This is a genomic window from Bacillus sp. S14(2024) (genome assembly GCF_050473785.1).
GTDB classification, from domain to species: domain Bacteria; phylum Bacillota; class Bacilli; order Bacillales; family Bacillaceae_G; genus Bacillus_A; species Bacillus_A yunxiaonensis.
In genome coordinates this window covers 3,728,938-3,844,280 of the sequence record NZ_JBFLUP010000006.1, presented here as the reverse complement: position 1 = coordinate 3,844,280, position 115,343 = coordinate 3,728,938, and the positions used below count along the sequence as shown (strand labels likewise).

Here is a 115,343-nt window from a genome sequence, read left to right as displayed (position 1 = left end):
GTATGTAAGAAATAAAGCAGTATTAATTAGAAGTATGGGTATGAAATTAATGCTAAATATTAAACAGGCGGCTGGAGTGGATAAAGATAATAATTCTATCCCTGGGAAGGAAGAACTTATTAAACTATGTAAAAAAGTAGACCCAAGAAAGCCAATACAGTCTGTAGGATTCTTACAATTAGAATTTGATAATTGGTTCAATTATATGAATTTTATCGATTTGGAGACAAAACGGTTGGTTAAAGATTTGCTGTTTATCCGAGAAACTTTAGATAGCGACACAATAAGGATTCTAACGGATATTGAGGAATGCTTAGAGTTACATGTTAATATGACAAAAGGAGCTTATGTAGGTAATACAAACCTGGAAACTTGGGCAGATAGTATTTATGAGTATTTAGAATTATGCAAAAAATTAATAGTACATTTGGATAAGAAATATAAAGGATATGCAGAAGAGTATGATTATATTGAGGGGAAAAAAGACCTGAAGGAAAAGAAGTAAAACTAACGGAAAAATAAGATTGGGAGGGGCTACGTGATAGCCTCTTTTTCCTTCTATTCAAGTTTCTTTGGTATATACTCAAACTAGTGTTTCTTTTTGGTCTGCTCAATTACATCTTGCAACTCATCTGGCCTCAGAAACGTAATCAGAGAGAGGCCCTATTCAATAGTAGGTATATAAGTTTTGATTATGATTATATATCAATTATTCGTCTTTGTAATATAAATATGGTCATCGAAGTTAAGAAGCAACTTTTTCGCTGAAGTATGGTCAGTCTTTACTTTTAGTATAACTGCAATAACATGTTCTACAGCTTGAGCAGTTACTTTCATAACTTTTTGTACAGTTCTCTTTGTTTAAATTTTAAAAAATTCATCGTTATTAAAGAAAATAGGTATCCATCCATATACAGGATTCCAAGCTTTTATTTCGCCAACTATTCTATATTCGAGGATTTTGTCGTAATCTTTAAAACCGTTTAATTCACAAGAGATTCAATCCTCAAATTCTTTTAATTTTAATTTCCTAACTACAATGAAAGTATTTCTGAAGGTAAAGTAAGTGCTAAGGATTAGAAAAAGGGTAGGCAGTTAGAAGCATTAAAGGGGTTAGGGGTTGCGGAGCGTGACATATACATCGATAAGCAATAAAACGTAGGACATTCTATACATACACTTGTTAGACCGTCTAGGAAATAACAAGGATGATATACCAAACGAATGGAACAAGATAACATAAGAGATACAAGCTAGTGCAAGAATATGAAGTATATAAGCCGGTAGTAATCCCGGCTTTGTTACTTAATTGCATGGGGGGCTATTATAGCTAGCAATGCGTATGCACATCTGAAATAGCCGTTAATAGATCCTAATCAACACTTACGATATCATCGAATTTTAACCGTAATGTAAACCCGAACAAGTCTTGAAAAAATACCATTTTTGTTTGGTGTGCAATCACTTTTGTAACGACTGTCTTATGTAGAATCTGTCCGTTTTCGTAATAAGAAATCATGATTGGTTTTTGTAATTTCATTGATTCAAGTAGTCCTCTTTCGATTTCTTCTTTCGTATCTTGTGTAAGAATAGGGCGTGGTATTTTCGTCTGTTCTTCAACGATTTGTTTTATACCAGCGAATTGTTCTGGCATTGAGGCAAATGGCTGCCATTTCACCATTCCACGACCTTTCATTTTAGGTACTCCTGTATTGTTCATGCTTTATGTCCTCCAATAAGCGTATTTCTGTATCTTCCTGTTGCTGCAGAAGTATAAGACACGCCTCGTAAAATGCTATTCTTACCGAACCTTGTTCGTATTTCATCCATCGTTCTGGCTAGTATAATTTCTCTTTCTCTCATTTGTATGTCATCAAAAAGACTGATTTGTTCTTCACCTTCGTTCACTAAATTCGTTAGTGCAATGCTTATTGTACGAATTGGTTCACCTGTATGGAGTTGCTTTAAAAACATGAAACAAACACGATATATATCCAAAGTTAAATTTGTAGGTCGTTCTAATGTACAAGCTTTTTTGAATCCGCCTGGATAGTCTTTGCTATAGCTAATGGAAAATTGTATAGTCCTTGCTAATTTTCTTTTTCGCCTCAATCTATAACAAACTTCTTCGGTATGTTCTAAGAGAACTGGTGGAACTTCATCTATTGTATAATCTCGCATGAGTATTTGACTTTTACCAATTGAAGTCTCATTCGGTATATACTTTTCAGAAATGAGACTAAAATCAATGCCATTACTATGTAAATGAAGTTCTTCTCCAATGATACCGAATGACTCCTTCAGGTATTTGATAGGATAATGGGCCAGATCACCGATTGTGTGTATACCTTTTCGATTTAATTTTGCTTCGGTTTTACTCGATATTCCCCAAAATTTGCTGAGTGGACGGATTGGCCATAGTTTTTCCGGCACATCTTCATAACGCCAATATGCAATCCCGTCAGTGTTCTTTTTCGCTTCCACATCAAGGGCAACTTTACTCATTAGTAGATTAGGACCAATTCCAATTGTGCTATCAATACGTGTCTTATGATATACCTCTCTTTTGAACTTCATAGCAAATTCGTATGGATTTCGTGCGAACAGATGTAAACTTGCTGTAATGTCCATAAAGAATTCGTCAATGCTATATTGATGAAAATCCTCAAAAGCAACGTATTGTAGTGCTAATTTTGTTATGTAATTTGAACACCTTATATAAGTATCCATTTGTGGATTGACAATAAGTACGTCGTACCACTGTGGGATTTCATATAATCGGCTCATCTTTTTAACACCTAATTCTTTCAAAGGAGGAGTGGCAGCTAACACAATCGACCCTTGCCTATTCACATCGCTAACAACAGCTAATTTTGTATAGAGCGGATCAAGACCCATTTTGATGCAAGAAACGCTAGCGTAAAAACTTCGTAAATCTACACATAAGATGTTCCGTTTTGGTAAAAGAGAATAGTCATACAAAGCAATCACTCCTAATAATAAGAACGTTTGTTCTTATTATATACAAACTTATGTTCTTTTAGAAGGGGTAATTTCGTTTATTTTCCATTTGACAATACATAAAAAGTAAATTTAATCATTGTTAATGGGAAATTTATACTATATTTACATTGCGTTAAATTTAAAGTGCTAAAATTTTACATGTAATAGATGGGCTACAGTAAAGGAGAGAAGAAAATGAAGCAGTCGGCGAAGTGTAAAATATCTGTATCAGAAGGACAGGAGTTAATACAGCATATTGCAGAAGTGAAGCGTGGTCATAATACATATTATTTCGAAATTAATAAAGCGATTGATTACATTTCAGTATATTTTATCGATGGGGTAAAGCGTAGATTCTTAATTGCTAGTGTCGAGAAAATGCTCACAACAATACCTAACGAGATAGAACGGAAGCGCTATCGGAATATCATAGGTAATGCGAGTTGGTTATTGCTAGATGGAGTACATGATTTTCGTGGTATGACGAAAGAAGAGCAAGCAGCGTTTCTTTATTTGAAAGAAAACATATTAAATAGTATGGCAATGGAGTTAGAGAAAGTAAACGGATAAGCGTAAAGTAAAACTGCCTGCAAGGGCGGTTACATTTTTATAAATAATAGGGAATTAAGTAGAAAACTGTTTTGCCACATCTATGTATTTGCCTCCTTTCTCGTAAATTGTGTTGTGCTAGAGTCCTAGATTCATAGTTATTCAGTTCCTCTTGACAAATTTTATATTATTATGTATACATTATAATATAGTTTAATAATCGGTAGATGTTGTTTTTAACTTTTTTATTAATTTGCACTTTAGCATATTGTTAATATGTTTTGAATTGACTAATATGAAAAAGCGTCATGTGAAAATAAGAAAGAGGGAATAACATAAATCGGTATATTTCTCGACTAAGGAATTAGTATGGGGGATATACCGATTTTTATTAGGAGGTAATCATGAATAAGTCACAGGGATATATCGAAGCAGAAATAAGTAAATCAATAACTCAATGGGAAAAAGACTTCCTTGGACGTGGTCCAATATCCGTTAAAACAGATATTTTACGTGATATGATTGTTGTTGTCTTACAAGGAATTTTAACACCAGCCGAATATTCTGTTTGTGAAACAAAGGAAGGACAGTTATCTGTAAAGAGGCTTCGATCTAATCTGGTTGAGTCAGGTATAGATAGTCTAAAAGAAATGATTCTAAATATAACTGGGGAAGAAGTAAAAAGCTTTTATACGGATATAAGTACTCGTACAGGGGAACGGGTCATGATATTTAAATTATTTAATGATTTAGGGAAAAAATTATAAAACGAAACATAAAGGGAGATCTTCAAAAAACTTTAAGTTAGTTGAAGATAAACCGACAAATTTCAGAATTACGGTTCGGTCCGTTGTATTCTGACGTTTGTCGGTTTTTTTATTGTGTGGATATAAAGTACGAAAGGGAGAAGAAAAAATGAAGGACATCTTATTAAAAAAGTTATTCTCTTCTATTGTTTTTATGATTACTTTAGGATCTTTAGCTGATGCGTTCAAATTGTTTCAATGGGGCGATTTGGGATGTTAATTTTACCGGATTTTTTGTCATGGACCACAATGTTTTTTTTGTCGCTTACTGTTGCTGCGTTGAGCGCATTGTTACTATTACATCCAAGAGTTCCATTGAATATAGTTCGTATTCATATAGGTATCATTGCGATTCCTCCATTAATTGCCTTGGCGGCTCTTCTCACCGACAATACGAATAGAATTTTAGGTCCTTTGCGCCTCGATCCTCTGGCTTGGTTGATGGCACTGTTTGTTCTTACGATAGGTTTGATTGTACAGCGTTACTCCGTTCGTTACTTACTTGGTGACCAAGCTTATCGTAAATATTTTGCACTTTTAACGCTTACTACAAGTGCTGCATCAGTTACTTGGTTAAGTGATGATCTTCGTTTGTTATTAGTTTGCTGGGCGGTTACCCTACTAGGGTTGACACAGCTAATAGGGTTAAACAGAAGGTGGCAATTGGCGAGAAACGCTGCAACATTTTCTGGTCGCCTGTTTGCGCTTAGTTGGCTAGTTTTATTATTCGCCATAATCTGGCTGGTGCAAGTTACGGGACACTGGCAATTATCACTTGCGCTATCTGAAGATGGTTTGAAGCAATTTGCCGGGTGGGAGCGGACAGGAGTCAATTTGTTGCTGGTATTGGCAATGGTGATACCGGCTGCACAATGGCCTTTCCAACGCTGGTTGTTAGAATCTGTGGTTGCTCCTACTCCTGTTTCTGCGGTTATGCATGCGGGGTTAGTGAATGTCGGCGGAATTATGCTGACTCGTTTTGCCCCTCTTTTTCATAGTGATTTAGCTCAGATTGTTTTGCTTGTTCTGGCTAGTATCTCAGTCTTGCTAGGGACTGGAATTATTTTGGTTCAGGTTGATTATAAACGTCAGTTAGTTGCCTCTACGATTGCGCAGATGGGGTTTATGCTCATTCAATGTGCGTTGGGCGCTTATGTAGCTGCTATCATTCATCTCATATTACATGGTCTATTTAAAGCAGCCCTTTTCTTACAGGCTGGCTCTGCAGTACCTCACCACGAGATAACGTCTCAGACGTCCCAACAATCATCATTGTTATGGAAAATCACAGGGGTTGCTTTAGGAGTTTTAGTAGGTGGAAGCTTTTGGCTGACAAGTCCTGAAGAAGGGTATCAACTTATTAGTTCTCTTATCTTAGGCTGGTCACTTTCGTTTGCTTGGACACGGCTGATCGCCTGTAGTCAAGGAAGTATTGGGCGTGTTGCGGGATTTTCCCTGTTAGGAGTAGCAGTAATGGTGTTTAGCATCATTCACCACGTCTTATCCGGACTGTTGTATGCAACAGTTCATCAAAGTGCACAACCGCCTATGCCGGTAGTTGTTCTGGTTCTGTTCATTTTGTTATTGGGCAGTGCTATAGGGGCGTGGTTAGCTCGCGATCGTTCTTCTACTTCCTTTGCTGTACTCTATCTGTGGCTTGTGCGGCTAGGTGATTCTCATCCAAGTTCGGTCGAAAGTCATCCAAAGTATCTTACACAATACTTTCCCGAGGAGGTAATGAATGATGAATGCAATGTTAACACTACCCAAAACGTTAGAAGAAAATTTGAATTTTGATTCCAGTGAACTCGATATAAACGATGTAGTGAAGTCTGCCAGCCAAGTTATTGCACCACTTTGGCCTATTGCTACATTTGCGGCACGTAATCCTTGGATGGGACTCGAAGGGCAATCATTTGAACAAGTGGCACGATGGCTGAAAGATATTCGTGACGTGGATATATATCCTGATGCTTCCTTGATTCAAGCTGCGCAGAAGCGGGGCGAGATTGATTTGGGTTTTCTTGAAACGGGACTTCAACGTTGGCTCGATGTACAATGTCTTGACTTACCGCGTGACGCGGCAGAACAATTCTGCCGGGCTGCACTTAAGCTGGATGAACTGCCTTCCAACCTATTAGCAGAGCCCGAGTTGGAGAGATTAGCACAAAAACTAAGCGGTCTGGAGCTCCAAACTACTGAGAAGCATTCGTTAAAACCGTTAAGTATGTGCATAGAGCAGCAAGGCGGAGGGAGGTTAGCTGACACTCTCGATTATCATGTAATTAAGTGGTGTAAGTTATTCTTGAATGATTCCCAGGCAGCCTGGTCCCTGCCAAATCGTGAGAAAGGTTTCTATCGCGTGTGGCGTAAACTTGTCGAGCATGATCCGGCGCTCAAGCGTACGCAGCGTAAGGAACTTAAAAATTGGCCGCAAGAGGCAAATATCGCATTAAAAGAAGCATTGTCGGCACTTGAAATCCCTCAGTCACAGATACAGAGCTATCTTGAAGCACATTTGTTGGCTTTGCCAGGGTGGGCTGGAATGATGCTTTGGCGCTCACAACAATCCGTCCAAGAAAGTTCGCTTGTTATGGAATATTTGGCTGTTCGAATTTCCATGGAATGGGTCTTACTCAAACCTTATCTGCCTATGCCTAAACAAAAACCTGAACATGCAGTTTCCTTGGTTCCGCTCATCGCAGCTTGGGTACACTGGGGCAACATGGCAATTGATAACTGGTCGCAGCTGTCTTACACGGAACAAAAAGAATATGTAACACTCGCCTATCGTTTTGATGAGATAGTTCGCAGAAAGCTTTGGCTGGAAGCTTGGGAACAAACATACGCCAGTCAACTAAGTGAGAAAATTTCATTACAAAAACTGGAAACAAAAAAGGCGAAGCCAGCTTTAGCACAATTTGTATTCTGTATTGATGTACGTTCAGAGCCTTTTCGCCGCGCACTGGAAAAAGCCGGCCCATTTGAGACGTATGGAATGGCTGGTTTCTTTGGAGTTCCTATTGCAACATGTGAACTTGGCAGTGAACATACCCATCCTTCTTTGCCGGTCATACTTGAACCGCAGCATAGAATACAAGAGTATTCATCTGAGTTTGAATCCAAGCAATATCAACAACGCCAACATGCAGTGAATTCACTTCGTTATACGTTTAAAGCGATGAAGCAAAACTTGCTTACCAGCTTATTATTGCCGGAAGTAAGCGGTCCTTGGTTTAGCTTCCAAATGTTGACGCGTAGTTTTGTTCCACGCGGTACAGGCCGCGTGTTGTCTCGATTCCAGGAAGCATGGTTACGGAAGCCTTCTACAAACCTATCGCTTGATCATGTGCAAATCCCAGAAGCTGAGTTATCGGTTGGTTTTTCAGAGGGAGAGAAAGTACACTATGCACGACAAGCGCTGAAAATGATGGGGCTCACAAATGATTTCGCCCCATTGGTGGTCATTTGTGGACATGGAAGCCGTAGTACTAATAATCCGTATGCTGCCGCATTAGAATGTGGTGCTTGTGGAGGAGCATCGGGTGGATTTAATGCACGGGTTCTAGCAACTTTGTGTAACCTTCCAAAGGTAAGAGAGGCACTCAAGAGTGATGGAATTTCAATTCCAGAGGAGACGGTTTTTGTCGCCGCTGAGCATATTACTACCCTTGATGAATTACATTGGTTGTATGTTCCTGAACTTTCAGAGGCGGCTCAAGAAGCATTTCAGCAAATCCAGGACGCGTTGCCACAGGTTAGACATGATGTAAATGTCGAACGAGTATCACAACTACCTAATTTAGGATCGAGTTTCAAAGATCCGAAGAATGAAATACAACGCTTTGCGGAGGATTGGAGTGAGATCCGTCCAGAATGGGGACTGGCGCGTAATGCTGCGTTCATTATCGGTCATCGTGATCTAACAAAAGAGTGCAATCTAGAGGGAAGAGCCTTTTTGCACAACTACGATTGGCAAGAGGATGAAGACGGTGATATACTTGCCAACATTATCGCAGGCCCGGGCACAGTTAGCCAATGGATTAATCTACAGTATTATGCATCTACTGTTGCACCTCATTATTACGGCAGTGGGAGTAAAGCTACCCAAACAGTTACGGCAGGTCTTGGTGTCATGCAGGGGAGTGTCAGCGATTTGTTAGCCGGGCTTCCTTGGCAGTCAGTGATGAAATCTGATCATGAGGTCTATCATGCTCCTTTGCGTTTGTTGTTGGTGATCCAAGCACCACAGAAATATGTGGAGCGATTGCTGGATCGTGATCCTGTATTCCGTCAAAAAGTTAAAAACGGATGGATTCGTCTAGCGACTATAGATCCAAAAGGAGATTGGGAGAACTGGTCTTAAACAACTATGTTATGAAGATGTCTTATCGTTTTACAGTAATTTATTTTATAAATCGCTAGATTATGATTCACTTTCTAATACGCGTGATCAAAGAAACATGATTTTAAATAAATTTCAAATAGTCAATGGGGTGAATGTAATGTATTTAGATGAAAACAAAAAAGTGTTATTTGTGACCGAAATGGATCAAAAATTGGAACAATTATTACAACAGGTAACGAATATCCATCCTAAAAATATGTTAATTCTAAATAATTGTGGACCCGTGATTTCACATCCTTACAGTGATGTAATGCGAGATATCATTATTGCTGTTTATCATGAAAATATTGAGGAAATTTTTATTGTTGGTACAACAGAGAGTCAAGAGAACATAGTGGATAAACAAAATTTACTTAACAAAATATATGAGAGTGAAAGAGTAAATAAGGAAATACAAACTCTTGATTATCTTTTTCAAAATTGTATGCCAGAATTTCCAAATGTCAATGTGAGTGATTGGTTAGAGGGAAGCAAAACTGTAGCTAGGGGCATACAGAAAAGTGTCAACATCATTCGTCATCATCCATTGATTCCATCCCACGTTAAGGTTCATAGCTTAGTTATGAATCGGGAGAAAGGAAGTTTAGTAGAAGTTGATGTTTCATAAAAAACGACTACTGTAAGGGGTACCGCCAACCAAATGACATAAAACCCGCGCTAATACATTTTCTGGAATATAAAAAGTCCAATTTCTCAGTATTAAATTGAGAAATTGGACTTTTTTTTCGTTACTCTAGAAAAGCGTCCTGTAATAGAATAACTGAACAGTTTCTATTAACTGTTTAGTTGGAGAGAGAACTCGATTCCAAAGGGAGAAATCATTTCTAAAGTTTTATTTCATGTCGTCAATATAAAATCCTAAAAAGGAATATTTTGGTTATTTGACGTTATAATTACCATATACAATGATAAAATTTGAAGAAAAACTATACCATTAAAAGTAACATAAGAATATTATGTATAGAAAAAGCTATCTAATTGTTAGATTAGATGGTTTTTATTTATAAAACAACATGTCATTATGGATATTGTAGCCGTCATTTTATTGGTTGAATGTTTATTTAAAATGGTAGAGCTTGTGTATAGGTGATTGTTATTACCAAACCGTACAGTAAAACATGTTGCCAAGAAATTTTTTCAGTTTGGCCATTAGTGTTGAGATGAAGATTATGTGGGGCACTTGAATCCCATAGATAAAAATCACATTAACACTTTAAAGGAGCAGAGATCAATGAAGGTAGTAAATAAAGAAAAAATTTTAATCCTTACCGGAAATTACGGGGATGGTCATATTCAAGTAGCCCAAGCACTACATGAAGCGATACAAATTCGATTTCCGACATTAGAACCGGTGATTTTTGATTTCATGGAATGGGTCCATCCCTATTCTAATCATGTAAGCCGTTTTCTTTTCCTTGAAGGAGTAAAAAAATTCCCTCAGGTGTATGGATATATTTATCAAAAAACACGGAGAGTGAACCCTTTATCCAATTTGATAAAGACGATTTTCTCTACAGGTTTTGAACGATTGCAAAAATTGCTTGAAGAAGTGCAGCCGACTGTCGTAGTTAGTACGTTTCCTTTGGCAGCAGCTGTGATGTCAAAGTTGAAATCCTATGGTTTAACTGATATTCCTACTGTAACGACCATTACTGATCATACAGATCATAGTTGCTGGATTTATCCGTTTACGGATCAATATATTGTCGGATCAAGTATTGTCCGTGATTCTCTCATTAACTTAGGCGTTAAAGAGAATCGGATTGCTCATACAGGTATTCCTATTCGACAGCAATTTTCTCAGTCCTTTGAACGAGAGGAAATTTTCAAGAAATATGGTTTAGATCCCCATATTCCTACAGTGTTAGTAATGGGGGGCGGGTATGGCATGATTGGTGATGGAAGTTCCACCTTTCAGGAGTTTGATACGTTATCTCAGCCTATTCAATTAATCATTGTTTGTGGCCATAATGAAAAACTCCGTATGCAATTAAAGGAAAAGTTAAAGGATTCCAAACATCACATCCATCTCACTGGTTATATCAATTACGTTCATGAGTTAATGGCTATTTCCGATCTAATGATCACAAAACCAGGAGGAGTCACTACTTTTGAGGCGATTGCGATGGAATTGCCTATACTTCTTTATAAACCTATTCCTGGTCAAGAACAAGATAACGCTAAATTTTTAGTTCGTTCAGGCGTGGCAATTCAAGCGGAAACGGATCGGGACTTAACCGATCATGTATCCGAATTACTGAGCAATGTAGAACGACTTCAACAGATGAGGGAGAATTCGAAACAATTTCATCCTAAAGAATCTGCGTTTGCATCAGCAGAAGTAATTATTCATACAAAAGAAAACAAGTACAATGCACATGACCTCATGTACTCATTTGGTTCATAGTTAATAAGGTGAAATATGGGAATTTTAATGTTTGCGTCAAATAAGTTCAAGAAACCAGCAGCTCGCTCTTTATCTATTGGAAGTTTGATTATCTTCTTACTTCTTACCGGAATATATTTATATTTTCTTCATACAGGATCGGCAAAAGTATGGCTTGAATCCATTCGTCATCTCGGTGTTTTCGGGATATTGTTAGGTATTTTGATTCAAACGGTTGTCAATGTAATACCTGTGCCTGGCGAATTTGTTTCTCTTTTTCTTATCGAAATATACGGTGCAGTTGCAGGTGGGTTCTATTCATGGATTGGCGGAATCTTAGGGGCAGTCCTTGCGTATCATCTATCTAATTGGTTCGCTCGTCCAATCGTTGAATCATTGGCTAAACCTTACTTGGTAAAAATAGATCGTTGGCTACAAAAACAAGGAGTTACGGGGCTTTTGATTCTGCGTTTTGTGCCGTTAGTTCCTTATCATTTTGTCAACTATACGGCAGGTATATTAGGCGTAAACAGAAGGGCTTTTATATGGACGACCGCCTTAGGGATATTGCCTTATACCATATCGGTAAGCAGCCTATTTGCAGGGGTGCGTTATGGAAGATTCATTCCTTTTATACTTGGCGGCGGACTTTTTATCTTGTCTTTTCTCTTAAGTATTGTCTTACGAAGAAAAATGGATTAAGGCTCTTATCGAGCACTTCTAAAATGAAACACTGCAAGAACAAAAATGATAGAAAGGGGATCGTGTAGGAAATGGTCAAGGTTATTTTATTGGTGTTGCTCTTATTAGTATTATACTGGCTTGTTCCATATATTCTTACTACCGGTTTTGGTATCGGGGTAGTAAAAAGGAAAGATTCTTCTGCAAAAATTGCTTTTACTTTTGATGACGGTCCCAATCCTATTTATACTCCGCAGCTATTGGACTTGTTAAAAGTAAATAATATAAAAGCGACATTTTTTGTCGTTGGTTCGAAAGCGGAACAATACCCTGAGTTAATTGAAAGAATACAAGCAGAGGGGCATTTAATAGGAATGCATAATTACGTGCACAAGTCCAACTGGATTATGGCCCCTTGGACGATAAGGGGGCATTTAAGGAAGAGTGCTTCCATCATTGAAAACATTACTGGGGAACGCCCCGTCTATTATCGTCCGCCATGGGGATTATTAAATGTATTCGATTTTTTTCTAATGAAAAAGTATAAGATCATCCTATGGTCGGTAATGGCAGAGGATTGGAGCAGTAAAGGCGGCAGTGAAAAAATTAAAACAAGACTATTACGGGATATCAAAAATGGGGATGTCATCCTCTTGCATGATTGCGGAAAAACCTTTGGAGCGGATGAAGATGCTCCTATGAATACCATTGATGCATTAAAAGATGTCTTTAAAGAACTATCAAGCCGAGGTATGTCTTGTGTAAGAATGGATGAATTGTAATTGTATCTGGAAAGATGCAGAAAGAAAGCAGCCGCTAATGGCGAGGGTTATTTAGGGAAAAACGGTGTTGCATCGTGTAATCGCAATGGCGGCAGGAGGTATGGATACCCTTCCTCATAACGGAGCAGTTATAACTTTGCTTGCAGTTACAGGATTAACGAACCGAGAAGCTTATAAAGAGATTTTTGGCATTACTGTGATTAAGATGTTAGCTGTTTTCGGTGTTATTGGAGTTTATCTGGTATTTTCTATTGTGTAGGCAGGAGACTTCATAGCTATCAAGTTAAGAGTATGGATAATTTTAAACTAAACAGCCATCGTTTTATGGGTCTTCCATGAAACGATGGCTATTTTTATGCCTTCAATGAATAAAGGAAGTGATGGGAATATATTTATTGCTGTTAATGAGCCCAACCTGCGAATCAAATAGGGCTTGTTGAAGGTACAATTGAAAAAGAATATAAAGGCGAAAATATGGTAGGCGGCACAGTCACAAATCATTACAAAAATAAAAAATGACTACTACAAGAATACCCAGAAGAAATCACATCGTAGTAATTTTAAAAAATGAATTACTAAATTTCCCCTTCTATCTTTATATGTATGAAAGAAACGGCAACTTCATATTTGTCTTCAAAGATGGAGAAATTATTATATGTAACACAGTTAAGCGCCTTGAGGAGGTACAAAAAAGAAAAATAAAAGATTAGGAATTTTATAAAAACCTCATTTTTAAATATGGTATAATTTTCATAGTTTGTAAAATTATAAAGGGGTCACGGGTTTTTGAACAAACTCTGAAAGACTGAACAGAAAAAGATAGAGAGGATTTAAGCGATGGGACAATTTCAAAGTAATTTTCAAACGGCAGAACAAATCGCAACGCAAATGGGAACAGCTGCCGATACGATTCAAAGTGCCGCAAATAGATCCATAACCAAATCAGAACGTACAACGTTAACCGTTAACTCCAAAGCACAAGAAGCAAATCAACAAGCTTTACATTTAACTAAACAATTTTATGACGCCTTTCAACAGGGAATCAATAACATTCATTCTGTAGTGAAAGAATTTGAGCGAATGGATAACGAACTCTACAAAAATTTTAATCAATCTTCTTTCATGAAAAATCCTTTCGCTGATACGGTAACCTATGCAAACGCAAAAAAGTAGGAGGAAAAGATGAGTCAAGCAATTGAACAAAAAATCAATGAATTGAATCGTAATTTAATAACTATCTCCGAAAAACAATCGCAAAATCAACGCGCTATTCAAAAACAAGAACAAACGGAAGCAGATTTTTATGAATGGAAAGGTCGAAGCTATCGTCTATTTAACCGTATATTAGAAGCTTGGCATAATGATAGAGAACTAGGACAATTCTTTCATCATCTGCGTCAAGATGCTGGGCAAATTGAGCGAAAGCTTACCCACGAATTGGAAGACCAAAAAGAAGCGTTGCTAAAGGAGAAACAACACCTAAGCCATCTAGAAAATGACCTTCACCATCAACGTCAAAAATTAGTACAGGAGGTGAAGTCATGAGTTTAAACATGTATCTAGGAGAAGTACGAGCTCAATCACAAAGTATGAATGCGTTGTGCGTTGCAACCATTCAAGGCATGGAACAAGCCATCAATTCGATTGACGCTTTTGTCTTCGATTCTGTTTTGCAAGGACAAACTTACGACAGTGCAAAAACATTCTTTGCACAAACTTTTCGCACTTTAGCGCAAGGGATTATTTACTTATGTGAAGAACTAATTCGTCAAAATGATGCCTTTCCGAACGACTTTCAATCACAAGTAGCCTCAACAGATGTCATCGAGCAAGAAATACGAGATCAAATTCGAGAGCTTGAGCAAGCAATAGCAGCATTGGAAGCAATGAGTGAAGACATGCCGGGCGCGCAGGCGATGCTACAGATTTATTATGCGATGCTACGAAAGCTTCAAGAAAAGTTGGAACATCTGTATGCATTCAATTATACTTCTAGTAGTAACTATGATACAGCACTCCAACTAGCTGCCAGCGTCGCGCAAGGTCTTGCGCAAGTTCAAGGCGGGAAAGGTTTTAATGCCGCAAGCGGTACATTTAGTATACAAGAATTGAATATGGGATGGACGGCGTCTATTCAAAAAATTACAGAGGATAAGGCTCGTCAAGCTGAGGAAGAGAGTAAAAAAGGTGAATCGTTACTTGATAAATTTAAGGATGCTGCTGAGGACGGAATAGAAGCGGTAGGAAAGATCGCCACACTCTATCATAACTACAGAAAAGGACAACGTGAAGCTGTCATAGATGAACTCAAAGGATTGGTAAATACAGTCTTACACCCAATAGATAGTTTTGAAAGTGCTATGTATGCTCTTTCTCATCTAGACGAAACATTCGATGCTGTAAAACAAGCTATTTCTAATTCATGGAATCAAGATGTTGTAAATGGAGATTGGAATAGCAGAGCTAAATGGGTTGGAAATGTAGAGGCACAAGCTGAGTTAGCGGTTGCTCAATTACTTGTAGGAACAAAAGGTGTAGATAAAATTTCAAAATTAGGTACAGTTTCAAAGTTGGGTGAAGTTTCAAAAGTTAGTAAAAGTGTAAACTTCATGCAGGGTGTAAAAAACGTAATGAATTCCGATAAGTATAGGCAATTCGTTGACAGGTTGAATAATATTCTAATGCCAAAAAACCAATTTGCTTATGCAGGTGGAAATGTTGTAGACTCTTTCTCGGATAGCACTACTTTTAAACAAGTTAAGGAAAAACTATCAAACTATCAATTTTTTAAAGGTAAGGGTACAGTTAAAATTGATTACGATTTAGCTAAAGATTATATTAGAGATGTAGAGTCAAAAACAGGATTGAAGCTTCATAAAAACCAAGTAGAACAATTAAAGGCTGCTCTAAGGGAACATAAGTATGAAAAAATGACGCCATTAGAAACGTTAAAACACAGAAATAAATTTAACAGTGTGAAAAACAAATTGATAAGTGAATGGGAAGAAAAAACAGGGCAAACATGGCCAAGATATACTGAGGAAGTTTATGATAAAAAAGGTAGAGTAGTAAGGGATATTGGGCAACCCTATGATGCACATCATATTATAGAGAATAATTTTGGTGGGCCTCATGAATGGTGGAATATACATCCTGCTAAATTTCCTGATGAACATCAGGCAGGAATTCATGGTAAAGGGTCACCATCAAATAAATTATTTCCAAGGAGGTAGTTTTAATGGCTACATTTGATTTTATAAAAAATAGTCATCATAAGTTTTTTAAATTACAAGAAAATGAACTTATAGTGGCAGAAGAGAGACTTGGATTTGCGTTTCCTAATGAACTTAGAAATTTTTACTTAGAAGTTGGCTATGGTTTTATAAAAGGAAATAATGTGGATGCAATAAATAGAATAATGGATCCAGATACTATAGCAGATATTACGTTGAGAGAAGGTATTTACGAGTTTGATCCAGATTTAGAGGGGATATACGAGGAAGAAGATAAATTGGTTTTTTATGAAGTAAACGAGGGTGTATATTTAACACTTGATTTGAATACTCCTCAACAAACTCCTGTATATTTTTTTGAGACTCAAATAGCTGATTCATTGGAGGAATTTATACGGAAAATTAATCAGGATACTGAATACTTTGTGGATATGGTTGATTAATACTCTAGTATAGATTAAAAGTCTACAGTAATAAGTAAACAAACGAGATTGGTTATAGTAACTTTATAAGTATTATAGTCATACTTACACTCAATGTATACTTTACACACGAGAATGACGAAGTTCGTGGTGCTAAAGTTAAATATACACTGACACATAAGACAAGCAAACGAAAAAGCACTTATTTTTGAAGTGGACAGAAAAAGAATAGGCTGTTAAAAAGTATATACCTCATGATGGTTGTACCATCATAGAGTATTACGTGCAATGATAGAATAGAAAAAGAGGTACGAGCTTAGGCGAGATGATATTTTACTGGGTGATGAATATAAACACATGGAAAGTATATTAAACTAACGAACTCGTACAAGCTCGTAAGTTTTAATGTAGTAGTTGTCATGACATACAAAAGGTGTCATACTGTTACTACAAAACTTACAAATTTATGCTACTTAAAAATAAATGAACTTAAAGCACTTGATTGTCTAATATAGGCAACAAGTGCTTTTTATTTTAAGATTACAACATAGGGTACGGGTAAAGAATATAAAAACTATAAGGATGCGGAATATACTAGAATAACGGATTATCAATATGCCGAAAAGTATAAAAGAAGGATATATATTTACGTATGAGGTGGGATGGGATCTCACTCAGAAATTTACTCATTAAATCAAGCGTTACTTGAAAATCCACAAGCAAGTGCTTTCAATTTTATCACTCATGTAGTGCGGTCTGGTGAAAAATTGAATCTGGCTGGTATGATGATGCCAACTTGCCCACATTGTAATTTTATTACTGAAGGATTTGAATTTAGTTCAGAGGTGAAAAAAGTTGGAAGATAAGATGGATGTACTAAGTAAAGAATATGTATTAGAACATGGTATAGATTTTGATGAGGAATTATGGTTTACCTCATACAGTGATGAAGTGTTAGATAACCCAGAAGATGAGGATGGAAAACCTTTTATTGGTTTAGCTTATGAGTTATATGACAATGGGAATTTAGCGTATTACTGTTATTATAAGAATGGTTTTAAAGAAGGTAATTATGTTAAATTTCACCACAATGGAAAAGTAAAATCTACAGATTACATGATAAAAGGACAAACAAGAGGTATAAGAAAAATTTGGTATGAAAGTGAAGAACTCAAATATGAAGGAGAGTTTAAATTTGGCGTTTGTTTAAAGTATACTGAATGGGATAAACAAGGGAATATAATTAGGCAAAAAGTTTCTCCAACAAAAGATGAGTTAGAACTAATTACCCGATTCACTGATCGTGATAATAATGAATAATTTTGATGAAAAGAAAGTAATACAAGAGTTTTCAAAAATTCAAAGTGAATTATTGCCTAAAATTAAATTAGAAAATAATTTTCAAATAGAAGAGATACAATTTATTGCAGGGGTAGATTTAGCTTACTGGGATGTAAATAAAACGACGTATGGTACATGCTGTATTGTAATTATTGATTATAGTACAAGGGAAGTTGTCGAAAAAGTGTATAGTTATGGAGAAATAACAATTCCCTATATTCCTGGTTTCCTTGCATTTCGAGAGTTACCTTTAGTAATAGAGGCAGTAAAAAAACTAACGAAGCAACCAGATATATATATATTTGATGGCAATGGGTATTTACATTATCGTCACATGGGTATTGCCACCCATGCATCCTTTCTTTTAAATAAACCAACGATTGGTGTGGCAAAAAGTTATCTTAAAATTCAAGGTGTAGATTTTATTATGCCAGAGAATCTAATAGGTTCTTATACTGATATTGTAATAGATAATGAAATCTATGGTCGAACCTTGAGAACGACAAAGAATGTTAAACCCATTTTTGTTTCATGTGGGAACTGGATTGATTTAGATACAAGTACTGAAATTGTTATGAACTGTATAAATAATGAGAGTCGTTTACCTATTTCTGTAAGACTAGCAGATTTAGAAACTCATAAAATGAGGAAGCAATTATTACAAGGATAATATAGAGAATTAAGGCATTGAATGATTATAAACTTTTTAATAAATAAAATAGTGTATTCTACATTTATTAGGCGACAATTATAATGAACGTAGATAATAAATCAATGCCTTCATACAAGTTTGTAAGCTTTAACGTAGTATTTGTCACAATATATATAGGCTGCCGTGCTGTTACCATAAAATTTATAAATTTAATGCTACTTAAAAAAACATAAACTTAAAGCACTTGATTATCTCTTATGGGCAACAAGTGCTTTTTATTTTAAGATTACAACAAAGGGTACGGGTAAAGAATATAAAAACTATAAGGATGTGGAATATACTAGAATAACGGATTATCAATATGCCGAAAAGTATAAAAGAAGGATATACATTTACGTATGAGGTGGGATGGGATCTCACTCAGAAGTTTACTCATTAAATCATGCGTTACTTGCAAATCCACAAGCAAGTGCTTCAAATTTTATCAGTCATGTAGTACGGTCTGGTAAAAAATTAAAACCGGCAGGTATGATGATGCCAACTTGTCCACATTGTAATTTTATTGCTGAAGGATTTGAATTTAGTTCAGAGGTGAAAAAGATTGGAAAATCAAATTGATATATTAAGTAAAGAATATGTTATAGAACATGGGACTGACTTTGACGAAGATTTATGGTTTACATCTTACAGTGATGAAGTTCTAGATAATCCTGAAGATGAGAATGGGAAACCTTTTACCGGTTTAGCTTATGAATTATATGATAATGGTAATTTGATGTACTATACAAATTATGTAAAAGGCTTTATAGAGGGCGAGCTAATAGAGTTTTATAAAAATGGAAATTTAAAATCAGTGAAAAATTTAATTCATGGACAAAATAATGGTACCGAAAGAATCTGGTACGAAAGCGGAGAATTAAAATTTGAAGGAGAATATAAATTTGGTATAGCTCTTCATTATATGGAATGGGATGAAAAAGGTCGTATCATAAAACAAAAACTTTCTCCTACAGAAACAGATTTAAAATTGATTGAATCTTTTTCTAAAAGTGATACTCAATGAAGATGGCAGGATTACAAAGTGATAGTATAAGGAGGATATTATGGTATTAGAACCACTTTATGCAGAAAATATTATAGTAGCAGTCATCTATAATAATGAATTTAAATGGTATGTAACAGATAAAGAATTATGGTTTTTAGATTATAATAAATTAGATGATGCATATGAAAGTTTAGGCATAAGCATTGAAGATAATGACGAAGCTGAAGAAAGAAATGGAATAAAAGTATTAGATAATGAAAATGTAGAAGTCTTTTTACCAAGGATTAATAATATATAACAACTAAAGAGGAATTAAGTTATTTATTACTTGAAAATATTAAAAGCAAAATTGAAGGAGAAGATTTATTAGATTTTAGTCCGGTTTTACTAATTAACTTTGATGATAAAATACTATATTCAATGTTTCCAGAGCCAGCATCATATGAAGAATATGTACCAAAAGGTTGGAATGGTAAATATGAAGATTTTACTGAGTTAATACCTAAATCGGAGAAATACTGGATAGATGAGTATAATAATAATCTATTTTTACTATAATTTAAAAGGGAAAAAGATGGTGATAGAATGAATAATGAAAATGTAGTAACTATATTAAATGAAATTTCTCTTCATTAGACACTACATTATAACTACTATAGGTATGAACTTTTATAAACAGTTCAACTTTATTGTAAATCTATAAAAAAGACTCTCCAAAGAAATAAGTACTATTACAACTTTAAAGTAATAATTCTTATAACCTGAAAAGTCTTATCTATCATTAAAGAAAGCCTTATATCAAATTATGATTTATATAACACTCTTGAAAGGCTCTTTATACCATCTTCGTTTATACGCCATTTATTGTCACCATTACTATGCATTTCAATTGTCTCTGACTTTTCAGTAGAAGATACTCCCGCCTCAGGCAATAGCGAAGACATGTAATCAAATGATTGTTTCGCTAATTCAGGATAAGCTATGCCAGGATTTTCACTTTGGATTCTTTTTTGTTCGTCTTGAACTTTTACTTTTATACTTGATAAATCAAGCGGTTTTGATTTTATCTCTACTTCTGCGGTTTTCCCTTCTTTATCAATGGATACTACATTCGTTTCAAATTTTACATTTTTTTGTAGTGCTGTTTTGAAATTTTTAAAATAATTATTCATGGATTCTTCTGTAATACCAGATGTAACAACAGCAGGCGTCATGGCTGAGGTAACGGATTTCTCAAGCGTTTTATTGAATTGCTTACCATCTTCCCCTGTTAATTCAGTCATTTTATCTAAATCTTTATCATAAAAACCTGCATTTAAGTAAGCTGTCAGTGCTTCTGCTGGTCGATTCAATTCTTTTCTTTTATCTGCAAATCCCTTACTATCAATTATAAACGTTGTTTTTTCCTCTTTTGCATTTTCATCTCCTATATCAAGACGTTTTTTATAGACTAATTCATAAGATGATGCTTCTTTAACATCAAAATATATTGCACCCGATACTTTTTTATTAGGCTCAATATTTTCTATATTGAAAGGATATTCTCCTTCTTCATATTTCGAATATGGCTTCATTTTTTCGTCTTTTACATATAATGAAAAATCATCCTTTGAGACTTGTAAAGTTTTCTTCCCTAGGTTTTTTATGCTGATGTTTACTTTAAGTACCTGACCGTTCATTGGTTTTTTGTCACTATTAGATAAAGTGTATTCCGCACCTCCTATTGCTAATTCATAGCTTTTACTCTTTTTGCTTTTTGTAACATTCTTATCTTTTGATTCACTTCCCTGCTTTACTTCGGCTGAACCTTTTGATGAATTACAAGCGCTTAACCCACCTATAGTGAGTGTAGCTAGTAAACTCACACTGACTAATTTCTTGAAATTCAATGTACTCTCTCCTATCCCTTTTTCTATTTATTATCCAAACGAGTAATATTATACCATATTTCCATTTATTTCTTTTTACATACTGGAAAACTTCTATATAATAGCTGGCACTGGCAGCGCAAAAAATACTTCCCTTCCAACACCTTCTGTTCTATATGTTGTTTTAGAATAAAGTTTAATCAAAAACACCCTACAATCCAGTGTTTTACAATTAAAAAAAGAATCCATTTTGAAAAAAGTTGATCAAAATTACACACAAATGGCTCTAAAAACATATTGTTTTTAGAGCCATTTTAATAGTGATTTAAAAAAAAGATTATCCAGTTATTTGAAAGGATTTGTTTTAATTAGATTCCTGTCGTAAAGTTCGAAATGCTAATGCACCTGAAATGATTTGTAAAACAACTGGAATAGATAATAAAAATAATGATAAAACTAATGATATTACACTTAATACAATCATACAAATACCATAAACTATATTATTTGTTTTATTTACACAACAAGTTAATACTAATAGTCCTATTTGAATAATTAAGGCAATACCAGAAGTAATAATAAGATATCCATTACCTCCGGAACTAGCGTAGGAAGCACTACCAATTACAACAAATAAAGAAATTAAGAGTCCTAAGATTCCTCCGATTAAGCCGATTATAAATTCTACACTGCGTTTCAAATTACAATACCACCCTTCAAAAATATTAGTTAAGTTAATTTAACTTTTTTACATATATTAACTATCGTTTTAAAATAGCGGAGTATTATAAATTAGTCTATTTAAATATCCGTTAGTGATAATGATCAATAGTTCCTTTTAATAAATATATATCTTAAAAGTCCGTATTTCCTATTATGTCAAAATAAAGATGATTTGAAAAATCACCCAATCTCCAATAATTAATGGATAGTAATTGGATTTGAGGTTTAGTTTAAATAATGAAAGAATAGGATATTATTTGTAAACTAAACAGAAAAATGATGGGATTTGAAAGTAACAGCCCATGACAGTTGTATTATTATAGGCTGTTAGAATAAGACCATAATAGGATCAGAAGTACAAAACTAAGGCGAGATGCCGATATGACATAGCGCGGGCACTTAAACTAACGAACTCGTACAAGTTTGTAGGCGTAAACATACTACTTTTTAAGACGTATAAAAAGTGTCATAGGGTCACTATAAAATGATTGTACTTACAAAAAAACGTATATGTACTTATAAACTTGAAGTACTTGCTTATCTACCATAGACAAGCAAGTGCTTTTTTCATATTTAAATTGACATGTAAAATTATAACATATATGGTAAGTATAGTGCGTAATTGTAGGTATTTTAAACATTTAAGGGGGAAATAACCATTATTTTGGTCTAAAACAAAGGGGAATAGAAGATGTTAACTAATACAAGTGCAGACAAAACATTCGATAAACTAATGGTAGAAGGTGAGACTTATGTTCATTACTTCTACGTTATGAAAATGGCATCTCATTCTCAATACTTAGCTTATGGTTTGGGGGCAATTGGCTTAAATAAACATTACCTTGTAGGGTTCACAAATAAGAGAATCTTCCTAATAGAGTTAACTCCTGTAACTGGTGATACTACTGAAAATATTATTTACTTAGACTTAGATAAAGTAGAGAAAGTAAGTGTAAAGAGAGGCATCATTAAATCCAATGTCACTATAAAGTTAAAAGAGGACAAAGGGGTACTCGAAATGAAACCCAACAGTTTCACAATTGGTTTATCAAACCATAAAAAGAGCTTAGTTGAGTTAGAAGAATTGTATGGTCAATAAAAAATAATTGACGGCGACACCTGAGGTTTCAGTTATCGTTGATCTAATTAAACGAATAGGTAAGAGAGGGGTATTAAATTGTTACCAACAGCATTAGATTATGCAGTTAGAATTGTATTCTTTGTTCTTCAAACATTTACTATATCAATAGCATTAAAATATCTGATTCAAAAGAAATATATAAACGAGTCAGCGTTAATTTGGATATCTACGATTGTGACAATGATTGGTGCAGGGGGAATTATATCTTCAAACACATCTTTACATTTAACTCAAGAAACTGTAGGGTTTTTAGGCGTTAGTGTAATGTTAAACCAACTTCTTTTTCTATACTATATAGGATTATGGGCAGTAAAACGATTTAAAGAACTTAAAATATTAAATAAAGTACTTAAATTTATAAACATAGCGAATTTTGTGCTGATAAGCATCGTTTATATTGGTCTCTTATTGTTCTTTGTTTTAAGTTGGTTTGAATCTAGTTTGGAGTAAGACTTATAGTGAAGTATCAGTATTAGCTATTATATCTGGCCTAACATCTAGGGTGGGTACTTAACACTTATAAATATAAGGCTTCTAATTCAAAAGGAGTTATAACTATAACAAACATATTGAATGATACATTTTTATATAATTAATTTTAAACCGTAAAATACAATAGACAATAATAAGAATAGTTTTAGTGATAAAGATACTAACTAATATTATTAATAGTTAACAAGTATGAATTCTATATTTGTTAACTATTTTTTATGAAAGCGGAGACCTATCTAATTTTGGACACATACTATCCTTAACTCATTGTTTCATAGAATTGCTCTTTATTTTGTCAGGTTGCTTCTTTTTTCAATAGAAGACTTTGACGGTGAAGAAGGTGAGTGGTAGGATAAATAAGGAGAAAAGGAAAATAAAAACAAAAAAGGTAGGTATATCCATGGGAGTGAATAAGTTACTATGTTTTGCAATTCCATTAATGCTATTAGGGGGATGCGCAACAAATTCATCAGCAAACAAACCAAAGGATAAAATTGAAGCAAAAGAAGAAAATAAAGAGAAATTGACAAAAGAGAAGTACCCAATACGTATGACTGCTTTAGCATCTGAATTAATGCAGAAAATTTCTGAAATAACAGAAATGGCTATGGATAAAAACAAGGATGAAAAGACTCTAGCGAAAGAGATTTTAAAAGAAGAGAGTAATCTACAAAAAATCATTGCTAAGTTCCATAAAATTGAGCCACCTAAAGAGTTTGAAGAATCACATAAAACTATTTTAAAAGCAGTAGACTGTTACAGTAAAGCATACAAAATACAAGCTGATATCGTAAAGAGTGGTTCTAAAGATACGTCTAAAGCAAGTGAGTCAATGAAATTGATTAAAGAAGGTAATGAATACTGGGTAGAAGGTTTCAAACCGCTTCAAGACGCTCAATTAAATCAAGCAAACTCACTTAGCGATAAAACTGGAGTAAAATTCGATAGTCCCTCAACTTCTAAGTCTGACGGTACTGACATTAAAATCTCCGAAGAAGGTAAAGAGTGGCAAGGAGAATGGGGTAGTTATGTTGGTTCTGACTTCCGTAAGTCATTAGAATTCCGAGGTGACCATACATACACTGCATTTGATGATACAGGTAAGGGTTCTTATGAAGACAACCATATGTTAGGTGAATGGTACTATGATGCGGATACAAAAGAACTAAGTCTTAGTCCAACAGAGTTTGTAAGAAACGGAAAAAAGATTGACCCGAAAGACATGAAGGTATTAGTAAAATACAAAGTTAAGTCCTTTGATGGAAATCACTTCCATATTATAGACGAAAAAGGTACAGAAATTAAAGCAGAAAAGAAAAAGTAAATATAATGGGTAGTAGAAAACAATGAAAGCAAAGAAACTAGTAGGTTTAGCCATACCATTCCTATTATTAGTAGGTTGTGGGTAGATTCAACAGCAGATAAAACAAAAGATAAATAGAATCAAAGTCTGAATCAAAAGATAAAACTGATGGTAACAGTGTAAATCTATCTAAAGACGGGAAAGAGTTAATAGGTAAATGGGGTAAATATTACGGTAAACAATTCTATATAGGATTAGACTTTAAGAGTGATGGTTCATATGTAGCAACAGATGTAACAGGGGTAGATACGTATGATGAGAGTCACTATAAAGGTAAATGGAGTTATGTTTCAGACCTTAAACAACTTACTATGACTGTTGAAGAATATGTCGAAGTTGGTGAAAAGCGAGAACCTGACCAAAAAGAATTAAAAGTAATTGTAAAACGATTTGAAAATGGTAGGTTTGAGTTCGATGACGCTAATACAAAAGAACATATTAGTCTCGTAAAACAAAAATAGACGTAGTAAAAGGGGTATACGATAAGACATGAAAAGGAACAAAGTAGAGGATTAGGTCTTGAAAATCTAGTCCTTTATTCATGTGGAGGTATTTATTCGGCATGAAAAGCAAAACTTTAGGAACAGCTTCGTTTTTCATTTGGATATTAATAAAAATAAATATACATAATGTTAATTTTGTTAAAAAATGTTATTATTCCCTATGTAATATTGTTATTCATATAAGTGGTAACAAATAAATGGAAGGTAGGATTAAAATGATCAGTGACTTTAAAAAAGCAGCCTTATCTTCATTAAAAGGTAGATGGGGATTGGGAGCAGGGGCATCGCTTTTGTATCGTGTCATGTCCGCTGTTAGTGTGTTTATTGTAGGATTTTCAATTTTTATGCTAGGAGTTGTATTGGCTGAAATAATAAAGTCTAATGCCTTGATTGTAGAAGAAGAAACGTTAAGTACGGTACTTGCTTTAATTTTTGGATTTATTTTCGTTATTGTGTGTTTTGCTTTAATAGCTGTACAAAGCATTATGAATTATGGGTATTGTAATGTTACATTGCGTTTAGCGAAAAAAGAATCTACTACAATTGATGATTTATTTGAAGGATTTCGAAAAAAGAATGTATTTAAATCTATGAAGCTAGCTGTCTTAATGGGTGTATACGTATTTTTATGGAGTTTATTGTTAATTGTTCCAGGTATTATAAAATGTTTCTCTTATTCTATGGCTTACTATATTATGTTAGATCATCCAGAGTATACAGCGAGCGAAGCGCTTAAAAAGAGCCAAGAAATGATGAAAGGGCATAAATTAGATTTATTTATATTATCTTTAAGTTTTATCGGCTGGTTTATTTTAGGGATTGCTATTGCATTTTTTACATTTGGTATCCCGTTTCTTTGGATTTGTCCATATTACTTTACAACGGTATCGCATTTCTACTTAAATTTAGTGAATAGAGATACAGTTATGGAAGAGAAAACGGTTATCTAGAAGAGAATATTTACGAAGAAATTTCAAATAGTAACCGATTTATGCAAAAGAGATTGTCCAAAAAGTAAAAATTTTGCACAGTTTCTTATTTGGTATATAAAAAAGAACCGTCCTTTTTTGAGATGATTAAGTCACCACAAGAAAGGGACGATTCTTTTTTCTTATCGATTTGTTACAAGAGGAAAGCTTCTTCTATTTAATCTCACGAAGCATCCGCACCTTCAAACTGACTATTATAAAGCGAAGCATAGAAACCATTCGCCTTCAATAACTCTTCATGATTACCTTGTTCTACAATATCCCCATCTTTCATGACAAGGATTAAGTCTGCATCACGTATTGTTGATAATCTGTGAGCGATAATGAAGCTTGTTCTGCCTTCCATGAGGTTTTCCATCGCTTTTTGAATTAGTACTTCTGTACGAGTGTCAATCGAGCTTGTTGCTTCGTCGAGTATTAATATTTTCGGATCGGCTAGAAGGGCACGAGCAATTGTTAATAGCTGCTTTTGTCCTTGGGATACGTTGCTTGCTTCTTCGTTTAATTCCATATTATATCTATTTGGTAAAGCTTTTACGAAGCTGTGAACATGAGCTGCTTTCGCTGCTTCAATTACTTCTTCGTCCGTCGCATCGAGTCTGCCGTAACGGATGTTTTCCATGATGGAGCCGTTAAATAGCCAAGTGTCTTGCAGTACCATACCGAACATGTTGCGCAGGTCTTCTCGCGTGAAGTCTTTTATATCATGATCATCTATGCATATAGCACCGCTGTTTAAATCATAGAAACGCATTAACAGTTTTACGATCGTTGTTTTACCTGCTCCGGTTGGTCCTACGATCGCTACCTTTTGTCCAGGCTGAATATGAGCTGAGAAGTTATTGATGATGATCTTATCTGGATTGTATCCAAATTGAACATCCTTGAAGGTAACTTCTCCGTTTACTTCTTGCAGCTTCACTGGATGTTCTGCTTCTGGAATTTCCTCTTCTTCATCTAAAAATTCGAAAACTCTTTCTGCAGCTGCAGCTGTGGATTGAAGTACGTTCGCAATTTGCGCTACTTGAGCGAGTGGCTGCGTAAAGTTTCTCACATATTGAACAAAGGCTAAAATATCTCCAACTGCGATGGTTCTCTTTGCCGCAAGCCATCCACCTAAAATGGATACACCTACGTAACCGATATTACCGATAAACATCATAATCGGCATCATCATTCCAGATAAAAATTGAGACTTCCATGCAGAGTGGTAAAGGGTATCGTTAACCTCTTCGAATTTTTTTACTTCTTCTTCTTCAGTGTTAAAGGCTTTTACGATATTGTGACCACTATAGATTTCTTCTACTTGACCGTTCACGTGTCCTAAGTATTCTTGCTGGGATTTAAAGTATTTTTGCGATCTCTTTACGACTCCCATGATGAGCATCATGGATACTGGCAATATTAAAAGCGCTACTAATGTCATTTGCCAGCTTATTGATAACATCATGATGAGTACACCAATGATTGTAATAACCGATGTGATGATTTGCGACATACTTTGGTTTAAAGTCTGGCTCACAGTATCTACGTCATTCGTAATTCTAGATAATACTTCTCCATGTGTTGTTTTATCAAAGTATTTAAGCGGCATACGGTTAATCTTTTCATCAATTTCTTTTCTGAAATTATAAGATACTTTTTGTGCGACTCCAGAAATGATATAGCCTTGGATAACGCCAAACGCAGTGCTCGCTATATATAATCCAAGGAGGATTAGGACAATGTTTCCGATATAGGTAAAGTCAATTGCAGCACCAGGAGCTCCTGTTACTTTGCTTACGAGTCCTTCGAACAGTTTTGTTGTTGCTTTACCTAAAATTTTTGGACCTGCGATTGCAAAGGCAGCACTGCCTATTGCGAAAATAATGACAATCAGGATAGAGAACTTATATGGCTTTAAGTATTGAAGCAATTTATTCATCGTTTCCTTAAAGTTTTTTGGCTTCTCAATCTTTCTCATGGCGCCGCCCATATGACCGCCGCCACCAGGGCCAGGACCGGGACCAACAGGGCCTCTTCGATTTTCTATTTTTCTATCACTCATGACGAAAGTTCCTCCCTTGAAAGTTGTGATAAAGCAATTTGCTTATAAACTTCACAGTTTTCCATAAGCTCTTCATGAGTACCGATTCCTACAATTTTTCCTTCATCTAGTACAATGATTTTATCTGCATTCATGATTGTACTAATTCTTTGTGCAACAAGCAGAATAGTACTTCCTGAAATTTCATTGTTCAGGGCTCTGCGCAATGCTGCGTCTGTCTTAAAGTCAAGAGCTGAGAAACTATCATCAAATATGAATATTTCGGATTTCTTCGTAAGAGCACGCGCAATCGAAAGTCTTTGTTTTTGACCGCCTGAAACGTTCGTACCGCCTTGTGATATATCTGTACGGAAGCTTTCAGGTTTTGCGTTAATAAACTCCATAGCTTGAGCAATTTCTGCTGCTTTTACGAGTTCTTCTTCAGTTGCTTCTTTCTTACCGTATTTCAGATTACTTTCGATCGTACCTGAGAATAGAACTCCTTTTTGCGGTACATAACCAATTTTTTCTCTCAATTCCTTCTGTGATACTTCTCTAATATCAGTGCCATCTATTAATATTTGGCCGCTTGTTACGTCGTAAAAACGTGGAATTAAGTTTATTAGTGTTGATTTACCGCTGCCTGTACTTCCAATGAAAGCTGTCGTTTCTCCAGGTTTTGCGGTAAAGGTGATATTGGAAAGCACATCTTCTTCAGCGCCTGGATATCTAAAGCTAACATCTTTGAATTCAACGTAACCTTTTTTGTCTGAAGCGAATGTTTTTGGTTCTCGGGCGTCACGAATAGAAACGTCAGTATTTAACACTTCTGCGATACGTTGTGCGGATACAGAAGCACGTGGAATCATAATAGATACCATAGAAATCATTAAGAAGGCCATGATGATTTGCATTGTATACTGCATAAATGCCATCATATCCCCAACTTGCATATGCCCCATATCCACTTGGTGTGCTCCAACCCAAATAATAAGTACAGTAACAGCATTCATGATAAACATCATCATTGGCATCATAAATGACATTAAACGGCTTACAAATAAATTTGTTTTTGTTAAATCTTGATTTCCTTTTTCGAATTTCTTTTCTTCATATTTTTGATTATTAAAAGCACGAATAACGAGCATACCTGTTAAAGATTCACGAGTGATTAAGTTAATTTTATCTACTAACTTTTGGATACTCTTAAACTTAGGAATTGCGACACTAAATAAGCCAATGACTAAGCTTAAAATCGCGACAACCGCAACGGCGATAATCCATCCCATGGAAAGGTCTGTAGTAAGTACTTTGATTACGCCGCCTATGCCTAAAATCGGTGCATAGAATACGATTCGAAGCATCATAACCATAAGTGTTTGCACTTGTTGAATATCATTTGTACTTCTTGTAATTAAAGATGCAGTGGAAAACTTATCAAACTCTGCATTCGAGAAGCTTGTAACCTTCCGAAATACTTTCTTTCTAAGATCTCTGCCGAGTCCTGCAGCTACTTTTGCAGCAAGTAAACTCACGATAACGGTAGCGGCCATACTCACTAAGGATAAAAGCAGCATTTTCCCGCCAGAAGTAAGAATGTAATTTGTTTGAAGCTTATTCGTATTTATACCGATCGTTTTATACTCATTCTCAATGAATGCAACAGCTGACTGTGTTACCATGCTGCCTGGCATCTTCTTAAACTTTTCATCTGCCTTTTCTTTCATTGCATCAATTTGGCTTTGAGGCAGTTTAGAAATGACGGCAAAAGGATCTGTATTTGGAGGAAGATTCATCGGTGCTTTGTTGCCATTTGGCGCAGCGGATGTATTACCTTTTTCAATTCCCTCTGTAATTAAAATTGGTTTACCAAATAGATCGTTAAGTTCACTGATTGTATCCTTATTATTTGTATGTAGCTTATAAAGTGGTTCTTTATCAAGCTGTGGATAATCTTTCAAGTAATTTTGTAACTCACTTTTAGAAAGATCCTTCTTATCTAAAAGCACATAGTTATCATCTACTTTTTTCTTCTCACTTTCATTCATAAAGAGTGTGAGCTTATCCATCTCACTTTTACGAATGACCTGAGGTACTGCGTTTTCGACACCTTTTTGTTGAATCCCTACATTCACGATGTTAGACATGTAGTCTGGCAGTGATAGGTCACATATCGCTTGCACGGTTAAAAGACATATGACTGCAATGATTGAGGCAACAAATGGTTTTAAATGTTTGATTATCTTTAACATTTAATTCATCTCTCCATTTTCCTTTTCGAATTTTTTAGTGTTTACTTTATTCTTCATAGTAATTCATTTTACCCGCTTTTTATGTGCTTCGACTACAGATTAATTCTATGACTATATTAAGATGTAATGCAACTTTTAGGGTATAAATACAAATTAAAAACTAGAGGAGGATGTTGATCACATCTTTTGGATGGTTCACAAACTTAAATCATATATTTGCCCAGCTATGCGTGAACAGTAAAACCCTCACCTCAACATTTAGTGAAAGTTGAGATGAGGGTAGGGCAGTTCAATGAATGTTGAGGGTGCGTTCGATCAAATAATTTCTTCTTCTAATTTATCTGGAATCATAATGAAACAGCCGTTTTCATCCATATCAATTAATTTTTTTCTTTTTAACTGAGTAATTGTACGACTAATCGTTTCCCTCGATGTTCCAATCATATTGGCGAGTTCTCGATTGGTAAATTGAGTCGTTAATGTATATTTCCCATTTACTTGTATACCATTTGATTTACATAAACGAAGTAATAACTTAATAATTTGTTCATACGTATTATGAAGAATTTGCTCTTCTAATCTGTCTTGAAGATCCACAATTTTTTCTCCAAGAACCTTAAACAACTTTATACATAATTCAGGATACTGAATCAAAATTTTCTCAAAATCAGCGATTGGAGTAACAATTAATTGCGCAGACTCAAGTATTTCGGCATGTGCTGGGAAGGTACCTTTTCGAAAGAAACCAGCATGGGGGAACATTTCTCCAGCTTGAAGCACAGAAACAATTTGTTCTTTACCGGTTACATCCGTTTTTTGAATTTTCACCTTACCTGAGTGGATAAAAAACACGCGGTCAAGTATGTCACCCTGCATAAATACAAATGATTTTGCTTTATAAGTTCGCATTTGTGAAATATCGACAATAGGCTGAAGCTCTTCTTCTGAAAGTTCTTTAAAGAGGGAGACTTCCCGTAAATGCTGTTTGATCATGTCTTCTTTCATCTGTACAACTCCTTCATAAATTCAGGCATATTCTTTTTATTATAAAATTACACCAAGCCGTTCAATGAAGCTGTGATAGAAGTCATATTTGTGATAGAAAATGTGAACACTTTTTACAAAACGAAAAAGTGCGGTAAATATCATAAGGTAGTATAGCGTTAATTTGCTCTGTTATTCGCGGGGATTAATATCTGGATATTCCGATGTAAAAAATAGTTAACTCTCAGTAGGGGGATGAAGAAAGCCCTACTGCCAAAGGTTATCAAGATCTAATTTAATTAAAAAAATTGATTTATTTCTTGCATGAAACAAGAAATCTCATATAAGATAAAAAATATCAAAAAAATTTGATGAATGAGGTTGGATGATATGAACAAACGATTTGAACAATATGAGAAAAAATTTAAAGCTCTTGCAGATCAAAAAAGATTAGAGATTATGTATGAACTTTGTCAAAGAGGCAGAACTTGTGTATGTGATTTAACAGAAGCATTTGGCATGACACAATCTAAGCTATCTTACCATCTTAAAATCTTGCTAGACGCAAATTTGATAATCAAAGAAACAGAAGGCACTTGGAGTTACTATGATTTAAATGATACAGAAGTAAATAATCTATTATCAGAAGAACTTTGTTGCATTTTTAGAAAAACAGGAAAAGGAACTTGTTGCTAAATTTTTTAGACGATACATCAAATTTTTTTGATTAATTTTATGTAAAATCAAAGGAGGAATTTGTAATGAAATATGTACATGTTGGGATTAATGTTACAAATTTAGAAAAGTCTATTGAATTTTATGAAAAAGCATTTGGAGTAAATCCAGTTAAGGTGAAAAATGATTATGCAAAGTTCCTATTAAATACTCCAGGACTTAACTTCACTTTAAATGTAAAAGATGAAGTGTCTGGAAATCAAGTGAATCATTTTGGGTTCCAAGTAGAAAATGAAGAAGAAATAAAAATCCATAAGGATCGATTAGAAAAGGAAGGCTTTTTTGCAAGAGACGAGATGAATACAACATGTTGCTATGCTGTACAAGATAAGTTTTGGATAACTGATCCTGACGGTAACGAATGGGAATTCTTCTATACAAAGGCAGATAGCGATGTTCATAAGGTAGAACCTACATCTTGCTGTTAATATGAAAGGAGCATCTTATGAAAAGACTGTCATTTTTGGATCGATACTTAACCCTTTGGATTTTTCTCGCCATGGCTCTAGGAATCGGGATAGGGATACTATTTCCTCAAATTACGAGTAGCATAAATAGTTTACAAGTAGGTACAACATCTATCCCACTAGCAATAGGTTTAATTTTGATGATGTATCCCCCATTAGCAAAGGTTCGTTATGAAGAAATGGGGAGAGTATTTAAAGATGTAAAAGTATTAGTATTATCACTAGTTCAAAACTGGATAATTGGGCCCGTCCTAATGTTTGCTTTAGCTATAATATTTTTACCCGATAAACCAGAATATATGGTGGGCTTAATTATGATTGGTTTGGCTCGCTGTATTGCAATGGTTATTGTTTGGAATGACCTAGCAAAGGGAGATACTGAGTATGCTGCAGGTTTAGTAGCTTTTAACTCCATATTTCAAATGTTATTTTTCTCCGTGTATGCGTATGTGTTTGTAACAGTAATTCCCGAATGGTTAGGAATTGAAGGAGCTATTGTTGATATTACAATGGCAGAGGTTGCGAAATCAGTGTTTATATACTTGGGAATACCGTTTATTGCTGGGATGTTAACTCGTTTAATCTTAGTAAAAACAAAGGGTCGTCTATGGTATGAAAAAGTATTCATTCCAAAGATTAGTCCAATTACTTTAATCGCATTATTATTTACAATTATTGTGATGTTCTCTTTAAAAGGAGAGGTTATTGTAAGTGTACCACTTGATGTTATACGTATTGCGATTCCATTACTCATTTATTTCGTAATTATGTTTTTTGTTTCTTTCTTTATGGGCAAAAAAATTGGTGCAAGTTATGGAGTAACAACAACATTAGCATTTACAGCAGGAAGTAACAATTTTGAATTAGCGATTGCTGTTGCAGTAGGTGTATTTGGAATTCAGTCAGGCGCAGCGTTTGCAGCAGTTATTGGACCGTTAGTAGAAGTTCCGGTTATGATTGCACTTGTTAATGTAGCACTTTGGTTCCAACGTAAGTACTTTCAGATACAACAAAGATAAGCATTCATAGAATAGGTGGAATTAAAATGGATAACAAAAAAACGATTTACTTTTTGTGCACTGGAAACTCTTGCCGTAGTCAAATGGCTGAAGCTTGGGGTAAAAAATATTTAGGAAATAAATGGAACGTGCTGTCAGCTGGTATTGAAGCGCATGGTGTAAATCCAAACGCTATTAAAGCAATGAAAGAGATAGATATTGATATTACAAATCAAACATCTGATACTATTGATCCGGAAATTTTAAATACTGCTGACCTTGTTGTAACACTTTGTGGTCATGCGAATGATGTTTGTCCAACAACGCCTCCACATGTAAAAAGAGTTCATTGGGGATTTGATGATCCTGCGGGGCAAGAGTGGTCTGTATTCCAAAGAGTACGCGATGAGATTGGTACACGTATTAAGAGATTTGCTGAAACAGGAGAATAATATCAATAAGAGACCGTTAATACATGTAGAGCCAGTGTATTAACGGTCTTTCTTTATTTTCTGTTCTATAAAAACTGTTTCCTAAATCATGAATGTGTAGTTAATAATTATATAATGTGCTAAAAAGGAGTGCTGGACTCCCATATTAAACATAATATCCGTTTTTTAATGCAGTGTATTTAAATTAAAGTGATATAAAAGGAACTGTTGAATAGCAATAAAGTTACTCTACTAAAGGGCCAGATTGTGGAAGACGATGATAATATTTTGTTTGAATATGAAGTATTACACTTAAACTAATGGTGCAGTTTAATTGGAGAAGAATGGATTCCAGAAGATCGCTATTAGAGTCAATTTTTTTTCTTTGTCACTGTTTCAGATAAAGGAGCTACTATTTGAAACATGTTGGAACCCTATTTATAGTGATAATATTTTATGAATTGGAAAACAATAGTGCTTACTTAGGAAAGGAAGGATTGCGAATGTCTGTGAAAAAGTGGTTAACTGGATTGGTCGTTTTGCTTGCGATGATTTTGGTTGTGACAACTCCGGGCTCACTCAGTGTATTTGCCGAATCCGGGGTCGTAACACAGCCTATTGAGTCAGTGAAAGTGATTGAGGTCGAGTTGAACGATGATTACTTTAATCCGAATGTCATCACTATTCCGATTGGAAGAACGACAACGTTGATATTGAAAAACCAAGGTAAGAAAGAGCACACCTTCACAGTGGAAAAGCTCAGAATTGACGCCGTAGTCCAGCCGGGAAAAGAAACAACCATTACCGTGAAACCTCAAGATCCCGGTACATATGAACTGATATGTCGGTACCATTTCCAGAAAGGAATGGATGGAAAAGTAATAGTCAAATAACAAGCAGGGCCAATAGGGCCTTGCTTGTTTAATAAGCAGCTATCCAAATAAAAAAGTTGTTTTATATGAATTTGACAAAATTGTGGCAATAATTCTTTGAGAGGAAACGAGTCTCTTCTTAATTATATATGGCGTAATATGACCATCTCTTTAATAATAGTTATTATTGTTTATTGATAAAATTATGAAAATGTGTACAATTTTGTTTTTTTTTGTATTTTATTTATATACTTACAAAGTAATTATATAACGGTTTTCCCTTTTTTTGTTAATTTAAATATCAAACTGGATGAGCCGTAAATTATACTAGGAGGAAAAGTCATGTATGCAGAAATTATTGAAAATAGGCTCGAATCTTTAAAAGAAAGCGGACAATATCGAGAATTTGTCACAATTAATCGGATACGGGGCCAATATCCTTTAGCACAATTGAATGGTCAGAAAGATGCAGAGCCAGTTGTCGTTTGGTGCAGCAATGACTATCTAGGAATGTCTCAGCACCCAGTAGTTACTGAAGCAATGTACGATGCAATTCGAGCATTTGGTGCTGGTTCAGGCGGATCTCGAAATATAGGTGGTACACATTATCATTACGCTGCACTTGAATCTTCACTTGCGGAATGGCATGGTAAAGAAGCCGCACTAGTTTTTCCTACAGGATATGGATCGAATGATGCAACATTACAATGTTTACTTCGTTTATTTCCAAATTGCATAGTATTTTCTGATGAACGAAACCATGCTTCAATTATCAATGGTATACGTAGCACTCAAGCCGAACGAGCGATATTTAAACATAATGATGTTGACCATTTAGAAGAGTTACTTGCAGCTCAACCACATGATCGAGCAAAAATTATTGTATTTGAGTCAGTATACTCAATGGATGGCGATATCTCACCAATTCAGAAGATTGCGAATCTGGCAGATAAATATAATGCTTTAACATTTCTTGATGAAGTACATGCAATCGGTATGTATGGTCCTCGCGGAGCAGGAATAGCTGCTAAACTAGGTCTTGTGGATCAATTGGACTTTATTCAAGGAACAATGGCAAAAGGTATTGGAGTAATCGGGGGATACATTGCAGCTTCAGCATTACTAATTGACGCTGTTCGTTCTTTTGCATCCGGTTTTATTTTTACTACATCTTTACCACCAGCTGTTGTTGCGGCCTGTCATGCTAGCGTTGAACACTTAAAATCTTCAGATAACGAGCGAAATGTCCTGCACCAAAAGACTAGCATGTTAAGAGAAGCACTTGCTCAAGCAAATATTCCGATAATGGATTCAAGTGAAACACATATTCTTCCTGTACTAATTGGTGAGGCAAAAAAATGTAAAGCGGCTGCCCAGCGTCTACTTGAACAACATCACGTCTATCTGCAGCCTATTAATTCACCAACGGTTCCTGTCGGCACAGAACGCTTCCGGGTTAACGTTACACCGAATCACACTGAGGAACAGATAACGCAACTGGCTGTTGCATTAACAGAAGTTTTTAATTATTTTGATATTCCTTTTGCAAAGGAGAACGACGTGGTACATGTATGACAGCTTTTATGTATATCTTCTGCTTAATAGTTTGGGGATTAAACTTTATTGTAGTAAAAATACAAGGTACACCTGTAAGTCTTGAATTGTCATTGACCTATCGCTTGATGGGGGCTGCACTAATGTTTATTGTTCTCATGTGCGTGGTACGTCCAAATGGTAGGCCTTCTCGTAAAGATGTTTTCCCCCTTGTTACTTTTGGGGTATGTAACTTAGCCCTAAGCTACTTGTGTTTATACTACGCGACAATTTGGATTTCTGCCGCACTAGTAACGCTGCTGTTTTCACTGAAGACAGTTCTGACACCGATTGCACTTCGTATATTTCTAGGTGAGCGTCTTCATCCCCGAATTCTAATAGGGGGAATAGTCGGTATTACGGGTGTTTCTATATTGGTTTATCCATTACTAATAAAGAGCTCTAGTACAAGTGACTTAAAAGGAATAGGCCTTGCATTGATTGGAACTATACTTACAGCTATTGGTGATGCTGCTTCAGCTCAAAATGCACGTCGTGGTATTAATGCAGTTTATTCGAATAGTGTTGGCTTTGTTGTGGCTTCAATACTTTTACTTGCTATTTGTGTTTTTCAAGGACAGAACTTTACACTACCAACGTCAGTTTCTTATCTTGGGGCTTTGGCATTTTTAACTGTATTTGCTTCCTTTGGAGCATGGATGTTCTACCTCAAGCTAGTAGAACGAATCGGTGCATCAGTCAGTAGTTATATGGTGGCACTTTTTCCTGCAATAGGTGGTGTCGCCTCTGTTGCGATTGGAGACTCTACACCTACTCTCTATTTACTGTTCGGATGTTTATTTAGTTGCACTGGAGCAGCAATTGCACTAGGATTTCGCTTACCACATAGGAATCGGAATGTTATGAAAAATGAAAGCCCATGGAATTAAAAAATTCCCATGGGCTTTATTTATAAAATATAATGCTGTTTTCTTCTATTGTGAACAGATCTTCAAGATTTCTAGTGTAATTGTAAATAAGGCGTAACTATCTAGTAGATTGCATTCTCTATTTATTGATTTTTTAAATAAACATGATTGTTCATCTTTAATACTGATAAATAAATCAATACACCTTTTTATTAAAAATTATTGTTAAAAATATCAAAAAAACCTTTAAATTGGATACAAATCCTGATAAGAGGATGGATTGTTTATTATAGTCATTATTTTCGTTAACTTTTAGTTATGAAATATGTGTAGCTTTGAAATTAAGTCGTACCGTTTATAAAAAAGATGAACCGTTTTTAAAAAAGTTGCGATGTTTTGGAGAAAGTTTAACTGTTTTAATGGTGTGAAAACAAATTAAATACAGTGATATCAGCTTTTATGTGAAATTTTGATTAAACTTTCTTAAAAAAGTAAGTTACTAAAAATAACGGATGATTCTTATTTTGATCAAACTTTATTTAAAATAACAACTGACCATATATCAAATTTTTAGTGGCTGCGAGATTGCTTTTAATTGAACTTTATTTCAAACCAACAATATGTTCTTAATACAAAAACATCTTATTAATACATCCCTACTACTAATATTAAGGAGAATGAGTAATCATGAAATATAAATCAGTATTTGATATTATTGGTCCTATTACTATTGGAACACCTAGTGCTTATGGAGTAGAAGCAACAAAGATAGGACATATTGTTCGTCAGCTATTTTTAAAAGACCCAGAAAAAATTGAAATTTCTTTATATGGAGCATTCAAAAAAATTAATTGCACTGTTGGAGCCGATGTAGCAATTGTTGGTGGTATTTTAGGCTTTGAAATGGAGGACTCACTATTCTCTAATGCACTTACAATTGCAACAGAAAGAGGAATTACAATTAATTGTATAGAAGAGATTGCAAAACCGTCTTATCCCAATACAGTAAAGATTACTTTATACAAAGGTGAAGATAAAATTGAGATGATTGCTTGTTCGGTTGGTTGGGGAAAAATCAAAATTATTGAGATTAACGGTTTTGATTTGAAGTTAAATGAAACAAGATCAGCTCTTCTTATTATGAACAATGATCATTTTGGTACAATTTCGTCTGTAACTTCTATATTATCAAGACGTAAAATTAATATTAATATGATACGTGTATCGCGAAAAGAGGAAGGACAAATATCTCTATTGGTAATTGAAACTGAGGAACTATTAAATCATGAAATAATCGAGGAGATTAAAGGATCATCAAAGATTTATCAAACACTAGTCTTAGATTAAACGGTTTTAGTGCAAGGAATCTATAAAACTGGAGGAAGGTTCTGGTGCAAAGTTTCTTCACATACAAAACGGCTGAGATGATTGCTGCTAAATGTTATGCAACCATTATTAACTTTTTTAATTCTTTATACGCAGAAAAAAGCACAGTCTGTTTGAAGGCTGTGCTTTTATTGTGCGCCTAGTATGCGTCTATTCTCTAGGGTTCAAGCACCGAATCGTGAAGGCAGTACGATACCCCCGCCTCAAAGTTAAGCGAAAGCAAAGAAGTTAGGTGGGGGATGAAGAAAATCTCTACTGATAAAAGACTTTGGGTGAGGGTGTCGAAAGAATGAAGTTAATTATTCCAAAGCAGCATGGAGCATGGGGAATGTTGCTGATTCCATTTGTATTGGGTGTTTTAATTGGGAAAGGGACATGGTATCATATACCGCTCTTTTTTGCATGGTTGTTTGTGTACTTAGCTACGTATCCTTTATTGATGTACGTAAAACAGCCACGAAAGAAGTATTATTTACATTCTTTCTTTATTTATTTAAGCGTGGTTTGTGTGTGTACAATCATTGCTCTTACATATGAATGGCGTATTGTGTGCTTTTCCATTATTATGCTCCCATGTTTTTTCATCAATATTTACTTTTCTCGCCAAAAAAACGAACGAGCTCTACTAAATGACACGTGTGCGATTATTTTGTTTTGTATAGGAGGAATCATTAGTTATTATTTCACAATGAAAACAGTTGATGAGAAGATATTGGTTGTTGCCACTATATCATTTTTGTATTTTATGGGAAGTACGTTTTATGTGAAGACGATGATTCGTGAAAAAAAGAATCCAACGTATCGTTTTGTTTCATGGGGGTATCATTCTTTACTTGTGATTGCGACCTTCATTGTATCACCGTGGTTTACCATTGCCTTTATACCAAGTTTGCTACGATCCATAATACTTTATGGTAGAAATATTTCAATTCTAAAAGTAGGTATTTTGGAAAGTATCAATTCTATTTACTTTTTTGTTTCGGTAGTATTGTTAGCTAAAGCATTACTGTAATAGCTTGTTCATCGAATGGGCCGGCTTTAGTTCAAAATAAATATGTCATGAAAAATACTTTAGTAAAGAAAAATTTTCATTTACTAAAGTATTTTTTTATTTGTGTTTGCAAAATGTGATTCAAGTCCTCTTTTTATCTTAGGGAAATTTTTATCATACATTTGTTGTTAAGAGGTAACAATCAGGAGGAATTAAAAAATATGAAAATAGAAATGAAGCTAACTTCTATTTTCATGGATTAAAATTCCCTTAACAGCCCCTTACAAACCCTTACCAAGCTCCTTGCAAGTAATAAATCATTACAAAAACAAAATAAAAAACAACTACTACAAGAATCATTTCAAAAGAAATAACATCATAGTAATTAAAAAAAATTTAAAATCAATTACCAAATTTCCTTTCTCATCCTTATATCTATAAAAGAAGCGGCAATTTCACATTTGCAGTAAAGATGGGAGGAATACACATGGCAGTATACCGGAATGTACAGGTGAATTTTTGGCAGGATGATTTTGTATTGGACTTAACGCCGGAAGAGCGATACTTTTACATATACTTGCTGACATGCTCTAAAACGACGCAATGCGGTATTTATCCATTGCCGAAGCGTTTAGCGGAGATGGAAACAGGCTACAACAGAGAGACTGTTGATAAATTGGTTCAGCGGTTTATTGATTATGGAAAGATATTATATGATGCAAAAACGAAGGAGTTATTTATCCTGAATTGGCTGCGCTATAACCCAGTTACGAGCACGAACGTTGAGAAATGTGTATTGCGTGAGTTGAAGACTGTGAAAAGTAAAAAGTTTGTGCATATGTTTCTTCAAAAATGCTTGGAGGAAGAGCTAAGCATTCCGCTATTGCTGGAGCATTTCAGCGAAGAGTCTCAGGATGTTCCAAAAGATGATGCCGAAAGCTGTGAAGCAGATGAAAAAATAGATTCAGACGGCAATGTATTCACGTTTTATGAACAAAACTTTGGCAGTTTGTCGCCATATACCGCAGAGGAACTACAAGCGTGGATTGATGATCTATCAGAGGAGCTTGTACTCAAAGCACTCCAAATTGCCCATGAAAATAACAAGCGGGCGCTTGCTTATGTGAAAGGTATTTTACGAGATTGGCACGGAAAGGGATATACGAAACTTAGTGAAGTAGAGGAAGCGGCAGTGAAGTTTCGGAAGAAGGAATCGTCTGCTATTCATGAGACTGAGAAGTTTCTAGAGGAGTGTGAAGAGTGGGAGAAAAACGTACCATCTGAAGAAGAACTGCAGAAGTTCTTGCAGGAGAAGGGGTGGCGTCCATGAGCATTCAAAACGTCGAGGCTGAACAGACCGTATTAGGGTCTTTGCTGCTTGATGGTGAATTGATTAAGGAGTGCCGACTGACGGAGCAGCACTTCTCTATGGCTGTGCATCAAGCGATATTCAAGTTGATACGGCAAATAGAGGAAGACGGACAGCCGCTTGATCTTGTTACGCTTGTTTCGAAAATGGATCCTTCTTTTTTGGAGCAAATTGGCGGGATTGAGTATTTTGTCAATATCATCGAGAGTGTTCCGAATACTGCTAATTTCTCCTATTATGAGGGGCTTGTTCGGAGCGCATGGAAAATGCATCATGCGGGAATCATGGCGCAAAACATGAGTGCACGTCTTCTTGCGGAGAAGGATGAGAAAGTAATTGGAGAGACGATTACGGCACTTTGTGAACTGGAAGAGGTCGATTATACACTCGATTTTGATCTGAAGGATACTTTAGTTGGCTTGTATGAAGAGTTCCATCAGGACGCAGAAGAGCTCATAGGCATTGAGACTGGATTTTCCTCTTTAAACAAGATGACGTGCGGCTTGCAGGAAGGTGAATTTGTTGTAATTGGTGCACGGCCTTCCATAGGAAAAACAGCGTTCGCTTTAAATATTGCGCTTCATGCGGCGAAATCGGGTACGGCAGTTGGGTTGTTTTCCTTGGAGATGAGTGATAAACAACTGCTGAAACGGATGGTTTCCTGCATCGGAGAAGTATCAGGAAAAAGGCTGAAAAATCCGAAGCATCGTTTTACGATCGAAGACTGGGAGAAAACAAGCCGGGCGTTTGCGGAAATTGGCGATCTGCCGCTTGAAATTTATGATAAGGCAGGCGTCACAACGCAGGAGATTTGGGTGCAAGTGCGAAAGCTGAAACGAAAGCATCCAGATCAAAAGCTGCTCGTTATTATTGATTATTTACAGCTCATTACAGGCGATTTAAAACACAGGGGAAATAGGTTTCAAGAAATGAGTGAAATCTCCCGCAAGCTGAAGCTGATGGCCCGTGATTTAAATGTGTGCGTCGTAGCACTGTCGCAACTGTCCCGTGCGGTGGAGTCGCGTCAAGATAAACGTCCGCTCTTATCTGACTTACGGGAAACAGGGCAGATTGAGCAAGATGCCGATGTGATTATGCTCATGTACCGAGAGGATTATTATGATCAGGAGACAGAGAACAAGGATGTTACAGAAATTCATGTAGCGAAACATCGGAACGGGCCTATTGGGGTTGTGAAGCTGCGGTTTTTGAAGGAGTATGGGCGGTTTGTGGAGGGGATTCTTTAGAAACAATTCTAGTTTATCAGAGATTAATCAAAATGCTATTTAATCACATTTTGATCAGTGTTTTTACATATGGCGGTTTTGTTTCTAAGTTAATTTCTGCATTTTATATAATTTACAAATCATATAAAGTAAAGGAAACCAGTCTTAGGATCTATTAAAAAGTAATAATTATTATGATGGATAAAAAGAGAGGAGAGGGGTTGTAAATGACTGTAGTGAAGAATGGAATATTGCAAGTGCATGAAGCGAGTATCTACTATGAAGTACGTGGAAAGGGACCTGTACTTCTTTTCATTCATGGAGGAGGTGGTGATGCTGATAAGTTTCTGAAGGTTGCAAACCACCTTGCTGACCGGTATACCGTTGTTACCTATGACCGCCGCGGCCATTCCCGTAGCGATCTCGCTAATCGAACTGAGGATTATTGTGTAGAAACACACAGCAACGACGCTCACCGCCTAATAGCCGAACTTACTGATGAACCGGTGTACGTGTTCGGAAGCAGCTCCGGTGCTGTCATCGGAATTGATCTATGCATACATCATCCAGAACAGATTAAGTTACTGATACCACACGAACCAATCTTACTGCAATTTTTATTTGGAAATGAGTTAAAACAAGCTGAGCAATTCATGGAAAATCTTAAGAAAAATCATCGAAGTGAGGTCATTAAATTATTGTCAAATTTGGAAATGGACGCTATGGAGCCTGGACAATCGAAAGATATACTAGCAGAGCGTCTTCTTGGGAATTCAACGTATTTCGTTAAGCATGAAATCCCAGGAATTCTTAACTATTCGTTAGATATCGATGGATTGAAGTGCGCATTAAAGTCTTCATCGATGCAGATACTTCCAGCTGCAGGGAGTGCATCACGAGATTTTTTTGCTTACCACTGCACAGTCGCATTAACGGAACAACTAAGAACAGAAGTTATGGAGTTTCCTGGACATCATGTGGGCTATAACACAATGCATTATAAAGAGTTTGCGGAGAAGTTACACAACATTTTAGTAAATTATTAGAAGAGGGTGTAGTTAAGAACAGAAAAATTATGTATTAAGTATTGCTTCACATTAAAGATGTTTCATTACAAATAAATTCGCTATATTTACAGTACTGTTGTTTAAAATCGCTAACTACCTTGTTCCATTTAAACTATTAACTATACTAAGTACAATGTTAGTAGGTGTTCTTTATTCAATTCAAGCCGCATTCTCCTATTGGGAATACGGCTTAAAAATAGATATCTTCTTAGTATAGTTTCATTAAAATAAACCCTTATAAATTTAAATATTATTGAATAGGAGAACGGCAAGTTCCTACTTTTATACCTAAAGAATTATAGTGATTTTTTATGTTTATAATTGGTTGATGACGTGTAACTTCATCAATTAAATGATTTATTTTTCGAAGATTAACTGGCTTATTCATTAATAAGTCGTTAAAAGTTTGCTTAATTTCTTTTGGATAAACATTTCCTACCATACTAGAAAGTCCGTTACAGCCATCAATCATCTTTGTTGTGAAGTTTATGTCTCCGCCAGCAAACATAATGAAATCATCAGGTAAATTTGTGTTACTATGACGTTTGACATCGCTCTCTTCTTTAAGTCCTACAAGATTAGAATGTTTTTGACCAACAAGGGTCTTAAATGATTCAGCATCTAAATCAAATCCTGTTCGGAAAGGATTATTATAAAGTACAACGTTTTTCGTTGTATGTTCCAGCAACTCATTTATATAGAGAATCGCTTGCTGTTGTGTCGGTTGGATATAAGGTGGGAATTGAATTAGAATTGAATTAAAAACGGAATTTTCAATCTTATTAATGAGTTTTAATGCATCTCTTGTTCTTGTGGCCGATACACCAAACATAAGTTCAACATGATTAAAATTTTGTTTGTTAAAATAATCAATGATTTCCATCCGTTCTTCAATACTCATTGAATTTTGCTCACCTGTAGTACCAGATACAAGTAATGACTCTATTCCGTTATCTGTTAAATATTCAACAATTGAATTAAAGCCTTCTAGATATAAACTTTCATCATCATGAAAGGGAGTAGGAATAGCAACATTTAAATTTTTCATCAATGATATCCTCCAGTATTCATATACATTTCAAAAACTAAATTGGATATAAGCGTAAATATTTAAGTCGTTTACACAATATCCAAAAAGTATAATGAGAACAAAATTTTATATGTTAGGTTATATTTGAATTTATCTTTACTTATTTTTATCTTGCTTTACTATATGTCGCGGCGAGGTACCTACTGGCTCTTCTAAAAACCATGTGCCCATTGAAGTGAGAACCGGTACATCCTGAAAAGTAAAGAAAATGGCATCCTCTGTTTCTGAAGTGTTGCAATGTTCATGGGAGGACCAAGGAGGAGCTAGGAATAAATCACCCTTTTCCCATTCAATCGTCTCACCATCTACAATACTAAATCCTTTGCCCTGAAATACGAAATTGAGGGCTACATTCGTATGGCGGTGGGGCTTATTGTGCTCACCAGGTTTGAAAATTTGTACGACCACATTCATTGTTGATGATGTTCCATACGCATCTCCTGTATCTTTATGAATGAGTGATAGTGTTCCACGTCCAGCTTCAAGAAAGTCCTCCGATACTGATTCCTTAAGTAAAGGATAAATGTCTTTCCATTTCCAAGAACATGCTCTGATTGCAGGCTTCCTGCTTTTTTTCAAAAACTCACTGTAGTTAATAATATCTGTTGTCTGATTACTCACTTTGTTTTCCTCCTCAAATTTTTAATCTAACTCATTCCTACTAAAACTTAAAAATTGAAAGGTTGCCCGCTCATTAAATAAAGGAATTTAGCAAGCGGGGCTTTGATTTAATTAAAAGTTTAAAATAGTTCAATTGATAGTACAATTCAATTATTTATATAATAATGATAGGTATAGCCTATGATTTGATCCCTATACATATAGATCGTTAGGTTATATATAAATAAACCTTCTCACGATTTTAACTATTATCATTTAGATTGGAGGCCTTGAAATGGAATTAAGACAGCTTGAATATTTTTATGCAGTATGCCAAGAACTTCACTTTACAAGAGCTGCAGAAAAGGTTGGTATTTCTCAACCTTCTTTAAGCCAACAAATTCGGTTGTTGGAACATGAACTTGGAACACCTTTATTTGATCGAATTGGTAAAAAGACTGCCCTTACAGAGTCAGGAAAACTACTTTTAAAGTATACTAGCAATATTTTTTACGAATTAGAACAAGCAAAAACTTCAATAAATGAATTGAATGGGCTTGAAAGAGGAACGATTTCTATCGGGACATTGTTAACAGTTGAAAATTATCTAATTCCACCGGTCTTACTTCATTTTCATCGTCTATACCCTGGTATTAAGATAACTGTACTTGGGCTGCGTACGGGGGACATTCAAAAACACTTGTTAGAAAATAAGTTAGATTTAGGAATTGTTTTTTTGCCTATGAAAGGAGATGAATTAGAACAAATTTCTTTATATACAGAGGAAATGGCGTTTGCGGTACCTATTGGACATCCGTTAGAGAAACGAGATATGTTAGGATTAGAAGCATTACAAACAACATCTTCTATTCTACTTCCAGAAAACTATTTTATAAGACAACTTATTAATAAAGGTTGTAAGGAATTAGGTTTCATCCCCGAACCAGTCTTTGAAATTACGACGATGGAATCTTTAATTAATATGGTTATTGAAGGAGTAGGGGTAACGATATTACCTAAACCATACTTAGAGTATCTTAACAATCCTAATATAAAAATTCTTCCAATTTCGAATTCTAATCTTACTCGGGAAATAGGAATTGTCTATAGAAAAGATAAATATTTATGTGCTGCTACACATATTTTTATTAATCAGCTAAAGGATGCATCGCTTACATTATAGGACTCATGAAAATAGGTAATACACTCTCTTACGTGACCACATGCCCATCAATTTAAGAACTCATAATACCCAAAATCGAAATCTTATTTCACTACTTCATAAGCAATTTGTGGATTTGAAATAAAGTTTGATCAAAGTGATATTACTATTCTTTAAAAGTTACCCAAAAAGAAAGAGCCTGTTTGAAAAAAATGAATCAGAACAGGCTCTTTCTTTTATCTAAATTCAACTGATGCTGGGAAATATCATCTTAAGTTTATCGCCACTCAACAATCTCATCGAGACTTTGTCTTGTTTTTGGACGTTTGGGATCTTCTTGTCGATATCCGAAGGCGACCATACAGGATACACCGAAATCGTTGCCGTTAATGATACCCTCATCTTGTAAAATAGCGGTCACCTGTTTTTTATCAAAACCTTCGATTGGACAGGAATCAATACCGATTTGAGCCGCCGCTGTCATCATGTTTCCCAATGCTATATATGTTTGTTTGCTTGCCCATTCAAAAATGAGCCGATCATTATCTTCGAGTGCTGTTTCGACAAAGGATTTATAGAAACCGGAAAGATGCTGCACAACGTCTTCAGGCATATGATGAATGTCTTTCATCATTTTCATCACGTAAGCCGAATCATGCCTTAAGTCTTGTCTGGCCAATATAACTACAAAATGGCTGGCAGTAGGCAGTTGTCCTTGGGCACCGCCAGATACAGGCTTTAATTTTTCACGAAGCGTTGCATCCTGGATTACGACAAACTTCCAAGGTTCGAGGCCAACTGAACTTGGCGACAATCTTCCCGTCTCTAAAATAAAGTGAAAATCTTCATCCGAAATCTTTTTGTTGATATCAAATACCTTGCAAGCATGTCTGAACTGGTAAGCTTTTAAAATTTCCTGTTTTTTACTCTCCGCTCTTATCATGTGAAATCAACCTTTCTTTCTGTTTTTTGGTGAACAGATTTTTCGGAAAATCAACGGATCTGTATGTACACTGTTTGCTAACAGATCTGTTGATAGCATAACCGATTTTTAGGAAATCTTCCATTAAACACCTTTTTTGTTGGCTAGCTTCTTATACGAAACCGTCCTCGTTAGTTGATAAAGAAGGTAACTTTTTTATGGGGTTCCGTCCCATCGCTATCAAGTTAAGAAATCCATTCTTCCCCAAAATAAAAAAATGAACTACATTTCTATGGACAACTAGGAAAGGATGAAATTTTCGTTTTGGGGATAATTCAAAATCTTAGGTTGACGGGCATGTGGCGGGATTCCAAGAATACTACGTTCAAATCCAAGGTAAAGGTGAGATCAAAGATAATAAACGTGTCTATACTTTATCTACTTATGATAAAGATGGAGACGAAAAGAAAACAGATATACCATACACTTACATACAAAGCTTTAATTAGTAACATACCGCTAGAAGAAAAAAATGTATACGTAGTGGACCTGTTGAAACAAAAAGAATTATGAAAAAATGAATATCGTGAAGGAAATGCTTTTGATGAAATTTTAAGGTTTATTTATATAAGTTATGTTTTGCTTTTGAAAATAAGAAAAGGGACGAAAAACAGGAGGAATTTTTCATGACGGATTGGTTTCAATTAGATAAAGAATACATTATGTCTACGTATTGTCGTACGAATATTGCGATGGAAAGAGGAGAAGGTTGTAAACTGTATGATGTGAACGGTAAAGAATATTTAGATCTATTTTCCGGTGTAGGTGTGAATTTATTAGGCTACAATCACCCTAACATTGTGAAAACTACATTAGAACAAGTTACGAAATGCTTGCATCTTCCATTCCATTTTTTAAATCCAGTGGCGATTGAATATGCAAAGAAATTAGTTGATTATACTTTGCAAAATGGTAAGGTCTTCTACACAAACTCAGGCACTGAAGCGACAGAAGCAACACTGAAATTAATTGACAAATATAGATCTATAACAAACGAAGAACGTGAAGGAGTAGTTGTACTGAAAGGTAGTTTCCACGGGCGTACATTAGGAGCTCTTCACTTTACAAGACAAGAAAGTATATATCAAAATTTCCCGAAAACATCTATTCCTGTATATGAAGTGGAACGAGAAAATTTAGAAGAACTAGAAAGAACGATTATTAATGAGAATCCCATTGCAATTATGCTAGAGCCTGTACTGGGAAGTGGCGGGATATTTCCTTTATCGAGTGAATATTTAGAAGGGGTTCAGCTTCTATGTGAAAAATATAGTGTAATTCTAATTTTTGATGAAATACAAAGTGGTATGGGCAGAACAGGAAAATTATTTGCATATCAAAACTTCAATATTACACCAGACATTATTCAATTTGGTAAAGGGGCAGGAGGCGGGATACCGCTAGGAGGAATCATTGTAGGTGAAAAGCTATGTGATGTATTTTCACCAGGAGATCATGGAACAACATTTGCTCATTCATCAATGGGAACGGCTTTAGGATTAACGGTATTAAAAACATTAATTGATGATGGTTTAATGCAGGAAGCTTATGAAACGTCACTATATTTAAATGACAAACTTCAAGAAATTCAGAAGGAGAATTCTTATTTTATTAAAGAGGTACGTCACTCTGGGATGATGTTTGGAATTAGTTTGAATGATACGAATGAAAACGTAAAGAAATTGCAGTTAGAGTTATTGAATAGAGGGATGTTAGTCGATGTCACCCAAGGGAAGATCATCCGCTTACTTCCACCGTATATTATTACGAAAGAAGAGATTGATACATTTGTTAATGAGTTTATTTCTTGTATTCATAGTTTAGCAGCTGTAGCAAGTATTTAATTTCCTGGCTTGATAGGCAGGCATCGGGAACCCACATAGATATTGTTGAACATAGGGCTAGATTATAAAAAAAGAAGATGGGTGTTGGAGAACCCTTAAAGGATAAGACATCCATCTTCCTTAAATATTATTGATAAAGTTGATCGCTATTTCCCACTATAGGATTTTGATAACTAGCCATATACTGTTGGATTTGGTCTGAATTTTCCGGAACAACTTGATACATTGATCCAATTTTGGAAATATCTCTTGGATCTGCATTTTCAACTGGATAATAACCTTTGGATGCCGTGTATTGCCACATATCATAGGCATGTGAACAGCTCATCATAAATGCTGTTTGACAGAACGAACGAATTTCAGGATTCACCATCTCCATTGCTGCCCACGCATATTCACGGCCGGCCCTTTTCAACGTTAAAAGATAGGCTGTGGCCATTTCGCGATCATTCATATTTTCTACCATGGTTCTAGGCTGAACAGCTGAGGCAGGAGGGACCATTTGCAAAGCTTTATCGGAGACTTGTCTGTTTTCACTTAACAATGGCAGTTCCTTTTTAGCTCCCTCCATTATTGGTAGTGACTTCTCACTAGGAAATCACACGCGGCTCATGAAACTGTATTATTTTTCTTGATATTCTAACTTGAAAAAGAAATCACGTTCTTTTATTACAATTACGATGGATAAAATAAGCAACAGAACTGTTTGTATGACTTTGCTCATGGGGTGTGTTGCAAACGCTTCGTTGAAAAAACCAGCCGTAATATGAAAAACGATGGCAACAATAATATTCCGTCCTGTTTTATTACATATGCTTTCCAAGAACTACTCTTATTTTCTGTATAAAAATTGAATAACTACTATTTAGTCTAATACTTTATTTTAGGACCATTCATTGTCTATTTATGACATATACTAGTGAGTGTTAAAGGATAAAAGAAACATGCATTAGTAATAATACTGTTCAGTCTAAAACATGTTTTAAATTGAACAGTAATGTGTCTCTGATTTGGTTTGTTTTTTCGGTAAACGATTTAACCAAATTAACATACGCTTTTATGAGTAAGGCGCTAGTTCATAATTAACTCTATTTTTGATATTTTTTTTAAAATAAAAAACTATATCAAAATTTATTTTTAATAATGTTGTATTTTTCTTAAAGAAAGCACTTCTGCCATACTTTGACTATTAATAGAAGGGATGAGGTTTATGTTAAGCCATTTAACAACGGAGTGTCGTAATGAGAAGACTACGCATTTAGATCAGATGAAAACACTTGAGATATTAGAGGTGATGAACGAAGAAGACATAAAAGTTGCTCATTGTGTTAGACAAGAACTTCCTCAAATTGCAAAAGCAGTAGAAATGATTGTTACAGCAATGAAAAACAACGGTCGATTAATTTATATGGGTGCTGGCACAAGCGGACGTATCGGTTTATTAGATTCCGTAGAATGTCCGCCAACATTTAATACTGCACCTAGTGATGTAATTGGACTAATTGCAGGCGGCGAAACTGCTTTTATGAAAGCGGTTGAAGGAGCCGAAGACAGTTTGGAATTAGGACCTGAAGATTTGAAGAGAATTCAACTAACAGCGAAAGATGTTGTAGTAGGAATTGCCGCCAGTGGCCGAACACCTTATGTGATCGCAGGTTTGAAGTATGCGAATCAAGCCGGGGCAGGAACAGTATCATTAAGCTGTAATAAAGATTCAGAAATAGGAAAAATTGCAAAGGTTGCGATTGAAGTGGTAACGGGTCCTGAAGTACTGACTGGTTCTACTAGATTAAAAGCGGGTACTGCTCAAAAGTTAGTATGTAATATGCTTTCTACAGCTTCGATGGTTGGAATTGGAAAAGTTTATAGTAATTTAATGGTTGATTTACAATTAACAAATGAAAAGCTAGTCGAACGTGGAAAGCGAATTATTATGGATGCCACTGACTGTAGTTATGAAGTTGCAGAAGAATATTTAGAGAAAGCACATTCTCACCCTAAAGTAGCGATTATTATGATTTTAACGAATGCTTCATATGAAGAAGCAATAAATCGGTTGAAAAAAGCGCAGGGATTTGTAAGAAAAACTATTTAAAGCTTTTATTTATCCCGCTATTCTCGGGCAGTAAGCTCCCCACTGATGGGAGTTTCGCTTTATGAACGAGGAGGAAGCTACATGAGTTATATGATCGGCGTAGACGGTGGAGGCACGAAAACGGAAGCGACGGCTTATGATTTAAATGGAAAAAAAATAAGTGAAGGCAAAGCGGGTTACGGAAATTTACTTCTAAATGAAAAACAGGCCATTATTAACATTATTAGTGCAATTGAACAATGCTTAGTTTCTTTAAAAAGTGAAGAATGCCGATATATATACCTAGGGTTAGCTGGGTATGGAGGTGTTAAAAATACAAAAGGTATAAAAGATGCTCTTTATAAGAAGTTTCATATTCCGTTTACGATCGTAAATGATGGAATGATTGCACATGCTGCTTTATTAAAAGGAAAAGATGGTATTTTAACAATTTCAGGAACAGGTTCTGTTAGTATTGGCGTTCATAAAGGTATTGAAAAATTGGCAGGCGGCTGGGGACATATCCTTGGAGATGAAGGAAGTGGCTATTGGATTGCTATGCAGGCTTTTATGAACATGACGAAAGAAGAAGACGAAGGTCTCGTTTATAGTGAACTGACCAATGTAATACTCTCGAAACTTGGATATAGCAATGCACTAGAGATTAAAAAATTTATATATGCTGCATCAAAGGACGAAATTGCTGCATTTGTTCCAATTATTGCAGAGCTTGCTGAAGCTGGCGATCAATTTTCACAGAACATTCTTCGGCAAGCCGGTTATCATCTTGCAAAGATTACGCTCGATGTTTATAAAAAATTAAACTTCGAAAATCATATTACAGTAGCAATAAAAGGTAGCGTATTAACGAATATATCGATAGTACAAGATTCTTTTGTTGCTCATCTAAAAGAAAAACAGCCGGATATAACCCTGATTTTAGATGATGTATCTTCGACATTAGGATGTTATTATTTATCTCTGAAGTATATAAATTGATTATCCATTCTTATGCAGATAACAGAGCTGAATAGTTATGTTAAACATAAAGGGATATTGGAATCAATAACGAAATGTCTAAATGAGAAACGATGGCGTATTTTGTTGGGTATTAAAAAGGCCGATTCATCCATGTTTAGGTTAATCAGCCTTTATATATGTAATGGGCTTAACGTATCCACTCTTCAAGAATTATTAGTGTTTTATTCGTCGCATCCATCTCTACTTTCATACCAATTGGAACGGTTAACATCGGGTGAGTGTGGCAGCAATCGAATTCCGCAATAAAGGGTATGCTAAGGTCATCTAAAACTTCTAATAGAATCTCATATGGTTTTTTATTCGTGCCATTATCATCAAATTGTTCATGTTTCCCAAGGATTAAGCCAGAAATTTTATTAAAAACTCCATTGACTTTTAGTAATGAAAAACTCCTTTCAATCGTAGCAGCATCTTTTGACGTATCTTCGATAAAAAGGATATCTCCTTCTTTTATTTCTGGCATGTATTCGCTCCCCCAAATACCGCTTAATGTGTTTAAATTTCCTCCAATTAATCTACCTGTTGCTTTTCCGCTATTTACACAGACCCAATCATTTTTTCTAAGTTGTTTTTCCTTCGTTTTTTCTTCCCAATTGATGAATTCATCCGTCCAATAAGGGGGCTTTTTCATATGATATGGTAATGTTTGTTTCTCTTCTAACATGTCACTAAAATATTCGTATGTATAGTTAACAAATGGCTCAAATTCACCGAATGAAGGGATTAATGCCGGTCCATAAAATGTATGTATTCCAGTTTTTGCGTATATCCCAAGTAATATTGCGGTAACATCAGAATAACCTATCATTATTTTCGGGTTTTTCATAAATGCTTCATAATCAATATAAGGCAATATTGAATTAGAATTCATTCCACCAATAGTCGACATGATACACTTGATGTTCGGATTTCGTATTAACTCATTGAGTTCTTCAGCCCGTTCTTTAATGCTTCCAGACCGATAGTGATCATGTTTTCCAGTTAAATTTCCTTCTATTATATGAAACCCCTTGTTCTCCAAAAATTTTTTTGCTCGATCAAATCTTTTAGGTGCTGTATAAGTAGCTGGTGATGAAGGAGAATAAATCCCAATTAAATCTCCTTTTTGTAATTTGCTAAGTTTCATTGTTTTCTCTCTCCCTTGAAAGGCGTTTATAATAAAATGAAAGACTAATGTAAATAATCTTACAATTTATTATACATGAATTTAATAAGACTATATCTCAAACAGAGAAGAAGAAAGCTCAACTGATGGAAGTTTTGTATGATTAGTGGATGTTCCTAGTACACTACCTCTAAAGATATATAGAATTTTAATACTTTTGGTGGATTTCATATTGTTTTTACATTGATATAGTTAATATTCAAGAAGAGAGAGTAGGGGAGAAACCATATGATTAAAGGATTGTATGAAGCGCATTTACCAGTTAGTAATTTACAAAATTCAATTGCATTTTACCGGAAATTAGGACTGAAACTTGCTTGGCGTGATGAAAACACTGCTTTCTTTTGGATTGAAGAAGGGAAAAGTTGGTTGGGTTTATGGGAAGGAAAGGAGTATGAGACTCGATACCATCCTTCCTTACGACATATTGCTTTTCGAGTTTCATATGAAGATTTAAAAGAATCTTTAAAGTGGCTAGATTCTATTCAAGTTGAAGCCGTTCCATTTGGTAATAGAAAATCTATTGAGCCATTTATTCGCCCGCATCAAGGGAATGCTTCAGTATACTTCAATGACCCAGATGGTAACAGTTTAGAATTAATATGTTATGTTGAAGTTCCTAATGAATTAAAACATATTACAGATAAGTTGTCCTTCGTAGATTGGGAGGAACTAGTTAACAGTACATTTAAATGAGAGATTATGAGATAAGCTTGTTTTACTAAACGGGGTCACGTCACTAGTTCAAGAAAAGTGTACCTTTCAGCAAAAAGCCAAAGGGTACACTTTTGTGTGCAGTATTTTTCTTTTCTTAACTGATAATGCGTAAGCCTGTTATACGGTAGTTTGTTTATACTTTGCGAATAAATTATTTAATTGAGTGTTATCTGCGATTTAAAAAGTTCGAATGAACGCAAAGTGAGATAATATCTTAAAGTTTGATTAATAGTCTTTCTTATCCAATGCCTTGTGTGAGCCGTCACAGTTAGGCTGCTTTTTAGATAGCCCACAAGTACAATCGTTTAGTCCTTTTCCATCGAGAATTTTCTGGATATATTTTTCAATCCTTGACTCTCGAGTTTTGGATTGTTTAGCTTGAGAAAAATAAAGAATGTATGCTCTTTGCCGTCCCGGTGTCAATGATTCAAAAGCAGTTTTAAAAGTAGGCATTTCATCGAATTTATTTTGAAGTTCTTCAGGAATTATAAATTCTTTATGTTCTTTCTTTTTCACTTTTAAACCGGCTTTTTCAACTTCAATGGCTTCATAGATATAGGCTTTCAAGATGGCTTCCATTTCAACTATTTCTTGAACATTGGTGAACCGAATCTGGCGCCCCGCCTGTACATTCTCCGTTGGTTGGATTAGAATCCCATGAGTATCCTGTAACAAGGCACCTTTGTGAAACGAAAGCGCACAATATTCTTTAAATCCATGTATTAAAACTATGTTTTTTTTCTCAAACGTGTAACAAGGATGCATCCATTTAAAATCTTCGGTTAGCTCACAGTCAAGAACGATATTTCTCAACTTCTCGTATTCTTCCTTCCACTTTTTGGCCGCATGTAAAAATTCATCAACCTTAGGATTCATACTACTATTTGTCATCAAGGAACACTCCTTTGTAATTTTACAATTAGCTGACAGTCAAGAATGATCACTCTCAATTTTCCCGATTCTTTCTGTCACTTTTTGGCTGCATTTAAAAATCTATCAATCTTAAATCATTTTACATCTTAACATATATATCTAATTTAGTGCCTGAAAAAAGTACCCAAAACAGACGTTTAAGGTACTTATAATGAAACTGACAGAAGTATGTTCAAAAAAAGGAAGGTGTAATTAATGAAAGAAAAATTATTAGTAAAATATATCGTACATTTTTAAAAATTTCTTATTGAGACAAATGTTTGTAATCTAATATTTCTACTTTGAAATCGTGTTTGCAACCCATTTTAGGGCTGTCACAGGATGGATACACTCTTACTTTCACTAAGTCCTTCGCATAGCTAAATGGTTTATTATCAGCAGGAACTTGGATTCTTACAGCAACATCATAAGAATGATTGCTATTATAATTGATGCCGACTATTCTTTCCCAATGCCAACCAAAACCAGAAGATTCTTTTCCTCCATATTCTTTTATTACCCTTTTATCAATGGCTGGAAACACAATATCTGAAACGATATTCTCTGTTGTTACATACCAATCTTCCCATTTTGAAACCTTTTCTGCTCTAACTGTTTGGAAAGGAGTAATAACAGATAATAAAAATCCAAATAAGATAAAATAATGTTTAACCAATAAGTTCACCTCTTATTTACATTTCCTAATATTGTTCCCAGCTTATTATTCTTTATTAAATCCCGTTAGCTAAATGCAGTACGAATTTATATGCTAATTCCAAGGCTAAAGCGAAAGAAACATTGATATAACAATAAAAAAGGAGGTACCAAATCATTTGCGATTTTCACCTCCAATTGTATTTTTTCATAAATAAGGAAATAATAAAAGCAAATAACTGTAAATATAGGAGGCCTTATTTATGAAATCTGATTTTTTACAAACCGTACATAAAGCCATTGGTAATATTGAACATATCCACATTGAAGAAAGTGGATCAGATAGTTTACTCATTCATCATGATGATGTACAAAAATTAGAACAAGTTGCTGAGACATTAGAAAATCAAAAATTCCATTCTACAATTAGGAACAATGGGAATACATCTTTCATTGAAGTGATCAATAGATGAAAAAAGTTCGGTTATATGCCGAACTTTTTCCTATTTTTAAATCGAAACTTGGAACTTTCCTGCATATATAGCCGTTCCAGAGGTTTCAAGTACCGCGAACCGAAACCTGGTCCGGTAAAAGAACGGAAGATTTTTATCGCCGATGTCAAGATCGGAAGCGAACAGGCGGCTTACCAGGATACGGTGACCAAAGGTGATTCCTCAAAAAAAGAAAAACAGACATTCGGAACAAGCGAGTGATGCAGAAGGTTTACGATTTTAACACAAACCTACTAATTATAATTAAATAAAAAGTAAAATGGGTCATTTCAATTCTTTTAAACTCTTTATTACATTTCTAAATCTATCAAATATTATATAATGAACTTATAACAAGAAATGGAAGGAGAATGAAGAACGTTATGGTGAACTTAAGTAAGATTGAATTAAAGAAAAAAGGAGAAACTATTAATCTCCAAAAGGGTAATACTCAATCTATCGGTGAGATTTTAGTGAACTTGAACTGGAATCAACAAGGTGGAAAATCCGGCGGTTTTTTCTCTACACTGTTAGGAAAGAAAAATAATGTTGATCTTGATTTAGGGTGTTTATACGAACTGAAAAACGGAGAAAAGGGCTGTGTACAAGCGTTAGGAAATGCTTTCGGTTCTTTCCAATATGCTCCTTACATGGAACTTGACGGAGATGACCGCACTGGCGCAGTTGCAAGGGGCGAAAATTTACGGATTAACGGAAATAAAATTTCTGATATTAAGCGTGTTCTTGTTTATTCTTTCATTTATGAAGGGGTTGCAAATTGGGCGCAAGCCGATGGAGTTGTAACGCTGAAGTATTCTGCTGGCCCGGATATTGAAGTGAAACTAAACGAACATCGAAACGGGAAAATCATGTGTGCAATTGCAATGATTGAAAATGTAAACAATGAGACGTTTAAAGTACAGCGGTTAGTTGAATATTTCGATGGACATAAAGAAATGGATCGTGCATATGGTTGGGGAATGAATTGGGTAGCTGGTTCCAAATAAAAGCTTACATAATTAAAAGTGCTTTGCCGAAATGGTAAAGCACTTTTTGATGTGTAAGAAATGTGTAATAATATTAAGTAAATAGGGTAGGTTAGGTGTGAATTGTTTTTAAAGGAAGATCAAAATTTATTAGCATAGAGATGTTATTCCTCTTCCTTTTTCTCCTCCTCTTTTTCCTGTTCTTTCAGCAACAAATTCCGTAAAACATGCGCTCGGTAACTCTCCAACTTCCGTCCTTCATAATAATTAATGCCAAGCTTCTTTAGCTCATACACGTACCAACCTTTTGTTCCGTAATACATAATGAACATTCTCCTTTTAAATTTTTTACAGTATATGCTTGAGCGTAAAAAGGAAAGCTTGTTTTACCTATGGAAAGTGTGGATTTTTCTGCGGTTTTACTCCAAGGAAAAAGGTAATTTCTGCATGCTATAATAATAGAATCAAATTCAAAATATTGGAGGACTTACGATGCCAATCTACAACAAACTAGTACGCGATCGTATCCCAGAAATGATTGAAAGTAACGGAAAAACATTCACAACAAGAACTTTAGATGAAAAAGAATACATAGAAGAAGTATGTAAGAAAACAGGGGAAGAGTTAGCGGAGTATGTAGAAGCAGAAACTCTGGAGCATAAAATAGAAGAACTAGCGGATTTACTTGAGCTTGTAAATGCACTAGCGCAGTATGAAGGCGTAGCGCTAGAAGATGTCGAGAAAGTCCGCAAAGAAAAGGAAGAAAAGCGCGGTGGATTTGGAGAAAGGATTTTTTTGATTGAGGTAAGTGACAATTAAGTTCAGTAGTTCGTTAGTTACATATTTATTTTAAATGAAAAAGAAGCTGCCCAGAAGTTCGTTATTCAACGATCTTTTGGACACAGCTTCTCTTACATGCCTTGTAGTATTTCAATAACCGCAGTATCTTTTGTTCCGGATTTTTTATAGCTTACAACTCTTAGCGTATATTCATTTCCGCCTTCACCTAGTTTTAGAAATTTAGATTCATTTTTTGTGAGTGTTACAGGATACGCTTTTTGGCTACTGTCTCCTTTTCTCACACTTAGTGTTACTTCTTCTTTATTTACGTTTACTTTAGCCTCTACAATGCTTAGTTCTAGATTTTTAACCGGAACGCTTTGTTCACCGTTCATAACTGTGACGTTAATCGTACCGTCCGTAGATACATCGGCTGACTTTTCAGCTGGCTTTTCAGTTGGTTTTTCAGTTGGTTTTTTAGCTGGCTTTTCAGCCGACTTTTCAGTTGATTTTTCAGTTGGTTGTTCAGCTGGCTTTTCGACCGGTTGTTCAGTTGATTTTTCAGCTTGCTGTGATTGTTGCTGTTCTATTTTACTGATTTTATTTTGAAGTGCTGTGTTCGTTTTTTGTATTTGTTCTACGTCATTTTTTAAAGGTTTTACTGCTCCTACATACAATCCGCCAGCTGCGATAACTGCTCCTACAATACCTGCTATAAATATATTGCTCCGACTCATGCTCTGCCTCCTGATACTTTGTTATTTTTGATTATATGGGAAAATATTACACGATGCAAATTTAGTGTTTAATTAGTGTAATATTTTTGAATCCTAATAAGGTAATAGTATTAATCTGACGCTCTAATTTCTGTATAGTTTTAGAATAAAATTCAAAGTATTGGAAGAATTACGATGCTAGTTTACAACAGTTAGTAAGTGATTGCATTCCAGATATGATTGAAAGTAAAGGAAAAACATGTACGACAAGAACTTTAAATGAAAAAGAATACATAGAAGAAATACGCAAAAAACATAAGAAGAGTTAGCGGGATATATAGAAGCGGAAACCGCGGAGCATGAAATAGGGTGCCGCCACATGCTCATCAACTTTTAAGAATGCCTTTTATAATGACTAAGAGATCATTTAGCAATTAAAAGGCTCTTTTTGTATTTCTCAAAATTTATTAACTGCTTTTATTGTAAAATAAATACAAATAAGTTTTTTAATACAAGTAAGAAAAAAGGAGGGAAGGGATAAGGAGCAATCAAGCAAAGAAAAATAGTGTAGTTATTACTACTTTCATTTCAGCATTATTTTTTTGTTTTATATGAATCTTTGTTCGCATTCTCCTTTAGCTGATTCGGGTTCCAGGGCGAATACATTTGGTTGTTTAGATTAGATAATGTATGAAAAAAAGATTAGTTGATTTATATATGATGGGAGGATAAAAATTTATGAATGTATTAATGATTAATTTTCCAGCCGAGGGCCATATAAATCCAACTCTTGGTATCGTAAAAGCATTAATTGATCGCGGAGATTCCGTTCATTACGTAACTACTGAAGAGTTTAAAGAGAGAATTGAAGGCTTGGGTGCGAATGTGTATCTTCATCCTAACCATCTGAAAGGGTTTACACCTCAAAAACTGGTTAATATTCACGAATTTCTACAGGTTCATTTAAAACTTTCCTATGATATTTTGTCTGTCGTTCAAAAACTGGCTAATTCCATATCATTTGATTATGTGTATCATGATACGTTCGGTGCAGGGTTACTAGTCAAAGACTATTTAAACCTGCCATCTGTATCTTCATCATCCTCTTTTGCTATACCGCGAGAGCAATTTTTGAAAATATTAAGAGAACGTGTAGGTCCACCTTTAAATGCACCATCAGAAATTGAGAAGGAGAATGAGGTTTTAATGGAACAAATTGAGGAATGTTTTGGCGTGAAAGTAAAGGAACCTTTTCAATTTATGATGAACACTGCTGGTTTAAATATTGTCTATACAAGCCGGGAGTTTCAGCCGGGTGGAGAGTCCATGGATAATTCATACGTATTTATTGGCCCCTCTATCGCGAAACGGATGCAAACACATGATTTTCCGTTAGAAGAGTTAAAAGACCAGAAAGTACTGTACATTTCAATGGGTACCGTCTTACAAGGGTTTGAGTCTTTCTTCAAAACTTGTATAGAGGCTTTTAGAGATTTCAAGGGGAAAGTCGTTGTTTCAGTCGGGATGTCGACTGATTTAACCAAACTACAGCCTTTTCCAGAAAACTTTATTGTACGTAGATATGTACCACAGCTCGAGGTTTTACAGCATACAGACGCCTTTATTACTCATGGAGGAATGAATAGCACGAGTGAGGCTCTCTATTATGAAGTACCTCTTGTCGTGATACCTCACACATCAGATCAACCTATAATCGCGAATCGATTAGAAGAACTTCAAGCTGGATATAGACTTGATCCGCATGAATTAAGTATGGAAAAGTTAAAAGAAGCTGTACAAGTAGTGTTGTCCAATCCTTCTTACCGAGAAAATGCTAAGAAAGTAAGCAAAAGTTTTAAAGAAGCCGGAGGAGAAAAGAAAGCTCTATTAGCTATAGACAAGTATTTAAAAGAATCCGTTCACTTATTTTCTAAAAGGTGATGGGTGACAAAAGAGTTCCTTACTGAATAATAAAATTTCTGTACTAAGGCTGCAAATGAATGACAGCCCAAAAATTTTCTTCCGTTACCTCTGATAATGTAAGATTCATTCTTTTCCTCTTTTCTCTATACTTAATGTCAAAGAAAAAAGCTCCTTCCGTATAAGAAGGAGCTTCCTACATCAAGCCGACTGTCTCTTAACCTTCTCTAACAATCCAGCTAAAATATGCGTACGATATGACTCTAGTTTTCTGCCTTCATAAGTACGGATACCCAATTTCTTAAGTTCGTTTACGTACCAACCTTTGCTACCGAAATGCATATAATCGCTTCCTTTCTTGTTTTGAGTTGTTTTGATTGTAATTTTGGCGGAATGATGAATTTCCAGATGAAAGTGGTTAACTTCTCTGTCAAAGACATATATACTAGAAGTAGTATATATCGAGGTGGACTGAACAGCGTGATTATTGAAAAGCACGAAATTCAAATTGATCAGATTACGAGTGGGAAGGTCAATATTTTTACGTTTTATCGTAATAAAAAGCAAATTGACCACCCGTTTTTACAATTGCAGGAGCCTTCTCTTACTGCGAATTATTTTTTTCATTTTCATCTAGATGCGGAAAGTTTGCGTCTCTTGCATGAAGAGTTTCCAGGTATTTATCCGTATGACAAAAAAGAGAGTATTCTTGATTGGACGGATAAAATGAAGGATGAGTTAAAGCGCCTTATTCAAGCAGGAATGTGGAATAAGCGCGTTCGATTAGGGAATCGAATCGTAGAAGTTGTGTTTCTGTGGTGTGAAGAAGATGTTGTGTGAAAAAGAAGCGTTCTGACGCTTCTTTTTTTAGCGCTGGAATAAGACAAGCTTTCCGCTTGAAGATGTGCAGCGGTGTGTATGGTCATACAATTGTTTTTCTCGTAAGATTGTTTCACCCTTTGATTTTGCTTCTGTTTCAGTCGCAGCCTCAAATGATTCGTCTAGTACTTTGGAACCGTCTTTTTCGAAAACTGTTAGTGTGTATACGCCCATGAAAATTCCCTCCAAAATAAATAATCAGAATGTTATAACTATTGTGTCATAAAACGGGCGATTATGCAAAAGAAATATGTGACATTCCATGTTAAAATAGAGCCAAGTATGACGGAGAAAGGACGTTACAGTGTGAAAGAAGTAAAATTTATTCATGCGGCAGATTTGCATTTGGATAGTCCGTTTAAAGGGATGGAATTGAATGTACCCGCTTTTATATGGGAAAGAATGAAGGAAAGTACGTTTCGTTCGTTTGCACGCATTGTGGATAAGGCGATTCAAGAGCAGGTTGATTTTGTTTTGCTGGCGGGCGATTTATATGATGCGGAGACAAGAAGTTTGCGGGCACAGGTTTTTGTCCGTGAGCAAATGAAGCGCCTGGCGCAGTATGATATTCCGGTATATGTGATTCACGGCAATCATGATCATTTAGGCGGAAGCTGGGCGGCAATTGAGTTTCCAGGTAATGTACATATTTTTACAGAGCCTTATATAGAAGAAAAATCATTTTTTAAAAACGGGGAGCTGCTTGTATCCATTTACGGATTTAGTTATCAGCAGCAAGCTGTGACGGATAATATGACAGAGCAATATAAAAAGATGAGTGATGCGCCGTTTCATATTGGGATGCTTCATGGAAGTGTGGAAGGAGATGCGGAGCATAATCGGTATGCGCCGTTTCAAATTCGTGAATTGAAGGAAAAGCAGTTTGATTACTGGGCGCTTGGTCATATACATAAACGTGAAGTGTTATCTGAAGAACCGTGCATTGTGTATTCTGGCAATATTCAAGGGCGGCACCGAAAGGAAACAGGAGAGAAAGGTGCGTATGTTGTTTTGTTGTCTAAGCAAGGGACGGAACTAGGATTTTTCAGTACGGCAGATGTTGTGTGGGATGAGATTTCTATTCACATTGATGGGTTAGAGACAGTTGATGATTTGATCCATGCATGTACTGAGGGGATGAACGGTGTTCGAAGAGAAGAGGAAGGTTTGCTTGTGACGATGACGTTTACAGGACAAGGTCCGCTTGCTTCTTATTTACGTGATGAGAAGCGCGTAGAGGAGATCCTTCATATTGTCTCGTCAAGCGAAGAGCGCAGCAATTTTGTGCATGTCGTGAAATGGAAGAATGAAACGATTTCGTTTGCGGAAATTGAGAAATTGAAGAAAGAGAATCATTTTATTGGAAATGTGCTGCAGGAACTTGAATCGTTTTCGAGTATGGATGAGGTGCTGCGCACGATTTGGACTTCGCCAGTTGCGAGGAAGGTGCTTCATTCATTTTCTGAGGAAGAAAAGAAAGAGATTCAAAAGGGCGCCGAGAATATTATTTTAGAGCAATTGTTAGAGCATGAAAGGAGCAAAGCATGAGAATTGAAAAGCTTCATATTTACGGATATGGAAAATTAGAAAATGTCGAGCTGAACCTTTCCATGCTTACGGTACTGTACGGAGAAAATGAAGCGGGTAAGTCAACGATTCGCTCGTTTCTGAAGAGCATATTGTTTGGTTTTCCGACGAGAGGGCAGCGCCGTTATGAGCCGAAAGAAGGCGGGAAATACGGCGGTGCGATTACGGTTTTTACTGAGGAGTATGGAAGGCTAAAGATTGAGCGTCTTCCGAAAACAGCGGCAGGGGAAGTGACGGTTTATTTTGCGGATGGAAAAACAGGCGGTGAAGAAGTTTTAAAGCAGCTGTTAAATGGAATGAATGAGCAGCTGTTTGATTCTGTTTTTTCATTTGATATGCATGGGTTACAAAATATTCACCATATCGGAGAAAACGATATTGGAAACTATTTATTTTCGGCAAGTGCAGTTGGCAGCGATGGGTTATTACGACTTGAAAAAATGCTTGAGAAAGAAATGGAGCAGCGCTTTAAGCCAAATGGCCGTAAGCCGGAAATTAATGTGGCATTGCAGGAATTAAAAAAGCTGCAAGATCAGTTAGCGGATTGGCAAGGGAAGATTGCGGCGTATGAAGAGCTTGTGAACAAGAAAAAGAGCATAGAAGAGCGCCTAACTTTAATTCGCACGGAGCAGGAAGAAGCAGGAAAACGAAAGCAAGATTATGAAGTGCTAGAAGCGTTACAGCCGTTGTTTCTAGAAAAACGTGCGTGTGAACGCTTTTTACAACAACACGCGGGACAAACGTTTCCAGTTGATGGTTTGAAGCGTTATGAAGCGGTAAAAGCACGAATCGAACCACTTCAGCTGCAGGGAGAGGCGCTGCAAAAGAAATTGAATGCAGCTCAAACTGAAATAGAAGCATTGCAAGTAAATGAAGAATTGCTTCAGCAAGATATGTATGTGGAAGAGCTTCGTTTGCAGCACATGTCTTATGAAGCAGCGCTGCAAGAAGTGCGGGATTTGACAGGGCGCATTTCACATATAGAGGAAGAAATACAAGATTTGCAGCAGCAAATCGGAGCAGCTTTTGCGCGTGAGGATGTTCTTTCTTTCAATACGAGCTTGGCTGTGAAGGAAACCATTACGCAGATGATGCAGCAAGCAAAAGAGTTAGAGAAGCGTAAAGAGCAGTTAGATGAAAGATTTAAAACGGCGCAGGAACAGTTAGAGGAACAAGAGGAAGCAGTTAACAGGCTCAAGGCGCAGACGATGTCTGAGGAAGAACGGGAGAGACATTTGCCAAAGGTGCAAAGTGCAGCGTCCCAGCAGAGAGGACAAAGACAGAACCGAAGTAAGACTGCACCGCAGATGAATAAAACGGCGATGATCTTGTTCGTTATGAATGCTCTGCTGCTGCTGGCAGGGGTTTTAATGGATAACCGCAAGTTATTGTTTGTTGGTGTTTTTCTTTTAATTGGCCTTGTCGTTTTATATGTGATGTATATGAGCTCTGCTTCTAAAAGCCTTGAACCAGATGGGCATGAAAGTAATGAAGCACTTGAACTCAGGTATCGCCTTGAGAAAGATGATGAAGTGCGGAAGCTATTAGAGCGCGAGGAATTTAAGCTAAAGCAAATTGAGAGAGGATATGAACGCGCTCTTTCCGAATATGATGAGTGGGAGCGTGATTTGTTTCAGGTAAATGAGCAGGTGAAGTCGTATAAAGAGATGTACGCATTGCCAAATAGTTTTACATATGCTCATATATTGCCGGCTTTTGAACGAATCGAAAAGATGCAGCAATTGTACCGAGAGCTCGCGAAGCAGCAAGAACGAAAAGAATTGCAGGAAGACATGATTTCGCAGTTTGAACATAAACTAATGAAGCTAACTGTTTCTGCAGAAAGAAACGTGGATACACCGTCATTATTTTTACACGGTATAAGTAAAGATGTGCAGAAAGAAAAGGAAAAGCAATTACAGAAAAAGCAGCTGGAAGAAAAGGTTGCTGCGTGGGAAGAAGAGCATGCGGCAGCGCAGCAGCAACTTCATCATTTTCTAGATGAACGTCAGCAGCTTTGGGATATTGCCGGAGCACCTGATGAAGAGTCCTTTTTGGCGGCGGCAAAGCAAGCGGAGCAAATGGAAGAGAAAAAGCAGCAGCTTGATCGATTAATTCCACAAATGGATTTGCTGGAAGGAAGGTTAATGACTGCGGCGCTGGAGACTGGTTACCGTTTAGAAGGCTACGAAGAGGAACGCCGGAAAGAACAGGAGCAGCTAGACGGGCTGATGCGTGAGGAAAAAGAATTGACGCATACACTGGCAGCTCTGCGTCTTGAAATCTCCCAGTTAGAAGATGGTCGTACGTACGGTGACGTGCTTCATGAATGGGAATTGAAAAAATCACAAGTGCGCGAGCAAGTGAAAAAGTGGGCTGCATATGCTGCAGCAAAGGCTGTATTAAGTAAAACGAAGAAGTATTATCATGAAGTGCAATTGCCGCGCATTTTGCAAAAGGCAGAAGAATACTTTATATACTTAACAGGCGGAAAATATGTGAAAGTCTTTTCGCCAGATGCAGAAGAGCCGTTTATTGTAGAAAGAGAAGATGGACTTCGTTTTTACAGTCATGAATTAAGTCAAGCGACAGCGGAGCAGCTCTATTTATCGCTGCGGTTTGCGTTAGCACATACGTTTGAAGGGCAATATCCGTTTATTATTGATGACAGCTTTGTACATTTTGATGTACTGCGGACAGAGCGGACTGTGCATCTTATGAAGGAATTAGCGAAAGAGCGGCAAGTCATTTTCTTTACTTGTCATAAACATCTTTTATCTTTCTTTGAAGAAGGGGAAATACAAAGGTTAAACCAGTGAGGTTATGCTATACTAACAATATCGATGACGGTGGAGGAAAACATATGAAAAAGAAAATTGCACAGTATGAAGTTGGTGAGCAAGTCGATTTATATTTAATGATTAAGTCGGCAACAAAAGGAATCGCAAGTAACGGAAAACCATTTTTAACAGTCATTTTGCAAGATCAAAGCGGTGACATTGAAGCAAAGCTGTGGGATGTATCACCTGAAGTAGAACAGCAATATGTAGCGGAAGCAATCGTAAAAGTAGCTGGAGATATTCAAAATTATAAAGGCCGTATTCAACTTCGCGTAAAACAAATTCGATTGGCAAATTCGAATGAGGTAACGGATATCTCGGATTTTGTGGAAAAGGCGCCACTCAAAAAAGAAGATATGGTTGAGAAAATTACACAGTACATATTTGAAATGCGTAACTCTAATATTCAGCGTATTACGAGACACTTGCTGAATAAGTATCAAAGTCAATTTTTAGATTACCCAGCCGCAACGAAAAATCATCATGAGTTTGTATCGGGACTTGCGTACCATGTTGTATCCATGCTTGACTTAGCAAAAGCAATTGCGACGCTATATCCGTCTCTTGATAAAGATTTATTGTATGCGGGTGTGATTTTACATGACCTTGGGAAAGTAATTGAATTATCAGGTCCAATTTCAACAACGTATACGTTAGAAGGAAACTTGCTTGGTCACATTTCCATTATGGTCAATGAGATTGGCAAAGCAGCAGACGAGCTGCAAATTGAAGCAGAAGAAATATTAATTCTTCAGCACATCGTCTTATCCCATCACGGCAAAGCAGAGTGGGGCAGTCCGAAGCCGCCGCTTGTAAAAGAAGCAGAGATTCTTCATTACATTGATAACTTAGATGCGAAGATGAATATGATGGATCGTGCACTGAGCCGTACAAAACCAGGTGAATACACTGAGCGTGTATTTGCGCTTGATAATCGTTCGTTTTATAAACCGACGTTTCATAATTAAAAGAGATGGAAAAAGAGCCGAATTTATCTTGGGATAAATTCGGCTTTTCATTGTTAGAAACTACATTTTTATATTTTAAGATTTCCGATAGCCTAAAAAACATAGAAGATTACATAATAGTAATCCTCCTGCGATGTACCACGAATATTGGAAAGCTTGAATAAGTTTATATGTTTCCATGTGACTTTGTGAACTCATACATGTTGCAGAAACTGCAGCACCAAAAGCAATTGCGACGTTTTGTAACATACGTTGTACAGCTCCAATCGTACCTTGTTTTTCTTTGGATACAGACGCCATAACTGATGCAATATTAGCTGGTTGAAATATCCCTCCCCCGATTCCATATAGAAATAATAGGCTAGCGATTATATACGATGACCAATGGGCTTGAATAAAACTTAATCCAACAAGTGCTATAACCATTACACATAAACCTATTTTCATAGGTAAGTTTGGCCCATAACGTTCTATGAATTTTCCTGCTATTCGCGAGAATATTACTAAACCAAGAGGAGCTGATAATAAAACAAATCCTGTTTGCCAAGGAGCCAATTGCGTAAATGCTTGTAAGAAATAGGGTGGAATAATAAAAATAATTGCTGAGGCCACCCCAAAACCTACTGTTGCAAATATCGGAACTATAAAGTTTGAATGATGGAATAAATGTATATCTATAATAGGGTGTTTTTCTTTGGATTCATGAATGATGAAAATACCTAATAAAATAATGGAAATCATGATGTATCCCCACGTAGATATACTTTTCATTCCTACACTTGATCCATGCGATAAACTAAAAAGTAACAGCAAGGCACTTAAAGTAAAGTATATATTTCCTAATACATTGATAGGTGATGGATGTGTTTCTTCTTTTATAACCCGAGAGGCTTTGTAACAAGCCCAGAATCCAATTAAGCATAATGGAATGTTAATCCAAAAAATCCATCGCCAACTCCCAAGCGAAATGAAAAATCCTCCTGCAGTGGGGCCTAAAATGGGTCCTAAGCCTATCATTACTCCTAAGGTACCTAATGCATGACTGCGATTCTCAGGGCTGACAAAAGTTGTAATGAGAGCTGCAGATGTAGCTTGTAAAGCAGCGGCACCAATTCCCTGGATGGCGCGAAATACAAGCAATTGCCACATTTCTTGAGATAAACCACATAATATAGAACTAATAAGGAATATGAAAAGCCCCCACAAACATATTCGAATTCGGCCTACGCAATCACTAATTTTTCCAAATAAAAGGATAGTAGCACTAAGTGCCATCACATATATGGTTACACTCCATGCTGTTATAGCTACTGTTGAATGAAATTCCTTTTCTAAAAATGGTAAAGCAACATTGATAATACCGGTATCTAAAGTTGATAAAAACATCCCAATACCAGCTGTCAAGATTACCATTTTCTCACTAAAAAGAGAAAGGGCACGATTTACAACAATATTTATGTTATTCATTAAGTTACCACAACCTTTTTACTTACTCTAAGCTTGATGGTAATGGAGATCAATCTTTATTTAGGGTTAATCCCATATAAGGGGTCTTTCCAACTCTACCATTCGTAAGTATTGTAAAAACTGACCTGTATGAACAGCATCATGATAGGCAATTCTTAAAAGCATGTCACCCAAATATCGTTGGTAGCCTACATCACTTCTATCAATAAGTCTTGATTCTAGTTCCTCCGCTGATATGGATTCAACATATTCTATAAAATTGTCAAAATACGATTGCGATAACTCGATCTCTTTTTCAACAGAAGTGATTGGTTCTTTATCGTATGGGGTATGTATTTCGGTCTTTATTGATCCGTTGTTCCTTAAGAGCATATGATAATGGAAACTTGCACTCCACACATGACGAATCATCTCCCCAAAAGACATTGCTTCGTTGTCAGGTTTCCAAGAAAGCAAGCTATCAGGAAGAGACCTCCACAGTTTGATAGAGCGCCTTCTTGTTTCCTTTAAATTTAATATACAAAGCTCAATTGCATTCATGATAAACTCCTCCTTGCTTGTGGATGTAAGATAATTGTATCAAAGGAATAATTAGGGTATCATCGAAATATGAATGTATATCCAAATATCTCATATATAGCAAAACTAATTGCTGAACCTACAAGAGCAATAATTTTAGAGTGTTTAATGAATGGTCAGGCTTTACCAGCTAGTGAATTAGCATATATGGCAAAAGTGTCACATCCAACAATCAGTTCCCATCTTTCTAAATTGGTCGAGGGTAATCTCCTTCATGTTGAACAACATGGTAGACATCGGTACTATAGACTTGCTAATCAAGAGGTAGCAGAAGTTCTTGAAAAATTAGGCACAATTGCACCAACTGTTCCGGTTCGCTCTTTGAGGCAGTCCAATGAACTAAAAAAAGTTCGCACTGCTCGAACATGTTATGATCATCTTGCAGGAGAGCTCGGTGTAAAGATAGCTGAGGGACTAATTGATAGACAACTTCTAACTTTAGAAGATGGAGAATACGCTGTGACTGAGCAAGGGAAAAAGTGGTTTTTAAAGTTTGGGATTGATATCGAAAAGGCTAATACAAAAAGGAGGATATTTGCAAAGCCTTGTCTTGATTGGAGTGAAAGACGTTACCATATTGCAGGTTGGTTAGGATCTGAAATAGCCAATCTTTTTTTTGAACAGGGATGGATTACAAAAGAAGAAAAAAGTCGGGCAGTCCATCTTACAAACAGCGGTAAAAAAGCTCTGCAAGATCAACTCGGTATTGATATAAAGAAGAACGAAAATAAGTCTGTTTAATTCTATTAGCCCGTCAAGTGACGGGCTTTTTCATTGTAGAATGAACCATTAACCATATTTTTCAGAAAATATTTTTATATATTTATCTATTGATTTATTATGATTAAATATGTAATATCTGAAAAGAATTCCTTTGCGTTCTAATCAAAAGAAGAGAATCGTATGTTATATATTTGAAAAAATAAAGTGGAAGGTGGTTTTTAGATATGAATCATTTATTCAAACGGTTTAGCAATATTGGTATAAGGAAGAAATTAATTTTATCTTTTTTAATTATTTTAATTGTACCTGGATTTATTATTGGCAGTGTGTCCTACCAAACTGCAAAAGAAAATTTTAAAAATCAAATTACTGCAAAAGCAAATGAAAATATTGCTGTTTTAGATACTTTTATTACTCAAAATTTAGCAGCAAAATTTGTGGATGTGTCTCACTTTGCCGATATATTAACAGAGGATACATATCAAGGAGAAAAAATAGAAAACGTAAAAACACAGTTCTCACAATATAGCAGTATCCATCCTGAAGTCGAAGGAATTTATTTTGGCACACAAGATGAAGTGTTTGTAAGAGAGCCTTCTATTCAAATGCCTGAAGGGTATAAACCAACGGATCGCCCATGGTATAAAGATGCCATGAAAGATGGAGATAAAGTAATTGTTACGGCACCATATGAGTCTTCTTCTACAAAAAATATGGTAGTAACGATTGCGAAAAGGACAAAAGATGGAAAAGGCGTTGTCGGAGTTAACTTAAATCTTGCTAATATGTCAAAAACTACAAAAATGTTTAAAATTGGAGAAAAAGGATATGTAACAATTTTAGATCAAAATAGACAAGTTGTAAGTCACCCTACTAGAAAAAGTGGTTCTAAAGTTACAGAAGCTTTTATTAATCCAGCTTATGAGAAAGAGCAAGGGTATTTTTCATACAATGATAAAGGAGACAATAAGATACTTTCCTTTAAAACAAATAATAAAACAGGCTGGAAATTTATCGGTGTTATGTATGAAGATGAAATTACTAAGGCAGCTGAACCAGTATTTTATAAAACGTTAATTGTAGTTACAATCTCTGTATTGCTAGGTGGCATACTCGTGTATTTCATCACCAAATCAATTACAGGTCCGTTAAGAGCGATTGTTGTTTCTGCACAAAAAATTAGCCAAGGTGATTTAACAGAAGAAATTGCGATTCATTCTAACGACGAGCTTGGGAGATTAGGAGCTTCCTTTAATGAGATGGCGGCTTCTTTACGCAATGTAATTTCAAAGATGAGTAATTCCGCAGAACATGTTGCTGCTTCAGCAGAAGAGTTGACTTCAAGTGTACGACAAGCAAATGAGGCAACAGATCAAATTACGCTTGCGATGGAACAAGTATCGAGTAGCGCTCAATCACAAAGTCAAGGAGTAGAAGAAGGTGCTGCACTATTACAACAAGTAAATACAGCTATTCAAAACGTAACAGATAGCTCAAAAGTTATTTCTAGTTCTTCAGCATATGCAAGGCAAAAGGCAGAAGAAGGCGGAGAATTGGTACAGCAAACAGCGAGTCAAATGCAATCGATTCATCAGTCTGTTTCACAATCTGATACTATTATTAAACTATTGGATGAAAAATCAAAACAAATTGGTGCTATTTTAGAAGTGATTCAAAATATTGCACAGCAAACAAATTTATTAGCTTTAAATGCAGCAATTGAAGCAGCAAGAGCTGGTGAACAAGGACGTGGATTTGCGATTGTAGCAGAAGAAGTTAGAAAGTTAGCAGAGCAGTCAGGACAATCATCAGGAGAAATTGCAAAACTGATTACAGAGATTAAAGATGATATAGAATGTACAGTACAATCTATGGATGAAGTGAAAATAGAAGTACAATCTGGCCTTGAAGCTGTAGACAAAACAAAAACAAGTTTCGCAGACATTTTGAATGTTACAAATGATATCGTATCTCAAATTAATCATATGGCAACAACAGCAAAACGCATGTCAGAAGATGCAAATGAAGTTACGGATGCAATTGATGAAATTGCCGCAGCCGCAGAAGAAAATACGGCAAGTATGCAAAATGTTGCTGCTTCTTCGGAGGAACAAATGAACTCAATGGAGGAAATTAGTTCTTCCGCTCAAAATTTAGCGCAAATGTCAGAGGAATTGCAACTTATGATTCAAAATTTTAAATTATAATATACTAGAAGTAAGGTAATTATCATTGCCTTACTTCTTTTTTGTTGTTAGGGACATCGTCATCAAACCCAAAATGCAAAAAAGAGCTGAATTCCCATAGACAACTATGAAAGACTTTTTTAACAAAGTGAACAAACTCTCTAAAAATTAGAGAGTTTGTTTTTTGACTATCAAGTTCAATAATCATTTACTTTTTTTAAAAACTGATAAAATCATTAAAACTGCTACAGACAACATACTTATACTTAACAAGGCAGGGTAATATGCAGGTGGTGATTTATCGGGTTGTTGCATACAACTATATGAAACATAAATAAGCATTAATGGAAAGATAATACTTATTATCATTACCATCGCTTTCACCTTAGAAAACATTATTAACACCTGCCTTTTTTTATCATTGAGAACGCATATAATCATATATATTCGGAAATTTTGTACTCTAAGCGAATTTCAACTTAAAAAAGTCGAATTCCTGTACCTTAAGAAACAATTTGAATCCTCCAGAACAGAACGAATTAGATTTAGATGAGTTACAATTCTATAAATCCAGGTAATACTCCTTTTTTATAACGTTGTATATAATCTTCTTCAATATCGGCAATAACTCTTTTAAAATAAGCAAGGCAATCTCTTATAAGAGATTGCCTTGCTGTAAGCTTTATAGAAAAAGTTCAATTATTGTGTACTGCTTTAGATTTAGTTCCTACGAGATGTGTTTTTTGCTAGTTGTTTCTCTTACTCTGAATACAGGCTATTGGATACTAATTTGATTCTTTAATTTAAGAATCCTTTTAAATTTCATATAACAAGCGATTCTCCAAGGAATCAAATAACAAATTACAATTAAGAATATTAACATATTGAGTGTACCTGGATTGATGGTAGAGAGGTGTTGACGAAAATAATATCGTAAAGCAATCATAAGTAAAAATGTTACAATAAAAGCTGGGCTTTTTTTTGTATAAATGAAACCATCTTCTCGTATTTCATAGTTTGATAATAGAATAAGAGGTATTGAGAGAAGAACTCCTAGAAGAATACTGATAAAGATTTGAAGATATGTTGTGTGACCTGGGTTAAGAAAGAATACAAAACCTGGAATTAAAAATAAGAGCGGAAAGAGTATTCGTTTTCCATTTCCTTTAGTTGGCTTGTGCATAGAGCGGACTCTGCGTAATAAAATAAGAGCACCAATAAATAAAAATAAAGAAGTAGCAGGTATTACAGGTTGCATAGATAACTTTCCTCCATAAATTTCAAAATAATACATTTTTATATTATCATAAATAAATAATGTTGTTAAACTATTGTAAAGTGAATGTATAATTAGCCTAAATTAATATATTATTGTTATCTATATTATGAAAAAATGCTATTCTTTCTGTATATTTCTACGAAAAGAATAGCATTTTTTCGTTTTATAGATACAATTTCGCTTTAGCTTGATGGCCATGAATTGTGACCTCCAATAGTTGACCCATGGTATTATTTTTTACAGAAAATTAATATTATTTAAATATCTGCTTAATGATGTAGGCCTACTATTATTATTGTTAAAAATATTTTAGTGGAGCTGAGAGTAATGAAGAAGAAAACAGTAGCAGGTCTTGTTGCAGGCAGCGTTGTGGCGTTGAGTTCCATTTTTGCAGGATCTACATATTCACTCGCATTTGCTGATCAAAAAAAGAACAACGATACTATAGTTTCGAAAGAAAAGAAATCTGTCGAAACAACAACACCAATTAAACATGTAGTTGTTATATTTAGCGAGAATGTTTCTTTCGATCATTATTTTGGTACCTATCCAAACGCGAAAAACCCAGCGGGGGAGCCAAAATTCCAAGCAAAGGCTAATACACCTTACGTCAACGGATTGACGAATGAACTCTTAAATCATAACCCGAACCAGTTTAATCCGAAACGTCTCGATCGTTCTCAAGCGGTGACGGATGATATGGACCATGAATACACGGATGAACAAAAAGCGTTTAATGGCGGGAAAATGGATAAGTTTGTAGAGTATACTTCTGGTGGATCAGATAAGTCTTTAGTCATGGATTATTATGATGGAAATACGGTAACTGGGTTATGGAACTACGCCCAAAATTTTGCTATGAGTGATAACTCATTTGGTACAACTTTCGGCCCATCAACTCCAGGTGCACTTAACCTAATTTCTGGACAGACTCATGGAGCAGCAGGATACGAAAACGGCCAAAAATTAGGGGATATTGAGGATAACGTGGTCAATGGAACTGTCATAGGTGATCCGGATCCTTACTTTGATAAAGCTTCAAATCCGAAACGGGCTCAAGCTGAACTAAATGGAAAAAATATTGGGGATTTATTAAATAAAAAAGAATTAACTTGGGGTTGGTTCCAAGGAGGGTTTCGCGATACAACTGCACAACATAAGAATATCGCAGGTAAATCCGTCACAGACTATAACCCGCATCACGAACCATTCCAATATTATAAATCTACTTCAAACCCAGATCATTTGCCGCCTTCTTCAGTTGCTATGATTGGCCGCACCGATCAGGCGAACCATCAATATGATTTGGATGATTTTTGGAAAGCGGCGGACACTGGAAATCTGCCAGCAGTAAGCTATTTGAAAGCAGCAAACTATCAAGATGGACATGCTGGATATTCTGATCCGTTAGATGAACAACATTTCATAGTGGATACGATCAATCGTATTCAAAGTTTACCAGAATGGAAGGATACAGCGGTTATTATTGCTTATGATGATTCGGACGGTTGGTATGATCATGTGATGCCTCAAATTGTAAATGGATCAAATGATGCTAAAACAGATGCCTTATACGGACCTGGTGACGCTGGGAAACCGAGACTTGGCGAGTATCTAAATCGTGCAGGGTATGGCCCAAGATTACCGCTTTTAGTTATTTCTCCGTACGCGAAGAAGAATTTTGTAGACCATACATTGACGGATCAAACCTCTATCTTACGTTTTATTGAGGACAACTGGAACTTAGGAAGAATTGGTGATCACTCTTTTGATGCTATAGCAGGTACTTTAAACAATATGTTTGATTTTAAACATAAGCCTAACAAGGAGAAGCTATTCTTAGATCCGATCACGGGTGAACGAATAAATCATAATCAATTTGATAAACAGCATGATGATAAACAAAGTTGACTTACTCATAAAAAATAGACTGCGAATTGATGAATGATTCATATTTGAAGATTAGATGAAAAAAAGACAGTTAAGACTGTCTTTTTTTGTTATTTGTATGTAAATTTCTATGTTAAATTTTTTTATCTTGTTTCACTAGTTCATTTGATGATGATTTGTTTAGGAATCTTCACAGTTATCTTTCTTGGTTATCATAATATGTTTTATCTGCGTATTTTTTATCATTTCCTTTTAGATAGGCTAAGATTATTTTTGGATTTTTAAGTAAAGCCCAGTCTCCATATTTATCAAATCTTCTACTTGAAGTTATCATTCCATTTTTAATTGTACCGAATTTTTTATTATTTTGCTTTCCCCATTTTTTTAACCGTTTAGCGAAATCTGCATCTTCTGCCATAAGCATGTTTTCATTAAATCCGTTAATTGCCATAAAGTCTTTTCTATAGCACCAAAAAATCCCTACAGATATAGCTCCATACTTAAAAAGAAAGGGGATTATTATTAACATTGCGGAAACGAATATTCCTAAAGATATTCTTTCAAACTTCCCAGTTACCCCGCCACCAATGTATTTACCTGAAGCTAAATATTTGTCTACATTAGACAACATAGACTCTGTCATTTGGGTATCAGCGTCTATAGTAATGATTATTTCTCCGCTAGCTATTTCGGCCCCTGCATTTCGGATTTTGGATAAGTTTTTATCGTTATTTTTTAATGTAATACAGTTATACGACTTTGCTATTTCCTCTGTTTTATCTGTGCAACGATTTAAAACAACTATGACTTCAGTTTGATCTTTATATGCCTCTGATGCTTTTGTAATTGAATCCAAACATTTTCTAATGTACTTTTCTTCATTATGTGCAGGGATTATAATAGAAAACTTCACATCTTTTTTAAAATTGACTCCTGAAGATTCGTTTGTTTCAGTCATAATACTCACCCCTTTATATAAAGTTAATATTTACTATATATAACATATATTAACATGTATAGGGTTGTATTATGGAAAATGAAAGTAAACTATTATACATTAGTTTACTTTGGAGATGAAAAGCTTTTTCTATTTTGTTGGTTGAGGCACGATTTCCGTCAAGATTTTTTGTAAAAGAAAAAGCCGTTACTACTTTTGAATAACTTATTACTCAGCCCCGCAAGTAAAACTGATTTAAAACAACCCTCATTTTTTGAATTATTTTGTTATCTTAATATAAAATTTACCTTTTAATTATCTGTATATTACAAAAATATTGAAAATTTCACCAATCGATAATAATATGTAAATATCGACAAAAAAGTCGACAACTTATACACGATAGGGAGGAACTGCGTTGAAAAAGAACAGAAAATTAAAAACTTTTTCAGTGTTGGCAACAGGGGCTTTGCTAAGTTCTATGTTTGCCTTCGGTGGTCATTCTGCTTATGCTGAATCATCATCAGAGCCATCTAGTTTCATAGATGAGCATTTAATACCGGAGGAACGTTTGGCGAATGCGTTAAAAGAACGCGGGATTATTGATCCTTCTGCATCAGAAGCAGAAACGTCAAAGGCTGTAGAAAAATATGTAGAGAAAAAGCAAGGCGAAAATCCTGGAAAGGAAACAACGCCAGAAGACAGCCTTACTCAGGAAGCTACTGATTTTATGAAAAAAGTAAAAGATGCGAAAATGGAAGAGAAAGAGAAAGAGAAACAGCATCAGTCAAAGAATGGTCCATTAGCTGGGCAAGTGCCTGGATTAAATGGAAAGATACATGGAAATGGTAAAGTGCCAACGTCTTCTGCACAGCAAGCACAATATAACGGGCCTGTTCGTAAAGACAAGGTTCTTGTGTTACTTGTAGAATTTAGTGATTTTAAACATAACAATATCGACCAAGAACCAGGATATATGTATGCAAATGATTTTAATCGTGAGCATTATCAAAACATGTTATTTGGCGATGAGCCATTTACGTTATTTAATGGCACAAAAATTAAAACATTTAAGCAATACTATGAAGAGCAATCAGGCGGCAGTTATACAGTTGATGGAACTGTAACGGAATGGTTAACTGTTCCGGGGAAAGCTGCAGATTACGGTGCTGATGCTGGAACTGGTCATGATAATAAAGGACCTTTAGGGCCACGTGATTTAGTAAAAGACGCGTTAAAAGCAGCGGTAGCAAAAGGAATTAATTTAGCTGATTTTGATCAATATGACCAATACGATTACAACGGTAACGGTAATAAAAATGAACCAGATGGAATTATTGATCATTTAATGGTTGTTCACGCTGGAGTTGGACAAGAAGCTGGCGGCGGAAAATTGAAAGATAATGCAATTTGGTCTCATCGTTCAAAACTTGGATCAAAGCCTTATGCAATTGCTGGAACGACATCATCTGTACCAAACTGGGGCGGAAAGATGGCTGCATACGATTACACAATTGAGCCTGAAGACGGTGCAGTTGGTGTATTTGCTCATGAATTTGGTCACGATTTAGGTTTACCAGATGAGTACGATACAAAGTATTCAGGACAAGGTGAGCCGATTGAATCTTGGTCTATTATGAGCGGCGGTAGCTGGGCTGGAAGAATTGCAGGAACAGAACCAACTAGTTTTTCTCCGCAAAACAAAGAGTTCTTCCAAAAGAATATGCAAGGGAACTGGGCGAATATTGCAGAGGTAGACTACGATAAACTTGGCACAGGTATCGGATTTTCGACGTATTTAGATCAAAGTGTTACAAAATCAAAACGTCCAGGAATTATTCGTGTAAATTTACCAGATAAAAAGTTGAAAAATATTGCACCTGGCTTTGGAAAGAAATTTTATTATAGTACAAAAGGAAATGATATACATACAACATTAGAGACGCCAGTATTCGATTTAACAAATGCAACGAATGCGAAATTTGATTACAAAGCATTCTACGAACTGGAAGCAAAATATGATTTCCTTGATGTATACGCGATTACAGAAGATGGAACGAAAACAAAGATTGATAGAATGGGCGACAAAGATATAAAGAATGGCATGGATACAACGAATGATCAGTGGATTGACAAGTCTTATGATTTAAGTCAATTCAAAGGTAAGAAAGTAAAACTACAATTTGAATATTTAACAGATGTTGCTGTAGCTTACAGAGGCTTTGCGCTTGATAATGCTACTTTAACGGTAGACAATAAAGTTGTTTTCTCTGATGATGCAGAAGGACAACCGAGCTTTACTTTAAAAGGATTTACTGTTTCTGATGGATTTGAGCAGAAGAAAAATAATTATTATTTAGAGTGGAGAAACTATGCAGGTTCTGACGAAGCGCTGCAATATGGACGCGGTCCAGTTTACAATACAGGACTTGTTGTATGGTATGCAGATCAAAGCTTTACAGATAACTGGGTTGGCGTGCATCCAGGTGAAGGATTCCTTGGAGTAGTAGATTCTCATCCAGAAGCGATTATTGGAACATTAAATGGCCAACCAACTGTGAAAAATAGTACTCGTTATCAAATTGCAGATGCTGCGTTCTCGCCTGATCAAACACCAGCGTGGAAAGTAAATTCCCCAACGCGCGGAATCTTTGATTATAAAGGATTACCAGGTGTGTCTAAATTTGATGATTCTAAATCATATATGAACAGCGTAATTCCAGATGCAGGACGAAAACTTCCAAATCTTGGACTGAAATTTGAAGTAGTAGGTCAAGCTGATGATAAGTCAGCAGGGGCGGTTTGGATTCATCGATAAGGTGAAACTCTCCTTAGAAAGTTATTAGTTTACTATAATTCTAGAAATAAGAGTAGTTATTTCAACTACTCTTATTTCTTTTGTTTTCGTACTTACAACTAGTTTTATCCCACCTTAATGGGCAGTAAGATCCTCGCCGATGGAAGTCTCACTTCACAGTTGTGTATGATTCACATTATGTTACGGGCAATATATAAGACAATCCAAATTAAATATGGTAGTCATAAAACCTTCCTTTCATTCATACAGTGAAACTAACAAAGCTTGTCTTATGAAAGGAAGGAATTTGAATGGAAACTTTACCATGGTGGATTTATCTTATTATTATCGGTATCGTTGTGAGCGGTTATATGGTCTTATATACGTCGAAAAAAGAACAAGAAATTGATAATGAGTTTATTGAAAAAGAAGGCGAAATATATATGAGACGTTTAGCAGAAGAACGGGAACGACGTCATCAAGATAAGGATGAGGATTCTGTTTTGCTGTAATAATCGTATATTAGAGGGTGAGTAGCCGAACGAACGGTTGCCATCCTTTTTTTATGGTATTTGTGAGATGAATGCATCAATGTTTTTTATGATATATCCGCGATTCTTTACAATTCTAATGTCCGCTAATGCTTAGTGCATCTTTTGGTTTCCTTGCTATATACAGTTCTGAACTATTGTTAAAAATAACCATTTATACTAAAATTAAACTATGAAACTGAAAAATAAACAACTCCAAAAAATAGACATTTATTCCGCTATTCGCGGGCAGTAAGTTCCCCATCTCTATGTAAAGGAGCTCGATTGCTATCCATCGAAAAGAAATAAAATCTTGAAGGAGGAACTAAGGCTATGAAAAGCTCTAAATCAATATCATTGGAATCCACATTTGATGAATCCTCTCCAGCGCTGCAGCTTCTTAATTTGTATAAACGATTCGGCGATTCAATTGCAGTCAATCATATTGACTTAATGGTACCAAGTGGCTCATTTTACGGAGTGGTTGGACCAAATGGAGCAGGTAAGACTACTTCACTGTCAATGGCTGTAGGATTACTAAGACCGGATGGTGGGGATGCTAAAATTTTTGGTGTCGATGTCTGGAAAAATCCAACGCATGCTAAAATGCTGGTTGGCGTATTGCCAGATGGGCTATCTATGCCAGAAAGGCTTACTGGACGCGAACTATTAACATATATAGGGTTATTGAGAGGGATGGATGTCAAGGAAGTGGCTCATCGTACAGAGGAACTACTTACAGTACTGGAATTGAATCATGCTGAAAAAACGCTAGTTATCAATTACTCTACTGGAATGCGTAAAAAAATCGGGCTAGCTCTTGCACTTCTTCATGCTCCAAAGTTGCTTGTTCTTGACGAACCATTTGAGGCTGTAGACCCCATTTCTGCAGCTACTATTAAAAAGATTTTACAGAGATTTGTTGCTTCAGGTGGTTCTGTAGTATTCTCTAGCCACGTTATGGCGTTGGTTGAACAACTGTGCGACCACGTTGCCGTTATCACCAAAGGGCGTGTGGTTACGTCAGGAACAATGGATGATGTTTGTGGTGAACAAAGTCTTGAAGAAGCGTTCGTTCGGTTAGTAGGCAGTCGTACCGCTCTAGGAGGGGAATTGTCTTGGTTAGTGTATTAGTCCGAATGAAGTTAACGATACTTAGGCATTCGATGAATGGAGGTAGAGCCGTCCTCCTGATTATGGGTGGATTATTTGGCCTATTACTAGCGATTGGAACTGTCCTGCTTTTTGCTTCTACTAATCCTACCGTATCGAAGGATATTCTCTACATTGTCTTTGCAGTATGGACTATCGGCTGGATAATGGGACCGATGCTCACCGGTGGAGACGGGCTATTACGTCCGGAATATTTCATGTTACTCCCACTTAACTCGTATAAACTGGCTAGGGCATTACTTGTTGCAGCTTTTATAGGATTAGGACCACTAATTAGTCTAGTAGCCTTTATGGGTCTTTTATTGTACGCAGCACATCTTAACCTGGGGGCAATTATAGTTGCTGTTCCGGCAATTATTTTACAATTAGTCTTTGTAGTGCTGCTATCAAAAGTAGTGATTAGTATCATGGGCGAGACCATGAAATCTCGGGTCGGTATGGAGATTGGAGCGATGCTCATTGGTTTTGTTATAGCGTTTTTAAACGTGGGTTGGTATGCACTTCCTGCCATCAACTCGATAACAATAAAAAAATTTACTATACTGTACATCTTCCCGTCGAGCTGGGCGATACTTGCTGTAGAGCAGGCTAGTCAATCAAATTGGGTATTAGCTTCTGTTTCTTTACTTGTGCTAACCATACTTTGCGGACTTCTGTTTTACATATGGGCGAAATTATTGACAAGAAGTACAACGACAAATTTTACAAAAATAAAAGGTTGGACTACTGCGAAAAATCATAGGAACGCTCTCCGAATCCTTCCAGAAACTAAAATAGGAGCAATAATGACTAAGGAACTACAATGTTGGGAAAGAGATCCACAGCGTGGTCGTTTCCTCCGGATGGGTCTATGGACAGGGCTGTTCTATGGCTGCCTAGTTACGATTGCTGGTATACCTGGCTTAATGCCGTGGGCAGGAGTCATTATGATTGTTTTTACAAGTATGTTTGCCTGTAATTTATATGGTTTTGATGGGAGTGCATTGTGGCTGACATTGATGACTCCTGGTGCAGAACGGATCGATGTACGCGGTCGACAAGGAGCTTGGTTATTGGTTGTCGGTCCAGTTGCTATTGTAGCGACAGTTATTTTCACCACGTCTAGCGGACTCACTTGGGTTTACCCATGGGTGTTCGCATTCATTCCTGCATTACTGGGCGGGGCTGCAGGTCTTATTGTATTGTTATCGGTATTTAACTTAATCCCGATAACAGATCCGCAAAGGCGGGGGCGTAGTACGATTGTATCCGGTGACGATATGAATGCTGGTAAAATGTTTCTAACAACTTGGCTTATGATGGTGATGGTGCTAGCAACTGCTATACCTGCTTTGGTAGTTGTATGGATTGGGACATTGCTTCATTTAAACCTTTTACAATGGATGGGTGTACCTACTGGTATTTGTACTGGAGCGTTTTTTGCCTGGTGGTTTGGCCGCATTGCTTATGTAAAGCTTGAATCAAGTGGCCCTGAATTACTAGCTAAAATGAAAAATGGCATGGGAACTCAGCGAGAGGATCGTGAAAAGAAAGTACAAAATAAAGCGACTGAATTACCTAAGAAAAAACTTGCTGTTGTTGCACTTCTTGTGTTTGTAGGTATCTTTTTTTTAATTCATCAAAGTATAGTACCATTCGTTTTTGAAATACTTAATATAGATGAAAAAGTACGTCTTTTCTTTCTTCCGCGTTATCTTCCACACATAGCTCGAATTCCTGTAATCATTGTATTTGCTGTATTAGGTCTAGCTTCTTTGTATAAGGCTATATTAATCAAGAAAAAACATGTAAAAGAACATCAGAAAGTAAACGGTGGTATGTAAATTGTGATTTTTATAAATTCATTCGAGTTAATAAAATGATAGCATTCAAAAATGAAAGGCAATTGTATACAGGAGGTAATGATTTGAAAGGTAATCTTAAAAATTCAACTATTATTGTTGCAATTTTTACTATAATTGCTTGTGAGATTGCATTTGCTTTATATGATCATTCTTTTTCTTTAGATACTATATATTTTACGATATTTTTAATTTGTATCTTTCTTCTTTTCGGAACACGTATTTCTAAAAATCAAGAAAAAGGTTCACCTCAAAAGAGAAAACGTATTGCAGTAATATTTTGGCCATGTATTGTATTGTTAATTGTGATATTTATCATAGTAAGTCTATTAAAAACAGGGCATGTATCTATGAAAAGTTTAATTGCATTTACATGTATGGTTCTATATGTAGGATTTGTTATTATAGGCATTGTATCGAGAAAAAATAATATGAAAAATTAATTTAAATACATTGTTTAACTTTAACTATTGATGAATTACCTTGTATGAATGAAAGTCCTTTCAGATTTTTAGGGGGCTTTTCTGTATTTCTAGATGTACGGGTTATCAAAACATATGTAAGTTAGTTGAATAAAGGTATTTACGATATTAAAATAAAGTAATAATTGGAAATTTTCAAAGGGAGGAAGTTTCATGAATAATAATAAAGCTTTAATTATTGTAGATGTACAAAAAGCTTTTCATGATAAAAAATGGGGAGAGCGAAATAATTTAAACGCAGAAGAAAATATTAGTAAGATACTCCAATTATGGAGGGAAAAAGGATGGACGGTAATATATATACAGCACGAGTCTGATAATCCTAATTCCGTATTTTATCCGAAGAATGAAGGATTTGCTATAAAGGAAATAGTTAAACCAATTGATGGAGAAGTAATTATAACAAAGAAAGTAAATAGTAGTTTTATTGGTACTAATTTAGAAGAGTTTTTAAAAGAAAATAAAATAACAACAGTTGTCATAACTGGTTTAACTACACCTCATTGTGTATCTACAACAACAAGGATGAGTGGTAATTTAGGTTTTCATACATATCTAATTTCGGATGCAACAGCGGCATTTGGTATGAAGGATCAAAACGATAAATATTATGATGCAGAAACTATCCATAATATATCTTTAGCTACATTGCATAATGAATTTGCAACAATACTTACAACAGATGAATTAATAAATGATTTTATCAAATAAATTTAAGTGACAAGATACGAATATTATTAATAGACAGACAAAAAGAAAGAGTGTATTTTGAAAAAAATTGTTCAAAATACACTCTTACAATATTTTATGCAAGTATTCTTTTATAAAAAAATGTAATCGTTTTTTGTATTTCTTGTTCAACTAACAAACCCGTTTGTTTAATAATACTGTTATTATGATTTTGTTGGAGTTCCTTGATGGAAAAACATTTGCCATCTTCCATCTATCAATTTCCAAATGGAACTACGTAAAGTATTCTGCATTCTAGTTTCATCTTTTATACGATATGTCGCCAACACCGTATCTTCTGATAAAGGGTATATTTCAAAATCAGAAAGAGTCATTTCTCTTACACTAAGTCCCTCTCCACCAACCGCATCCTTTTTATACCAAACATTCCCCGAACTCCCAAATTCAAAAAAATCATCCGTAAGTAATTTGTCTAGTTCTGCTGGTGATGTACGAGTTTCAGGTTCTAACAACTGTTGCTCTAGTTCACATAAATGCTTTTTTAATACAGATTGATTTTTCATTTTATCCCCCCTATATGTTTATTATTGTACCAATTTTTTCTTGTTCTCGTTCAACTACACTATCCTTTAGTGTAATAAGAAAAGAAAAGTCCTGCATTTTCAATACAGGACTTTGATCAAAATTTTTTATAAACAATTAGACTTTATTTAATGTACAAATATGTAGGGTTATGTTACTTGTAAATGTATAAAGTGTATATTTTTTTATTTAGCTATTAATAAGTTTATATATTAATAATAGTGTAAGAACTGTTCCTGTAAGAAACATGTAGTTAGGAAGAAATTTTAATACCCAAAGAGAAGTCATAATTGTAGAGACTAATAAAAAAAGGTAGCCATTCTTCATGTTTGAACTTTTTTTTGTTAAGTAGAACAATTATATATCCTATTAAAGGGATAACTAAGCATAGCGTATATAAAAATTTGTCTCGTAAATACCATGGTTTTTGATTCATATTTTTCTCCTATATAAATTCAATCATATTGTATGTATGTGAACCAACAAAGTTAATTCATGTAGAATTCGCTTTGCTTTAAATCATCATTAGAAAAATACCTAGACTTATAGTTAGTAAAGATCTCCCAAGTCGAATGATCCAGAATGGCACAACTGTTGTTTTTATAGATATACCATATTTAGAAAATCTGAAACAAAGACTTTTATACATATCAAAACCACCAATAATGATGAGAAATATACCAAGTATATAAGAAAATGAGCTCATAATGTAATCCTCCTCATTCTGTTTGATAGTATGGTTTATCCCGCATTAACGGGCCACCTCAAGATTCAGAGAAAAGCGTTGTCCAGCTCTAGCGGCTAGAATCTCCGGTCGTTTCGCCCCCTCGGACGAGGCAAAAAGCGCCTCTCTGTCGGGTGCTCCAACGTCCTGCGATTCTGGGCGAGCCGCTTCCGCTTTTCTACAGAAGGTAGGTGGGGGATAACTGCCCGTAAAAGCCCGATTGGTGAGAGCTTTCCATCAGTTGGAGATGAAAAAACTCTCCACTGATGGAAGTTTCACTTTATTATTAAATTAACATAAATTGTAATTTTTAGGAAGGTGTTGAACTGCTGATACATGGTGCTATGTGAACTAAATACATGTGTTATCACCATGTATTTGTATAATATGATAAAATTTAACTGGTAAGATTTTGATAACTTTTATGTGATTATTATATAAAGGGGTAAATATTTATGAATATTACAATAAACGGACAAACAATCAGTACAGATCGGCTTTATATGAGACAAATAAGCTTAGAAGATATTGATGATATTTATGAAATTGTTAAAAAGGATGAAGTAGGCAAATGGCTTGCCTCTTCTAAAGGAATGACTAAAGAAGAAACAAAAATTTATGTTGAGAAATTTGTGAATCACTGGAATCAATATGGATTTGGGGTATGGGCAATATTAGATAACGTTACAAAGAAAATGATAGGTCATTGCGGATTAAGGTATATAGATGAAAAAGAAGAAGATATTGAGATTATGTATCTGTTAGACCCTGAATGTTGGGGGAAAGGTTATGCAACAGAAGCCGCAAATGCATCTATTCATTATGCTACTCATTCAATGGAAATTAAAAAATTAATTGCCAGAATTAAAGTTGCAAATGCTAAATCAAGTAAAGTATTAGAGACACTTGGATTTGAATTTACTTGTAATAAGGATTACCCAGGAAAACAATTATCACATTATGAAATGAAATTAGGATTGTAAACAATTTTTAAATATAAAATGAAGAAAGGAATCTTTTTATGGATTCCTTTTTATTGCTGTTTTGGATAACCCTTTAGATATTTTCGTTTAAATGGCTAAGCTTATCAGGATTCGCCACCATATAAATGGAATTGATTTTCCCTTCTTTAAACTCAAATGAAACTACGTAGGCCAGGTAACCGTTAATCATAATAACAACTCCTGGTCCACCGTTAACCCTTTTAAATTTGAACAAAGCACCTTCAGGTAACTTTTTAATTACATTCAAGAATAGGTGTGAAATTCGATCCGCAGTATAAATAGGTTTAAATGCAGTTGTAACTTTCCCGCCACCATCTGCATAGAAGATTGCATCTTTCTGCAGCATTTGAAGCATTTCTGAAATTTCACCGTTTTGCAATGCTGCAGTAAACCTTTCTACATAGTTACTAAATTGTTGGTAATCTTGTTGGTAAACATTCGGTTCATATACAAGGCTTTTCTTTGCTCTATGAAATATTTGCCGACAGTTTGTGCTGCTTTTATCCACCATAGAGGCAATCTCATTATATTCGTATTGAAAGACTTCTCGTAAAAGAAACACCGCTCTTTCAACTTCAGATAACTGTTGCAACAACATTATATAGGCGGTGGATAAAGATTCCTTCATAAAATATGAATTATCCGGATCATCAAGGTAATCTTCCACAATCGGTTCAGGAAGCCATGTGCCCACATAAGTTTCTCTCTTGTGGGCAGCAGACCTTAAGTGATCAATACAACAATTGGTCGTAATTTTACACAAATAGGCTTTTACGCTTGTAATGGACTTGGAATCTTTAAGTTTTGCAAAAGTAACGAATGATTCATGAACAATATCTTCTGCATCCATCACACTCCCTAGCATTCGATATGCTAGGGAAAAAAGCAGTGGCTTGTAATCTTGATAAATTTGTTCTAATTCCATCTTCTTTTTCTTCTGATTCATATTAACACCCAATCTTTTTTCAATATGTGTAACGCTGCACGTTTCGCGCTTGCAACAGCTGCATCGACCAATAATTCCTCGTCTCCTGCCCAATCACCTGCTATATAAAGGCCCTTTATTTCCGGAACAGCTGGACCTGGTTTTTCCGTTCTACCGGTATGAGGAAAATTATGCACAACGGTTATTTTAGGTAAATATTGCTGTTCGACCACTTCTTGTCGCCAGCCTGGATGAAGCAAATCCATTGTATGTTCCAATTGCTGTTTATCTGTTCGGGAATCTATTGAACTTCTATTCAAATCATGATATTTAACCAAGGAAACTACTGATGTTCCGTCATTACTCAGCTTTGCGGCCCTAGATTGATTTGTAAAGAAGATAGGCTGGTCAAGTCCTAGCACAAATTGATGATTTGTATTTGGTAACGTCTTTAATCCTAAATCGTAGCAGGATGCGGTTACAGGAATCGCTTCCTCCTTCCAACGATACAGCGAGGTTTTTTCAACATGGGGTACAAGGCGACATGCCTCGTTAGGAGGTGTTGCAATGATCACACTTTCTACATCAAACGATTCTCCATTCGTACAATTCACTCGTTCAACCTGCCCATTATGGTCAATACTATTCACATTCATAGATTCAAGAAGTTTAACACCGAAACTGACAGCTTTAGACCTTAATTCGGTTACAATAGATTCCCAGCCATTATCGACATAGAGAACACCTTCTTTCATAACCATCTGGATCTGCCTCAAAACTGGACGAGCTAGCTGTAAACTTGGAGCATATGTTAGAGTGGTTAATCTACATAATGCATAAAAGAAGTGGCGTACCATTGGATCAATGATTTTTCTTTCTGCCCAAGCTTGCACGCTTTCATTTGAAACCGAATTTACATCCATTTTACTGAGATGAAACATAAGCTTTGCAAGACGGACCTTCCCTAAACCATTAAGAAATTGCGTCGAAAATAAGGAACGTAAACCCAGCGGTGCTTGATAAACCTCATTTTTCCAAATAGCATATGCATCCGCAGACGGTTCATTTCCCTTGATTGTAATCCCGAGTTCATCAAATATCTTCATTGCTTCACCACCTTTATATAGGGCATGTGCACCTAGGTTCATGAGAACGCCATTTTTATTAATGGTCATTGACCGTCCTCCGTATCGGTCTGATTTCTCAAGCACCACTACTTTCTTACCTTCCTTTGCTAGAAAAAGAGCAGCTGTTAATCCAGCAAACCCACCACCAATAATGGCGACATCAAATTTATTCATTTAAATTCCTCCTATTCTTTTCATTAATCAAGACGGATAGAGGGGTTCAATTGTGACAAAAAAACTTAATTTATGAAAACCTTTTTTTAGCCGAATATACGAACCAGTTTACCTGTGGGCTATATTCATTATTGGACATATGGTGGCACAATTCGCAGATGCTACCTTTACTAAATAGTTATTTCATAATTTAGCCCTTTAACGGAATAACATGACTGGCGTTCTTAAACATCTTTATTGCAAATGTAACGATTTTATTTAAAATTTTGACAATTATTTACCTTTTTTTAATAGTTTCTTAAATGGAAATTCATATCCGAGTGTTATTTTAGAAGGGTAATTTTGTATGAAGGAAATAGTGATGTATAAAAATAAGCATAGGAAAGGGAGAGTATGATGAAAAAACTTAAGTTTCCTAAGTATTTTAACGTTTTAAGTGTGGGTGCATTAAGTGCTTGTCTCGCTTTATCACCTATTACGATTCATGCTGCTGAGCAACATGTATCACAGGAAAATGATGACCATTCTAGCAAGGAAAAGGATGGTGTAAATAAAGTAAACGAAAAACATTCTGTTAAGAGTCTAAGGTTTATTGGAGAGAAGCAAATTCCGCTCAATGAGAATTTTGAAGGAACTACTGTGGGCGGTCTTTCAGGGCTTAGGTACGATTCTAAAAGTGACACATGGGTCATGATAAGCGATGACAGATCAAGTTATAATCCTGCGCGTTTTTATAATGCTAAGCTCGACTATAATCTCAAAGATTTTCATTCTGTTCAATTGACGGGAGTAAATTTTTTAAAGCAAGCTGATGGAAGTGTTTATCCGAATCAATTACAATACCCTACTCAGGGTGGAGAAGTTCCAGATTTTGAATCCATAGAAATTGATCCGTTAGACGGGAGTATTTGGTATACGAGTGAGGGTGATCGTTCTCTTGGCTTAAATCCGTTTGTGAAACATGCCACTCGTGATGGACAATACTTGTCTACATTGCCTCTGCCGGAAATATTTAAAGTATCGCCAATAAAAGAGAATGGATCACGTAATAACTTGAGTTTTGAAGGTTCTACGTTTGCACCTGACGGTAAGTCGCTATGGGTTGCAATGGAAGGTCCATTATATCAGGACGGGCCTATACCTACTACAAACTCCGGGGCACTTTCACGAATCACTCAATACGATCGTAAAGGGAATGTACTAGGACAGTACGCATACCCTGTTGATCCAATTCCAAAAGCGCCAGCGCCTGGCAAATACGCAGATAATGGCGTGTCAGAGATTCTTGCGGTAAACAACCACGAGTTATTAACAATTGAACGCTCTGGTGTACAAGGTGCAGATGGAAGCTTTAAAAACTATATTCGTATTTATGAAATTGACCTTAACGGAGCTAGTGATATTCGTAATATAGATTCGTTACAAAAAAGTAAATTGAAGCCTGTTAAAAAGCGTTTAATTCTTGATTTGAACACATTAGGTTTATCTAAACTTGACAATATCGAAGGCATCTCTTGGGGGCCTAAACTTGCAAACGGGAACGACAGTCTTGTATTAGTTTCAGATAATAATTTTAACTCTAGCCAAGTAACACAATTCCTAGCATTTGAAGTATTGTCAAAAAAGGCACCTATCAAAAACTGACGGCGTACATAAACAGGTGTCGATTTTTTTCATCCCCCACTCATGGAAAGCTCTCACCAATCGGGCTTTTACGGGCAGTTATCCCCCATCTCAATTTTCTCTGAATCTTGAGGTGGGGGTCTTACTGTTCCATTAGAAAAATGATATGTTATGTAAATCTCACATAAATATGATATACAACATTGTATTTTACAGACAGTTTAACTTATGTGAAACAGAATTAAATATAATGCTAATAAAGGAGGAAATCATGAGAAATTTTATTATATTTGGAGCAAGCAAAGGATTAGGAGATGCTTTTGTGAAAGGATTACCTGATAGAGGCGATAAGGTGTGGATCGTCTCTAGAAGTCGCCCAGAGAGTTTGAAAATTAATGATGGAATCCATAGAATTTGGATAGATGCTGACTTATCATTACCTACTTCATGCGATAAGATTGCTCGTTTTTTAAATGACGATATCATAGATGTATTAATATATAATGTCGGAATATGGGAGAAAAATGGATTTAGAGATGATTATAATTTTGAGAAAGATGATCCCCAGGAAATTGCAGAAATTATCAATGTTAATGTAATCTCCACAATTACTTGTATACAAAGGCTGTTGCCTAATCTAAAAAAATCAGAAAATGGGAAAATTTTGCTGATAGGTTCAACAGCTGGTCTAGAAAATACTGATTTTACGCAAGTTTCATTTGTGGCTTCAAAATTTGGATTGCGCGGTATCGGCAATTCTTTACGGGAGCATCTAAAGAAGTATGGCATAGGTGTAACATGTATCAATCCAGGTGAAATAGCTACACAAATTCCTTATGAAGACGGTATAGAAAAAGTTATATCGACTTATAATGGCACACAAATTCCACTCCAAGATATTGTTTTATTGGTTAGATGTGTAATTAATCTTTCTAAGGCTTCTTGTGTAAAAGAAATTAATATTCCAGCGATGTTTGAAACAAAAGTCTAATGAATCAGTTGAATTCCTTAAAGATCAGATACTTAATTACCGATAACAAGAATTATGTAAATGGAAAATCCCTTCAGATATCCTAAAGGGATTTTTAAAAATTTCACGCTACACAGAAAACATCTTTTCAGTTTACAACTATTTTTTAATAATCTAATACTTTTTTCTATAGTCTAAAATATTTTTTAATGAGACAAGAGAAAAGTATTAACTGCTTTTATTGAACTAACATTAGTTCAATAACTTTACGCTGAAGCATACGACCGACAAATATGAAGAAATATACAAAATCCTGGTGGAAGAAACAATTTTTTAGGAGTAAAAGGAGGAAAAACTATGTCCAATAACAAAAGATCAAGAAGAATAATTTTAGATTTAGCAGTTACTTTAGATGGATTTATTGAAGGGAAAAAAGGGGAAGTAGACTGGTGCATCATGGACTCTGATATGGGATTCATTCACTTCTTACATCATATTGATACTATTTTATACGGAAGAAAAAGCTATGATTTATGGGGACAATATACTCCAGAAAATGAAGCTTCTGATACCGAAAAAGAAATTTGGAAATTAGTTCATAGTAAAGAGAAATATGTGTTTTCCAGAACGCAAAAAAGGACTGATAATAAAGTAACATTAATAAACGATAATATTTCCGAAGAAGTAAATAAATTAAAGAATAAGCCTGGTAAAGACATCTGGCTTTATGGCGGAGCGAGCCTTATTACAACTTTTATCAATTTAGGGCTTGTTGATGAATTTAGATTATCTGTTCACCCTGTTATTTTAGGAGAAGGAAAACCCTTGTTTATTGATATAAAGCAGAGGGTGAATCTAAAACTGGTTCATACAAAAAGGTTTTCCTCTGGCGTTGTTCAACTATGCTATCATCTTAATGACAAATAATGATATGGAAAATCCAAGGATGTAGGAAAAATGTTGTTATGGTAAATGAGGTCATTGGTTGTACAAAAAAGGATAGATGTAAGCAGGTATTCCTTCTTGTTCATCTATCCTTTCTTTTTACACTATTTAATTTTAAAGATTTCTAATCATTTTCTTGATTTTTAATAAAATGTTTTTTCAAAACATGATTTTTCTATTTCATCTTCATTGCGATTTCCAAGTCCAAACAATAACCCAAATCAATGCATAAGATAGAATCCGGAAATCAGCTTCACAAATGTGAGTATTTACTAAAATTCTATTTTTTGCTCACGTTACCATTTAGAATGCTCTGGCATTTCCTAATTTTTTGTTTGATTTGCCGATTTTCAAAAAAATAAACTTCTGTACCTGCCCAAATAAAAACCCAACACACAATGCTTAATACTCCTGCAGTATAAGCATGAGTGCTTGAAAGCTTCAAGTATATCAAACCAACAATAATACCAAGCACAAACAAAACAATAGCCTTTTTGACATTTCTAGCATATGTATATTCCTCTTCGTTCAAGAGGTTAGAAAAAGTGTTAACTGTGGCAGTCTGCAATGACTTTTCGTCAAAATCATTCTGACCTAAAAAAAATATGTCTACTTCTTTTCTTTTGCCGCTGTGCAGCTTTGACAAAAGAAAATCTTCAAGGTCAGAGCTTAGGTGAACATCATCTGAGCTATAATATCTTGAAAATGGGGTGTCAGTTTCATCTAAATAGATATTTATACTCAACTCATCTCTCATGTTACCCCTCCTTTAACTCCAATTTACTAGTTGAAAGTCAACCTTTTACCAGTATAGTATGGTCAAGATAGCAACAATTCTTACGAAAACGGTGTTATAAAAAGGAAAAGCTGAAATATCTTATTTTAATCAAAATAAGATATTTCAGCTTTTCTTTTTGGATGTCCAGTTTGAAGGGCTTTTACGAATGCTCTTCTTACATATATATAAATGTATTTTGGGGCGTACTCTATCTATATGATAAATAATTTTGAAAAATAAGTCTATATTTTTTGGAATTTTCTTATTATATTTAGGCTACTGAGCTCAGTGGAATTTACGTAAGTACTGTATGAGAGGGGCATATACATGAGATCTAATCACGTTCCAGTTTTAATTATTGGAGGAGGTTTGACAGGTCTAACTTCTGCATTATTTCTTGCGCGTCATAAAGTTGATTATTTACTTATTGAAAGGCATGCTACGACTGCTATTCATCCGAAGGCAGGGGGCATTACTTTTCGTACGATGGAATTATTTCGAGAATTAGGGTTAGAAAAAAACATTCGCGCCGCAGGAAAGCCACTAGAGAACTGCCGTGGAAGGATTGCTGTAAATACAATGGCTGAAGCAGATCCTGAAGAGTTAAAAAGGGCTAGAATAGCTCAGGCCGAAAATGATGAAAGTATGTCCGAAATAATTAGAAAGATTAGTCCGTCAAAGGTAACAGCTTGTTATCAAATTGATTTAGAACCGATGCTGCTGCAAAAGGCCCAAAAATTAGGCGGGAAGCTGTGGTTTAATCATGAACTTGTTTCTTACAAGCAGGATGATATAGGAGTAACTGCTATTGTACGAGATCGTGAAACGAAGGAAGAACAGATGATTCATAGCGATTATTTAATTGCAGCAGATGGAGCCAAAAGTTCTATACGTAAACATGCAGACATTCCAACTACTGGTCGTGGGAATATCGGAGGGTATTATATAAACATTTACTTTGAAGCGGATTTGAGCGATCTCATACAAGGAGATGCTTTTGGTTTCTCGATGATTTTACACTCTGAAGTTGTCGGTGCACTTATTCCAGTTAATAATAACAATCGGTGGATTTATCATGTTATGTATTATCCTTTAAAAGGGGAAACACCAGAAGATTTTTCTGCAGAGCGTTGTCAAAAAATTGTTCAAAAAGCCATTGGGATGCCAAATCTGAATGTGAAAGTACTAAGCATTTCACCTTGGGAAGCGACAGAAAGTACAGCGGTACGTTTTCAGGATAATCGTGTTTTTTTAGCTGGTGATGCTGCTCATCTTATGCCGCCTACGGGAGGGTTTGGTTCAAATACAGGTGTTCAAGATGCTCACAATTTAGCTTGGAAATTGGCTGCTGTTATACATGATCAAGCGAATCCGAAATTACTGGAAACCTACCATGAGGAGAGGCATCCCGTTGTACAATTAACTACGGATTATGCAAGCAGTATATTGCTCCGTGCTGCGAATAAAGAAGAGGATAATCTGAATAACATGGATAGCCTAGCTGTTACTGTAGGTTACAAATACTGTTCGGCAGCAATTATCGATCAAGATTCAACTCCACATAGGATGGATCTTTTAGAACTCAGCGGAAGACCAGGAACACGCGCTCCGCATATGTGGGGTACTTATGAAGGAAAGCGTATTTCCATACTTGATTTACTGGGTAAAAACTTTGTACTATTTACTGGCTCAGAACATAACTCTTGGTCAACTGCGGCACATACTGTTGCTTCTCATTTAGGAATAAGCATAAATGTGTACTGCGTTTGTCCAACAGGAGATTTTGTTGATCAGGACAATATTTTTGGGATGTTATATGGAGTAAATCCTGAAGGGGCTGTGCTCGTAAGACCAGATGGATTCATTGGATGGCGTACAGAAGAAGAAGTATTAACCCCTGACTTAGTACTTGAAGAGGTGATGAATTGCATATTATGCAATTCATCTTTAAATGAGAAATAATTTTGAAGACTGTATTTAAAGTTTTTAGATATACTGCTGAGTTAGTAGAGGCTCTTTACATTTAGAGAGCCTTTTTTTACATAATAAAAGTTAAAAGTAGGATTATTTCGTAACATTAAGTTTGGAGATTCTTTTACCATCTTTATAGTCAAGACAAGAAACTTCAATTAACAATCCATTAAATACTGTAAAGTAGAAGCCGTAACTACTACCTCTCATCTTGTAAGGTTCTTTATCTATTTCAATACCGCCCTCTATTAAGCGAGTATATACTTGATCAACTTTATTTGGTTCTTCTACTAAGAAACCAATATGAAAAGCTTCTGGGTATGTCGCATCTTTTCCCCCTTTAAACGCTTTTGGATCACTTAATACAAGAATAAATCCATCATTATCACTCATCACTACAAGAGCTTTTCCTTTCTCTTCTAAAACTTGAAAATCAAAAAATGTTTCAAAAAAAGCTTTCGCTGCCGATAAATCATCAACACATAAATTCAAATGATTCAGCTTCATCTACTCATCTCCTTTTCATTATATTTCTATTTCATTCAGGCATTTCCTCTTTTAGAACACTTTCGTGTGTATGCGAAAGGATGCCGTACTTTAACAATCATTTTGCGAATTTTGTACGTTAAGGCTAAATCCCTCATAGGAAGTGTCGATTTTTTTCATGGCACAAATGAAGTAAAAGAGTTCCATAAACGAGTAATATATGATAAAATAAAATAGAAACATATGTTCTGTTTTGTGGTTACATATGTTAAACATTTTAGAAAGAGGTGTTTGTGATGATTTTAGGTATTAACCCTTATTTAGTGACGAATGGTAATGGGCAAGAAGCGGTTAAGTTTTATGAAAATGCATTGGATGCAAAAGTGGAAAGCCTTCAAACGTTTGGAGGTATGCCAGAAAATCCGGAGTTCCCGATTCCTGCTGAGGCAAAAGATCGTGTGTTACATGCACATTTAAAAATTGGGAATACGGATCTGATGATTTCTGATACGTTCCCAGGTCAGCCGGACGAAGTTGTTGGATCACAATTGACTATAGCAATTCACATACAAGGTGCAGAAAAAGCAGAAGAGGTATTTGCAAAATTACAGGACGGCGGTCAAGTTATCATGCCGCTTCAAGAAACTTTCTGGAGCCCATTATACGGCCAATTGAAAGATAAATTCGGTGTACAATGGCAAGTTTCAACGGCTGCTTGCCAACAATAATTTATATAAGAAGGGAGCTGACCACAAAAAAGTCAGCTCTTTTTATTTTTGTTGGATTGGAATAAAGTTTGATTAAAATGAAACTGCAAACGCTGAATGTATATAGCTTCGGAGAACTCCAACCTTCAAATAATTGAGATAACACTCATTTTCTAAAAGCTTTCCTCATCCTTTTTTGGCGTTATTAACTGCTTGTTCTCATCCCCCCATTGACATGGATGATTTGACCAGTGACATAACTCGAATCATCACTGGCTAAATACACATACGCTGGGGCAAGTTCATACGGCTGACCGGCTCGCTTCATTGGTGTCCCATAACCAAAACTCATCATTTCTTCAGCAGGAAAACTTGAAGGGATGATGGGTGTCCAAACTGGTCCTGGCGAAACACCGTTTACACGAATTCCATCATTCACTAAGTCGAGGGCTAGTGATCGGGTAAATGTAATAACGGCTCCCTTTGTTGTAGCGTAATCAAGATTTCCCTGCTGTCCTTCATATGCGGATGCGGATCCTGTATTTATAATCGAACTACCTTGTTTTAAATAAGGTAAAGCGGCCTTCGTTAAATAAAAAAAAGAAAAAACATTGGATTGAAAAACTCGTAGAAGTTGCTCACCGGTAATTTCCGTTATTCGGTCTTTCGGGAAAGATTCCGCACAATTATTTACAATAATATCTACTTTGCCAAATGCATATAAGGTTTGCTGGACCACTTGATGGCTTGTTTTTTCTTGTCCTAAATCTCCAGCAATGGCAAGGCAGCGTTGTCCTAGTTGCTCAACACGTTGTTTCGTTTCTAATGCATCAATATGCTCATTTAAATACGCAATAACAATATTTGCCCCTTCCTTAGCAAATGCATACGCAACTGCTCTTCCAATCCCGCTATCTCCACCTGAAATAATGGCTACTTTTCCCTGTAATTTGCCTGCTGCTCGATAGGTGCCGATTTCTGAAATAGGTCTTGGTACCATTAAGTATTCAAAACCTGGATGAAATGGCTGATGTTGAGGAGGGAATTGAACGGGTATCTTTTCTGTTCTTATTACGTATTGTTGTTGGTTCATTTTTCTTCTCCTCTCAAGGTCTTTTTTGTTAACTTATGCCTAGAAAAGGAGTTTCGTTCATTCCTCTTAATTTAATAATTTAGTTATTCATACAGCCTAATACCTGTCAAAAGTGAAGGATACATATACAATTTTTCGATATGATCCAGTTTCAGTGGCCCGACTACTTGCATGTCGAAGCGCCGATATCTTTGCTCCCGCCTAAAAAGACAGGAGTTTTCATTGTACTATCTTTTCTTTTTCCTTAATTTGTGTACTATTAAGAAATAGGAAGACACAAAGAAGGGGATTTTTGAATGGAATTTCATGAACAAAAAATATTGCCAGCTGTTCGGCAAATAAAAGATTTAGAGAAACTGTTACATAGTTCGTATGAATATATTGTAATTTTAGATATTCATGTCGCTCAGTTGAAAAGTGTAGTGACCCTTGCGAAGCAGCATTGTAAAAAGGTGTTTTTACATGTTGATTTAATTCATGGTTTGCAAAGTGATGCGTATGCAACGGAGTATGTTTGCCAAGAGTTTCGTCCATATGGTTTGTTATCTACGAAATCAAGTGTGATTATGAAAGCGAAGCAAAAAGGTGTCGTTGCGATTCAACGCATTTTCTTAATTGACTCTAGTGCAATGGAGAAAAGTTGTGCTCTTTTAGAAAAGACAAAGCCAGATTACATTGAAGTGTTGCCGGGAGCTTTAACGGACGTAATTACGGAAATGAAGGAACGGACCGGATTATCTATTTTAGCAGGTGGATTTATTCGTACGGTTGATGATGTGGAAAGGGCGTTAGAGGCTGGTGCAACAGCGATTACAACGTCGAAAAAAGAACTATGGAAACATTTTCATAAAAAGTGACGAAAATGTGAAAAAATTTAATTGACACCGCTTTCATTTACGGTTAACATTATAAACAAGTTAATAAACGTGACGGAGAAAAGAAGAGATCCACATTTCATTGTTTCTATGTTTCTATAGAAACGTGCATTTGTGGATTTTTTCTTTTGAAAAAAATGAATGGCCATTCAATTTGTCTCTTTCACTGTAAGCGTTTTAATTTGATTATGGAGGGATCATATGTCACCATTTTTAGGGGAGTTAATAGGGACAGCATTACTAATCATTCTTGGCGGCGGCGTTTGTGCTGGTGTAAGTTTAAAGAAATCATTTGCGCAAAATTCAGGATGGATCGTGATTACAATGGGATGGGGCTTAGCGGTTTCAGTAGCTGCATATGCAGTTGGATCAATTAGCGGAGCACATTTAAATCCAGCGGTAACAATTGGACTTGCGTTTAAAGGAGCATTTCCTTGGAGCGACGTACCTATGTATATCGCAGCACAAATGATTGGGGCAATGATTGGAGCAGTTATCGTATATTTACATTACCTACCACATTGGAAAGAAACAGAAGATGCAGGCACAAAATTAGGCGTATTTGCAACAGGACCGGCAATTCCAAATACATTTGCAAACCTTTTAAGTGAAATTATTGGAACTTTTATTTTAGTACTTGGTATTTTAGCAATTGGTGCAAATAAATTTGCAGATGGTTTAAATCCATTTGTCGTAGGTTTCTTAATTGTAAGTATTGGTTTATCATTAGGAGGAACAACTGGTTACGCAATCAATCCAGCACGTGACTTAGGGCCTCGTATTGCACACTTCCTTCTACCGATTCCGGGAAAAGGCGGATCGAACTGGAAATATGCATGGATTCCGGTTGTAGGACCGATTTTAGGCGGATCATTAGCAGGGTTATTCCATCAAGTTGTATTTGAAGGAAAGCAAAACTCAGCACTTATGTATGTAACAATTGCAACGGTGATTGTTCTAGCAATCTCTTATATGACAAGCAAACAGAGCGGAAAAAATACAAATAGTAGAAAAGTAGCATAAGGGGGAAATAGATATGGAGAAATTTATTCTTTCATTAGACCAAGGAACAACAAGTTCACGTGCGATTCTTTTTAATAAAGAAGGTAAAATTGTACATGTTGCGCAAAAAGAATTTACACAACATTTTCCAAAACCAGGTTGGGTTGAGCATAACCCGCAAGAAATTTGGGGATCGATTTTAGCGGTTATTGCAAGCTGTTTAAGCGAAGCAAACGTAAAACCAGAGCAAATTGCGAGTATCGGGATTACAAACCAACGTGAAACAACAGTTGTATGGGAAAAAGAAACAGGAAAACCTGTATACAACGCAATCGTATGGCAATCTCGTCAAACAGCTGAAATTTGTGACGAACTAAAAGAAAAAGGCTATAACGATATGGTTCGCGAAAAAACAGGTCTTTTAATTGATGCATACTTCTCTGGAACAAAAGTAAAATGGATTTTAGATAACGTAGAAGGTGCAAGAGAGAAAGCAGAGCGCGGTGAATTATTATTCGGAACAATTGATACGTGGCTTGTATGGAAACTATCTGGTGGTAACGTTCACGTAACAGATTATTCCAATGCATCTCGTACATTAATGTATAACATTCATGAATTAAAATGGGATGAAGAGCTTCTTGAAATGTTAACAGTACCAGCGAGCATGCTTCCGGAAGTACGTCCATCTTCTGAAGTATACGGTCATACAGTTGATTATCATTTCTTCGGTCAAAATGTACCGATTGCGGGTATTGCAGGTGACCAACAAGCGGCATTATTTGGCCAAGCATGCTTCGGTGAAGGTATGGCGAAAAATACATACGGAACAGGCTGCTTTATGTTAATGAATACAGGTGAAAAAGCAGTAGCATCTGAGCACGGCCTATTAACAACAATTGCATGGGGCTTAAACGGAAAAGTAGAATACGCATTAGAAGGTAGTATTTTCGTAGCAGGTTCTGCAATTCAGTGGCTTCGTGACGGACTGCGTATGTTCCAAGATGCAAGTGAAAGTGAAGTGTATGCGACTCGCGTTGCGTCAACTGACGGTGTATATGTTGTACCAGCATTTGTTGGACTTGGAACACCTTACTGGGATAGTGAAGTACGCGGCGCTGTATTCGGTTTAACACGCGGTACGACGAAAGAGCACTTTGTACGTGCAACACTTGAATCGTTAGCATATCAAACGAAAGATGTATTATGTGCAATGGAAGCAGATTCGGGCATTGAATTAAAAACATTACGCGTAGATGGCGGCGCAGTGAAAAATAACTTCTTAATGCAGTTCCAAGGCGACATTTTAGGTGTGCCAGTAGAACGTCCAGAAGTAAATGAAACAACAGCTTTAGGAGCAGCATACTTAGCGGGTCTTGCAGTTGGATATTGGAAAGATCAAGAGGAAATTGCAGCACAGTGGAATATGGATAAGAGCTTTGCACCAGCAATGGAAGCGAGTACAAGTGAAGAGCTATATACTGGCTGGAAAAAAGCAATTGAAGCAACGAAAGCTTTTAAATAATGATAAACAGTGTTATAATGATGATAAGTTAATAATTCGGTAGGAGATTTGGAGAGACCACAACACGCTATAGAAGCAATTCTATGGTGATGTTTGTGGTCTCTTTTTTTCGTAATTAAAAGGAGGAATTACCATGAAATTCTCAAGTAAACAACGTCAAAATGTTTTAAATGAAGTAAATAAACAAGAGTTAGATATCATTGTTATCGGCGGCGGAATCACAGGATCTGGTATTGCATTAGACGCGGCAAAACGCGGATTATCAACAGTTGTGTTTGAAATGCAAGACTTTGCAGCAGGTACATCAAGTCGTTCCACGAAGCTTGTTCACGGCGGTTTACGTTATTTAAAACAGTTTGAAGTGAAAATGGTCGCTGAAGTTGGGAAGGAACGTGCAATTGTATATGAGAACGGTCCCCACGTAACAACACCAGAATGGATGCTGCTTCCGTTCCATAAAGGCGGTACGTTCGGTGCATTTAGTACATCAATTGGTCTTCGCGTATATGACTTTTTAGCAGGTGTTAAGAGAAGTGAGCGCAGAAAAATGTTTAGCCGCGAAGAAACAATGAAGAGAGAGCCGCTTGTGAAACAAGATGGATTAAAAGGCGGTGGTTACTACGTAGAATATCGTACAGATGATGCACGTTTAACAATTGAAGTCATGAAAGAAGCGATTAAGCATGGTGCAAAAGCAGTCAATTATGCAAAAGTAGACGGCTTCTTATACAAAGATGGAAAAGTATGCGGCGTACGTGTAGTCGACTTATTAGATGGAAAAGTATATGAAGTGTACGGTAAAAAGATTGTTAACGCGTCAGGCCCTTGGGTAGACACGCTTCGTGAGAAAGATAATTCGAAAAAAGGGAAAGTATTACAGTTATCAAAAGGTGTTCACCTTGTCATTGATCAAAAACGTTTCCCATTAGGGCAAGCAATTTATTTTGATACACCAGATGGGCGTATGGTATTTGCGATTCCGCGCGGAGGTAAAACATACGTAGGTACAACAGATACATTTTATGATAAAGATGCGGCAGTGCCAAAAATGACAACAGAAGATCGCACCTATATTATTCATGCGATTAACTACATGTTCCCGAGCGTAAACATTACAGAGAAAGATATTGAATCAAGCTGGGCAGGCGTTCGTCCATTAATTTATGAAGAAGGAAAGAGTGCATCTGAAATTTCTCGAAAAGATGAAATTTGGACTTCTGAATCTGGCTTAATCACAATTGCCGGCGGAAAGTTAACAGGATACCGTAAAATGGCAGAGATGGTTGTCGACTATGTAACATCTCTCATGCAAAAAGAAGGTCACGGTTCATACCCTGTAAGCTCAACGAAGCATATGCCAATCTCTGGCGGTCATGTCGGCGGTTCTAAAAACTTCCCAACATTCATTGCGAAAAAAGCACAAGAAGGAAAGAAATACGGTTTAACAGTAGAGCAAGCAGAACAATTTGCAAAGTTCTACGGTTCGAACGTTGATGTTCTCTTCGAATTAGCGAAAGAATATAAAGGAGAGGCAGAGCGCTACAATATGCCGCTTGACGTACTTCTGCCACTCGTATACGCAATGGAATATGAAATGACAACAAAGCCAGTTGATTTCTTCGTACGCCGTATGGGAGCAGTGTTCTTTAACATTCACTGGGTATATAAATGGAAAGATGCTGTAATCAATTACATGGCAGCGACATTAAACTGGAGCGGAGAAGAGAGGCTGAAGTATGCAGCGGAATTAGACGCAGCATTAACAGATGCTGTCGTTCCCGTTGATCAGCAAGAGCATGCATCTGCGTTAGCGTAAAATAAAAACACACCATTTCTAAAGTTTTAGAGATGATGTGTTTTTATTTTACTTTTGATTCGTTTGTGATAGTGACTCGATGTGTTTTTCCTATTGAATCGCTTGTTTCTGAATAGCTATATCTGACTTTAGTTTCCTCGAAAACTAAAAAGCAGAGTGAATAAGAATGAGTTATTATTTAAGTAATCAATCAATAATAAATTTGAAGGGGTTGACATATAATGAGTTAGGGAAAGAAAAATCAAAAGAAAGAAATGTTTAAAGCATTGAATCTTAAGTAGGAATCAGTTATTATTCAAGTAAGTAATCAATCAATAACAAATTTAAGAAAGTTGGCATATAATGAATTAGGGAAAGAAAAATTGGAAAAAGGAGATCGTTGAAGCATTGAATCTTAAGTAGGAATCAGTTATTATTCAAGTAAGTAATCAATCAATAACAAATTTAAAGGAGCTGACATATAATGAATCAGAGAAAGGAAAATCGAAAGGAAGAAATCCTTGAAGCTGGATTAGAGGTGTTTGCAGAAAAAGGTTATTATAATACCACTACAGCATTAATTGCAGAAAAAGCTGGTATTTCCCAGCCTTATATATTTAGATTTTTTAGAACAAAGGAAGAGTTGTTTGTCGCAGCTTTGGATCGAGCATTCGAAAGGATACTTGAAACATTTAAAAATGTGGAATCAAGCCCCGAACAAATTGTTTTTGCAATGGTTGAGGCATATGAAAAATTGTCTATATCACGTCCTAATGAAATTGCCTTACAGGTAATAGGGCTTTCAGTTACAGAAGATGCAATAAGAAGTTGTACAAAAACTGGTTTGTCTCGTATTAGAAGCTACATCTTGGAGAGGTTCCAATTAGCAAATGTTCCAAATGCAGAGAGGGAAGTAACAACTTTCTTAGCTAGAGGAATACTATGTAACATTTCCTACTATTTAGATTTACCAGAGCTCATTCATAACGAAACAAAATAAGATAACCGATTCGTTTCGGTTTTTTATTTCAGTATTTGTTATTGATTGATAAATAACTAACTAATTAATATAAGGAGGATTTATAATATGAAAAAAGTAATTGTTTTAGGAGCAACAGGTGGAACAGGTCAAGCGATGGTTTCAGAATTGCTATCCAGAGGTATACAGGTTATTGCGTTTGGACGTTCAGAAAATAAATTAAAAGAATTAATGAAAGAGCATGCCTCTACACCACTACTAACTTATAAGCTGGGTGATATCTTCGATTACAGAACCATTATTGAGGCAGCAAAAGATGCAGAGGTTATATTCCAATGTGCAAATGTTCAATATCACGAAATGGCGGAGAAGCTCCTTTTGCTTGGAGAAAATGTAATGAAGGCAGCAGATTTTTTAGGTAAGAAAATAGTTATTGTAGATGGAATATATGTTTATGGTCGTCAAGTAGCTAAGGGAAATGAAAATCATCCAAAACAACCTCATACAAAAAAAGGGAAGATTAGGGTGGAATTTGAAAATTTAATATTCGATAAGAAATGGAAAAATGCAAAAGCATTAATTGTTAGGTTACCGGACTATTATGGTATAACTTCGCAGAACTCTTATTTACACCCTACATTGACGGGACTGGCCGGAAATAAAATTTCTATTTTTATTGGTAATCTAAAAACACCACGAGAATATGTTTATTTACCGGATGCTGCAAAGATGATTGTGGAAATAGCAAACAAAGATGACTCTTATGGAGAGAATTGGAATATACCCGGTGCTGGATTAATTTCAGGGAGAGAAATAATAAAACTTGCACGTGAAATTACTGGGAATAAGAAATTAGTTATTCCATTAAATAAAAGTGCAATTCGTATAAGTGGATTGTTTGATCCAGTTATGAAGGAAGTAGTAGAAATAATGTATCTTACAGAAGAAGGATTTATTCTAAGCGGAGAAAAATATGAAAATAGAATAGGTAAAATTATAGCTACACCTTATAAAGAGGGGTTACAAGAAACATTAACTTTCTTAATGGAAAAAATGAAAAAAGCAGAAGGCGAAAATTTAGATTAAAACTATGGGCAGAGAATAATGATGTATTTAAAATTGATTATTAGTTATTGATTAATCACTAACAAAAAAGCGAATTTTTGGGATTGTAGATTTGTAAAAGTGAAACCACATCATCTCTACAATCCTAGAGGTAATGTGGTTTTTATTCCGCTATTTTTGGACAGTAAGACCCTCCACTGATGGAAGTTTCACTTTATTTCTTGGTAAAGTGATGCCCAAATTGACATATACACGAATCACATATGATATTTTTTTACAAAGTACACTTGTACAAACAGCTTGTCCCTTTCTTGCATAGGATGATAGTACACTATGCAGGAAAGGATGTGACATTTTTGATAATGGGAATGATTAATGAATTGACAGGATTTTTAACAGGACTTTTACTTAGCTTCTTTTTTTTTACAATTCTTGTTGTTGTAGCCGGAATCACAGTGAAAAATTGGAGATCATTCCTTAAGTGGATGAACTGGTTAATCTTATATCATGCTTTTATTTATGTGAGCGTTCGACCGTTTATTTATAAGACGAAATTTCCACCTGTTGAGCAAACCATTTGGGGATTTGCAATTGTATATCTTCTCATCAATGCTGTCATTCTATTTATTAAGTCATTGGAACACGGTAAAAAAGATTGATGGAAAGCTCTCACCAATCGGGCTCTTACTGCCCACGAGTAGCGGGATAAATTCATTTAAATAGCAAAACAAATGGAACAGAATGCAAATTCTTTTCTTCAAATGTACAAAAGAGCAACTTTATTTTAGATAAGGAGTGATAAATGATAAGACGCTTTAATGCATGGCTTGGTGACAAACTGGCCCTATGGTTTTCTACAATGGCTTGCTTTTATATCATTTTTGGGCTTGTAATTGTGCCGCTTTTCTTTCAGCATCCAAATAATCTTGTAGAATGGGTACAGTACATGATACAGACCATCTTTCAAGGCGTTGCCTTACCTGTGATAGGATATGTGGCAAGAATCGCCGGGGAAAAAGATGAAAAAGTCATAAGTGAGACTCATGATACGGTGATGGAAGAATTGGCTTTAGTAAAGGAAGAATTAGCGCTGGCACGAGAACAGTACGATACTTTACAAAAAGTAGAAAAGGTTATAAGTGAGACTCATAATACAGTCGTGGAAGAGTTGACTTTAGTAAAGGAAGAATTAGTACTAGCACGAGAACAGCACGCTGTTTTACAAAAAGTCATAGACGAATTACAACAACATCTGAAAGAGAAATAGACTTTAACGATCCCGCAATGCGGGTCGTTTTTTTGTGCCAAAATCTTTTTCTCAACCTTCCAAAAATAAACATTTCCTCTTCGCGTGTTAGAATAAAGTATGTTAGTCTATGCAACTTAGAAAAATTGAATTGTTACTTTCTATTTTGAAGAAAGAGGGAGGAGATATTTATGAAGTCACCTAGGAGTGTAATTTTAGTTCATGAAATTTCCAAACTAAAAACAAAAGATGAGCTTTGGAATCCATATTCTTGGTATCAGTATATGAGAGAGAATCATCCTGTTTATTATGATGCAGATCAAGATGTATGGAATGTGTTTTCGTATGATGATGTGAACCGTGTTTTATCTGACTATCGTTTATTTTCAAGTAGAAGAGATCGTCAGCAATTTTCATTTCCACAACGAGAAACGAGAATGAATATAAATTCTTCTGATCCTCCTGAACACCGCAATGTTCGTTCTATCGTTTCAAAAGCATTTACACCGCGCAGTTTAACTGAGTGGAAACCACATATACAATCACTTGCAAATGAAATGATAGAAAAGCTAAAAAATCGTGATGAAATTGATATTGTAGAAGATTTAGCAGCCCCATTCCCTGTAACTGTCATTTCTAATTTATTAGGTGTCCCTACAACAGATTTAAAAAAGGTGAAACGATGGTCCGATATTTTATTCATGCCATATAGTCGAGAGAAATTTTCTGATTTAGATCAACAAAAAGCAATCGCTATGAAAGAATTTAAAACGTATCTTCTTCCCATTGTCCAAGAAAAACGATACCACTTAACAGACGACATTATTTCAGATTTAATAAGAGCTGAATATGAGGGAGAGAGATTGACAGATGAAGAGATTGTAGATTTTTCACTTGGCTTGCTGGCAGCTGGCAATGAAACAACGACAAATTTAATCATAAATAGTTTTTATAGTTTTTTAGTTGATAAACCAGGGACGTATAACGAACTACGTGAAAATCTAGAGTATATTCCGCAAGCAATTGAAGAGGTTTTACGCTATCGTTTTCCAGTCGTATTGGCACGTAGAATAACGGAGGATACAAATATATTTGGACCAAACATGAAAAAGGGACAAATGATTGTTGCGTGGGTAAGTGCCGCAAACTTAGATGAGAAACAGTTCCCTAAAGCTAGCTGTTTTGACATACATCGACCAGGTAATGACAAGCATATGACATTTGGAAAAGGGCCGCACTTTTGCTTAGGTGCCCCACTCGCACGATTAGAAGCTACAATCGCTCTAACAACCTTCATTAAACAACATAAAGAAATAAAACTTTCACCATCTTTTCAGCTAGAGAATTGTCTATTAGAGAATGAACAAACCTTAAAACGTTTACCAATCCTTTTAAAGTGAAGGTGTTATCGAGGGAGCGCTTCATGCCCATTAAGCTAACAAATAAAAATACCCTCTCTAAAGTCTTAGAGAAGGTATTTTTATTATTGAATAATTTGCTCCTGAATAGCTGGATCATGATTTGCCATCACTTGCACACAATCGTCTCTCTTTCTAAATTCTCCCACCCAATCTAAAGATTTCTGAGCAGCAACCTTATCAACGGTCACTCCAGGTAATATATTTTGTTCCCAGGACCGGTTTGAATAGCCGACATCACTAGCTAATAATACCCAACCTCTATTCGTTTGTACTAATACAGAAAATAGTCCTTTACTATGTCCAGGGGTATGTACCAAATAGAGAGAACCATCGTGGAATAAATCATATCCTAGCTGATAGGGGCCGTGCGGAATTCTTTGTAATTCAAAAGTATTGATGTTTACACCCTCCCACATGGGCCGAATATATCCAACACCTTTTTGGGCGGCGTCCCATTCTAATTTACTTGTTAAAATATGTTTTGCATCTGCCACGTGCTTTACTCCGCTTACGTGATCTGAGTGAAGATGAGTGAGTAATACATAATCAATATCCTTATGGTCAATTCCCTTCGCTTGAAGTCTTTCCGCAATAGACTGTCCTTTTGGTAAAGTGCCTTTAAACATAGTAGAAGTAAGCCATCCTAAATGTTTTCTCTGATTTGTTCTTATATCTTCATGCCATCCTGTGTCGACTAAAACCAATCCCTTTGGATGCTCAATCAAGTACGCGGAGACAGGTACCCATCTTTGTTTAGCGGAACTTCTTAGCCAGCCAGTATAAGGCATAGGGTGCAAAGTTTTTTCCTGAAATGCCATTGCTTGATCGATGTATACTTGCCCTGTATGCCATACATGTATTTTACTATTCATCGTTCAATCACCTCTGGAAAAAAATGAATGGAAGGATCGTTTTATATGTTTTGAAAAAATTACAATTTGTTTCTTTTCAAGGTTCAGTTCTTTGTGATAGCGAATTAGTTAGAGATTATGCTGAATATGAGGTGAATAGAATGCAATTGGTTTTTAAAATTACATATCATCGTATGTGCGACCATTATCTGCCTAAATTACTTCAAACAATTCAAGCTTTACATACCGAAGAATTGTGGGAACAAGAAAAGGGAATGAATTCAATCGGTGGAATCGTCTTACACATTTGTGAGCATATAAAAAGGAATACAGCTCGGTACGCGAATCCGGATATAAAGTTTGAAGAAGGGATTGAAGAGTATTTTCCTCATTTAGACATACCATCAAATGCTTTATATTCAATTATTGAAGAGACCTTTGATAACTGGAAAAGAGCGTTTGCGAAAGCCGTAAATAGTAAAAATAAGATAGAGATTGATATACATAGTCTCTTTCATCTTGTTGAACATACTGGGTATCATTTAGGTCAAGTGGTGGATCGAGTAAAAAGAATAAGAGGAACGAAATTTGATTTTTGTCAAAAGGGACTAAATGAAAGGAATTTGAAAGATATGATTGAAAATGATAGTGATTTATCTCGTATTAACGGGCAGTAAGACTCCTATTGATGGAAGTTTCGTTTTGTTTAATAAGAAAATTATCAATTTTAAAAAAATGATTATATTTTTATATCATAATAGCATTTGAAATGTAGCAAATATGAATGGAGAAAGGAAAAAGAAACTATGAATATGAAAATTGAAACTCTTCCTAAATACCGCATTGCATATGTGCGACAAGTTGGTCCATATGGTCCTGCTAACATTCAAGCAATGGAAAAGTTAAAGAAGTGGGCTGAGGAGAAAAATCTTGTTAAATCGGCAATTATACTTGGGATTCCACAAGATAACCCCGAAACAACACCTCCTGAAAACTGTAGATATGATGCTTGTATTGTGATTCCAAAGGATTATCAAATGGATGATTCAATTTGCGAAAGTGAACTTTCTGGTGGAAAGTATGTTATTTGCAGAGTCAAACATACAGCGGAAGATATTCAAAAAGCATGGGCTGAAATTTTTCCAGCTTTACACAGCCATGGGTATCAAATTGACAATAAACCGATTTTAGAAAGATATACGGCTGAGATGATTAACAACCATTATTGTGAAATATGTGTACCTGTAAAACCGTTATAGTTTCAGTCTTATATTTTTACTTGTTTGAGGCTTTATTGTAGCTATGAAATAAGGGCGTACCGTTTTAGCCATTCATGCGGAGTTATTTTTTTATCCCCGCATGAATGGGCAGTAAGACCCTACTGCTGGAAGTTTCACTTTATTTTACCCGTTTCTATACATGGAAAAACGATTGGGGAAGTATTGTTCAACGAATGAGAGTAATCGTGTTATTCTATTTATAGATTATTTTGAAGTGAGTGATAAGTATGAGTATTTTTATTTTGGAAGATGATGTGGTTCAAGCTCAGCATGTGAAGCGGCTGGTGGAGGGAATTTGTGAGAAATATTTGCTGCCGTACGATTTTATTGAAGTGACAAGTAAAAGTGAACACATTATTGAAAAAATTCCGCTGACGACTTATGTACCGATTTATTTTTTAGATATTGAGATTAAGAGTGAGGAGCGTAAAGGGTTACAAGTCGCACAAGAGATTCGCAAATATGATGCGCAAGGCATTATTGTGTTTGTGACGACGCATTCCGAATTTGCGCCAATCTCGTATCAATACATGGTATCGGCTTTAACATTTATTGATAAAGGTTTGCCTTATGATGAACGCTGCCGCGTGTTTGAACAATGTTTACTTCAATATCAAGCGCGCAACATGGCTGTTATTCCTGCTGATGATTTTATTGTGGAAAACACGAATGCGACTGTACGTGTGCCGTTTGCAACGGTGGAATATATTATGACTGATGAGCCGCATCGTTTAGCTTTAGTGACGACAGACCGTATCGTTTATTTTTATGGCACATTAAAAGAAATTGAAACAGTAGATGAACGTTTACTTCGCTGTCATCAATCGTATATCGTGAATACAGGACAAATGTCTTCCTATGATGCGGCGCAAAAAATGATTATTTTAAAAAGTGGCAAACGCATTCCTGTGTCGCGCCGTTTAGTGCGCAAAGTACGTCAACTGTTAAAGGGTGAGCTGTAATGTATGTTTATGATATAGTCGCGTTTGGGCTGATTGGTATTAGTCATGTCTTATTATACCTTCAATTAATTCGTTACAATCGCCTGTCCTATACAATGGTAATCGCTTTAAGCATTGTCTTTATGATTTTACTTGGGATTGTTGTGACAGTAACAGGTTATCCTGAATTTAATATTATTATATTGTTGCTGTTTCTATTAAGCTTAGGTTTGATACAGGACGAATTAACATTTATGCAAAATTTATACTTTGCATTAGTCAGTATGGTAAGCATTACATTAGTAAAAATGGTGTTACTGGATTTTGGGATGAAGCTGTTTATGTTAACACCATTTAATTTGTATTTATGGACAGGCAGCGTAATTCATCTCATCGCTTCGATTGTAATTGTCTTTGGCATTGCACTGTGGTATAAGCGGATTCAAAAGATTGCTCAGTTTATTGTAGCTAGCCCCCTTTATTATGTAAGCTATGGTCTACTTGTTATAGGGCTCATCATAGAGCTAATTTTGACTGCGCCCTCCACCAATTTATTGGCTACATTACATCAACAGTATGGAGAAATAAGTTATATTGCAGCAATCATATTATTTTTTGTGTTGCTGTTGATTGTGTTAATAAGCTCGCATTTGACAAAAGAAAAGATATTAGAAGAACATCAGGAGCGTTTAGATAAGGAACTACTGGATTATGTAGAGAAGTTAGAACTTATGCATGATGAATTGGCCAGCTTCCGTCATGATTATATGAATGTGTTATTGGCGTTAGAGGAAGGCGTGCGCACGAAAAATGTAACGCAAATTGAACACGTTTATTATGATGTAATCGCTCCTACCTCAAAATTGATAAACAATCGCGAGTTGGATATTGTGAAATTATCTCGGGTCAATATCCCCGAAGTGAAAAGTGTGTTGAGTGTAAAAGTGGTTACTTCTCAGCAACAACAAGTGAACGTGATGATTGATATCCCACAAACGATTGAAACGATTGCAATGCCTGTTGTTACTTTTATTCGTGCCATTTCAATTTTATTGGATAATGCGATTGAGGAAACGGTTCGTAGTAAGGATAAAATGTTGCAAATTGCCTTCTTTGAAATGGAGGAACGCCAATATTTTATTGTGCGCAATAGTTGTAAGCATAAAGCGGTTGATTTACAGCAAATATACGAGAAGCGCTATTCTAGTAAAGAAGGAAGCCGGGGTTATGGACTGTTTTCGTTAAAGCGTATGATTGATAAAACAGATCATGCAATGTTAGAAACAACTTTTGCAGCTCCGTATTTCACTCAAACTTTAATACTTAAAAAATAGTAAATGACCATTTATGATGAAAAATGAACCGAGTATGACAAAACTACATACTTTATACGCTGTCTTTTATACACTTCAATCAAGGGGTGGAACGAGATGGCTAGTATTATTTTTGCTGCGATTATAAGCATAGGATTACCACTGACTGCACTGTTATATGCATGTTCCAAGAAACGATATATTCCATTTGTATTAGGGGGACTGGCATTTGTTGTATCACAAGTATTGATCCGCGTACCAATAATAAAATATTTAGGAGAGCATAGCACAGCCTATTCAATGTTTAGCGCCATGCAACCTGTTTTATTTGCTATAGTTATCGGTTTAACGGCAGGTATTTTTGAAGAACTGGCTCGTTTTATCGCTATGCGCTTTTTTATGAAGCAACGGGATTGGCAGTCCGGATTTTTATTCGGTGCAGGGCATGGTGGCATCGAAGCTGTGTTATTTCTCGGTAGTAGTGCGGTGTTCTTATTGTTCTCACCAACTGCTATCGCAAACAGTGATACCTATTTTATCGGTGGTATTGAACGTTTCTTTGCGATGTTATTGCATATAGGCCTTTCGATTATTGTATTACAAGGCGTTGTGCGAAAGAGGTTTCTTTATGTTGTGCTCGCAATTATGATCCATGGGATTGTAGATGCACTGGTTGGTATTTTACCGTTATATGTGCCGAAAGAAAGTAGTCTGCTTATTGTGGAAGTTACACTAGCGGTTATTGCGGTAGCTGTTTTCAATTATAGTTTATGGATAAAAAGAAAGGGAGTATTGCGATGAAGAGAATTTTATTACCTATTTTGAGCGCTATGATAGTGTTTGCACTTGTAGCATGTGGTGGCAATAAAGTGGATGACTCCGCTTCAAAAAAATATATCACGAAGGCTGAAAAAATCGTGTCATTATTAAATGAAGGTAAGTATAAAGAAGTACACGAAATGTTTGATAATAAAATGAAAGCAGGATTACCAGAAGATCAAATGACAAAGCTTACTCCTATTATCGAGAAATCTGGTACTTTCGAAAAAATCGATAAATCTTCAGTTGAAGAAAAAGATGGTCTGTATGTCGTTATTCTTGTTGCGAAATACAGTAAAGAAAATCGCGTTTTCACAGTGAGCTTTAACGATAAAGAAGAAGTGGCAGGGTTATTCATTAAATAGGCTATGTTATACAGTTAACAATTCGTTCTAATATAGACTTTTAGTTAATAGTTTATGAATAATCGTACTTAAACATTAGAGTGTATTTTCGACGAATATTATTTGTGTAGAAAGAATAAAGTCGGTTGATTTTCACCTGAAATAGTTAGAGCCTTACTACATTTCATTTTTAGTAAGGCTTTTTAAAGTTGTTTACATTTCAATCAATCACATCATAATTTTAAAAAAAATGGATAATGAAATTGTTTAATTCGATTATCACATCTTCTTTTAAATTCTTCCTGTTTTCAATGCTCTAGCCCAATCTAAGCGACCATTTTTTTCACTTTTGTTAATTGCTCTATCCTGATTATAAGGAATATGTAATTGCTCTATCATCCAATCATTTTCTTGTTTTGTAACAATTGTATAATTAGCGAATGGTGAACCTGATTCCATTTTATGATAGATTGGTAATTCATCTTCATAAGCTGGTAGTCCAACACTTCCTGGATTAATAATTATTTTATCATTTGGAAGATAAATGACTCTTGGTATATGTGTATGTGCACAAAAAATAAGTCTTTGTGGGATACCACTTACTAATTTCATAATATCTTCTGTCTTTTTAAGCACTGGTCCACTAGCGTTCATTTCCTCTAACAAATATATTTCATCACTTGTAGGTGTTCCATGACAAAAATAGAAATCATCTGTTTGTAAGAAATTAGGCAAATTAGAAATCCACGTTTTATGCTCATCCTTTAATAAATTCTGTACATATTGAACTGTTAAATTAGACGTATTAGGCTCTAATAAAATTCGATCGCAATTCCCTTTAATACTTTGAATGTTTTGGTTTATTAAAAGATCATAGGTTTCCAGTGGAAATAAAGGACCATATAAGCTATCCCCTAAATTATAAATAGACTGAATCCCTCGGTTATTAATATCTGTTAGTACAGCTTGTAAGGCATCTTTATTTCCATGAATGTCAGCAATTATTGCAATTTTCATACCGATTACCCCTTCAGAATTTTTAGTTTCACGTTTATTTCATTATAAATATGAAAAAAATCTGTCCTTAATTTATATAAAATGAATATTCTTACCATTATTGTACATGAATTGGAAAAATCCGACACTAAATATTTCTAGGAGCGACTCTTACTATCAAACATCTTTATTTGTTTTTTAATGACCTTATTATTTTTTAAGCACCTTTATTGTCACTCAGCATTATTCATTCTCTTAAGTCTATTAAAAATAAATCCCACCTTTTAATATAGAAATGCGGGATTTATTTTTATCCCGCTATTTTTGGGCAGTAAGACTCCAACGTCCTGCGATTCTGAGCGAGCCGCTTCCGCTTCTCTAAAGAAGTTAGGTGGACGAAGAACTGGGATATATCAAAAAGACATGTTTTTCAAAGGAGTGGTCTTTCATGTTTATAAAATCTGTAAATTTAGCTATTCGTTTTCTTCTAGAGTTATGTGCCCTAGCATCACTAGGTTATTGGGGGTTTCAAGTCGGGGAAAGTGCGTATACAAAATTTGTTTTTGGTATTGGTTCACCACTACTTTTGGCGATATTATGGGGGGCTTTCATTGCGCCTAAAGCATCATTGAAACTGCCAGAACCGTACAGATTTATTCTAGAATTAATAATCTTCGGAGCTGCCTCATTTGCTCTGTATTTTGTTGATAAACCAATCTTAGCCATTATTCTTGGAATGGTATTCATCATTAACCGCATTTTGCTCATTATTTGGAAACAATAATTAGAAATATTAACTAGTTCAGCGCCAGTAATAGATTGACGCCACTCATTATTTCTCGTTTTTTTATAAGAAAATCAACAGTTAAGTTTAATAGAGCCATTTAATTAACGAGGCAGGATAATTGAATAAGAGATTATTAGATTGATAAGTATCTCTTATATGTATCCTAAAGTTTTGGATCATTTTACCGGAATAAAAGATATTGTACGATGAGATTAAGCGTGAAGTGAAAGGAAATGATGCTAATGCTTACGTTTCGTCATGTCAATGTAGAAAAAGATAAACAGATGCTCATTAAATTTTTCACCGATACAGATGAAGGAGAAGAATTGGAGTTTAATGAAGGTGAATATATAAAGTATGCGAAGCAGAAACAATTGAATTTTCCTGAAGGATTCGTTTTATTGGAAAATGACCAACAGACAGTTGGAGAGTTAGTCCTTAGGTATGATAGCTATGAAGGACGGGAGATTGGCTATGTAAGTTTTGTATATGTAATTCCCGAGGGGCGCGGGAAAGGATATAGTAATGGAATTTTTCAATATGCTGAGAATCAGTTTAAAAAACGTAATGTATTTGAATATCATCTCCGCGTTGCACAGTCTAATTTAAGAGCAATCAAATTTTATGAAAAACAAGGACTCGTAATAATAGGAGAAGAGCGAAATTCTTACAATCAACGTTGTTGGAGAATGGGGAAGAAGATGTAGGTAGACAAAGAGAATGTATATATAGAATAACAAAACGATTCATTTTACAATAACTAAGACTTGAAAAGGCGATACCACCCTAAAGTATCGCCAGTCTTCGTTATATTCGTTTATTATTCCTTACAAGTTTTCATACGGTGATGACAACTTTTCCTTGAGCGTGCCCTTGTTCAAAATACTTGAAAGCTTCTTTAACCTCGCTCATCTTAAAAGTTTTATCAATGACTGGTTTTACTTTTCCGGCTTCAAGTAGTTCTTTCATATAAATTAAATCATTTTGGTTTTGCCGTTGTAATAAGGTAGACATTTTTTTCCTTCCAGAGAGCGAGAACCAAGATCCTAAGGTCATTGTTTGAAACAGCTGTGCACCTGAACCTCCGACGTGAATGAAAGTCCCATTATCGTTTAAGGACCGCTTATAAGCTGTAATCGGATGGTGTCCGTTAACAGCAAGAATCAAGTCATACTTCTGTCCTTTTTCTGTAAAATCCTCTTTCGTATAATCAATGATATGATCTGCACCAATTGATCGAAGGATTTCTAAATTTCTCGTACTGCAAACACCTGTTACTTCTGCTCCGAACGATTTGGCAATCTGTACCGCAAAAGTCCCCACACCACCAGACGCACCATTAATCAATACCTTCTGTCCG

Annotated in this window: 111 protein-coding genes and 6 pseudogenes (2 of these 117 only partly in view); 83 read left to right on the top strand and 34 right to left on the bottom strand. The window is 35.7% G+C overall.

The genetic code is table 11. The features are described from left to right. On the top strand, nucleotides 1-505 hold the 3' portion of the coding sequence (locus AB1279_RS19540; protein WP_429760508.1) for a hypothetical protein. Its footprint begins 263 nt before the window's first position; the window shows 505 of its 768 coding nt (coding positions 264-768); its start codon lies off the left edge, out of view; it ends in the stop codon at nucleotides 503-505. Between the two features lie 200 nt (nucleotides 506-705). On the opposite strand, the pseudogene AB1279_RS19535 reads toward AB1279_RS19540, so the two are convergent. The 4 genes and pseudogenes from AB1279_RS19535 to AB1279_RS19520 all read right to left on the bottom strand — a co-directional run. After that, nucleotides 706-840, bottom strand: a pseudogene (locus AB1279_RS19535) (DUF3898 domain-containing protein); the annotation flags it as partial. A gap of 21 nt (nucleotides 841-861) precedes the next feature. Further along, a complete protein-coding gene (locus tag AB1279_RS19530; RefSeq protein ID WP_429761496.1) occupies nucleotides 862-999 on the bottom strand; it encodes a hypothetical protein in 138 nt (45 codons plus the stop codon). Nucleotides 1,000-1,372: 373 nt separating this feature from the next. Next, on the bottom strand, nucleotides 1,373-1,720 hold the full coding sequence (locus AB1279_RS19525; protein ID WP_429760506.1) for a YolD-like family protein: 348 nt from the start codon (nucleotides 1,718-1,720) through the stop codon (nucleotides 1,373-1,375). Further along, complete coding sequence (locus AB1279_RS19520; RefSeq protein ID WP_429760505.1) at nucleotides 1,717-2,982, bottom strand: DNA polymerase thumb domain-containing protein; 1,266 nt, start codon at nucleotides 2,980-2,982, stop codon at nucleotides 1,717-1,719. The genes AB1279_RS19525 and AB1279_RS19520 overlap by 4 nt, the downstream gene beginning before the upstream one ends. A gap of 216 nt (nucleotides 2,983-3,198) precedes the next feature. Here AB1279_RS19520 and AB1279_RS19515 point away from each other — a divergent pair, with 216 nt between their 5' ends. The 20 genes and pseudogenes from AB1279_RS19515 to AB1279_RS19420 all read left to right on the top strand — a co-directional run bounded on the left by AB1279_RS19515 (nucleotide 3,199) and on the right by AB1279_RS19420 (nucleotide 19,866). After that, nucleotides 3,199-3,573 carry a hypothetical protein gene (locus AB1279_RS19515; RefSeq protein WP_429760503.1) on the top strand — a complete coding sequence of 125 codons (375 nt, stop codon included), beginning with the start codon at nucleotides 3,199-3,201 and terminating at the stop codon, nucleotides 3,571-3,573. Nucleotides 3,574-3,956: 383 nt separating this feature from the next. Beyond that, nucleotides 3,957-4,319 (top strand): DUF2294 domain-containing protein, encoded by a 363-nt coding sequence (locus AB1279_RS19510; RefSeq protein WP_429760501.1) that lies wholly within the window; start codon nucleotides 3,957-3,959, stop codon nucleotides 4,317-4,319. A gap of 252 nt (nucleotides 4,320-4,571) precedes the next feature. Then, the gene (locus AB1279_RS19505) at nucleotides 4,572-6,155 is read left to right on the top strand and encodes an NADH dehydrogenase subunit 5 (RefSeq protein WP_429760499.1); all 1,584 of its coding nucleotides are present in this window, start codon (nucleotides 4,572-4,574) and stop codon (nucleotides 6,153-6,155) included. Then, nucleotides 6,103-8,724 carry a DUF2309 domain-containing protein gene (locus AB1279_RS19500; RefSeq protein ID WP_429761494.1) on the top strand — a complete coding sequence of 874 codons (2,622 nt, stop codon included), beginning with the start codon at nucleotides 6,103-6,105 and terminating at the stop codon, nucleotides 8,722-8,724. Before AB1279_RS19505 ends, AB1279_RS19500 begins: the two co-directional genes overlap by 53 nt. A 139-nt stretch (nucleotides 8,725-8,863) precedes the next feature. Next, nucleotides 8,864-9,373, top strand: coding sequence for a carbonic anhydrase (locus AB1279_RS19495; RefSeq protein ID WP_429760497.1), 510 nt, complete (start codon nucleotides 8,864-8,866; stop codon nucleotides 9,371-9,373). A 624-nt stretch (nucleotides 9,374-9,997) separates the two neighbouring features. After that, the gene (locus AB1279_RS19490; protein ID WP_429760495.1) at nucleotides 9,998-11,173 is read left to right on the top strand and encodes an MGDG synthase family glycosyltransferase; all 1,176 of its coding nucleotides are present in this window, start codon (nucleotides 9,998-10,000) and stop codon (nucleotides 11,171-11,173) included. A gap of 27 nt (nucleotides 11,174-11,200) precedes the next feature. After that, complete coding sequence (locus AB1279_RS19485) at nucleotides 11,201-11,854, top strand: TVP38/TMEM64 family protein (RefSeq protein WP_429760494.1); 654 nt, start codon at nucleotides 11,201-11,203, stop codon at nucleotides 11,852-11,854. Between the two features lie 71 nt (nucleotides 11,855-11,925). Next, nucleotides 11,926-12,615, top strand: a complete 690-nt coding sequence (locus AB1279_RS19480; RefSeq protein ID WP_429760492.1) for a polysaccharide deacetylase family protein — start codon at nucleotides 11,926-11,928, stop codon at nucleotides 12,613-12,615. 64 nt (nucleotides 12,616-12,679) lie between these two features. Beyond that, nucleotides 12,680-12,874 (top strand): annotated as a pseudogene (locus AB1279_RS19475) (GntP family permease); the annotation flags it as partial. A 578-nt stretch (nucleotides 12,875-13,452) separates the two neighbouring features. Continuing rightward, nucleotides 13,453-13,722 (top strand): annotated as a pseudogene (locus tag AB1279_RS19470) (TIGR04197 family type VII secretion effector); the annotation flags it as partial. A 75-nt stretch (nucleotides 13,723-13,797) separates the two neighbouring features. After that, entirely contained in the window at nucleotides 13,798-14,160 is a 363-nt protein-coding gene (locus AB1279_RS19465) for a DUF3958 family protein (protein ID WP_429760491.1), read from the top strand. Further along, complete coding sequence (locus AB1279_RS19460; RefSeq protein WP_429760490.1) at nucleotides 14,157-15,848, top strand: T7SS effector LXG polymorphic toxin; 1,692 nt, start codon at nucleotides 14,157-14,159, stop codon at nucleotides 15,846-15,848. Before AB1279_RS19465 ends, AB1279_RS19460 begins: the two co-directional genes overlap by 4 nt. A 5-nt stretch (nucleotides 15,849-15,853) precedes the next feature. Beyond that, the gene (locus AB1279_RS19455) at nucleotides 15,854-16,291 is read left to right on the top strand and encodes an SMI1/KNR4 family protein (protein ID WP_078204167.1); all 438 of its coding nucleotides are present in this window, start codon (nucleotides 15,854-15,856) and stop codon (nucleotides 16,289-16,291) included. Nucleotides 16,292-16,638: 347 nt separating this feature from the next. Further along, nucleotides 16,639-16,873 (top strand): annotated as a pseudogene (locus AB1279_RS19450) (hypothetical protein). A 59-nt stretch (nucleotides 16,874-16,932) separates the two neighbouring features. Further along, the gene (locus tag AB1279_RS19445) at nucleotides 16,933-17,136 is read left to right on the top strand and encodes a hypothetical protein (RefSeq protein WP_429760488.1); all 204 of its coding nucleotides are present in this window, start codon (nucleotides 16,933-16,935) and stop codon (nucleotides 17,134-17,136) included. Nucleotide 17,137: 1 nt separating this feature from the next. Further along, on the top strand, nucleotides 17,138-17,590 hold the full coding sequence (locus tag AB1279_RS19440) for a toxin-antitoxin system YwqK family antitoxin (RefSeq protein WP_429761493.1): 453 nt from the start codon (nucleotides 17,138-17,140) through the stop codon (nucleotides 17,588-17,590). Then, nucleotides 17,583-18,281, top strand: coding sequence for an endonuclease V (locus AB1279_RS19435; RefSeq protein ID WP_429760487.1), 699 nt, complete (start codon nucleotides 17,583-17,585; stop codon nucleotides 18,279-18,281). The genes AB1279_RS19440 and AB1279_RS19435 overlap by 8 nt, the downstream gene beginning before the upstream one ends. Nucleotides 18,282-18,671: 390 nt before the next feature. Further along, nucleotides 18,672-18,881, top strand: coding sequence for a hypothetical protein (locus tag AB1279_RS19430; RefSeq protein ID WP_429760486.1), 210 nt, complete (start codon nucleotides 18,672-18,674; stop codon nucleotides 18,879-18,881). After that, entirely contained in the window at nucleotides 18,865-19,326 is a 462-nt protein-coding gene (locus AB1279_RS19425; protein WP_429760484.1) for a toxin-antitoxin system YwqK family antitoxin, read from the top strand. The genes AB1279_RS19430 and AB1279_RS19425 overlap by 17 nt, the downstream gene beginning before the upstream one ends. Nucleotides 19,327-19,366: 40 nt before the next feature. Then, nucleotides 19,367-19,866, top strand: a pseudogene (locus AB1279_RS19420) (hypothetical protein). A 245-nt stretch (nucleotides 19,867-20,111) separates the two neighbouring features. On the opposite strand, the gene AB1279_RS19415 reads toward AB1279_RS19420, so the two are convergent. Both AB1279_RS19415 and AB1279_RS19410 read right to left on the bottom strand, forming a co-directional pair. Continuing rightward, on the bottom strand, nucleotides 20,112-21,197 hold the full coding sequence (locus AB1279_RS19415; RefSeq protein ID WP_429760482.1) for a DUF5105 domain-containing protein: 1,086 nt from the start codon (nucleotides 21,195-21,197) through the stop codon (nucleotides 20,112-20,114). A 343-nt stretch (nucleotides 21,198-21,540) separates the two neighbouring features. Then, entirely contained in the window at nucleotides 21,541-21,876 is a 336-nt protein-coding gene (locus tag AB1279_RS19410; RefSeq protein ID WP_429760480.1) for a DUF4064 domain-containing protein, read from the bottom strand. 714 nt (nucleotides 21,877-22,590) lie between these two features. Here AB1279_RS19410 and AB1279_RS19405 point away from each other — a divergent pair. The 5 genes from AB1279_RS19405 to AB1279_RS19385 all read left to right on the top strand — a co-directional run bounded on the left by AB1279_RS19405 (nucleotide 22,591) and on the right by AB1279_RS19385 (nucleotide 26,348). Further along, complete coding sequence (locus AB1279_RS19405) at nucleotides 22,591-22,998, top strand: PH domain-containing protein (protein ID WP_429760478.1); 408 nt, start codon at nucleotides 22,591-22,593, stop codon at nucleotides 22,996-22,998. A 78-nt stretch (nucleotides 22,999-23,076) separates the two neighbouring features. Beyond that, on the top strand, nucleotides 23,077-23,490 hold the full coding sequence (locus tag AB1279_RS19400; RefSeq protein WP_429760476.1) for a hypothetical protein: 414 nt from the start codon (nucleotides 23,077-23,079) through the stop codon (nucleotides 23,488-23,490). Nucleotides 23,491-23,932: 442 nt separating this feature from the next. Further along, nucleotides 23,933-24,856: a DUF7018 domain-containing (lipo)protein gene (locus tag AB1279_RS19395; protein ID WP_429761491.1), complete on the top strand. Its 924-nt coding sequence runs from the start codon at nucleotides 23,933-23,935 to the stop codon at nucleotides 24,854-24,856. A gap of 113 nt (nucleotides 24,857-24,969) precedes the next feature. Further along, nucleotides 24,970-25,356 (top strand): DUF3994 domain-containing protein, encoded by a 387-nt coding sequence (locus AB1279_RS19390; protein WP_429761490.1) that lies wholly within the window; start codon nucleotides 24,970-24,972, stop codon nucleotides 25,354-25,356. A gap of 257 nt (nucleotides 25,357-25,613) precedes the next feature. Further along, nucleotides 25,614-26,348 carry a DUF975 family protein gene (locus tag AB1279_RS19385; protein ID WP_429761488.1) on the top strand — a complete coding sequence of 245 codons (735 nt, stop codon included), beginning with the start codon at nucleotides 25,614-25,616 and terminating at the stop codon, nucleotides 26,346-26,348. Between the two features lie 202 nt (nucleotides 26,349-26,550). Here AB1279_RS19385 and AB1279_RS19380 read toward each other — a convergent pair whose 3' ends face one another. From AB1279_RS19380 to AB1279_RS19370, 3 genes are all read right to left on the bottom strand, one after another. Further along, nucleotides 26,551-28,434 (bottom strand): ABC transporter ATP-binding protein, encoded by a 1,884-nt coding sequence (locus tag AB1279_RS19380; protein WP_429760474.1) that lies wholly within the window; start codon nucleotides 28,432-28,434, stop codon nucleotides 26,551-26,553. Further along, nucleotides 28,431-30,665 carry an ABC transporter ATP-binding protein gene (locus tag AB1279_RS19375; RefSeq protein ID WP_429760472.1) on the bottom strand — a complete coding sequence of 745 codons (2,235 nt, stop codon included), beginning with the start codon at nucleotides 30,663-30,665 and terminating at the stop codon, nucleotides 28,431-28,433. Before AB1279_RS19375 ends, AB1279_RS19380 begins: the two co-directional genes overlap by 4 nt. A 315-nt stretch (nucleotides 30,666-30,980) precedes the next feature. Then, entirely contained in the window at nucleotides 30,981-31,670 is a 690-nt protein-coding gene (locus AB1279_RS19370; protein ID WP_429760470.1) for a Crp/Fnr family transcriptional regulator, read from the bottom strand. Between the two features lie 369 nt (nucleotides 31,671-32,039). Between AB1279_RS19370 and arsR the strand changes: the two genes are divergently transcribed. From arsR to AB1279_RS19310, 12 genes are all read left to right on the top strand, one after another. After that, the gene (gene arsR, locus AB1279_RS19365) at nucleotides 32,040-32,345 is read left to right on the top strand and encodes an arsenical resistance operon transcriptional regulator ArsR (RefSeq protein ID WP_413789209.1); all 306 of its coding nucleotides are present in this window, start codon (nucleotides 32,040-32,042) and stop codon (nucleotides 32,343-32,345) included. A gap of 65 nt (nucleotides 32,346-32,410) precedes the next feature. Then, the gene (locus AB1279_RS19360) at nucleotides 32,411-32,812 is read left to right on the top strand and encodes an ArsI/CadI family heavy metal resistance metalloenzyme (protein ID WP_429760469.1); all 402 of its coding nucleotides are present in this window, start codon (nucleotides 32,411-32,413) and stop codon (nucleotides 32,810-32,812) included. Between the two features lie 17 nt (nucleotides 32,813-32,829). Continuing rightward, nucleotides 32,830-33,870 (top strand): ACR3 family arsenite efflux transporter, encoded by a 1,041-nt coding sequence (arsB, locus tag AB1279_RS19355; RefSeq protein WP_429760468.1) that lies wholly within the window; start codon nucleotides 32,830-32,832, stop codon nucleotides 33,868-33,870. Nucleotides 33,871-33,896: 26 nt separating this feature from the next. Then, nucleotides 33,897-34,301, top strand: a complete 405-nt coding sequence (gene arsC, locus AB1279_RS19350) for an arsenate reductase (thioredoxin) (RefSeq protein ID WP_429760467.1) — start codon at nucleotides 33,897-33,899, stop codon at nucleotides 34,299-34,301. Nucleotides 34,302-34,783: 482 nt separating this feature from the next. Then, the gene (locus tag AB1279_RS19345) at nucleotides 34,784-35,173 is read left to right on the top strand and encodes a cupredoxin domain-containing protein (protein WP_429761487.1); all 390 of its coding nucleotides are present in this window, start codon (nucleotides 34,784-34,786) and stop codon (nucleotides 35,171-35,173) included. Between the two features lie 321 nt (nucleotides 35,174-35,494). Next, nucleotides 35,495-36,727 carry a 5-aminolevulinate synthase gene (gene hemA / locus AB1279_RS19340; protein ID WP_429760465.1) on the top strand — a complete coding sequence of 411 codons (1,233 nt, stop codon included), beginning with the start codon at nucleotides 35,495-35,497 and terminating at the stop codon, nucleotides 36,725-36,727. Continuing rightward, nucleotides 36,724-37,635 carry a DMT family transporter gene (locus AB1279_RS19335; RefSeq protein ID WP_429760463.1) on the top strand — a complete coding sequence of 304 codons (912 nt, stop codon included), beginning with the start codon at nucleotides 36,724-36,726 and terminating at the stop codon, nucleotides 37,633-37,635. The genes hemA and AB1279_RS19335 overlap by 4 nt, the downstream gene beginning before the upstream one ends. Before the next feature lie 666 nt (nucleotides 37,636-38,301). Then, the gene (sdaAB, locus tag AB1279_RS19330) at nucleotides 38,302-38,961 is read left to right on the top strand and encodes an L-serine ammonia-lyase, iron-sulfur-dependent subunit beta (RefSeq protein WP_429760461.1); all 660 of its coding nucleotides are present in this window, start codon (nucleotides 38,302-38,304) and stop codon (nucleotides 38,959-38,961) included. 328 nt (nucleotides 38,962-39,289) lie between these two features. Continuing rightward, nucleotides 39,290-40,012, top strand: a complete 723-nt coding sequence (locus AB1279_RS19325; protein ID WP_429760460.1) for a YwiC-like family protein — start codon at nucleotides 39,290-39,292, stop codon at nucleotides 40,010-40,012. 466 nt (nucleotides 40,013-40,478) lie between these two features. After that, nucleotides 40,479-41,321, top strand: coding sequence for a DnaD domain-containing protein (locus AB1279_RS19320; RefSeq protein WP_429760458.1), 843 nt, complete (start codon nucleotides 40,479-40,481; stop codon nucleotides 41,319-41,321). Beyond that, complete coding sequence (dnaB, locus tag AB1279_RS19315) at nucleotides 41,318-42,607, top strand: replicative DNA helicase (protein WP_429760456.1); 1,290 nt, start codon at nucleotides 41,318-41,320, stop codon at nucleotides 42,605-42,607. The genes AB1279_RS19320 and dnaB overlap by 4 nt, the downstream gene beginning before the upstream one ends. Before the next feature lie 206 nt (nucleotides 42,608-42,813). Continuing rightward, nucleotides 42,814-43,632, top strand: a complete 819-nt coding sequence (locus AB1279_RS19310) for an alpha/beta fold hydrolase (RefSeq protein WP_429760455.1) — start codon at nucleotides 42,814-42,816, stop codon at nucleotides 43,630-43,632. Nucleotides 43,633-43,903: 271 nt separating this feature from the next. On the opposite strand, the gene AB1279_RS19305 is transcribed toward AB1279_RS19310, so the two are convergent. Continuing rightward, nucleotides 43,904-44,701 carry a dihydrodipicolinate synthase family protein gene (locus tag AB1279_RS19305; RefSeq protein ID WP_429760454.1) on the bottom strand — a complete coding sequence of 266 codons (798 nt, stop codon included), beginning with the start codon at nucleotides 44,699-44,701 and terminating at the stop codon, nucleotides 43,904-43,906. Between the two features lie 138 nt (nucleotides 44,702-44,839). Then, on the bottom strand, nucleotides 44,840-45,364 hold the full coding sequence (locus AB1279_RS19300; protein ID WP_429760453.1) for a cupin domain-containing protein: 525 nt from the start codon (nucleotides 45,362-45,364) through the stop codon (nucleotides 44,840-44,842). A 274-nt stretch (nucleotides 45,365-45,638) separates the two neighbouring features. Here AB1279_RS19300 and AB1279_RS19295 point away from each other — a divergent pair, with 274 nt between their 5' ends. After that, the gene (locus tag AB1279_RS19295; RefSeq protein ID WP_429760452.1) at nucleotides 45,639-46,526 is read left to right on the top strand and encodes a LysR family transcriptional regulator; all 888 of its coding nucleotides are present in this window, start codon (nucleotides 45,639-45,641) and stop codon (nucleotides 46,524-46,526) included. 256 nt (nucleotides 46,527-46,782) lie between these two features. On the opposite strand, the gene AB1279_RS19290 is transcribed toward AB1279_RS19295, so the two are convergent. Continuing rightward, on the bottom strand, nucleotides 46,783-47,448 hold the full coding sequence (locus AB1279_RS19290) for an NAD(P)H-dependent oxidoreductase (protein WP_429760450.1): 666 nt from the start codon (nucleotides 47,446-47,448) through the stop codon (nucleotides 46,783-46,785). A gap of 665 nt (nucleotides 47,449-48,113) precedes the next feature. Between AB1279_RS19290 and AB1279_RS19285 the strand changes: the two genes are divergently transcribed. Further along, the gene (locus AB1279_RS19285; RefSeq protein ID WP_429760448.1) at nucleotides 48,114-49,331 is read left to right on the top strand and encodes an aspartate aminotransferase family protein; all 1,218 of its coding nucleotides are present in this window, start codon (nucleotides 48,114-48,116) and stop codon (nucleotides 49,329-49,331) included. 127 nt (nucleotides 49,332-49,458) lie between these two features. Here AB1279_RS19285 and AB1279_RS19280 read toward each other — a convergent pair whose 3' ends face one another. Next, nucleotides 49,459-49,902 carry a spore coat protein gene (locus tag AB1279_RS19280; RefSeq protein WP_429760446.1) on the bottom strand — a complete coding sequence of 148 codons (444 nt, stop codon included), beginning with the start codon at nucleotides 49,900-49,902 and terminating at the stop codon, nucleotides 49,459-49,461. A gap of 51 nt (nucleotides 49,903-49,953) precedes the next feature. Further along, nucleotides 49,954-50,154 carry a hypothetical protein gene (locus AB1279_RS19275; protein WP_429760444.1) on the bottom strand — a complete coding sequence of 67 codons (201 nt, stop codon included), beginning with the start codon at nucleotides 50,152-50,154 and terminating at the stop codon, nucleotides 49,954-49,956. 387 nt (nucleotides 50,155-50,541) lie between these two features. Between AB1279_RS19275 and murQ the strand changes: the two genes are divergently transcribed. Next, nucleotides 50,542-51,426, top strand: coding sequence for an N-acetylmuramic acid 6-phosphate etherase (gene murQ / locus AB1279_RS19270; protein ID WP_429760442.1), 885 nt, complete (start codon nucleotides 50,542-50,544; stop codon nucleotides 51,424-51,426). Nucleotides 51,427-51,507: 81 nt separating this feature from the next. Continuing rightward, nucleotides 51,508-52,404: a BadF/BadG/BcrA/BcrD ATPase family protein gene (locus AB1279_RS19265; RefSeq protein ID WP_429760440.1), complete on the top strand. Its 897-nt coding sequence runs from the start codon at nucleotides 51,508-51,510 to the stop codon at nucleotides 52,402-52,404. 169 nt (nucleotides 52,405-52,573) lie between these two features. Here AB1279_RS19265 and AB1279_RS19260 read toward each other — a convergent pair whose 3' ends face one another. Beyond that, nucleotides 52,574-53,572 carry a S66 family peptidase gene (locus AB1279_RS19260; protein WP_429760439.1) on the bottom strand — a complete coding sequence of 333 codons (999 nt, stop codon included), beginning with the start codon at nucleotides 53,570-53,572 and terminating at the stop codon, nucleotides 52,574-52,576. A gap of 267 nt (nucleotides 53,573-53,839) precedes the next feature. On the opposite strand from AB1279_RS19260, the gene AB1279_RS19255 reads away from it, so the two are divergent. After that, entirely contained in the window at nucleotides 53,840-54,307 is a 468-nt protein-coding gene (locus tag AB1279_RS19255) for a VOC family protein (protein ID WP_429760438.1), read from the top strand. A gap of 246 nt (nucleotides 54,308-54,553) precedes the next feature. Here the strand turns inward: AB1279_RS19255 and AB1279_RS19250 are convergent, their stop codons facing one another. After that, nucleotides 54,554-55,219: a YdeI/OmpD-associated family protein gene (locus AB1279_RS19250; RefSeq protein WP_429760437.1), complete on the bottom strand. Its 666-nt coding sequence runs from the start codon at nucleotides 55,217-55,219 to the stop codon at nucleotides 54,554-54,556. Between the two features lie 286 nt (nucleotides 55,220-55,505). Continuing rightward, nucleotides 55,506-55,925, bottom strand: coding sequence for a hypothetical protein (locus tag AB1279_RS19245; RefSeq protein ID WP_429760436.1), 420 nt, complete (start codon nucleotides 55,923-55,925; stop codon nucleotides 55,506-55,508). A gap of 232 nt (nucleotides 55,926-56,157) precedes the next feature. Here AB1279_RS19245 and AB1279_RS19240 point away from each other — a divergent pair, with 232 nt between their 5' ends. Further along, nucleotides 56,158-56,367: a hypothetical protein gene (locus tag AB1279_RS19240; protein WP_429760435.1), complete on the top strand. Its 210-nt coding sequence runs from the start codon at nucleotides 56,158-56,160 to the stop codon at nucleotides 56,365-56,367. A gap of 398 nt (nucleotides 56,368-56,765) precedes the next feature. Further along, nucleotides 56,766-57,392: pseudogene (locus AB1279_RS19235) on the top strand (TerD family protein); the annotation flags it as partial. Between the two features lie 143 nt (nucleotides 57,393-57,535). Here AB1279_RS19235 and AB1279_RS19230 read toward each other — a convergent pair. Beyond that, a complete protein-coding gene (locus tag AB1279_RS19230; protein ID WP_429751742.1) occupies nucleotides 57,536-57,694 on the bottom strand; it encodes a DUF2639 domain-containing protein in 159 nt (52 codons plus the stop codon). A 169-nt stretch (nucleotides 57,695-57,863) separates the two neighbouring features. Here AB1279_RS19230 and AB1279_RS19225 point away from each other — a divergent pair, with 169 nt between their 5' ends. Further along, on the top strand, nucleotides 57,864-58,190 hold the full coding sequence (locus tag AB1279_RS19225) for a nucleoside triphosphate pyrophosphohydrolase (RefSeq protein ID WP_429760434.1): 327 nt from the start codon (nucleotides 57,864-57,866) through the stop codon (nucleotides 58,188-58,190). 92 nt (nucleotides 58,191-58,282) lie between these two features. Here AB1279_RS19225 and AB1279_RS19220 read toward each other — a convergent pair whose 3' ends face one another. Next, a complete protein-coding gene (locus AB1279_RS19220; RefSeq protein ID WP_429760432.1) occupies nucleotides 58,283-58,888 on the bottom strand; it encodes a hypothetical protein in 606 nt (201 codons plus the stop codon). Between the two features lie 717 nt (nucleotides 58,889-59,605). Here AB1279_RS19220 and AB1279_RS19215 point away from each other — a divergent pair. Continuing rightward, a complete protein-coding gene (locus AB1279_RS19215) occupies nucleotides 59,606-60,808 on the top strand; it encodes a macrolide family glycosyltransferase (RefSeq protein ID WP_429760430.1) in 1,203 nt (400 codons plus the stop codon). 180 nt (nucleotides 60,809-60,988) lie between these two features. Here AB1279_RS19215 and AB1279_RS19210 read toward each other — a convergent pair whose 3' ends face one another. Next, complete coding sequence (locus tag AB1279_RS19210) at nucleotides 60,989-61,129, bottom strand: YflJ family protein (RefSeq protein ID WP_377882605.1); 141 nt, start codon at nucleotides 61,127-61,129, stop codon at nucleotides 60,989-60,991. A gap of 138 nt (nucleotides 61,130-61,267) precedes the next feature. Between AB1279_RS19210 and AB1279_RS19205 the strand changes: the two genes are divergently transcribed. Beyond that, a complete protein-coding gene (locus tag AB1279_RS19205) occupies nucleotides 61,268-61,627 on the top strand; it encodes a hypothetical protein (protein ID WP_429751731.1) in 360 nt (119 codons plus the stop codon). 27 nt (nucleotides 61,628-61,654) lie between these two features. On the opposite strand, the gene AB1279_RS19200 is transcribed toward AB1279_RS19205, so the two are convergent. After that, complete coding sequence (locus tag AB1279_RS19200) at nucleotides 61,655-61,840, bottom strand: YhzD family protein (protein WP_377882603.1); 186 nt, start codon at nucleotides 61,838-61,840, stop codon at nucleotides 61,655-61,657. A 132-nt stretch (nucleotides 61,841-61,972) separates the two neighbouring features. Here AB1279_RS19200 and AB1279_RS19195 point away from each other — a divergent pair, with 132 nt between their 5' ends. From AB1279_RS19195 to yhaM, 3 genes are read left to right on the top strand one after another with little or no spacing between them, the layout of a single operon-like run. Then, a complete protein-coding gene (locus AB1279_RS19195) occupies nucleotides 61,973-63,214 on the top strand; it encodes a metallophosphoesterase family protein (protein ID WP_429761485.1) in 1,242 nt (413 codons plus the stop codon). Next, nucleotides 63,211-66,072, top strand: a complete 2,862-nt coding sequence (locus tag AB1279_RS19190) for an AAA family ATPase (RefSeq protein ID WP_429760429.1) — start codon at nucleotides 63,211-63,213, stop codon at nucleotides 66,070-66,072. The genes AB1279_RS19195 and AB1279_RS19190 overlap by 4 nt, the downstream gene beginning before the upstream one ends. Nucleotides 66,073-66,116: 44 nt before the next feature. Continuing rightward, the gene (gene yhaM / locus AB1279_RS19185) at nucleotides 66,117-67,061 is read left to right on the top strand and encodes a 3'-5' exoribonuclease YhaM (protein ID WP_429751724.1); all 945 of its coding nucleotides are present in this window, start codon (nucleotides 66,117-66,119) and stop codon (nucleotides 67,059-67,061) included. A gap of 75 nt (nucleotides 67,062-67,136) precedes the next feature. Here yhaM and AB1279_RS19180 read toward each other — a convergent pair whose 3' ends face one another. Continuing rightward, nucleotides 67,137-68,528 carry an MFS transporter gene (locus AB1279_RS19180; protein ID WP_429760427.1) on the bottom strand — a complete coding sequence of 464 codons (1,392 nt, stop codon included), beginning with the start codon at nucleotides 68,526-68,528 and terminating at the stop codon, nucleotides 67,137-67,139. A 66-nt stretch (nucleotides 68,529-68,594) separates the two neighbouring features. Beyond that, complete coding sequence (locus AB1279_RS19175; RefSeq protein WP_429760426.1) at nucleotides 68,595-69,068, bottom strand: DinB family protein; 474 nt, start codon at nucleotides 69,066-69,068, stop codon at nucleotides 68,595-68,597. 69 nt (nucleotides 69,069-69,137) lie between these two features. Here AB1279_RS19175 and AB1279_RS19170 point away from each other — a divergent pair, with 69 nt between their 5' ends. Both AB1279_RS19170 and AB1279_RS19165 read left to right on the top strand, forming a co-directional pair. Continuing rightward, nucleotides 69,138-69,848 (top strand): ArsR/SmtB family transcription factor, encoded by a 711-nt coding sequence (locus tag AB1279_RS19170; RefSeq protein WP_429760425.1) that lies wholly within the window; start codon nucleotides 69,138-69,140, stop codon nucleotides 69,846-69,848. Between the two features lie 206 nt (nucleotides 69,849-70,054). After that, nucleotides 70,055-72,037, top strand: coding sequence for a methyl-accepting chemotaxis protein (locus AB1279_RS19165; RefSeq protein ID WP_429760424.1), 1,983 nt, complete (start codon nucleotides 70,055-70,057; stop codon nucleotides 72,035-72,037). Between the two features lie 754 nt (nucleotides 72,038-72,791). Here AB1279_RS19165 and AB1279_RS19160 read toward each other — a convergent pair. Continuing rightward, complete coding sequence (locus tag AB1279_RS19160) at nucleotides 72,792-73,274, bottom strand: CcdC protein domain-containing protein (protein WP_429760422.1); 483 nt, start codon at nucleotides 73,272-73,274, stop codon at nucleotides 72,792-72,794. A 348-nt stretch (nucleotides 73,275-73,622) separates the two neighbouring features. On the opposite strand from AB1279_RS19160, the gene AB1279_RS19155 reads away from it, so the two are divergent. Then, nucleotides 73,623-75,206, top strand: coding sequence for a phospholipase C (locus tag AB1279_RS19155; RefSeq protein ID WP_429760421.1), 1,584 nt, complete (start codon nucleotides 73,623-73,625; stop codon nucleotides 75,204-75,206). Between the two features lie 175 nt (nucleotides 75,207-75,381). Here the strand turns inward: AB1279_RS19155 and AB1279_RS19150 are convergent, their stop codons facing one another. Continuing rightward, nucleotides 75,382-76,143 carry a glycosyltransferase gene (locus AB1279_RS19150; protein WP_429760420.1) on the bottom strand — a complete coding sequence of 254 codons (762 nt, stop codon included), beginning with the start codon at nucleotides 76,141-76,143 and terminating at the stop codon, nucleotides 75,382-75,384. A 397-nt stretch (nucleotides 76,144-76,540) separates the two neighbouring features. On the opposite strand from AB1279_RS19150, the gene AB1279_RS19145 reads away from it, so the two are divergent. The 6 genes from AB1279_RS19145 (at nucleotide 76,541) to AB1279_RS19120 (ending at nucleotide 83,656) form a co-directional block, all read left to right on the top strand. After that, nucleotides 76,541-78,940: an immune inhibitor A domain-containing protein gene (locus AB1279_RS19145; protein WP_429760418.1), complete on the top strand. Its 2,400-nt coding sequence runs from the start codon at nucleotides 76,541-76,543 to the stop codon at nucleotides 78,938-78,940. Nucleotides 78,941-79,230: 290 nt separating this feature from the next. After that, on the top strand, nucleotides 79,231-79,431 hold the full coding sequence (locus AB1279_RS19140; protein ID WP_154711726.1) for a sporulation YhaL family protein: 201 nt from the start codon (nucleotides 79,231-79,233) through the stop codon (nucleotides 79,429-79,431). Between the two features lie 351 nt (nucleotides 79,432-79,782). Next, nucleotides 79,783-80,583, top strand: a complete 801-nt coding sequence (locus AB1279_RS19135; RefSeq protein ID WP_429760416.1) for an ABC transporter ATP-binding protein — start codon at nucleotides 79,783-79,785, stop codon at nucleotides 80,581-80,583. After that, entirely contained in the window at nucleotides 80,568-82,445 is a 1,878-nt protein-coding gene (locus AB1279_RS19130; protein WP_429760415.1) for a hypothetical protein, read from the top strand. Before AB1279_RS19135 ends, AB1279_RS19130 begins: the two co-directional genes overlap by 16 nt. Before the next feature lie 83 nt (nucleotides 82,446-82,528). Then, nucleotides 82,529-82,906, top strand: a complete 378-nt coding sequence (locus AB1279_RS19125) for a hypothetical protein (protein WP_429760413.1) — start codon at nucleotides 82,529-82,531, stop codon at nucleotides 82,904-82,906. A gap of 192 nt (nucleotides 82,907-83,098) precedes the next feature. Beyond that, on the top strand, nucleotides 83,099-83,656 hold the full coding sequence (locus AB1279_RS19120; protein ID WP_429760412.1) for a cysteine hydrolase family protein: 558 nt from the start codon (nucleotides 83,099-83,101) through the stop codon (nucleotides 83,654-83,656). 182 nt (nucleotides 83,657-83,838) lie between these two features. On the opposite strand, the gene AB1279_RS19115 is transcribed toward AB1279_RS19120, so the two are convergent. Beyond that, nucleotides 83,839-84,198, bottom strand: coding sequence for a DUF4440 domain-containing protein (locus AB1279_RS19115; protein ID WP_429760410.1), 360 nt, complete (start codon nucleotides 84,196-84,198; stop codon nucleotides 83,839-83,841). Nucleotides 84,199-85,396: 1,198 nt separating this feature from the next. Between AB1279_RS19115 and AB1279_RS19110 the strand changes: the two genes are divergently transcribed. Then, nucleotides 85,397-85,924: a GNAT family N-acetyltransferase gene (locus AB1279_RS19110; protein ID WP_429760408.1), complete on the top strand. Its 528-nt coding sequence runs from the start codon at nucleotides 85,397-85,399 to the stop codon at nucleotides 85,922-85,924. A 73-nt stretch (nucleotides 85,925-85,997) separates the two neighbouring features. Here the strand turns inward: AB1279_RS19110 and AB1279_RS19105 are convergent, their stop codons facing one another. Then, nucleotides 85,998-86,870 carry an RNA polymerase sigma-70 factor gene (locus AB1279_RS19105; RefSeq protein ID WP_429760406.1) on the bottom strand — a complete coding sequence of 291 codons (873 nt, stop codon included), beginning with the start codon at nucleotides 86,868-86,870 and terminating at the stop codon, nucleotides 85,998-86,000. A gap of 17 nt (nucleotides 86,871-86,887) precedes the next feature. Then, complete coding sequence (locus tag AB1279_RS19100; protein ID WP_429760404.1) at nucleotides 86,888-88,171, bottom strand: phytoene desaturase family protein; 1,284 nt, start codon at nucleotides 88,169-88,171, stop codon at nucleotides 86,888-86,890. Between the two features lie 393 nt (nucleotides 88,172-88,564). On the opposite strand from AB1279_RS19100, the gene AB1279_RS19095 reads away from it, so the two are divergent. From AB1279_RS19095 to AB1279_RS19085, 3 genes are all read left to right on the top strand, one after another. Then, entirely contained in the window at nucleotides 88,565-89,815 is a 1,251-nt protein-coding gene (locus AB1279_RS19095) for an esterase-like activity of phytase family protein (protein WP_429760403.1), read from the top strand. A gap of 250 nt (nucleotides 89,816-90,065) precedes the next feature. Further along, nucleotides 90,066-90,785: an SDR family NAD(P)-dependent oxidoreductase gene (locus AB1279_RS19090; RefSeq protein ID WP_429760401.1), complete on the top strand. Its 720-nt coding sequence runs from the start codon at nucleotides 90,066-90,068 to the stop codon at nucleotides 90,783-90,785. A 336-nt stretch (nucleotides 90,786-91,121) separates the two neighbouring features. Further along, nucleotides 91,122-91,691 carry a dihydrofolate reductase family protein gene (locus AB1279_RS19085; RefSeq protein WP_429760400.1) on the top strand — a complete coding sequence of 190 codons (570 nt, stop codon included), beginning with the start codon at nucleotides 91,122-91,124 and terminating at the stop codon, nucleotides 91,689-91,691. Nucleotides 91,692-91,989: 298 nt separating this feature from the next. Here the strand turns inward: AB1279_RS19085 and AB1279_RS19080 are convergent, their stop codons facing one another. Further along, entirely contained in the window at nucleotides 91,990-92,466 is a 477-nt protein-coding gene (locus AB1279_RS19080) for a hypothetical protein (protein WP_429760398.1), read from the bottom strand. Nucleotides 92,467-92,814: 348 nt separating this feature from the next. Between AB1279_RS19080 and AB1279_RS19075 the strand changes: the two genes are divergently transcribed. Next, nucleotides 92,815-94,449: an FAD-dependent oxidoreductase gene (locus AB1279_RS19075; protein WP_429760397.1), complete on the top strand. Its 1,635-nt coding sequence runs from the start codon at nucleotides 92,815-92,817 to the stop codon at nucleotides 94,447-94,449. 102 nt (nucleotides 94,450-94,551) lie between these two features. On the opposite strand, the gene AB1279_RS19070 is transcribed toward AB1279_RS19075, so the two are convergent. After that, nucleotides 94,552-94,965 carry a VOC family protein gene (locus AB1279_RS19070; protein WP_429760395.1) on the bottom strand — a complete coding sequence of 138 codons (414 nt, stop codon included), beginning with the start codon at nucleotides 94,963-94,965 and terminating at the stop codon, nucleotides 94,552-94,554. A gap of 275 nt (nucleotides 94,966-95,240) precedes the next feature. Between AB1279_RS19070 and AB1279_RS19065 the strand changes: the two genes are divergently transcribed. After that, entirely contained in the window at nucleotides 95,241-95,672 is a 432-nt protein-coding gene (locus AB1279_RS19065) for a VOC family protein (RefSeq protein ID WP_429751668.1), read from the top strand. A 184-nt stretch (nucleotides 95,673-95,856) separates the two neighbouring features. On the opposite strand, the gene AB1279_RS19060 is transcribed toward AB1279_RS19065, so the two are convergent. Next, nucleotides 95,857-96,744, bottom strand: coding sequence for an SDR family oxidoreductase (locus AB1279_RS19060; RefSeq protein WP_429760394.1), 888 nt, complete (start codon nucleotides 96,742-96,744; stop codon nucleotides 95,857-95,859). A gap of 296 nt (nucleotides 96,745-97,040) precedes the next feature. Here AB1279_RS19060 and AB1279_RS19055 point away from each other — a divergent pair, with 296 nt between their 5' ends. From AB1279_RS19055 to AB1279_RS19015, 9 genes are all read left to right on the top strand, one after another. Then, on the top strand, nucleotides 97,041-97,601 hold the full coding sequence (locus AB1279_RS19055) for a glycerol-3-phosphate responsive antiterminator (protein ID WP_429760392.1): 561 nt from the start codon (nucleotides 97,041-97,043) through the stop codon (nucleotides 97,599-97,601). Nucleotides 97,602-97,820: 219 nt separating this feature from the next. Continuing rightward, entirely contained in the window at nucleotides 97,821-98,642 is an 822-nt protein-coding gene (locus tag AB1279_RS19050) for an MIP/aquaporin family protein (protein ID WP_429760390.1), read from the top strand. A gap of 13 nt (nucleotides 98,643-98,655) precedes the next feature. Beyond that, nucleotides 98,656-100,146 (top strand): glycerol kinase GlpK, encoded by a 1,491-nt coding sequence (glpK, locus tag AB1279_RS19045; protein WP_429760389.1) that lies wholly within the window; start codon nucleotides 98,656-98,658, stop codon nucleotides 100,144-100,146. Nucleotides 100,147-100,279: 133 nt separating this feature from the next. Continuing rightward, nucleotides 100,280-101,962 carry a glycerol-3-phosphate dehydrogenase/oxidase gene (locus AB1279_RS19040; protein WP_429760388.1) on the top strand — a complete coding sequence of 561 codons (1,683 nt, stop codon included), beginning with the start codon at nucleotides 100,280-100,282 and terminating at the stop codon, nucleotides 101,960-101,962. A gap of 463 nt (nucleotides 101,963-102,425) precedes the next feature. After that, nucleotides 102,426-102,941, top strand: coding sequence for a TetR/AcrR family transcriptional regulator (locus AB1279_RS19035; RefSeq protein ID WP_429760387.1), 516 nt, complete (start codon nucleotides 102,426-102,428; stop codon nucleotides 102,939-102,941). Nucleotides 102,942-103,028: 87 nt separating this feature from the next. Next, the gene (locus AB1279_RS19030; RefSeq protein WP_429760385.1) at nucleotides 103,029-104,006 is read left to right on the top strand and encodes an SDR family oxidoreductase; all 978 of its coding nucleotides are present in this window, start codon (nucleotides 103,029-103,031) and stop codon (nucleotides 104,004-104,006) included. Nucleotides 104,007-104,341: 335 nt separating this feature from the next. Further along, nucleotides 104,342-104,644, top strand: a complete 303-nt coding sequence (locus AB1279_RS19025; RefSeq protein ID WP_429760383.1) for a hypothetical protein — start codon at nucleotides 104,342-104,344, stop codon at nucleotides 104,642-104,644. Nucleotides 104,645-104,787: 143 nt separating this feature from the next. Further along, on the top strand, nucleotides 104,788-105,252 hold the full coding sequence (locus AB1279_RS19020) for a hypothetical protein (protein WP_429760381.1): 465 nt from the start codon (nucleotides 104,788-104,790) through the stop codon (nucleotides 105,250-105,252). Between the two features lie 170 nt (nucleotides 105,253-105,422). Next, a complete protein-coding gene (locus AB1279_RS19015; protein ID WP_429760380.1) occupies nucleotides 105,423-106,631 on the top strand; it encodes a cytochrome P450 in 1,209 nt (402 codons plus the stop codon). Between the two features lie 83 nt (nucleotides 106,632-106,714). On the opposite strand, the gene AB1279_RS19010 is transcribed toward AB1279_RS19015, so the two are convergent. Further along, a complete protein-coding gene (locus AB1279_RS19010) occupies nucleotides 106,715-107,524 on the bottom strand; it encodes an N-acyl homoserine lactonase family protein (RefSeq protein WP_429760378.1) in 810 nt (269 codons plus the stop codon). Between the two features lie 140 nt (nucleotides 107,525-107,664). Between AB1279_RS19010 and AB1279_RS19005 the strand changes: the two genes are divergently transcribed. From AB1279_RS19005 to AB1279_RS18980, 6 genes are all read left to right on the top strand, one after another. Beyond that, the gene (locus AB1279_RS19005; RefSeq protein WP_429761484.1) at nucleotides 107,665-108,180 is read left to right on the top strand and encodes a hypothetical protein; all 516 of its coding nucleotides are present in this window, start codon (nucleotides 107,665-107,667) and stop codon (nucleotides 108,178-108,180) included. Nucleotides 108,181-108,309: 129 nt separating this feature from the next. Beyond that, nucleotides 108,310-108,762 (top strand): AraC family transcriptional regulator, encoded by a 453-nt coding sequence (locus AB1279_RS19000; protein WP_429760376.1) that lies wholly within the window; start codon nucleotides 108,310-108,312, stop codon nucleotides 108,760-108,762. A gap of 248 nt (nucleotides 108,763-109,010) precedes the next feature. Beyond that, nucleotides 109,011-109,745 (top strand): response regulator transcription factor, encoded by a 735-nt coding sequence (locus AB1279_RS18995; RefSeq protein WP_429760374.1) that lies wholly within the window; start codon nucleotides 109,011-109,013, stop codon nucleotides 109,743-109,745. Further along, nucleotides 109,745-111,058: a GHKL domain-containing protein gene (locus AB1279_RS18990; RefSeq protein WP_429760373.1), complete on the top strand. Its 1,314-nt coding sequence runs from the start codon at nucleotides 109,745-109,747 to the stop codon at nucleotides 111,056-111,058. Before AB1279_RS18995 ends, AB1279_RS18990 begins: the two co-directional genes overlap by 1 nt. 96 nt (nucleotides 111,059-111,154) lie before the next feature. Further along, nucleotides 111,155-111,838: a YhfC family glutamic-type intramembrane protease gene (locus AB1279_RS18985; RefSeq protein ID WP_429760371.1), complete on the top strand. Its 684-nt coding sequence runs from the start codon at nucleotides 111,155-111,157 to the stop codon at nucleotides 111,836-111,838. After that, nucleotides 111,835-112,221: a DUF3887 domain-containing protein gene (locus AB1279_RS18980; RefSeq protein WP_429760369.1), complete on the top strand. Its 387-nt coding sequence runs from the start codon at nucleotides 111,835-111,837 to the stop codon at nucleotides 112,219-112,221. Before AB1279_RS18985 ends, AB1279_RS18980 begins: the two co-directional genes overlap by 4 nt. A 270-nt stretch (nucleotides 112,222-112,491) precedes the next feature. Here AB1279_RS18980 and AB1279_RS18975 read toward each other — a convergent pair whose 3' ends face one another. Then, entirely contained in the window at nucleotides 112,492-113,217 is a 726-nt protein-coding gene (locus tag AB1279_RS18975) for a metallophosphoesterase family protein (RefSeq protein ID WP_429751640.1), read from the bottom strand. A 427-nt stretch (nucleotides 113,218-113,644) separates the two neighbouring features. Between AB1279_RS18975 and AB1279_RS18970 the strand changes: the two genes are divergently transcribed. After that, nucleotides 113,645-113,980 (top strand): YrdB family protein, encoded by a 336-nt coding sequence (locus AB1279_RS18970; RefSeq protein WP_429760367.1) that lies wholly within the window; start codon nucleotides 113,645-113,647, stop codon nucleotides 113,978-113,980. A 245-nt stretch (nucleotides 113,981-114,225) separates the two neighbouring features. Then, a complete protein-coding gene (locus tag AB1279_RS18965; protein WP_429760365.1) occupies nucleotides 114,226-114,690 on the top strand; it encodes a GNAT family N-acetyltransferase in 465 nt (154 codons plus the stop codon). A gap of 130 nt (nucleotides 114,691-114,820) precedes the next feature. Here the strand turns inward: AB1279_RS18965 and AB1279_RS18960 are convergent, their stop codons facing one another. Next, nucleotides 114,821-115,343: the 3' portion of an NAD(P)-dependent alcohol dehydrogenase gene (locus AB1279_RS18960; RefSeq protein WP_429761483.1), read on the bottom strand. The gene runs 446 nt beyond the window's last position; 523 of the gene's 969 nt are visible here — the last part of the coding sequence; its start codon lies off the right edge, out of view — the gene reads right to left on this strand; it ends in the stop codon at nucleotides 114,821-114,823.

Bases quoted from the DNA above. Each gene is read 5' to 3' on its own strand.
- AB1279_RS19505 (WP_429760499.1), top strand. From the start codon at position 4,572: ATGTTAATTTTACCGGATTTTTTGTCATGGACCACAATGTTTTTTTTG.
- AB1279_RS19070 (WP_429760395.1), bottom strand. From the start codon at position 94,965: ATGAAGCTGAATCATTTGAATTTATGTGTTGATGATTTATCGGCAGCG.
- AB1279_RS19370 (WP_429760470.1), bottom strand. From the start codon at position 31,670: ATGAAAGAAGACATGATCAAACAGCATTTACGGGAAGTCTCCCTCTTT.
- AB1279_RS19440 (WP_429761493.1), top strand. From the start codon at position 17,138: ATGGATGTACTAAGTAAAGAATATGTATTAGAACATGGTATAGATTTT.
- AB1279_RS19465 (WP_429760491.1), top strand. From the start codon at position 13,798: ATGAGTCAAGCAATTGAACAAAAAATCAATGAATTGAATCGTAATTTA.
- AB1279_RS19085 (WP_429760400.1), top strand. From the start codon at position 91,122: ATGTCCAATAACAAAAGATCAAGAAGAATAATTTTAGATTTAGCAGTT.
- AB1279_RS19150 (WP_429760420.1), bottom strand. From the start codon at position 76,143: ATGACTGAAACAAACGAATCTTCAGGAGTCAATTTTAAAAAAGATGTG.
- AB1279_RS19165 (WP_429760424.1), top strand. From the start codon at position 70,055: ATGAATCATTTATTCAAACGGTTTAGCAATATTGGTATAAGGAAGAAA.
- AB1279_RS19525 (WP_429760506.1), bottom strand. From the start codon at position 1,720: ATGAACAATACAGGAGTACCTAAAATGAAAGGTCGTGGAATGGTGAAA.
- AB1279_RS19100 (WP_429760404.1), bottom strand. From the start codon at position 88,171: ATGAATAAATTTGATGTCGCCATTATTGGTGGTGGGTTTGCTGGATTA.
- murQ (WP_429760442.1), top strand. From the start codon at position 50,542: ATGTTAAGCCATTTAACAACGGAGTGTCGTAATGAGAAGACTACGCAT.
- AB1279_RS19250 (WP_429760437.1), bottom strand. From the start codon at position 55,219: ATGACAAATAGTAGTATGAATCCTAAGGTTGATGAATTTTTACATGCG.
- AB1279_RS19460 (WP_429760490.1), top strand. From the start codon at position 14,157: ATGAGTTTAAACATGTATCTAGGAGAAGTACGAGCTCAATCACAAAGT.
- AB1279_RS19305 (WP_429760454.1), bottom strand. From the start codon at position 44,701: ATGAAAAATTTAAATGTTGCTATTCCTACTCCCTTTCATGATGATGAA.
- yhaM (WP_429751724.1), top strand. From the start codon at position 66,117: ATGAAAAAGAAAATTGCACAGTATGAAGTTGGTGAGCAAGTCGATTTA.
- AB1279_RS19345 (WP_429761487.1), top strand. From the start codon at position 34,784: ATGTCTGTGAAAAAGTGGTTAACTGGATTGGTCGTTTTGCTTGCGATG.
- AB1279_RS19160 (WP_429760422.1), bottom strand. From the start codon at position 73,274: ATGCAACCTGTAATACCTGCTACTTCTTTATTTTTATTTATTGGTGCT.
- AB1279_RS19480 (WP_429760492.1), top strand. From the start codon at position 11,926: ATGGTCAAGGTTATTTTATTGGTGTTGCTCTTATTAGTATTATACTGG.
- AB1279_RS19120 (WP_429760412.1), top strand. From the start codon at position 83,099: ATGAATAATAATAAAGCTTTAATTATTGTAGATGTACAAAAAGCTTTT.
- AB1279_RS19265 (WP_429760440.1), top strand. From the start codon at position 51,508: ATGAGTTATATGATCGGCGTAGACGGTGGAGGCACGAAAACGGAAGCG.
- AB1279_RS19230 (WP_429751742.1), bottom strand. From the start codon at position 57,694: ATGTATTACGGAACAAAAGGTTGGTACGTGTATGAGCTAAAGAAGCTT.
- AB1279_RS19240 (WP_429760435.1), top strand. From the start codon at position 56,158: ATGAAATCTGATTTTTTACAAACCGTACATAAAGCCATTGGTAATATT.
- AB1279_RS18970 (WP_429760367.1), top strand. From the start codon at position 113,645: ATGTTTATAAAATCTGTAAATTTAGCTATTCGTTTTCTTCTAGAGTTA.
- AB1279_RS19040 (WP_429760388.1), top strand. From the start codon at position 100,280: ATGAAATTCTCAAGTAAACAACGTCAAAATGTTTTAAATGAAGTAAAT.
- AB1279_RS19360 (WP_429760469.1), top strand. From the start codon at position 32,411: ATGAAATATGTACATGTTGGGATTAATGTTACAAATTTAGAAAAGTCT.
- AB1279_RS19255 (WP_429760438.1), top strand. From the start codon at position 53,840: ATGATTAAAGGATTGTATGAAGCGCATTTACCAGTTAGTAATTTACAA.
- AB1279_RS19295 (WP_429760452.1), top strand. From the start codon at position 45,639: ATGGAATTAAGACAGCTTGAATATTTTTATGCAGTATGCCAAGAACTT.
- AB1279_RS19050 (WP_429760390.1), top strand. From the start codon at position 97,821: ATGTCACCATTTTTAGGGGAGTTAATAGGGACAGCATTACTAATCATT.
- AB1279_RS19445 (WP_429760488.1), top strand. From the start codon at position 16,933: ATGGGATCTCACTCAGAAATTTACTCATTAAATCAAGCGTTACTTGAA.
- AB1279_RS19060 (WP_429760394.1), bottom strand. From the start codon at position 96,744: ATGAACCAACAACAATACGTAATAAGAACAGAAAAGATACCCGTTCAA.
- AB1279_RS19405 (WP_429760478.1), top strand. From the start codon at position 22,591: ATGTTAACTAATACAAGTGCAGACAAAACATTCGATAAACTAATGGTA.
- AB1279_RS19020 (WP_429760381.1), top strand. From the start codon at position 104,788: ATGATAAGACGCTTTAATGCATGGCTTGGTGACAAACTGGCCCTATGG.
- AB1279_RS19155 (WP_429760421.1), top strand. From the start codon at position 73,623: ATGAAGAAGAAAACAGTAGCAGGTCTTGTTGCAGGCAGCGTTGTGGCG.
- AB1279_RS19170 (WP_429760425.1), top strand. From the start codon at position 69,138: ATGAATGTATATCCAAATATCTCATATATAGCAAAACTAATTGCTGAA.
- dnaB (WP_429760456.1), top strand. From the start codon at position 41,318: ATGAGCATTCAAAACGTCGAGGCTGAACAGACCGTATTAGGGTCTTTG.
- AB1279_RS19090 (WP_429760401.1), top strand. From the start codon at position 90,066: ATGAGAAATTTTATTATATTTGGAGCAAGCAAAGGATTAGGAGATGCT.
- AB1279_RS19430 (WP_429760486.1), top strand. From the start codon at position 18,672: ATGGGATCTCACTCAGAAGTTTACTCATTAAATCATGCGTTACTTGCA.
- AB1279_RS18990 (WP_429760373.1), top strand. From the start codon at position 109,745: ATGTATGTTTATGATATAGTCGCGTTTGGGCTGATTGGTATTAGTCAT.
- AB1279_RS19485 (WP_429760494.1), top strand. From the start codon at position 11,201: ATGTTTGCGTCAAATAAGTTCAAGAAACCAGCAGCTCGCTCTTTATCT.
- AB1279_RS19320 (WP_429760458.1), top strand. From the start codon at position 40,479: ATGGCAGTATACCGGAATGTACAGGTGAATTTTTGGCAGGATGATTTT.
- AB1279_RS19210 (WP_377882605.1), bottom strand. From the start codon at position 61,129: ATGCATTTCGGTAGCAAAGGTTGGTACGTAAACGAACTTAAGAAATTG.
- AB1279_RS19080 (WP_429760398.1), bottom strand. From the start codon at position 92,466: ATGAGAGATGAGTTGAGTATAAATATCTATTTAGATGAAACTGACACC.
- AB1279_RS19015 (WP_429760380.1), top strand. From the start codon at position 105,423: ATGAAGTCACCTAGGAGTGTAATTTTAGTTCATGAAATTTCCAAACTA.
- AB1279_RS19095 (WP_429760403.1), top strand. From the start codon at position 88,565: ATGATGAAAAAACTTAAGTTTCCTAAGTATTTTAACGTTTTAAGTGTG.
- AB1279_RS19115 (WP_429760410.1), bottom strand. From the start codon at position 84,198: ATGAAAAATCAATCTGTATTAAAAAAGCATTTATGTGAACTAGAGCAA.
- AB1279_RS19220 (WP_429760432.1), bottom strand. From the start codon at position 58,888: ATGAGTCGGAGCAATATATTTATAGCAGGTATTGTAGGAGCAGTTATC.
- AB1279_RS19395 (WP_429761491.1), top strand. From the start codon at position 23,933: ATGGGAGTGAATAAGTTACTATGTTTTGCAATTCCATTAATGCTATTA.
- AB1279_RS19075 (WP_429760397.1), top strand. From the start codon at position 92,815: ATGAGATCTAATCACGTTCCAGTTTTAATTATTGGAGGAGGTTTGACA.
- AB1279_RS19190 (WP_429760429.1), top strand. From the start codon at position 63,211: ATGAGAATTGAAAAGCTTCATATTTACGGATATGGAAAATTAGAAAAT.
- AB1279_RS18995 (WP_429760374.1), top strand. From the start codon at position 109,011: ATGAGTATTTTTATTTTGGAAGATGATGTGGTTCAAGCTCAGCATGTG.
- AB1279_RS18980 (WP_429760369.1), top strand. From the start codon at position 111,835: ATGAAGAGAATTTTATTACCTATTTTGAGCGCTATGATAGTGTTTGCA.
- AB1279_RS19110 (WP_429760408.1), top strand. From the start codon at position 85,397: ATGAATATTACAATAAACGGACAAACAATCAGTACAGATCGGCTTTAT.
- AB1279_RS19380 (WP_429760474.1), bottom strand. From the start codon at position 28,434: ATGAGTGATAGAAAAATAGAAAATCGAAGAGGCCCTGTTGGTCCCGGT.
- sdaAB (WP_429760461.1), top strand. From the start codon at position 38,302: ATGAAATATAAATCAGTATTTGATATTATTGGTCCTATTACTATTGGA.
- AB1279_RS19180 (WP_429760427.1), bottom strand. From the start codon at position 68,528: ATGAATAACATAAATATTGTTGTAAATCGTGCCCTTTCTCTTTTTAGT.
- AB1279_RS19000 (WP_429760376.1), top strand. From the start codon at position 108,310: ATGAATATGAAAATTGAAACTCTTCCTAAATACCGCATTGCATATGTG.
- AB1279_RS19035 (WP_429760387.1), top strand. From the start codon at position 102,426: ATGAATCAGAGAAAGGAAAATCGAAAGGAAGAAATCCTTGAAGCTGGA.
- AB1279_RS19490 (WP_429760495.1), top strand. From the start codon at position 9,998: ATGAAGGTAGTAAATAAAGAAAAAATTTTAATCCTTACCGGAAATTAC.
- AB1279_RS19065 (WP_429751668.1), top strand. From the start codon at position 95,241: ATGATTTTAGGTATTAACCCTTATTTAGTGACGAATGGTAATGGGCAA.
- AB1279_RS19175 (WP_429760426.1), bottom strand. From the start codon at position 69,068: ATGAATGCAATTGAGCTTTGTATATTAAATTTAAAGGAAACAAGAAGG.
- AB1279_RS19335 (WP_429760463.1), top strand. From the start codon at position 36,724: ATGACAGCTTTTATGTATATCTTCTGCTTAATAGTTTGGGGATTAAAC.
- AB1279_RS19500 (WP_429761494.1), top strand. From the start codon at position 6,103: ATGAATGCAATGTTAACACTACCCAAAACGTTAGAAGAAAATTTGAAT.
- AB1279_RS18965 (WP_429760365.1), top strand. From the start codon at position 114,226: ATGCTTACGTTTCGTCATGTCAATGTAGAAAAAGATAAACAGATGCTC.
- arsR (WP_413789209.1), top strand. From the start codon at position 32,040: ATGAACAAACGATTTGAACAATATGAGAAAAAATTTAAAGCTCTTGCA.
- arsC (WP_429760467.1), top strand. From the start codon at position 33,897: ATGGATAACAAAAAAACGATTTACTTTTTGTGCACTGGAAACTCTTGC.
- AB1279_RS19200 (WP_377882603.1), bottom strand. From the start codon at position 61,840: ATGGGCGTATACACACTAACAGTTTTCGAAAAAGACGGTTCCAAAGTA.
- AB1279_RS19375 (WP_429760472.1), bottom strand. From the start codon at position 30,665: ATGTTAAAGATAATCAAACATTTAAAACCATTTGTTGCCTCAATCATT.
- hemA (WP_429760465.1), top strand. From the start codon at position 35,495: ATGTATGCAGAAATTATTGAAAATAGGCTCGAATCTTTAAAAGAAAGC.
- AB1279_RS19285 (WP_429760448.1), top strand. From the start codon at position 48,114: ATGACGGATTGGTTTCAATTAGATAAAGAATACATTATGTCTACGTAT.
- AB1279_RS18985 (WP_429760371.1), top strand. From the start codon at position 111,155: ATGGCTAGTATTATTTTTGCTGCGATTATAAGCATAGGATTACCACTG.
- AB1279_RS19385 (WP_429761488.1), top strand. From the start codon at position 25,614: ATGATCAGTGACTTTAAAAAAGCAGCCTTATCTTCATTAAAAGGTAGA.
- AB1279_RS19495 (WP_429760497.1), top strand. From the start codon at position 8,864: ATGTATTTAGATGAAAACAAAAAAGTGTTATTTGTGACCGAAATGGAT.
- AB1279_RS19055 (WP_429760392.1), top strand. From the start codon at position 97,041: ATGGAATTTCATGAACAAAAAATATTGCCAGCTGTTCGGCAAATAAAA.
- AB1279_RS19225 (WP_429760434.1), top strand. From the start codon at position 57,864: ATGCCAATCTACAACAAACTAGTACGCGATCGTATCCCAGAAATGATT.
- AB1279_RS19005 (WP_429761484.1), top strand. From the start codon at position 107,665: ATGCAATTGGTTTTTAAAATTACATATCATCGTATGTGCGACCATTAT.
- AB1279_RS19030 (WP_429760385.1), top strand. From the start codon at position 103,029: ATGAAAAAAGTAATTGTTTTAGGAGCAACAGGTGGAACAGGTCAAGCG.
- AB1279_RS19435 (WP_429760487.1), top strand. From the start codon at position 17,583: ATGAATAATTTTGATGAAAAGAAAGTAATACAAGAGTTTTCAAAAATT.
- AB1279_RS19215 (WP_429760430.1), top strand. From the start codon at position 59,606: ATGAATGTATTAATGATTAATTTTCCAGCCGAGGGCCATATAAATCCA.
- AB1279_RS19455 (WP_078204167.1), top strand. From the start codon at position 15,854: ATGGCTACATTTGATTTTATAAAAAATAGTCATCATAAGTTTTTTAAA.
- AB1279_RS19325 (WP_429760460.1), top strand. From the start codon at position 39,290: ATGAAGTTAATTATTCCAAAGCAGCATGGAGCATGGGGAATGTTGCTG.
- AB1279_RS18975 (WP_429751640.1), bottom strand. From the start codon at position 113,217: ATGAAAATTGCAATAATTGCTGACATTCATGGAAATAAAGATGCCTTA.
- AB1279_RS19140 (WP_154711726.1), top strand. From the start codon at position 79,231: ATGGAAACTTTACCATGGTGGATTTATCTTATTATTATCGGTATCGTT.
- AB1279_RS19515 (WP_429760503.1), top strand. From the start codon at position 3,199: ATGAAGCAGTCGGCGAAGTGTAAAATATCTGTATCAGAAGGACAGGAG.
- arsB (WP_429760468.1), top strand. From the start codon at position 32,830: ATGAAAAGACTGTCATTTTTGGATCGATACTTAACCCTTTGGATTTTT.
- AB1279_RS19280 (WP_429760446.1), bottom strand. From the start codon at position 49,902: ATGGAGGGAGCTAAAAAGGAACTGCCATTGTTAAGTGAAAACAGACAA.
- AB1279_RS19105 (WP_429760406.1), bottom strand. From the start codon at position 86,870: ATGGAATTAGAACAAATTTATCAAGATTACAAGCCACTGCTTTTTTCC.
- AB1279_RS19135 (WP_429760416.1), top strand. From the start codon at position 79,783: ATGAAAAGCTCTAAATCAATATCATTGGAATCCACATTTGATGAATCC.
- AB1279_RS19290 (WP_429760450.1), bottom strand. From the start codon at position 47,448: ATGATAAGAGCGGAGAGTAAAAAACAGGAAATTTTAAAAGCTTACCAG.
- AB1279_RS19310 (WP_429760455.1), top strand. From the start codon at position 42,814: ATGACTGTAGTGAAGAATGGAATATTGCAAGTGCATGAAGCGAGTATC.
- AB1279_RS19010 (WP_429760378.1), bottom strand. From the start codon at position 107,524: ATGAATAGTAAAATACATGTATGGCATACAGGGCAAGTATACATCGAT.
- AB1279_RS19260 (WP_429760439.1), bottom strand. From the start codon at position 53,572: ATGAAACTTAGCAAATTACAAAAAGGAGATTTAATTGGGATTTATTCT.
- glpK (WP_429760389.1), top strand. From the start codon at position 98,656: ATGGAGAAATTTATTCTTTCATTAGACCAAGGAACAACAAGTTCACGT.
- AB1279_RS19510 (WP_429760501.1), top strand. From the start codon at position 3,957: ATGAATAAGTCACAGGGATATATCGAAGCAGAAATAAGTAAATCAATA.